Origin of the sequence: Pseudomonas sp. SWI44 (assembly GCF_002947915.1) — a bacterium.
In the GTDB taxonomy this organism is placed as follows: Bacteria; Pseudomonadota; Gammaproteobacteria; order Pseudomonadales; family Pseudomonadaceae; genus Aquipseudomonas; species Aquipseudomonas taiwanensis.
In genome coordinates this window covers 1,121,278-1,234,758 of record NZ_CP026674.1, presented here as the reverse complement: position 1 = coordinate 1,234,758, position 113,481 = coordinate 1,121,278, and the positions used below count along the sequence as shown (strand labels likewise).

Below are 113,481 nucleotides of genomic sequence, written 5' to 3'. Positions count from 1 at the left end.
TGCGTTGCATGATGCGTTGGGCCAGGTGGCGAGCCTCATCGGGGTTGTTCAGGCTGGTGACCACGCAGAACTCGTCGCCCCCCAGCCGTGCCACCAGGTCCTGACTGCGGGTGGCGGCCTTGATATGGTCGGCGATGACCTTCAGTAGCTCATCGCCCGCATCGTGACCAAGGCTGTCATTGATGCGCTTGAAATGGTCGATGTCGAGGAACATCACCGCCAGGCGACTCTGGCGGTCCTGATGCTCGGCCAGGCGTTCGGCGAACACTTCGTTGAAACCTCGGCGGTTGACCAGATTGGTCAAGGCATCGTAGTGAGCGGCTTGCTGCAGGGAGGCGCGGGCCTGATCGAGCTGGTTGAGCAGGACGCTGTAGCGGCGCAGGTCGTGTTCCTGACGTTGCAGCTTCTTGTCGGCCAGCGCGGCGCTGATGCTGCTGCCACTGATCAGCAAGGTGATCACGGCGATGGTCAGGCCCAGTTGCAGGCTGTTATCACCCGAAGGCAAGCTCAAGGCCGTGTCGGCTGGTATGACCAAGGTCATCGCGGCCATGGCGGTGAAATGCGTGGCGACGATACCGCCCGCCATGACCAGGCTGGCGCCGTATTTCATGGCCAAATGCCAAGTGCCGCTACCGTTGCGGAAGTACCGCGCCAGCAGCAGGGCGGTGAGGCTGGTGAGAAAGGCGATGGCGGTACAGGCCAGCAACAGGTCGGTACGGTAATACTGCTGGGCGCCGGTCTGCAGCGCAGCCATGCCGACGAAGTGCATGAGGATGATGCCCGCGCCAATGAGCAGGGCGCTTTGCAAATAGTTGTGCGCAAGCATTTGTACACGGTTGAGGCTGTACATCGCCAGCCAGGCAACCACCAATGCAATCAAGAGCGAAAGGCCGGTAAGAGAGACGTCATAGTGGACTTCCAGCGGTGCCTGGAAGGCGAGCATGCTGATGAAGTGCATGGCCCAGATACCGCCGGCCAGGCAGAAGGCGCCAAGTGCCCGCCATTGTCGTTGGGCTTTGGCATTTTCGCAGTGACATTGGCGTTCTGCCATGTCCAGGGTGGCGAAACACCCGGCACAGGCCACGGCATAAGCGAGCAGGATCAGTAGCGGCTCATGCTGGCAGTCAATGACAATCTGCCCGTTGATAGGAAGCTCGGAGAACAATTGCAGTCCCAGCCATTCCATAGCATGCCTCTTCGTCGAGTTTTCACTCGTCTCCAAAATGCGGGGTGGAGACTGACCAGAGGAAAGTATAGGAACAGCTATTCAGGCCTTCATGACTAATGGCACTTTGGAAGCAATGATTTCGGCATCGGGCTGATAGCGGAGGGATATAACGACCTCGCGAACGAAAACTTGCGGGACTTACCCATGTGGTAGCGGATCGCTGTGGGGGCGGTCTTGCGTCGCGATAGGGCCGCATCGCGGCCCCCCAGGCTTCCCGCGCAGCGGAGCGCGGCCCGTCTCGACAGCAAGAGGCTCCCACAGAGCCGGCGGATAATCAGCCTGCGACCAGCACTCGAATCGCCTCCAGTCGCAAGGCTGCCTTATCCAGCATTGCCAAGCCTTCTTCACGCTGCTTGCGCAGGGCGTCGATTTCGCTGTCACGCACGCTTGGATTGACGGCCTTGAGCGCGGTCAGACGCGCCAGCTCTTCATCCGCCTCGGCGGCCAGTCGGCGCTGGGCCTCGGCCACGCGCTCGATGTGGGTCGGCATGACCTTGGCTTCGCCACCGCTGATCCGTTTGGCCAGCACGTCGCGCTGGGCCTGGACGAACTTGTTGGCGCTGGCGCGAGGTACGCTTTCGAGTTGGTCGTTGAGGGTTTCGAAGGCGACGCGCGCCGCCAGGTCATTACCGTTGGCGTCCAGCAGGCAGCGCAGTGCGGCGGGTGGCAGGTAGCGGCCCAACTGCAGGCTGCGCGGTGCCACCACTTCGCTCACGAACAGCAATTCCAGCAGCACCGTGCCGGGCTTGAGCGCCTTGTTCTTGATCAGGGCTACGGCGGTGTTGCCCATCGAGCCGGACAGCACCAGGTCCATGCCGCCTTGCACCATCGGATGTTCCCAGGTCAGGAACTGCATGTCTTCGCGCGACAGCGCCTGGGTGCGGTCGTAGGTGATGGTCACGCCTTCGTCGTCTCCGAGCGGGAAGCTGGCATCGAGCATCTTCTCGCTTGGCTTGAGGATCAGCGCGTTCTCGGAGTGGTCTTCGCTGTCGATACCGAAGGCGTCGAACAGGGTTTCCATATAGATAGGCAGGGCGAACTGGTCGTCCTGCTCGAGAATCGCCTCGACCAGCGCCTGGCCTTCGCCAGCACCGCCGGAGTTGAGTTCCAGCAAGCGGTCACGGCCGCTGTGCAGTTCGGCTTCCAGACGCTCGCGCTCGGCGCGGGCTTCGGCCACCAGCCCATCCCATGCCTTGGCGTCGCCACCTTCGAGCATCGGCAGCAGGCGTGGGCCAAACTGGTGTTGCAGGGCGTTGCCGGTTGGGCAGGTGTTGAGGAAGGCGTTGAGGCCCTGGTGGTACCACTGGAACAGACGCTCCTGCGGGCTGTCCTGCAGGTAGGGAATGTGCAGCTCGATGGTGTGTTTCTGACCGATTCGGTCGAGGCGGCCGATCCGCTGTTCGAGCAGGTCCGGGTGGGCCGGCAGGTCGAACATCACCAGGTGATGGGCGAACTGGAAGTTGCGGCCCTCACTGCCGATTTCGGAGCAGATCAGCACCTGGGCGCCGAACTCCTCGTCGGCGAAGTAGGCCGCGGCGCGGTCGCGCTCGAGGATACTCAGGCCTTCATGGAACACCGTGGCTGGAATGCCGGAGCGCACGCGCAGGGCGTCTTCCAGGTCCATGGCAGTCTCGGCGTGGGCGCAAATCACCAGCACCTTGGTGCGTTTGAGCATCTTCAGGGTGTCGATCAGCCAGTCGACCCGTGGGTCGAAACGCCACCAGCGTTCGTCATCGCTGACCTCGCCCTGGGCCTGGAAGGCCACTTCCGGGTAAAGCTCCGCGTGCTCGCCAGCGGGCAAATCGCGGTACTGCTCCGGATTGGCCAGCGGGTAGGGGTGCAATTGGCGCTCGGGAAAGCCCTGGATCGCCGCCCGGGTGTTACGGAACAGCACGCGGCCGGTACCGTGACGGTCCAGCAGCTCACGGATCAGGCGCGCGCTGGCCTCGGTGTCGCCATCGCTCACGGCTGCCAGCAGGGCTTCGCCCTCGGCACCGAGGAAGTTGAGGATGGTGGCGTGGGCCTTGGGTGACAGGCGACCTTCGTCAAGCAGCTCCTGGACAGCCTCGGCAACCGGGCGATAGTGCTCGCTTTCGGCGCGGAAGGCGGCCAGGTCGTGGAAGCGGTTCGGGTCCAGCAGGCGCAGGCGGGCGAAGTGGCTGTCCTGACCGAGCTGTTCAGGCGTCGCGGTGAGCAACAGCACGCCCGGGATCACCTGGGCGAGCTGTTCCACCAGGCCGTATTCGGCGCTGACCTGGTCTTCGTGCCACACCAGGTGGTGCGCTTCGTCGACCACCATCAGGTCCCAACCGGCAGCGAACAGGGCATCCTGGGCCTTTTCGTCGTCCACCAGCCATTCCAGCGCGACCAGCGCCAGCTGGGCATCTTCGAATGGGTTGCTGGCATCGCTTTCGATGAAGCGTTCGGCATCGAACAGGGCGACTTGCAGGTTGAAGCGCCGACGCATTTCCACCAGCCACTGGTGCTGAAGGTTTTCCGGGACCAGGATCAGCACTCGGCTGGCACGCCCGGACAGCAACTGGCGATGGATCACCAGGCCAGCCTCGATGGTCTTGCCCAGGCCGACTTCGTCGGCCAGCAGAACACGAGGCGCGCTACGGTCTGCCACTTCGCGGGCAATATGCAGCTGGTGGGCGATGGGTTGCGCACGGCAACCGCCCAGGCCCCATAGCGAGGACAGCATCTGCTTGCTGGTGTGCTGCAGGGTGTTGTAGCGCAGGGAGAACCACGACAGTGGGTCGATCTGGCCGGCGAACAGGCGGTCACTGGCCAGACGGAACTGAATGAAGTTCGACAGCTGGGTTTCCGGCAGGGTGCGCGGCTGATTGTTGCCATCCAGGCCGTGGTAGACCATCAGGCCATCGGCATCCTCGACTTCGCGTACGGTCAGCTTCCAACCTTCGAAGTGTGTGATTTGGTCACCGGGCGAGAAGCGCACACGGGTCAGCGGCGCATTGCGCAGGGAATACTGACGTGTGTCGCCAGTGGCCGGGTAGAGCACGGTCAACAGGCGGCCATCCTGCGCCAGGATGGTACCCAGGCCGAGCTCGGCTTCGCTGTCACTGATCCAGCGTTGCCCCGGTTGATACTGCTGCGCCATACTGCCTGAACTCCCGCGTTGAAAAGCCGGCTATGTTAACGGATAGGCCGGTCAGACCAAAGAGTGAAGACCAAGAGTCTAGCTGTTTCATCGACGAACACCGTCCTGCCGACGAGGGTCCGAACCGATATGCCTGTGAAGCACCCCTGGTTGAGCGCCTCAATGGCCATTAGTAGCGTTTTGCTGCTGGCCGCCTGTGAACAGAAGAATTTCGAGACCCTGCCTGCGATCCCGGTCGATCAGCTCGAGGTGCTGGGGGTGCAGACGCCGATCAAGAGCGTCCACTTCCGTGACCGCGATGGCGAGGGCCTGTTGGTACTGAGCCGCGTCGATGGCCAGGCCACCGACCCTGACACCGAGCAGGAAGTGGACAAGGTGCAGCTCAAGGCCACCCTGTATGGGCGTGCCGCAGAGCGCGACGCATTCAAGCCGCGCTGGCAGATCGAACAGGAGACCAGTTGCCCGGGGCTGGACCTGGATGTGGACTTCTACACCGATGTCAGTGACGTCAGCGACTTGAACAAGGACGGTGTCGCCGAGGTCACAGTGGCAAGCCATGCCTTCTGCGGCGGTGGCATCGATCCGCACGATATCTCCATCGAGCTACGTGAGGGGCAGGCAAGCTACACGATTACCGGGCAGTCGCTGATCACGCCCGCGGGCGAGGAGCCGATCGGTGGCGAGCGCGACGACAGTGCATCGCTGAAGAACGCGCCCCAGGTCCTGCGTGAGCACATGGATGCGGTCTGGCAGCAGGTTTACAAGCGCCCCTGGAGCGAAACCAGCCCGCCGGTCGATGACGACCCCGAGGACGACACCGAGTAAGCGTCGTCCTCATCGGCGGCCACTGACCGTGATACACCACAGGTTTATACCCACCAGGATTCAAGGCGGATTCTGGCCGGCCGATACAGTGGCTACAGGAGAACTCCCATGCTGCCGCCGCTCATCCCGCTCAGTGCTGTCCCGGTCACCTCGCAACTGGACCCGGTCAAACCGACGCCCGACATCAAGCCGGTGGTGCCCGCGCAGCCATCCTCCAGCGAAAGCGCCATCGACCTCAAGCAGCACCGTGATCCCGAGGAGCAGGCCGTGCTGTTGCGCGACGAGCAGCGGCGTCAGCAGCGTCGCAAGAAGGGCGATGATGAGCGCTACACTGCGCTGCCTGGTGACGAGGTGAATGCAGACAACACCGTGCCGGTCGCGCCACTGATGGGCGAACAGCCGCGCCAAGGGCTGCTGGTGGACATCGAAGTCTGACCAGGGACTGGTCATGACCGGCTCCTGGCTTCATCATGCAAGACTCTGCTGACCGTCGAGCCCACCCATGAGCCAAGACAACCTCATCGACTTCGATGCTGAACGCGCCAAGCGCATTCACGACCTCAAGGAAAAGCGCCTGAACGAAGTGCGTCAGGCCTTCGAGCAAGCCATGCCGCTGGCTGGCGCGAAGAAAAAGAAGCCCAAGGGCAAGCCCAAGAAGCGCTGAAACTTGACGCAGGTCAACCCTGTACCCGCCTCGCGTGCCCGCTCCAGGGCACCATTGACACCGATCAATTATTCACTCCCCTCGATTAGATACCTTGCACCCATCGGACAACGGCAAACGAATGGGAGGCCGACATGTTCTTCGACAATGTGGTCATCGCTGGCGTGGTAACAGTCGGGTTGATGTTTGCATTCTTTGCCGGTCTAGGACTTTTCATCTGGAAGGATTCGAACAAGCGCAAGCCGCGCTGACCTTCCAGATTCACGTGCACGCAAGGCATTTAGGGCGACTTCGGTCGCCCATTTTTTTGCCCGCGATTTGCTAAATCCAGGCCAGGTATCGCCTGACTTGAATAGATTGATAGCTAGCTAATTAATCGGCTCCGCATTATCCTTCTCCGTGTTGTCTATCTTTTCTGTAACCAGCCCCGCAAGGTCCGATTCGTGCCCATCACTTTCCAGGCCCTGTTCGCTCCCAGCAGCCTCGCCATCAAGTTCGCCATCAAGACCGTGCTCGGCGGTGGTCTGGCGCTCTGGCTGGCCATGCGCTGGGGGTTGGAGCAGCCGTCTTGGGCGTTGATGACCGCGTTCATCGTGGCTCAACCGCTATCGGGGATGGTGGTGCAGAAAGGCCTGGCTCGATTGGCCGGGACCTTGGTCGGTACCATCATGTCGGTGGTGTTCATGGCGTTGTTCGCCCAGACACCCTGGTTGTTCCTGATCACCTTGGCGCTGTGGCTGGCGTTGTGCACAGCGGCCTCGACCCAGCTGCGCAGCGCCTGGGCCTATGCCTTCGTTCTGGCTGGCTACACGGTGGCGATCATTGCCCTGCCGGCAGTCAATCACCCGCTGCAGGTGTTCGACCAGGCCGTGGCCCGCTGCACCGAAATCTGCCTGGGGATCTGCTGCGCTACCGCCACCAGCGCGTTGCTCTGGCCAATGCGGGTCGAGCAGCAACTGAGCGGCCAGGCGCGTCAGGCCTGGCAGACCGGGCTGCAAGCGGCCGCCGCCATGCTCGGCGGGGAGGACGAAGCGCGTAAAGGATTGCTGGAGATTCTTGGACGCATCGTGGCCATCGATTCCCAGCGTGAACACGCCTGGTTCGAAGGTAATCGTGGGCGGCAGCGCGCCAGCGCCATCCGCGGGCTTAGCCAGAAACTGATGGTGCTGTTGCGCATCTCGCGCTCGGTGCGTCGGCAATGGCGCCAGCTCGATGAGCAGGAAGCCGGTCATATCGCGCCCTGGCTGGAGGAGGTGCGGGCGCTGCTGATCCAGCCTGACAAGCCAAGCTTGCTGGTTTTGCGCCAGCGTATCTGGGATGCGGCCCACGATGAACATATCAGCTCGGCAGAACACTATTGTCTGGCGCGCATGACGCTGTTGATCGACGTTGCCATGGCCGCGACCCAGGCGGTGGAGGATGTCGAGGCCGGCAGGGCGCCGAAGGATGCCGCGCCGGGCCTTGCCGTGCACCGTGACCTGCCGCTGGCCCTGCTGTTCGGTGCCCGCAGTGCGTTGGCGTTTCTGGTCATGAGCAGTTTCTGGCTGGCTACCGCCTGGCCGTCGGCGCCAGGCGGCCTGGTGTTGACTTGCGTTGTCTGCAGCCTGTTTGCCAGCCGTGAGAATGGCGCACAGATAGGCCTGAGCTTCCTGCGTGGGATCTTGCTGGCGTTTCCGGTGGCATTTCTGGTCGGAGAAATTCTCCTGCCCCAATGGAGCAGCTTCGCCATGCTTTGCCTGGGCATGGGCGTGCCGTTGTTCTTCGGCGCTCTGTGCATGGCCAACCCTCGCACGGCGGGTACGGCCACGTCCTATTGCCTGCACTTCATCGTCTTGGTGTCGCCGCTCAATACCATGAAATTCGATGTGGCGAACATGCTCAACAGCGCGCAGGCCATGTTGATCGGGGTCGGAGCGGCCGTGCTGGCGTTCCGTCTGGTGGTGTTGCGCCACCCAGCCTGGCTTGGCCGACGCCTGCGGGCCGCGACCCAGAGCGACCTGGTGCGCCTGACCCGACGTGATTTGCGGGGTGCCGACAGCTGGTTCGGCGGACGGATGGCCGACCGCCTGATGAAGCTTGCCCATCACGCCAGCGAACTCCCCGAGGCTGAGCGCAAACGATGGGACGATGGCCTGCATGGCCTGGATATCGGTGATGAACTCGTTCACCTGCGCATGTGCCTGGCGGTGGCGAACGTGCCGATTGGCAGCTTCGAGCGCGAATACCTGCAGCAAGTGGAGCACGTGTTGGCCAATGGGCCGGCAGCCGGGCGTGGGGAGCAGCTGGATGCTGCCAGCGAGCGCTTCATCGAGGTCTTGCGTCGTCAGCCACCCAGCGATCCGCTGCGATTGGCCGAAGGTGCGGTGCTGCAATTGCAGAAAAGCTGGCGTAAATGGTGTCGCTGGCAGGAGGAAGCCCATGGGTTTGCGTGAGTGGGCGGTGGGCGGCGTGCTGCTCAGCCCTTTTCTGATCTACGTCTTGATGGCATTGGTGGTGACTGGCGTATTGCGTCTGGTGGTCCAGGCCACGCCCCTGGGGCGCTGGATCTGGCACGAAGCGTTGTTCGACGCGGCGTTGTTCGTCTGCGTGCTGTACCTGGTGGTGCGTTCGTTGGGACCTTTGTAAGGAGTTGAGTCGATGCGTACAGTCGTACGTACCTTGGTGACCCTCTGCGTGGTGGCACTTGCCGTGCTCGCAGGTTTCAAGCTTTGGCAGTACTACATGCTCACCCCCTGGACCCGTGACGCACGTGTGCGTGCGGATGTGGTGGTGATCGCCCCCGACGTCTCCGGTTGGGTCCGCGGGCTGAACGTTCATGACAACCAGCAGGTCAAGGCCGGTGATTTGCTCATGAGCATCGACCGCGAGCGCTTCGAGGCTGCGGTGGAGCAAGCCAGCGCCGTGGCCGAGACCCGTCGTCAACAGGTTCGCCTGCGTGAGCGCGAAGCGGCGCGGCGCACGGCGCTGGGGCCGGACGCGATCAGCGCGGAGCTACGCGAGAATGCCCAGATCAACGCCGCCATCGCGCGTGGCGAGTTGCGCGAGGCAGAAGCCCAGTTGCAGGTCGCCAAGATCAACCTGGCCCGCAGCGAGGTGCGGGCGCCTCGAAGTGGGCATATCACCAACCTGCGCCTGGCCGAAGGCAACTATGTGAATACTGGGCAAGCGGTGATGGCCCTGGTCGACGATTCGACGTTCTACATCCAGGCCTATTTCGAGGAGACCAAGCTGCCAAGCATCCGCGAGGGCGATACCGTAAAGGTCTGGCTGATGGGCGCGGGCGAGGCGATGCAGGGGCATGTACAAAGCATCGGCCGGGGGATTACCGACAGCAACAGCAACCCGGACAGCCAGCTGCTGCCGGAGGTAGAGCCGACGTTCAACTGGGTGCGGCTGGCCCAGCGGATTCCCGTGCGTATCCGACTCGACGAGATTCCCGAGGGCGTGCACCTGAGTGCAGGGATGACTGCCAGCGTGCAAGTGCACGACGACCCGCAACCGTGAGGGCCGCAAAGCGGCCCCGGCAGACCTTCAGAGGAACATACCGCCCGAGACCTCCAGCCGTTGCCCGGTGATCCAGCCATTGCCCTCCGCGAGCAGCAGGGCAATCGCCGCGCCGATGTCGTCGGGCAAGCCGACCCGTCCCAGCGCTGTATTGCTGGCAATGAAGTCATTGACCTGGCGGTTGTCGCGCACCACACCGCCGCCAAAATCGGTCTCGATCGCGCCGGGGGCAAGGATGTTGACCCGGATACCCCGCGCGCCTAGTTCCTTGGCCTGATACCGCGTCAACACCTCCATCGCACCTTTCATCGCGGCATAGGCGGCGTAGCCTGGCAGTACGAAGCGCGCCAAGCCGGATGAAATGTTGACGATGCGGCCACCGTCGGCCAGCACAGGCAGCAGCTGCTGGGTGAGGAAGAACGGTCCCTTGAGCTGGATGTTCAGCAACTGGTCGAACTGTGCTTCGGTGGTTTGCGCGAACGGCACGTTCAGGCCGATTCCGGCGTTGTTCACCAGAAAATCCAACTTCTCGCGCGCGAATCGCTCCCGCAGTGTGGTGCTCAGGCGTTCGGCGAAGGTCTTGAAACTGCTGCTGTCGCTGACGTCGAGTTGCAGCATGGCAGCCTTGACTCCTGCCTGCTCCAGGGCGCTGGCCACTGCTTGGGCGTCGTCCACCTTGCTGTGGTAGGTGCCGATGATATCGATGCCACGTGCGGCCAGATGTTCGGCTGTGTTCCTGCCCAAGCCGCGGCTGGCACCTGTGATCAGGGCAATCTTGCGGGTCATGTCGATTTCCTCATGGGATGGCGATGAGGAAAGGTTATTGGTCGTCCTTGTGCTGTTAAATCCCGCGAAACCGGAAATACTGTTCGGCATGTCCGAATAATCAGAGGGTCCGTATGAACAAGCTGGCGTTGCTGCGCACTTTCGTCCGGGTGACCGAGGTCAACAGTTTTACGCTGGCCGCCGAAAGTCTGGGTCTGCCGCGTTCGACGGTTTCCGAGCAGATCAGGGCCCTTGAGCGGTTGCTCGGCACCCGGCTGTTCAACCGCACAACCCGACGGATGCAGGCCACGCAGGATGGTGTGCTGCTTTATGCGCGCAGCAAGGACTTGCTGTCGGGCATGGATGAGATCGAGAGCCTGTTCCGTGCCGATGACGCCGAGTTGGCTGGGCGCCTGCGCGTCGATTTGCCGACCATGATGGCCAGACGGGTGATCATTCCGGCATTGCCGGCGTTTCTGGCGCGTTTTCCGCGGCTGGAGGTGGAAATCAGCTGCACCGACCGGCAAGTCGATTTGCTGCGAGAGGGGTTCGATTGCGTGATGCGTATCGGCGCCTTGAGCGACCTGGATGTGGTGGCGCGGGCGATCGGCCAATTGAGCATGTGCAATTGCGCGAGCCCTGACTACTTGGCCCGCCACGGCGTGCCGAGCCGCCTCGAAGACTTGGCCGGACATCAGTTGGTGCATTATGTCCGAAACCTCGGTGCGCGCAGTCCAGGGTTTGAGTACGAGCGGGACGGCGAACTGCATTACCAAGCCATGGCCGGCGTGGTCACGGTCAACAATGCTGAAGCCTATTCGGCCGCCTGCCTGGCCGGCCTGGGGTTGATCCAGGTCCCTGCGGTTGGGGTTTCCGAGCATCTGGCGCAGGGCAATCTGGTGACAGTGCTTCACCCTTGGCAGGCACGCGCCATGCCGGTGTCACTGTTGTACGCCCGGCAACAACATGTACCGCGTCGGGTCCAGGCGTTCATGAACTGGCTGACGGTGCTGTTGGCGTCGCAGGTCGACCCTTCGCGAAACTGAAATTTCTTGGCAAATGCCTGGCCAGTTACGCTAGGCTGGCCGCTGCGCGTTGCCCGTCAGAGGCAACCGTTCCCCGCCAGGCGTGCGTTACTTCCCATTATTTTGCGAGGTTACGACATGGCCATTTCCTCCCAGGACATCTGCAACGCCGCCGACCAGCTCAAAGGGTTCGTGGGTTTCCACGGCAAGCGCGGGGTTCATATCGTGCGTTTTTCCGAAGACTCGTTCGGCATGGATGTGGCCGACGACAGCATCACGCCATGCAGCGAATTCGTCTGGCGGCCCGAGCCGGGACAGCGCATGGCGTTGTGCCGGACGCGGCTTGCCCTGTTGCTCGCGCAACACGTGGATGACCGCTTGAATATCGGCGAGCCATTGCGCATTTACCTGCGGCGTAGCGACCTGCCGGAAATCCTGGCCGAGCGCCGTTTGCGCTAACACGCTCAGGAGGCATCGAGCGAGCGGCCGGGCGCTTGCTGCAGCAACGCCTCGAACCCTGCCTTGTCCAGCGGCCGGCTGAGGAAAAAGCCTTGCACCTCGTGGCAGCGGTCGTTTTCCAGGGCCTTGAGCTGTTGGGCGGTTTCAACGCCCTCGGCAGTGACTGTCAGCCCCATGGCTTGCCCCAGGTTGATGATTGCCTGGACCACCGCACGATCGCTGGCGCTGGGGTTGTTCAGGCCTGCGATGAAGCGCTTGTCGATCTTGATGCTGTCGAATGGATAGGTGCGCAGGTAACCCAACGAGGAGTAACCGGTTCCAAAGTCGTCCATGTTCAGGCGCACGCCCAGTTCCTTGAGCGCCTGCAGGGTGGCCAGGGCGCCCTCGATATCATTGAGCATCACGTTTTCGGTGATCTCCAGCTCCAGGCGCTGAGCCGGGAAGCCAGTCTCCAGCAGGATCTGGCGCACATCGGCCACCACATTGCTGCGCAAGAACTGTGCGGGCGACAGGTTGACGGAGATCAGCAGGTTGTCCGGCCAGCTGTAGGCGGTATTGCAGGCCTCGCGCAGTACCCACCGGCCAAGGGCGTTTATCAGGTCGCTTTGTTCGGCCAACGGGATGAAGGTATCGGGACCCAGCAGCCCCTCCTGAGGATGCTGCCAGCGCACAAGCGCTTCGACCGAGACGATGCGCAGGTCGTCGAGGTTGTAGCGTGGTTGGTAGTACAGCAGCAGCTCGTCGTTGCGCAGGGCTCGACGCAGATCGTTTTCGAGCTGGCGACGGTACTGGATCTGCTGGTTCATTTCCGGGGCGAAATAGCGCCAGGTGCTCTTGCCTTCTGCCTTGGCCTGATACAGCGCAATATCCGCACAGCGGATCAGTTCACCGGCATCACAGCCTTGCGTGCGGGTCTGGGCGATGCCCATGCTGACGCCGATATGCACGGGCTGTTCTTCGAACAGGATCGGCTGCTTGAGCAGTTCGACCAGGCGCGCGCATAGCCGGTCGACTTCATTGCGGTTGTCGATGCCATCCAGCACCACAACGAACTCGTCGCCGCCCAGTCGGGCCACCAGGTCCACATCACGAGTGGTATCACGCAGGCGGGTGGCCACCTCTTGCAGCACCGCGTCACCCGCCGCGTGGCCGAGGGAATCATTGATCGGTTTGAAATTGTCCAGGTCCAGCAACAGCAAGGTCAGCGAACAGGCATCGCCTCCTTGCAGCAACGCCTGTTCAAGGTGCCGGGACAGCTTGTTGCGATTGGCCAGCCCGGTCAGCGGGTCGTGCAAGGACAAATGCTGGATGCGCGCATGGGCCGCGACCTCGTCGGTGATGTCGCTGGCGGTACCGCGAAATCCGAAGGGTTTGCCATCGTAGATGATCGCCCTTGCCGAGATCCGGCAGTAGCGGTTCTGTCCGGTACTGTCGCGGTAGGCACAGCGCAGGTTGGCCAGTTGCTGTGGGTCGGCCTCGGCCTGGGCATCGAGCCAGGTCGACAGGGGCGTGGTATCGCAGGCCAGCAGCAGGTTGATAGGTTGCCCCAACCAGCTGTCGACCGGGTAGCCTGTGACGCTGACGAAGCGCTGGGACAGATACGTCAGGCGCTGCTGGCGGTCGGTTTCCCAGATCCAGTCGGAAGCGGCTTCGGCCACGGCCCTGAAACGCTGTTCGCTGGCCTCGAGGGCGCGATTGCTCTGTTGCAGGCGCTCAAGACTCAGGTCGATGGCGCGGGCGCTGCGCAGGGCATGGCGGAACAGATACAGCATTACCAGGCTCAATACCAGTAGCGCGCACAGCAGCGGGGGCAGTACCGCCCAGAGCAATTGGCGCCCTGGCGATGGGCTGTCCCAGGCCAGGTGGTAACCGGTTTCACCCAGGGCAATACGCTGGGTCGTCCGTGAGCCGGGTGTGTCTCTTTCGATGTGCATGTTCGCAAGGCCTGCGCCAGCGCCGAGCCGGGCCAGCTTGTCTTCGGTCAACTGGTCGACGAACAGCATGACCGGCGCTTCCCGCACTTCGCTGTCCTGCACGTCCCTGTCCGGACGCACCGCAGCGGCGCTCAACACGGCGGGCCAGCCGTTGAACAGCACGAAACGGGTGACTTGCTCCCGTGCACTGGCAGCACGGCGGGCTTGGGCGACGATGTCGGCCAGCGGCGCGTCGATGTAACTACTGGCCGCAGCTTCGGTGGGCTTGCCCTTGAACAGGGCGTAGCCGGTGCGCTGGTCATCGACCACGAACACCCCTTCGTAACCACTGGCGCTGTAAAGCGACTCGCCGACGTTTTTCTCTTCATACGCCCACTGCCAGTCCACTACCTTGGCCAGGTGCTCGTAGGCGGCGTCCCAAACCGCGTAGCTGGAGAGAAATTGTCGCGATGCCTGCAAGCGCTGCTCCAAGGCCTGTGTGGCATGGAAAGTACTGCTTTGCTGCTCCTGTCGATCGAGGGTGGCGGCGATGTTGAACAGTGCCCCAAGGGTCACCAGGCACGCGAGGCCGAATACTGCGCAGAAGCCGGCGACCAGACGGCCCATCGGTAGGGACGGGGAGGGGGTGTCGAGAGGAAGGGTGGCGGTCCTGGCCATGGGCGAACGACTCCTTCGTGAACTCCGAGCTCCCGCAGGTCAACCCCTCGGAAGGTTCACTCAGGATAGGCCAGCTTGAGTGTCGTGGCCTTGTGGAGAGCGAAATTGACCGATGACAGCGTTCATCGCATCGATCGCACCGACATGAGTGAACAGCGCTTGATCGCGGAAAAATGCCCTTAAAAGCCATTTCACGGTTGATGCGAGCGCTGTGGGGTAACATGAAGGCTTTCCTCATGCTTGGAGTCCTGCAGCTCATGGTCCAGATGGCTACCCCTGCCAGCGAGCTGGCGCCACGGCGCGACGGGCGCTTTCACAACCAGGTGCTTCTGCCACAGGACGGCATGTTGAAGAAACTGCGTATTGGCCTGAAGTACCTGTTCATCCGCAAACCGCCTGAAACCCGACCCGCAGCGGCCATCAGTCTCCAGGCGATGACCCGGCAGCAGGTGCTCGATGCGCCAGATCACAGCCTCTGGCGGTTGGGCCACTCCACGGTGTTGATCAAGTTGCGTGGACGGTTTTTCATGACCGACCCCGTATTCGCCGAGCGTGCCTCGCCGGTGCAATGGGCCGGCCCGCTGCGCTTCCATGCGCCACCGATGGGGCTGGACGACTTGCCGCCGCTGGCAGCGGTGGTGCTGTCCCATGACCATTACGACCACCTCGACGAGCAGGCCATTCGCCGCCTCGCCCCCAAAACCGAACGTTTTCTAGCGCCGCTGGGGGTGGGAGACCTGCTGATTGGATGGGGTGTGCCGGCGCACAAGGTCGCCCAATTGGACTGGTGGCAGGAGACCGAAGTCGATGGCGTACGTTTCGTGGCTACACCCGCCCAGCATTTCTCCGGGCGCGGGTTGTTCGACAGCAATCGCACCTTATGGGCGTCCTGGGTGGTGATCGACGAACAGATGAAGCTGTTCTTCAGTGGCGACACCGGCTATTTCGACGGTTTTCGCCAGATCGGCGAGCGCTTTGGTCCCTTCGATCTGACCCTGATAGAGACCGGTGCCTATAACGTAGCCTGGCCGAACGTGCACATGCAGCCCGAGCAAAGTCTGCAGGCCCACCTCGACCTGCGTGGGCGCTGGCTGCTGCCGATTCACAATGGCACGTTCGACCTGTCCATTCATGGGTGGCAGGAGCCCTTCGAACGAATACTCGAATTGACCTCCGCCGCGCAGGTTCGCCTGTGCACCCCGCAGATGGGCGAGCGTGTCAGTATCGACTCGCCTCACGAGGGGCAGAACTGGTGGCAGCCACGGCCCGTGCCAGAGCAGGGCAGCGTGCCTGAACGTGCCGTGGCCAGCCGCTGAGGGCTATTGGCCATCCGGTCCACGGAAAGATCGTTTCTCGTCCTTCAATAGCTGCGACGGGGGCTTGCCGCTGTCGCTGCGTACCTGGGCATGGCTGATCAAGGCAAATATGAAACTGCCCCCGATGATGTTGCCGGCCAGTGTCGGCAGCGCGAATGCCAGCCAGAAATTCTGCCAGGTCTGCTCCCCGGCCCAGACCAGGTAGGAGACCTCCACAGACCCCACGACGATATGGGTAAAGTCGCCCAGCGCCATCAGATACGTGATCATCAGGATGATCCAGATCTTGGCATGTTCCATCGACGGGATCATCCACACCATGGTGGCGATCATCCAGCCAGAGACGATGCCTTTGGCGAACATCTGGCCGATGTCGTTCTTCATGACCTTGCGCCCCACTTCCAGGAAGGCGACGTCGGTCTTGGTGTCGAAAATCGGCAGTTCGAGCATGACCCAGGCGACCAACAGCGTACCGGCCAGGTTGCCCAGCAGCACGACGCCCCACAGGCGCAGCAGTCGCCCGAAATTGGCCAGGGTCGGAGTGGTCATCACGGGCAATACGGCGGTGAGGGTGTTTTCGGTGAACAACTGCTGGCGCGCCAGGATGACCGCCAGAAAGCCTGCGCTGTAGCCGATGCTGGCGACCACCTGGGCGCTCTCGCCCTCGGGCAGCCGGGCATAGAACAGACCCATGGCCATGAGTGACAGGCCCATGCTCAGCCCGGCAGCCAGCGCGGACCACCACAAGGCGGCCAATGTACGTTCCAGCTCCTGGTCACCCTGGAAGCGGATGATCTCGTGCAAGACCGCCGCCCTGGGCGGTTGATTCTGGCTGACCTCCTGCTCTTCGTCCGCTGACAGGCCGGGGGTCTTGTCGTTCTGTTCCTCGCGCATGGCCGTTTCGCTCCATAGGGTGTTCCTCTACAGATCCAGCACGTCTTCATTAGTTGCGCAGGAGGCGAGGAACGGCAGGGGAAAGTTTTTTCAGATCAAGGTGTTGACTCTGATTTCAAACCGCGTATTATTCGCCACCTCGCAGCGACAAACGCAGCGAGGCAAGCGGTAAGTTGTTGAAGTTGAACGCTTTTGCAAGAAAGCAGCTTCGCAAAAACTTCAAAATAAACGCTTGACAGCAAATGAGGAAGGCGTAGAATGCGCGCCTCGGTTGAGACGAAACGCTCTTAGCCAAACGCTCTTTAACAAATTGAATCAAGCAATTCGTGTGGGTGCTTGTGAGTACGGACTGATAGTCACAAAGATTATCAGCATCACAAGTGGCCATGCGAGAAATCACATAGTCATTTGAGATTGCTGAGCCAAGTTTAGGGTTTCTTAAAAACCCAAGCAGTATTGAACTGAAGAGTTTGATCATGGCTCAGATTGAACGCTGGCGGCAGGCCTAACACATGCAAGTCGAGCGGATGACGGGAGCTTGCTCCTTGATTCAGCGGCGGACGGGTGAGTAATGCCTAGGAATCTGCCTGGTAGTGGGGGACAACGTTTCGAAAGGAACGCTAATACCGCATACGTCCTACGGGAGAAAGCAGGGGACCTTCGGGCCTTGCGCTATCAGATGAGCCTAGGTCGGATTAGCTAGTTGGTGAGGTAATGGCTCACCAAGGCGACGATCCGTAACTGGTCTGAGAGGATGATCAGTCACACTGGAACTGAGACACGGTCCAGACTCCTACGGGAGGCAGCAGTGGGGAATATTGGACAATGGGCGAAAGCCTGATCCAGCCATGCCGCGTGTGTGAAGAAGGTCTTCGGATTGTAAAGCACTTTAAGTTGGGAGGAAGGGCAGTAAGCTAATACCTTGCTGTTTTGACGTTACCGACAGAATAAGCACCGGCTAACTCTGTGCCAGCAGCCGCGGTAATACAGAGGGTGCAAGCGTTAATCGGAATTACTGGGCGTAAAGCGCGCGTAGGTGGTTCGTTAAGTTGGATGTGAAAGCCCCGGGCTCAACCTGGGAACTGCATCCAAAACTGGCGAGCTAGAGTACGGTAGAGGGTGGTGGAATTTCCTGTGTAGCGGTGAAATGCGTAGATATAGGAAGGAACACCAGTGGCGAAGGCGACCACCTGGACTGATACTGACACTGAGGTGCGAAAGCGTGGGGAGCAAACAGGATTAGATACCCTGGTAGTCCACGCCGTAAACGATGTCAACTAGCCGTTGGAATCCTTGAGATTTTAGTGGCGCAGCTAACGCATTAAGTTGACCGCCTGGGGAGTACGGCCGCAAGGTTAAAACTCAAATGAATTGACGGGGGCCCGCACAAGCGGTGGAGCATGTGGTTTAATTCGAAGCAACGCGAAGAACCTTACCAGGCCTTGACATGCAGAGAACTTTCCAGAGATGGATTGGTGCCTTCGGGAACTCTGACACAGGTGCTGCATGGCTGTCGTCAGCTCGTGTCGTGAGATGTTGGGTTAAGTCCCGTAACGAGCGCAACCCTTGTCCTTAGTTACCAGCACGTTATGGTGGGCACTCTAAGGAGACTGCCGGTGACAAACCGGAGGAAGGTGGGGATGACGTCAAGTCATCATGGCCCTTACGGCCTGGGCTACACACGTGCTACAATGGTCGGTACAGAGGGTTGCCAAGCCGCGAGGTGGAGCTAATCTCACAAAACCGATCGTAGTCCGGATCGCAGTCTGCAACTCGACTGCGTGAAGTCGGAATCGCTAGTAATCGCGAATCAGAATGTCGCGGTGAATACGTTCCCGGGCCTTGTACACACCGCCCGTCACACCATGGGAGTGGGTTGCACCAGAAGTAGCTAGTCTAACCTTCGGGAGGACGGTTACCACGGTGTGATTCATGACTGGGGTGAAGTCGTAACAAGGTAGCCGTAGGGGAACCTGCGGCTGGATCACCTCCTTAATCGACGACATCAGCCTACTGATGAGCTCCCACACGAATTGCTTGATTCATTGTCGAAGACGATCAAGACCCTATATAGGTCTGTAGCTCAGTTGGTTAGAGCGCACCCCTGATAAGGGTGAGGTCGGCAGTTCAAATCTGCCCAGACCTACCAATATGCGGGGCCATAGCTCAGCTGGGAGAGCGCCTGCCTTGCACGCAGGAGGTCAGCGGTTCGATCCCGCTTGGCTCCACCACTCGCTTACTTGATCAGAACTTAGAAATGAGCATTCAGATCGAATGTTGATTTCTGACTTTTGTCAGATCGTTCTTTAAAAATTCGGATATGTGATAGATAGACTGACACGCACTTTCACTGGTGTGATGTCAGGCTAAGGTAAAATTTGTGAGTTCTGCTCTTAATTGAGCAACATGCGAATTTTCGGCGAATGTCGTCTTCACAGTATAACCAGATTGCTTGGGGTTATATGGTCAAGTGAAGAAGCGCATACGGTGGATGCCTTGGCAGTCAGAGGCGATGAAAGACGTGGTAGCCTGCGATAAGCTTTGGGGAGTCGGCAAACAGACTGTGATCCAGAGATCTCTGAATGGGGGAACCCAGCCAGCACAAGCTGGTTATCTTGTACTGAATACATAGGTGCAAGAGGCGAACCAGGGGAACTGAAACATCTAAGTACCCTGAGGAAAAGAAATCAACCGAGATTCCCTTAGTAGTGGCGAGCGAACGGGGACCAGCCCTTAAGTTGATTTGAGATTAGTGGAACGCTCTGGAAAGTGCGGCCATAGTGGGTGATAGCCCCGTACACGAAAATCTCTTATCAATGAAATCGAGTAGGACGGAGCACGAGAAACTTTGTCTGAACATGGGGGGACCATCCTCCAAGGCTAAATACTACTGACTGACCGATAGTGAACCAGTACCGTGAGGGAAAGGCGAAAAGAACCCCGGAGAGGGGAGTGAAATAGAACCTGAAACCGTATGCGTACAAGCAGTGGGAGCCTACTTTGTTAGGTGACTGCGTACCTTTTGTATAATGGGTCAGCGACTTATATTCAGTGGCGAGCTTAACCGAATAGGGGAGGCGTAGCGAAAGCGAGTCTTAATAGGGCGTTTAGTCGCTGGGTATAGACCCGAAACCGGGCGATCTATCCATGGGCAGGTTGAAGGTTAGGTAACACTGACTGGAGGACCGAACCGACTACCGTTGAAAAGTTAGCGGATGACCTGTGGATCGGAGTGAAAGGCTAATCAAGCTCGGAGATAGCTGGTTCTCCTCGAAAGCTATTTAGGTAGCGCCTCATGTATCACTCCAGGGGGTAGAGCACTGTTTCGGCTAGGGGGTCATCCCGACTTACCAAACCGATGCAAACTCCGAATACCTGGAAGTGCCGAGCATGGGAGACACACGGCGGGTGCTAACGTCCGTCGTGAAAAGGGAAACAACCCAGACCGTCAGCTAAGGTCCCAAAGTCATGGTTAAGTGGGAAACGATGTGGGAAGGCTTAGACAGCTAGGAGGTTGGCTTAGAAGCAGCCATCCTTTAAAGAAAGCGTAATAGCTCACTAGTCGAGTCGGCCTGCGCGGAAGATGTAACGGGGCTCAAACCATGCACCGAAGCTACGGGTGTCATCTTTGATGACGCGGTAGAGGAGCGTTCTGTAAGCCTGTGAAGGTGAGTTGAGAAGCTTGCTGGAGGTATCAGAAGTGCGAATGCTGACATGAGTAACGACAATGGGAGTGAAAAACTCCCACGCCGAAAGACCAAGGTTTCCTGCGCAACGTTAATCGACGCAGGGTTAGTCGGTCCCTAAGGCGAGGCTGAAAAGCGTAGTCGATGGAAAACAGGTTAATATTCCTGTACTTCCAGTTATTGCGATGGAGGGACGGAGAAGGCTAGGCCAGCTTGGCGTTGGTTGTCCAAGTTTAAGGTGGTAGGCTGAGATCTTAGGCAAATCCGGGATCTTAAGGCCGAGAGCTGATGACGAGTTGCCTTTAGGCGACGAAGTGGTTGATGCCATGCTTCCAAGAAAAGCTCCTAAGCTTCAGATAACTGGGAACCGTACCCCAAACCGACACAGGTGGTCGGGTAGAGAATACCAAGGCGCTTGAGAGAACTCGGGTGAAGGAACTAGGCAAAATGGCACCGTAACTTCGGGAGAAGGTGCGCCGACGAGGGTGAAGGACTTGCTCCGTAAGCCCATGTCGGTCGAAGATACCAGGCCGCTGCGACTGTTTATTAAAAACACAGCACTCTGCAAACACGAAAGTGGACGTATAGGGTGTGACGCCTGCCCGGTGCCGGAAGGTTAATTGATGGGGTTAGCGCAAGCGAAGCTCTTGATCGAAGCCCCGGTAAACGGCGGCCGTAACTATAACGGTCCTAAGGTAGCGAAATTCCTTGTCGGGTAAGTTCCGACCTGCACGAATGGCGTAACGATGGCGGCGCTGTCTCCACCCGAGACTCAGTGAAATTGAAATCGCTGTGAAGATGCAGTGTATCCGCGGCTAGACGGAAAGACCCCGTGAACCTTTACTATAGCTTTGCACTGGACTTTGAATTTGCTTGTGTAGGATAGGTGGGAGGCTTTGAAGTGGGGACGCCAGTTCTCATGGAGCCATTCTTGAAATACCACCCTGGCAACTTTGAGGTTCTAACTCAGGTCCGTTATCCGGATCGAGGACAGTGTATGGTGGGTAGTTTGACTGGGGCGGTCTCCTCCCAAAGAGTAACGGAGGAGTACGAAGGTGCGCTCAGACCGGTCGGAAATCGGTCGCAGAGTATAAAGGCAAAAGCGCGCTTGACTGCGAGACAAACACGTCGAGCAGGTACGAAAGTAGGTCTTAGTGATCCGGTGGTTCTGTATGGAAGGGCCATCGCTCAACGGATAAAAGGTACTCCGGGGATAACAGGCTGATACCGCCCAAGAGTTCATATCGACGGCGGTGTTTGGCACCTCGATGTCGGCTCATCACATCCTGGGGCTGAAGCCGGTCCCAAGGGTATGGCTGTTCGCCATTTAAAGTGGTACGCGAGCTGGGTTTAGAACGTCGTGAGACAGTTCGGTCCCTATCTGCCGTGGACGTTTGAGATTTGAGAGGGGCTGCTCCTAGTACGAGAGGACCGGAGTGGACGAACCTCTGGTGTTCCGGTTGTCACGCCAGTGGCATTGCCGGGTAGCTATGTTCGGAAGAGATAACCGCTGAAAGCATCTAAGCGGGAAACTTGCCTCAAGATGAGATCTCACTGGAACCTTGAGTTCCCTAAAGGGCCGTCGAAGACTACGACGTTGATAGGTTGGGTGTGTAAGCGCTGTGAGGCGTTGAGCTAACCAATACTAATTGCCCGTGAGGCTTGACCATATAACACCCAAGCAATTTGCTGACGCAGATTGCGGTGGTGAAGACGAAACGACCGAAAGTTCGCAAGACCACAAATTCACATATCCGAATTGGCCAAGAGTGTTTACACGACATTCTGGCAACAGAATTTCTTGACGACCATAGAGCATTGGAACCACCTGATCCCATCCCGAACTCAGCAGTGAAACGATGCATCGCCGATGGTAGTGTGGGGTTTCCCCATGTGAGAGTAGGTCATCGTCAAGATTCATTTCGCAAAACCCCTATCTGCGTGAGCAGGTAGGGGTTTTGTCTTTCTGGCGCATCATCACCCCCCCGGGCCCGTTCGGCGCATAGACCTCCGTCTAATTGCTGTTAGTCCATTATTGCTGTTCATAAATCTCAAGGTGCGACATTATTAACCATCCAGTGACGTGACTTTCCCGCGCCTTGCCTACGTCAAGGCTTAGGTTCGGGGCACTCCTGGCCCCCGGATAGAGCGATGCCAGCGTACCGTGCTGCGCATTTCTGGACTTTCACCGTCCTATCACTTGAGGTTACAAGCAAGATGGCCAAGGCCGCCGATGTCGTTGTGCAATGCCTGGAAAACGAAGGTGTCGAGTATGTGTTCGGCATTCCCGGTGAGGAAAACCTCGACCTGCTGGAATCCCTGCGCAAGTCGAAGATCAAGCTGGTACTGACCCGCCACGAGCAGTCCGCGGGCTTCATGGCCGCCACCTATGGCCGCCTGACCGGCAAGACCGGCGTCAGCCTGTCGACCCTGGGCCCTGGTGCGACCAACCTGGTAACCGCCAGTGCGTACGCCTACCTGGGCGGCATGCCGATGATGATGATTACCGGCCAGAAGCCGATCAAGAAGTCCAAGCAGGGCCGCTTCCAGATCATCGACGTGTGCGGGATGATGGACCCCATCACTAAGTACACCCACCAGTTCGCCTCGGCCGACAACATCCCGGCGCGCATGCGAGAAGCTTTCCGTCTGGCCGAGGAAGAGAAGCCGGGCGCGGTGCACCTGGAACTGCCGGAAGACATCGCCGCCGAGCAGACCGATGCCCTGCCGATCCCGCGCAGCCTGCACCGTCGCCCGCTGGCCGAGCACGTGGCCATTGAAGCTGCCGTGGAGAAACTGCAGAAGGCCCGTAGCCCGATCCTGGTGATCGGCGCCGGCGCCAACCGCAAGATGACCGCCAAGGTCCTCAAGCAATTGATCGACAAGACCGGCATCCCATTCATCACCACCCAGATGGGTAAAGGTGTGGTCGACGAGCGCCACCCACGCTTCCTCGGCAACGCCGCGCTGTCGTCTGGTGACTTCGTTCACCGCGCCATCGAAGCCGCTGACCTGATCATCAACATCGGTCATGACGTCATCGAGAAGCCACCATTCTTCATGGTTCGTGGGGGTACCGAAGTCATCCACATCAGCTTCCGCTCCGCCGAAGTCGATGCCGTGTACTTCCCGCAAGTAGAAGTGATCGGCGACATCGCCAACGCGGTATGGCAGATCAGCGAAGCACTGAATGACACGTCGCACTGGGACTTCACCCGCCTGATGACCATCCGCGAAGCGAACGAATCGCAGATCGCCGAAGGCGCCGACGATAACCGCTTCCCGGTTTACCCGCAGCGCCTGGTCGCCGACATCCGTCGCGTGCTGCCGTCCGAAGGCATCGTTGCCCTGGACAACGGCATCTACAAGATCTGGTTCGCCCGCAACTACAAGGCGCACAAGCCCAACACCGTGCTGCTGGACAACGCCCTGGCGACCATGGGCGCTGGCCTGCCATCGGCCATGGCTTCGCACCTTGTGTACCCAGACCGTCCGGTGATTTCCGTGTGCGGCGACGGCGGCTTCATGATGAACAGCCAGGAGCTGGAAACCGCAGTACGTCTGGGCATGCACATCACCGTGGTGATCCTGCGTGACGACGGCTACGGCATGATTCGCTGGAAGCAGGCCAACATGGGCTTCACCGATTTCGGCCTGGATTACGGCAACCCGGACTTCGTCAAGTACGCCGAAGCCTACGGCGCCACCGGCCACCGCGTGGAAAGCGCCGAAGGCTTGCTGCCGCTGCTCGAGCACTGCATCAAGACCCCGGGTGTACACGTGATCGACTGCCCGGTCGATTACAGCGAGAACGACCGCATCCTCAACAGCGAGCTGCGTGAGCGCGCGCTGGCGGTCTAAGCTGTAACGCCCTCCATCGCCGGCAAGCCGGCTCCTGCCGGTACCCTGTGATACCGACGGGGGTCGACTTGCCGGCGATTGCTTTTGAAGGGATACCCCATGTGCTAGGGTGCACGCAATTCGACTCCCCAGGACGTCCGCACATGCTTGCCCCGCTCAGCGACAAAGAACTCGCCCGCCTCGAAGACTTTTTGTACACCTACGGCAACGATTACTCGGTGCTGAACCTCGCCGAACTCAACGGCGTCCTCACTGCATTGGCCAGTTCTCCAGTCACGGTCACCCCCGAACAATGGTTGCCTGCCGTCGCCGGCGGCAAGGTGCCGAAATTCAAGAGCTCAGCCCTTGAAGAGGCGTACACCGCGCTGATGCTGCGTTATGCCCATCAGATAGCACAAGCCTTGGCTGACGACCTCGATCACTTCGAGCCATTGTTCGAAGAGCGCGAAGGCGAGCAGGGGCCCGGGGTCGACATGGAAGAGTGGTGCTTTGGCTATATGCGAGGTACCCAGGTCGCCGAATGGAGCGCACTGCCCCCCGAACAGGACCAGTTGCTCAAGGCCATCTCTCTGCATGGTTTGGAAGACGACTTCGAATTGCTCGACTCGATGAGCTTCGATGAGCGGCAGGCCTGCGTTCCAGGTGTCGTCCAGGCCGTGCGCGGACTGTATCGGTATCAGAAGCAGCAACGGCATTGAGGTCACCCATCCTGTCGTCAGCTTGCTGGCGACAGAATCGTGGATGCCGCGCGATTGTTTCGCAGCGCGAAATTATGGTTTCCCCACCACGCTGATTCTGCTGTCAGCCGAATCAGCGCAGCATGTGCTCCACCAGCCCATCCCGGTGCTGACCTGGAGCCATGCCAATGTCTACCCCGATCAAGCTCTACAACTTTCCCAAGTCCGGCCATGCCCACCGCATCGAACTGATGCTGTCCCTGCTCCAGCTCCCCACGGAGCTGGTGTTCGTCGATCTGGCCAAGGGGGCGCATAAGCAACCGGACTTCCTGGCCCTCAACCCCTTCGGCCAGGTGCCTGTGATCGACGACAACGGCACGGTCATTGCCGATTCCAATGCCATCCTGGTGTACTTGGCCAAGGCCTATGGCGGCGAGCGCTGGCTGCCGGACGATCCGATCGGCGCAGCCCGTGTGCAGCGCTGGCTGTCGGTCGCTGCCGGGCCAGTGGCCTTTGGTCCAGCCGCGGCGCGCCTGGTGACGGTATTCGGCGCTTCGTTCAACACCGACGAAGTCATAGGCCGTGCCCACACCCTGCTCAAGGTGGTCGACGCCGAACTGGCCAAGTCGCCATTCCTGGTGGGTGACCACCCGACCATCGCAGACATCGCCAACTACTCTTACATCGCTCATGCCCCCGAGGGCAACGTCTCGCTTGAACCCTACCCGAACGTACGCGCCTGGCTTGCTCGCGTCGAGGCACTGCCGGGCTTCGTGCCGATGCCACGTACGGCCATAGGCCTTCAAACCACCGTCTGAACCTTTGAGGAATGCCGCCATGCAAGAACGCACCGGATCGCCCTGGCACGCAGGTGAAAAGCGACTGCAGGAGCACGTTGGCGTTGCAGAACGCATGGAGGTATTCGGACAGAAGGTCATTCGAGACTACATGCCCGATCAACACCGCGCCTTTTACCAGCAACTGCCGTTCATGGTAATTGGAGCGGTGGACCCACAGGGCAACCCCTGGGCGACACTGCTCGAAGGCGCGGAAGGCTTCGTCAGTTCGCCCGACCCTCGGACATTGCTGATCAGCACGCCACCGGCCAGCGACGATCCAGCAGCGCCAGGCCTGGCCACAGGCGACGCCGTCGGCCTGCTTGGCATCGAACTGCATACCCGTCGACGCAACCGCATGAACGGGCTGATCCGCCAGGCTTCGGCCGAGCAACTGGAGGTGAGCGTCGAGCAGTCGTTCGGCAACTGCCCGCAGTACATCCAGCTGCGCAATTACGTACGCGTCGATGAGCCCGCCCAGCAACGCCGAGACTCGGCCGGGCTGGATGAGACGACCCGTGCCATGATCGAGAACGCCGACACCTTCTTTGTCGCCAGCTTCATCGATCATGAGGATGGGCGTCGCTCAGTGGATGTGTCCCATCGCGGTGGTCGTCCCGGCTTCGTTCGGGTCGAAGGCAATCGCCTGACCGTTCCCGACTACGCCGGCAACCTGCATTTCAACACCCTTGGCAATCTGGTCGAGAACCCGGTGGCGGGCCTGTTGTTCGTCGATTTCACCACGGGCAATGTGTTGCAGGTGTCCGGGCGCGCCGAAGTGATCCTGCAAAGCCCTTTGATCACGGCATTCGAAGGCGCCGAGCGCATCTGGACCCTGGAGGTGACGCATGTGGTGCTGCGGCCAGCGGCGTTGTCGCTACGTTGGGCATTTCAGGAATATGCGCCCACGAGCCTTGCGACTGGCACCTGGACCGAGGCCGAGCAGCGCATGCAACAGGTACAGCGCCAACGGCAATGGTTGAGCTGGCGAGTGGTCCGGATGGAGCAGGAAAGCCGCGACATTCGCTCGTTCTACCTTGCTCCAGGTGAGCCGGTGCCATTCGCGCCAGGGCAACACCTGCCCGTGCGTATCCCGCAGGGGGACGCTGCGCCATTGGTTCGTACCTACAGCTTGTCCTGCGCGTCCTCTGACGGTTTCGTGCGTATCAGTGTCAAAGCCCAGGGCCCGGCTTCCCGCCACCTGCATGAGCGAATCGCCGTCGGCGACCTGCTTGAGGTGCGTCTGCCGATGGGCAACTTTATCTTGAACAGCGAAAGTCAGCGGCCGATCGTGCTGGTTGCGGCAGGTGTGGGGATCACCCCGTTGATCGCCATGTTGCGTGCGCAGCTGGCCAGTCCTATGCCCCGGCGCATTCATCTGTTCCACGGCGCGCGCAGCCTTGCCGACCTGCCTTTCCAGCAGGAACTGGCCGGCTTGCGCCAGCAGGCAGGAGAGCTGCTGAGCGTGCATCGATCCCTGAGCCAGCCGGAGGCAGACGCCGTAGCAGGGCGCGACTACGAACATACCGGCCGCCTTGGCATCGAGCAGATCAAGGCAACGCTGGCGCTGGACGACTATGACTTCTACCTGTGTGGCCCAGCCAGTTTCACCCAGGACATCTACGACGGACTGCGCACGGTGAATGTGCCCGATGGCCGCATCCACGCAGAGGCCTTCGGTCCCTCGACGTTGCGTCGTCACACCGATGGCGATCGACCGGTGCTGCAACAACCGCCGGCAGCCAGTGAGCCGGTGCCGGTGTATTTCGCTGCGTCGGCCAAGGAGGCACGATGGACGCCGGGCGCTGGCAGCTTGCTGGAACTTGCCGAAGCACGAGGCTTGTCGCCTGATTTCAGTTGCCGAGGAGGCTCATGCGGGACCTGCAAGGCCCGGCTGGTGAGTGGCCAGGTGCATTACCCGAACCCGCCAGCCGAAATGCCGGAAAGCGGTACGGTGCTGATCTGCTGTGCAGTACCGGCCCAGGCGCAGGAGCGCGGATTGGTTCTGGACCTTTGATACGAAGATGAGCGAACGTTGCAGGCGTTGGCTTGTCGGCGACCGGGCCGGTGCGGACAATACACAACCCACGATACTCAGGAGCCGGCATGGATCAGATTCACCTGATGAAGGTGTTCGTAGCCGTTGGCGAGCTGGAAAGCTTTGCCGCCGCGGCCCGTCATCTGGACATCTCGCCAGCGGCAGTCACCCGGGCTGTCAGTGCCCTGGAAGAACAGCTTGGGGTCAAGCTGTTGCTGCGCACTACCCGCAGCGTACGCCTTACCGAGGCCGGTAGCCGTTACCTGGAGGACACCCGGCACATCCTGGCCAGCATTCACGAAGCCAACGAAGCGGCAGCCGGCATCAACGCCACGCCCAGGGGCGAACTGGCGGTGACGGCGCCGATCCTGTTCGGCAAGAAGTTCGTCATGCCGTGCATCGTCCGCTACTTGCAGCAGTATCCCGAGGTGGATGTATCTGCGTACTTCCTGGACCGAATCGTGAACATGGTGGAGGAGGGCATGGATGTGGCGGTGCGCATCGGGCCACTGCCCGACTCCGGACTCAAGGCCCTGCGCGTCGGCAGGGTGCGCCGGATGCTGTGTGCATCGCCCGACTACCTGGCCCGGCATGGTGTGCCCCTGCACCCGTCGGATCTGCTGGAGCATTCCGTGATCGCCACCACCACCCTGTCGCCGAAGGCCGGCTGGCGTTTCGGCCTGACCGACGAGCCGACCATGGTGCGGATGAAGCCCCGACTGACGGTGACCAGCAACGATGGCGCGATTGCCGCGGCTGTCGGCGGTTTGGGTATCGCGCGGCTGTTGTCGTACCAGGTGGTCGAAGAAGTCGCCAGCGGAAAGTTGCAGGTGATTCTGGCCGAGTACGAAGAGGCGCCCTGGCCCATCCATGTGCTGCACCGCGAGAGCAAGTACGGCTCCTCGAAGGTCAGGACCTTCATCGACATGCTGGCGCAAACATTACGGGCGCAACACCTGGACTGAGACCACATGGCAAGGGAGGCGTCGTCTAAGGCCCTCGGTAGCGCAAGCTGAAACCCAGACTCATCGCTTGCCCTTGCTGCAACAACCGCAACCCCGGCCGCCCCGGCAAGTGATGGGCATTGATCGGATGGCTGACCGGCTCGAAGCAGAAGAACGCCTGTCCCGGCGGGCAGTACAACAGAAAATGCTCGGTGCCACGGGCCCTGCATTCCAAACGATACCCCGCACCCGGCTGCTCGATGATGCAGTCTCCCGTCCATCCACTGAACGCATGATCGACCAGCGTCTCCGGCAGCAGTCCGGGGGCTTCAAAGTTCCAGTCCGGAGGTATTGCAGCCTGATACGACGGCAGCCGATCTGGCTCGGCCAGCCACACATGGCGCGCGGCAGCCTGTATCTGGGTGTCGGGATAGCGCGGGAAGTAGGGGTGCAGCCCCAACCCATACCAGGTAGCGACCTGGTCCAGGTGCGTCACGCGCAAGTCGAGTTTCAGGCACCCTTCGAGCAGATGTACATCCAGTGTCGCCCGGTACGCGAATGGCTGTTCACTGACGAGCGTCAGCCTTGCGTGGTGCTCGCGGTGAAGGTCCACATGCCAGGCCTGTTGCCAGGCGCTGCCATGAATTGGGTAGGGGTCATGGGCGGTGTTGGGGGCCAGCGCCTGCCACCCGTCGGGCCGTGCGAAACCGCCTTCGGCAATCCGGTTGGACCAGGGCGCCAGCGGATAGCACGCCAGTTGCCGTGGTGTTCCGCTGGCCAGCGCGGTCGGGTCGGAGTGACGCAGCAGCGCCTGTCCGGTGGACTTGGCCTCCCAGTTGATCAGGCTGGCGCCCAGGTCGGGCGTGAGGCTCAGCCGGGTCAGGCGGTCCTGCAGGTGCAGCTCGGTTACAGCCATCAACGACTCCTTCAAGCGTGGAGATCAGCTTGCCTTGCGGTAGGTCAGCAACACGATCCCGCACACCACCACGGCACCGCCGACCAGTTGCAGCGCGCTTAGGCGCTGGTCGAGCAAGGCCCAGCCCAGCAGCAAGGTAGCGATCGGCTCTACGTTCATCACGGGTGCGTTCTGGGCCATGTTCAGCCGTGGCACACAGACGAACAGCAGGCTGAAGGCCAAGCCGTAAAGCACCACCAGGCTGGCCAGGGCCACCCAGCCGCCGATACTGCCCGGGAGCGACAACCCCGATGGCATCACACCGCTCACACCAGCGACCAGCATGCTGGAGAACACCACCAGCAAGGTCAGCAGGCTGCGTACTGGCCCGCGTACGCCGGCCAGTTTGTGATCGGTGATCCACAAACCGCAGGCGAAGGCGCATGCGGCGCAGAAGGCAAGGCCAACGCCCAGGGCCCAGTGCGGATTGGCATCGCTGCTGTCGGCCATTCGCGCGGGTACGTCCAGTGCCAATACCAGGCCGCATAGAATCAGCCCCATGAACAACACCGTTCGGCCGGTCGGGCGTGGGCCGCCCAGTGTCCAGGTGAGCAGTGCCAGTAACATCGGGAAGGTGTTGCCCACCAGTAACGCCAGGGCCACCGGAATACGTGCCACCGCCGAATACAGGCACAGGCTCTGGGTGGCGATCAGCAAACCGAGCAGCAACTGCCAGCCCCGCGTGCCAGCCGGCAGGCTCAGCCCTTGGCGCTGCCACACCAGCAGGCAGGCCAGTACCAGGAAGGTAATGCCGGAGCGGCAAAGGATTGCCAGCAACACACCGGTGCCGTCATCGAAAGCGATGCGCGCGGCGACGTGGTTGGCGGCGAACGAGCAGGCCAGCAACGCCAGCAGAGCGATCGCCAGCTTGCGGGGAAACAGGGTAGCAGCGCAGGAGGGGAAAGCCATGTGCAGGATCCATTTGCAAAGACGGGCTGTCTTGCGGTTTATCGCCGGCAAGCTGGCTCCTGCAGGTTCCACACTCACCCTGCAGACGCCGACTTACCGGCGATGGGCCACATCGTGGCCCCAAACAAGGCCACCTAAAGCACGATGCTAGGCAGCCATAATGAGATAGCCGGGATGTAAGTCACCGCTATCAGCACCAGGAACAGCGCCAGGTAGAACGGCAGCAACGCCTTCACCGTGGCCTCGATACTGACCTTGCCGATGGCCGACCCTACGAACAGCACGGCCCCCACTGGCGGCGTGATCAGGCCTATGCCTAGGTTCACCAGCATGATCATGCCGAAGTGCACCGGGTCCACACCGATACCCGTGATCACCGGCAGCAGGATCGGGGTGAGGATCAGGATCAGCGGTGCCATGTCCATCACGGTGCCCAACAGCAGCAGCATGAAGTTGATGCACATCAGGATCACATAGCGGTTGTCCGACAGGGTCAGGAACGCGGTGGTGATCTTCGACGGGATCTGCATCAGGGTCATCACGTAGCCGAAGCTGGCCGCGAAGCCGATCAGGATCATCACGATGGAGATGGTGCGTACCGTGCGATGCATCAGCTTGGGCAGGTCGCGCCACTTGTAGTCGCGGTAGATGAACATAGTCACGAAGAACGACCACACCACCGCCACTGCGGCCGATTCGGTTGCGGTGAACACCCCCGACAGGATGCCGCCGAGGATGATCACCATGGCCATCAGGCCCCAGAGCGCCTCACCGGCGATCTTCAGCGCCTGGCGCAGCGGAATCACCTCGCCCTTTGGGTAGTTGCGCTTCTTGGCGAAGATCAGGCACAGGCCCATCATCACTGCGCTCAGCAGCAACCCAGGCATGACGCCGGCCATGAACAGCGAGGCGATCGATACCGTGCCGCCGGCCGCCAGCGAGTACAGCACCGAGTTGTGGCTTGGCGGGGTCAGCAATGCCTGCACCGAGCCACTGACCGTGACGGCGGTGGAGAACTCGCGTGGGTAGCCCTTGCGTTCCATCTCCGGGATCAGCACCGAACCGACCGACGCGGTGTCGGCCACCGATGAGCCGGAGATGGCGCCGAAGAAGGTCGAGGCCGTGATGTTGACCAGTGACAGGCCACCGCGTACGAAGCCCACCAGCACCCCGGCGAAAGCCACCAGCCGGCGTGACATGCCACCCTCGGCCATGATCGCGCCGGCCAGCACGAAGAAGGGAATGGCCAGTAGCGAGAACTTGTTAACCCCGCTGGCGACCTGGATCATCATCGCTTGCAACGGGATGTCGATCCACCACGCACCGATCAGTGCCGCCATGCCTAGCGCGTAGGCCACCGGCATGCCCAGCAGAATCAGCAGGATGAAGCTGCCCAACAGAATGAACGCATCCATTTACACCGCTCCTTCGCTTTCTTCCACCAGGTCGAAGCGCACGACCTTGCGGTTGCTCTGATCGCCCAGCATGAGTTTTTCCAGCACGAAGATCAGGGTCAGCACACCTCCAACCGGGATCGGTGCATAGCTCATGCCTACCCGCACCGCAGGCAGAGAAGCCATGTACTGGTTCCAGGTGGTGATGCACAGCTGGGTGCCGTACCAGGTCATGAAGATGCACACCACGACCATCAGCAGCTGCACCAGTACGGCCACCGAGCGACGGGTTGGTGCGGGCAGACGGTCGGTGACCATTGCTACGGCCATGTGTGCGCCGGCCCGGTAACTGGCGGCGGCACCGACGAAGGTGAACAACACCATCAGCAGAATGGCCACAGGCTCCGGCCAACTGGAACCAGTGCCCAGGACGTAACGGGCGAAGATGCCCCAAGGGATGATCAGCGACATGGCCAGTACCGCCAGGCCCGCGATCCAGATGCAACTGCTGTACAACCTGTCATTCACACGCAGGAAAAGGTTTTTCATTGGCATCACCGAAGCTGCAGGGCGGCGAAAACCGCACTGCAGGGGTCATCTGGGAACGGAGCCGGCGTCACTGGACGTCGGCGATACGCTTCATCAGGTCGGCGTATTGCGCGCCGTACTTCTCGCGCACCGCAGCGGTGGCATCGTAGAACGGCTTCTTGTCGACGGCGATGAACTCGACACCGGCGGCCTTGAGCTTCTCTTCGCTGGCAATGGACTTGGCGTCCCATAGCGCACGCTCTTCCATTTGCGCTTCACGGGCGACCTTCTTGACCAGCGCCTGCTGCTCGGGGGTCAGCTTGTTCCAGGTGGTCTTGGACATCACCACCGGTTCCGGAAGGATCAGATGCCCGGTCAGGGTGTAGTACTTGGCGTTCTGGAAATGGTTGTGCTCAAGCAGGGTCGGCGGGTTGTTCTCGGCCCCGTCGATGACGCCCGTCTGCAAGGCGCTGAAGATTTCGCCGGTGTCCATCGCGATGCCATTGCCGCCCATGGCGTTCATCATATCGATGAACACCGGGTTGCCTTGCACGCGAATCTTCATGCCCTTGAGATCGTCGATGCTGCGCACCGGGTGCTTGGTGTAGAGGTTACGGGTCCCGCCGTCCATCCAGGCCAGGGCCACCAGGTTGAATTCGGAGTTGGTGATCTTGTCGAGAATCTCCTGGCCGATTTCGCCGTCGATGACTTTGCGCATGTGGTCGTGGTCGCGGAATACGAATGGCATGTTGAACACGTTCACGTCAGGCACTACCGGGCCGACGATCCCCAAGCTCACGCGGGTCATTTGCACGGCACCGATCTGTGCTTGCTCGATGACTTCCTTCTCGGAGCCCAGCACGCCGCCGGCGAACATCTTGAAGGTGATATCGCCATTGCTGGCCGCTTCGAGTTTCTTGCCCATGTTCTGTTCGGCGACCACGGTCGGGTAGCCGGCGGGGTGAATCTCGGCGAACTTGATGTCCAGCGCCGAAGCGGTGGAGGACAGGGTGAAAGTGAACGGGAGTACGGCAAGAAGCAGCTTGCGTTTGAACGTCATGATGAAACTCCGTGTTTTTTATTATCTGGTTTCGTACGTGTCGGTGTAGGTGCGGCAGGTGGCGTTTCAGCCCCGGTAGGCAGGTTCCTCCAGGCCTTGGACGCCAGGGTTCAAGGCAAACACTCCCCCAGCCAATGGCTGGTCGGAGAGGTCGATGCCTGGGGGGCGAATCGACGTGACGAACAGGGTGTCGAGGTGGGCGCCCCCGAAGGCGCACATCGCCGGTTTTTTCACCGGCACGCTCAATGAGCGGTCGAGACGGCCGTCAGGGCTGAAACGGTGGATCTGGCCGGCGTCGTTACCGCAGATCCAATAGCAGCCGTCTGCGTCGACAGCGGCGCCGTCGGGCCGACCGGGGTAGGCGCGCATGTCGACGAACAGACGCTGGTTGTGTGGGGTGCCGCTGTCGATGTCGTAGTCGAAGGCCCAGATCTTCTGCACGTTGGGGTGCGAGTCGGATAAGTACATGCGTGTGCCATCGGGGCTGAATGCCAGGCCGTTGGGCACGATCATGTCCTTGAGATGCACGTGCATCTGGCCTTCGCCATCATGGCGGTACAGGGCGCCGACATGGGCGCCTTGCTGCATGTCCATGAGCATGGTGCCGGCCCAGAAGCGGCCTTGGCGGTCGCAACGGCCATCGTTGAAGCGCATGCCTGCCTGGGCATGTTCGACGGCGCTCAGCAGGCGGCTGTCGAGGGTACCGTCCGACCTGCTTCGAAGCTGGAAGATGCCGGTCTGCATGCCAGCGATCCAACCCTGCTCGCCACGGGCGATGCAGGCGAGCATTTCCTCGCCTTGCCAGACGTCGTGGCTGCCGTCTCCCTGCCAGCGATGCAGCTGGCGGGCGGGAATGTCGACCCAGTACAGGGCTTGTTCGAGGGGGTGCCACACGGGGCTTTCGCCGGTGCCGTTGCGGGCGTCGACGATCAGTTCGCAGTTCATGGCCGTACCTCCTGGCGCGCCGTGGATCAGTTGAACGGTCCGGCCACGGTGAACGCACCGCCCTGGTAGACCATGCTTGGATCATCGGCGGCGGGCGCCGGCTCGGCTTCAACGGCTTCGCGAAAGACCTCGGAGGTATCCTTGGGCGCATAGCCCAGATGCGCGGCATGACGGTTGTCCCACCACACCGTGCGGTTGTTCGAAGCGCCATAGACGACGGTATGGCCGACGTCGGGAGTGGACAGGCCGCGCGCTATCAACTGGACCAGATCGTCGTAACTGAGCCAGGTGCAGAGCATCCGGCGGTTCTGCGGCTGCGGGAAGGACGAGCCGATACGAATGCTCACCGTTTCGATGCCATAACGGTCGAAGTAGAAGCTGGCGACGTCCTCGCCATAGCATTTGGATAGCCCATAGTAGCTGTCGGGGCGGCGCGGGGAGAGAGCGTCGATGCGCTCGTCCTGACGGTAGAACCCTATGGTGTGGTTTGAGCTGGCGAAGACGATGCGCTTGACCCCGTGCTTGCGCGCCGCTTCGTAGATATGGAATACCCCGCAGATGTTGGGGCCGAGGATGTCCTCGAAAGAATGTTCGGTGGACACGCCGCCGAAGTGGATGATCGCATCCACGCCTTCGACCAGCGCATGAACGGCGGCCTTGTCGGCCAGATCGCAGGTCACCACTTCTTCATGGGGGCCCGCGGGGGGAGCCATTGGCTCGATGTCGGAAAGGCGCAGGACCTCGGCGTAGCCTTGCAGGCGTTCGCGAAGGACCTTGCCTAGGCCGCCTGCCGCTCCGGTGAGCAGCAGGCGATTGAGGGGAGTAGGGGTCATGGCCGGCTCTTGTTGTTAGTTGTTGTAAGTTGTCGTATGACTTTGTTGATTATCGGTAGTGGTTTCCGCGGTTGTCAATGCTGCTGTGCGGCTCCCACTGCAATTGCGTCAAAGGAGCGACAATGGGTAGTTGAAGATCAACCGGTTCTCATCGAACTCGTTGTTGCTGTAGTCACGACGAATGCTTGAGTTACGCCATTTCACGCTCAAGTCCTTCAGAACCCCGCTCTGAATCACATACGCCAGTTCCGTCTCCCGTACCCATTCCTTGCCATCGGTCACGGCCCCGCTGTGCACGTCGCGCCCGCTGATGTACCGGTTCATCAGGGTCAAGCCAGGCACCCCGACGGTGACGAAGTTGAAGTCATGACGCAGCTGCCACGACCGCTCGTTGGCGTTATCGAAGCTGGAGTTGTAGCTGTCGTTGGCCAAGGTTCCGCCGCTGGTGCCATTGACCCGCATCCAGGTGTCGCCATCGACCTTCTGCAGACCGACCCAGAAGGTGTTGCCGCCATATTTGGCCGACAGCATCGCCGAGTAGGTATCGTTGTCCAGTTTCCCGGCGCGTTCTGAGCCGTCCTCGCCGCCGTGGAAGTAACCCAGGTTGGCACCTAGGGTCCAGTTGCCCACCGGCTGGCTGTGGCTCAGCTGCAGGTACTGCTGCTCGTAAACGTCCTTCAGCACCGCGTTCCACAGCCCTACCAGCGTACGGTCTTGGTTGAACTTGTATTCGCCACCGACGAAGTTGAAGCGGTCAGACACCCCGCCGCCGTAGCTCATGTCCTCCATGCTCGCATCGTTGCGCGGGCTGTTGCCGCGGAACTGGCCACCATAGAGTGTCAGCCCGGCGATTTCATTGGAGGTTACCTGGCCACCACGGAAGGTTTGCGGCAGCGAGCGGCCATCGTCCGAACGCAGAATAGGCAGTACTGGCATCCATTCACCGATCTTCAGTTCGGTCTTCGAGATACGCGCCTTGCCCGCCACTGCCAGACGCCCGAAATCATCTGCCGGCCGTCCGTCGTCATGGCGCGGCAGCAGTGCGGTGCCGTAGGTGCCGCCACCGCCATCGAGCTTCACCGACCACAGCCCCAGCACATCCACACCGAACCCTATTGGCCCTTCGGTGAACCCGGAGCGTGCGTCGAGGATGAAGCTCTGGGTCCATTCCTCGGCCTTGCTTTGCGGGTTGCTGGGGTTGGTGAAGTTGCGATTGATGTAGAAGTTGCGCAGGCCCAGGGTGGCCTTGGCGTCCTCAACGAAGCCTTCGGCCAGGCTGATACCGGGCAGGCTGGCCAGCAGGCCGGCGCCAAACAGGGCGAAGGGGAGGGTTCTTTGGCAGATTTTCATTGTTGTTGTGCTCCACAAAAGGGTGCGGCAGCCCGTCCACCGCACGCGCGCGAGCGGCCTACGGGGGGGGAAGATATGCAGGTGCGACGATGCCGGGGCGCTAGGTGCCCGTGGCCTGAGTACAGGGGAGGTATGAAATGCGAGGGTGGGGTGCAATGGGTGTCGACATGGGATCGTCCACAGATTGTTGTTTTTGTTATGTGTTGTCGTACAACTATGGCGATTATTAGCAAGCACGGACGGGTGTGTCAACGCTTCGCGATGGCCGTATTGCTGGGGATTTCGCTCTGATTTCGAGTGCCTGTGCGAGCAATGGCTCTAGCACGCTAATCCGATGACATCCTACGACTAAAGTGTGGTTTATCCATCACCCACCCACTTTCGGGTCCGGGTCGAGCTAGCGGGTGTAATGCCCGTCGAAGAAGCGCCCGGTCATCCGACCGAGTTCGTGGGCGCAAAAGCACACTTAGGATTCGAACCCGAGTGCCTGGAGGGGACGGTTGTGACGGGTGAAGAGGAGGGCTGGTGGAGATCAGTCTTGGCTGGCCTCCGGGCTCTCCATGGTTTGGAGCAGACGGGGCGCATGTGCCAAAGGCCTGCGAACGCTGGTTTCGTTAGGGCTGGGTGTCGGGAGCTATGGGGAGTTGGGTTTAAACAATCAGAAGCTCGCCAGAAAACAAGTGCGGAAGAGCGTTTCTCCAATTCGATAAAAAGGCTGCCCGAAGGCAGCCTTTGGCGCTCATTCTCATTGGACTGAGAAATGTCACTGAGGAAAATCAAGGGCTGGCGAGGAGTTTATCGCTTGGAGCGAAATTCAATTTCCACTATTGTGTGAAATTTAGCGATTTTTTATCACTTATTTGTGAAATGACTATTATCAAGGGAAAGTATGCCCCGGCATCGTCGGATGGCTCGGCGTCTGGCCTATGATTTTAACCTATTTACTTCGTTGCGATGTAGTAGGCGGACAGTCGGGACATATCCTGGCTCCCCTGGCGATATTGGATTGATTTTTCCCATTCTCACAAGGTTGGTCGAATATCCGATGGGGCCGTCGAGCATCTCATCTGCCTCGCAGAGGCTGACGAACGATAGGCGGTGTTCTTTCAGTTGCGTTAGTCGGTTTTGGGGTATAAAGACCTTGGCACCCAAGCGCAGGTGCTCTACGAAACCGCTTTGGACAAAACGCCGAGAGAAGGTTTGCGGTGACATTGATAGTTCTTTTGCACAGCTTTTTAGCGTAAGCATTCTCTCCAGCAGGGCTTTGGTGTTGAGGACCGAACTCATCGTGAATCTCCGTTTTGCTCCCTGCACACGCGTGAGATGGCCAAGGTCGTGTAGGTGCTTAAGATCATGCAGGGACACTTGCAGCATACGCGCGGCGACAGCACTGACGCATGAATCGTCTGGCTCAGGGGCGCCGCAGCTAGCAGAGGCTCTTTTTCTGCCAGACTTCGATTTATAACGAACCAAGCCTTGGAGCGTTAGGAGTAGCTCCTGACCAAGATCCGTGCGCCGATAGATGGTTACTAGGCCACCGTCGATCAAAGGGCCTGATACTGGCTGCACTCCGAGGTGAAGCAGCTTGGCAGAGAGCGTGGTGCGAGGAAGTGCCAGCTCATCGGCAAGCTGACCGATGAATATGAAATCGGTCGAAAATTGAGCAACAGATGCCGCATTGATCAAAATTTTACCACGTGGACCTTTCTTTAGATGGGGCTGTATAAACCCATTGGAGAGCGCATTGCGTGCCGCCTCAGGATATACTCCGAGCCGGACTGCGGCCTCCTCAATAGTGATGAGGTCGTTGTGGTCGTCACTATGAAGAGCCTCTGGAACACTGAATACGGTATTTGGTGCGTGCTGCTGTGCTTCCAACAATTTGCACAGGTTGATCGCAGAATAGATCCAACGTACTCCTTGTTGCTTCTTTCGCTGAACCAGATTGCGTGACAGCAGTGACTTGAGATTTTTGGTAGATACATTCAAAGCCTTCAGCAGTTCATCTTGATAAAGCTGTAGCTCTGAACAACGGCATGAACCAATGTGCTCGTTCTTGGGGACTTCGGAAATGAGCAAGCGAGAGATTTGATTTCTGATCCATACGTCAGTAGCGGTCATCCAAGGCGCCATGAGTGCTCGAACCGGCAAACAGGGGTACTTTTTGCTTGCGAGAGCGAGCACCTCATTGAATGTTTGCTCATCGCAGTTGGCGACGCGTGCCGCCATTTCGAGAATCATCAAGCGCTGGGGGTGTGCTTCATAGCGAAGTGCCCGCAGTGCAAACATAAAACGGTCCAGTGCATCCTGGTCCCCTCTTCTGAAGAAGTCCAGAACCAGATGGGAGGCTTGAGACTGAGAGGCTGCGGTAGGACTAATGCAGAGATCGAAGCCGCAGCGGCAGTGGTTACCCACCAACTGGGTCCATTGAATCGGCTTCTGGCAGTTAGGGCAGGCGAACTCGTATCGACATTCATGGTAGGGGCAGGTATCCAGCCAGATGAGGTCTTGAATCGCGCGATGACCAACGTTCCGAAGGCATTCTGGGCAGAAACAGTAGGCTTCGGCACGGATCGATGCCGCTGGGACTAGCAGTCCCATCACTTCCACCGGACTTTCGCTTGTGGGGCCTCTCTGGGTATAAAAGCTTCGTCGGAATTGCCCCCCATTGAGAGCGGTGTTTTTGCTGAGTTCAGTGACTAGTTTCGAGTGTCGCATTTGCCATGCAAAGGGTTGTCGAGACTCCTTGGAGCCCATGGCTCTGGCCATTGCAGTGACTGAGCCGAACCCATTGGTCAGCGCGGTACGGATCAGGACATTGCGTGGACTTTCTTCGTCAGATCCATGAGCGAGGAAAAAAAGCTTCATTAACTCATCCTCCCGGCGATGATTCGGTCGAGCGACGCCGGGGGCAAACGGAAGGGATTATTGGGGCATTTGGCGGTTGGGATGAACGACAGGTCCACCGCTTTTGCGAGATCTTCATGGGTAAAGCATCCATCGTCCCGTAGGAGAGCGGCTTTAAGGGCATCGCTGAGCAGTTGCCTAATCCCATTCATGTTTCCGCCGCTGGCCAGGTACATTGCCTTTAGGTGTTGATCCGCGCAGATGTTCATACAGCTTGTGAACTCGCCAACCTCTTTCAGGGTGTTTCCCAGTGCACGGAGGGTTTTGCTGAATACCGATTTTGGATCTAGCGTCGAATAGGTAAATTCGGTCATTTGGTGACGATAAGGATAGCGTCGAGAAAGTTGCGGGTGGGCATTGATGATCTCTTCGCAACGTGGTATGCCAACAATAGCTATAGGGACGAGGGTTTCGTTCAAAAGAGTGCGAACCCAGTCGCAGACCTGCTCCCTTGATTTTTCAGCACCTTTTCTGAGCAGATTATCGAATTCGTCAAGGACTATCAGTTGTGTTTGGCAAGTTTCTAGCAAAACAACAAGACGGTTAAAAAGTGTCGAGTTATTACCTGAGGTATTGGTGGATCCCAGCTTTTCAAGCATGCTAACAGTCAGCGTTTTTATGGTTGCTCCAGCATTGAGCGAACAGTAGAATGCCGGCACAATCTCTCTGGTTCCATGCTCATCGGTAACGACGCTTCTTGCACCGAAACGGCTCATCGCAACCTTGCAAACAGTAGACTTCCCTGTACCAGGCTCTCCAACGATGAGCGCAGAGGCTGGCTCGCCGCGCACCTGAGTGGTTTCTACGCTACGATAAATGCAATCAAGCGCTTGGGTGTACTCAGGGTGGCTGACAATGCACTCTGCGAACTGCGATAGTTTGTCGGTAATAGTTTTGGTCATGGTTTCTTCCTGGGTAGTTGAATGGTTTGATAGTCGTCTTCCTCGGAGTCATCGACTTCGTTACCTCGGATGTCTTGTTTGATAAGGGCATTGTCAGTTTCCTGGGGCTCTAGCTCGTGATCATGGTCTGGAGGGAATTCGTGGGTAATATCAAGAGAGCGCTGTTGGATTAGCGCGTCTTGCAATTGCTGACGTTTGCGTCGTTCGCTCCGTGTTTTTCCGTTGCTGATTTCTGTGTGAATTCTGAGCAGGGCTTTTCTTGCGTCAGTTTCGTCATACGCTTTTTTCTCAGCCTTGAGTTTTTCTTGCACAAGTTCGTGCTCGTACATCGATAGGCCATATTGATAATCAGTGACTGCGTCAGCTGTGTAGAAAACGTGGCTTCCCGGTGCATGTACATAGGCAGTGCCGAGGTCAGAGCGGTCATACAAAACCTCTACAGATTGGCCCGCTCCAACCACCTCTGCGAGGTGTGAGAGGCCGGGTCCGGTCCAGGCCAAATTTTTATGTCTAACTCGTCCTTTGTTAATTGTGCAGCGGAAGCTTGCCATGCACAGAAAAGAAACGTTTTCCGGCGAGAAGACCTTTGGTGGGTTAATCGGATCGATGCTTTGCTTCCACATCTCTAGCGTTGGAAGGCTGCGCTGACCGTGTCTTCGCTTGTGATAATAATTGTGTACCCAATCTTCAAAAATATTCCGCAGTTTTGCCAACGTGAACGTTGCTTCGGTTGTGGAGTTGTAATCACCTTTTTCTGCTGGGTTTGATTTTGTTGTTCCCTCTAGGCAATGAATTAGCTGTTTGTTGAGCGTCTTGAAAAATGACTCAATAAACGGCTTTTGATCAGGTTGTCCTCGTGCGCAAAACCTTATTTGGAAGCCAAGTCGTTGGGCAGTTGCTAGAAGGGAGGCGTTGTAGAATTCGGAGCCGTTGTCAACGACCAACTCCTCAGGTAGTCCGGCTGGAGAGCCATCCTCTCGTTCAGTCAGTGCATGGCGCAATGCGCTAGCGGTCTTCTCGTAGCAGGGCGGTGTCATCGACAACGACCAACCAATTAGTGCTCCCGAGTAGGTATCTATGAGCATAGTCAGATAGGGTCTACCAATATTCAGGCCAAAGTCGTCGACCAGCTCCACATCTAGTTCTTGCGTATCGGCCTCAACTCTTGCGAGTAGGCGGCGTGAACAGTGAATGCTAGTGCCAAACTTATGTTTATTGGCAGCTGCTTTTTTCCCCAGGCGTGCGCAATCGGCCACATATGTGGGAATAGCATTCACTGCGCGGTAAAACGTCGCTGTGGAAGGAATGTCTAGATCCGTCGTTCGGTCTTCATTCAAAACCTCGATATGGCCTCTCATGAGTTGGTAGACGCAGGAGGCTGGTAGCCGGGTTGGCGTCAAATAGTAATTTTTTATGTAGTCTTGCATAATGTCGAGGGCCTCTGGTTCGAGCCTCTTAGCGCGCTGGCATTTACTCTGCGGTGCCTTTAGTAGCGCAAAAATATTCTGACCGCTCTCTACGTAGCGTTTCATCAGATTGTATATTTTTGTGTATTTTGGCGGCTTTGGGTCGCCGCGTTCTGATGCTAGATTCTGCAACTCAGCGAGAGTACTCTCACGTGGCAGTGAACCATGAAATTTTTCGTGTAGCTTGCGAATGTAATAAGCGATATTGTCCAGTTTGAGTTGTTCAGAAGCATCGAGATGGATCATTCTTAGTGCTTCAGTTTCATTCAAAATGGCACTGCGAGCAGGGACCAGTTGTCCCTGTTGTAGGCGCTTATCAATTTCACTGTCAAGGAGGTTTATCACTCCCTTGTGGTTGACGCCTCGTAGCTGAAAGTAGCCATTGTAAAAGCTAACTACTTCCATCAGTTCACCATTGAACAGGTAGCGAGCGCCCAGGCGCACTTCATGACGCTTTTCCATGCCCTTATCTCCAGTCAACTCGGCTGTCTTGGGTGAGGGGCTTACTCCAGTCGAGATGCAGGTCCTGATTGAAAATCGCCGCAGCTATCGCGCCAGGGGAAGGTGGCGAAGGCAGGTCCAGTAGCTCGCGAATGCGCAACGGCGGAGTCAGGGCGCCAAGTCGGTCACGCAGGTAGTCGAGTTCCAGTGGCGAAACGGCCCGTGACTGGTTATAGGCCTGGATCAGGTTGTTCAAGAGTGGCTGGCGGCGTATTTGTCGCTCTGTCAGCAGTTCGAAGTCAGCGCCTCGGGATTCGACGAGCTGCTTGGCTGCTTGGTAGAGGGCAAGGGACTTCGGTTTTTGAAAGACGTTGTCGGGTTTTACCTCAACAAAGCGGATGGGCCTATCTGCGTACTGAACGACGAAATCTGGCACGTAGGTGTGAGCCTTGCCCTCTACCAGCACGTGCAGCCGCTCGGGTTGTTCTCGGTAGGCTATGACATTCCGATCCTGTTCCCAGTGAAAGCAGGCGTCTGCTTCCAGCCGTGTTTCACAGATAATCAGCGAGCCATTCTTTCGAGAGGGAAAGACCGTGGTTTGTTTCCCATATTTGCTGCGCCCAATCAATCTTTCGGGCGAGGGGAGGCCACCGCCAGAACTGCGGATTTTTTTCATGATGTATACCCTATTGGTAGCGTTACTTAGGCTGGTACTAAGGCATCAGCTTGTCAAACGGCTGTCAGATAGATGGTCATAACATCATGGTTCGGTCCTGGTCGGTTCGTTTGCTAGATTGACTGGTTGATGAGAAAATCGGATTAATCAAGGGGTTGAAAAATTATATCTATATTTTCCTATTATTATTTTATAGAAATCACGGAGCATTGCCTGACGAGTGGCTAGGCGCCATGTCTAGTGGAATTCGGTAAGCTTACAGGTCAAGTAAGTTTTTCCTGCCGAAACGACAGGGGGTAGCAGAAAGCTGAAAGCTCGCTGATCAGCGATTGAGGAAGGGTAATAAGTATTGCAAGGGGAGGGAAAGTGCTTTCATTCTTGTTTCGCGCATTGATTAGATGCCGCCAGAGTATAACAAGGCTTGCCATGAAAGTCAATAGCTGGCTTCGCGTTAGAGTAGATCGACTTTTCGCCAAGGAGGGGGCTAAGGATCGCCCCATGCGGCGTAGGGCGGCCTATTTAGACGGTGACGCTGGCTGTGTCGAGCGGCTCAAGCCAGTTCAAGACTGTTTCCGCCAAGGCTAACCATGCAGAGGTCGCCGGAGTGGTCGTGGACTTGGCTAATCGGTGAGTGGCCATTGAACTTGAACTAATAGTCCTATGGGCCTCAAAAGTTGACAAGGACTTTCGGTATACTAAATTTCCAGTGCTGACCAAGGGCAAACTCTTCCCAAGGTAAATCAATATGTTGATGCCGCGTCAAAATATTGTCCTCCTTTTGTTCTGCTCCGATATTCGTAAGCTGACGATTCGGGATCCTGAAATTTTGCTGGTTCAGCCCCATGATCTCCCCGATTTTCCAGAGCGCGGGGTGGAGCTGATTTCGTTCAGGTATAGACGTGAAGTGGTGCAACTGAGTTTGCAGTTGACGCTGTTGTTAGGGACCTGTGTGCGGATTTATCCCATTGGCGAATGCACCAAGGGTAAGCTGAAGAGAAAGTTATCCTCCGCCCAGGGATTATATCGGGTGCTGACATTGTGGCACCTGGATCAGAACTCTACTCGTCATTAATAGCTAGATCGTAAAGCTAGATTTTTCGTAAACCTACCAAGTTTACAAGAAGATCAGGTTTACGATCGGGAAACAGGTGAAGCAAATGCAGGGGAAGGATTGGACGCAGCAGATCAAGGCTCTGGACCTAGACCTCGGTCCCGATTTTGCTGGCTGGCAACGTTTCGCCAATGCTTTACAGCTTGCTGCACTGGATTACGACTTCAAGCTCACCCTTGTAAAGCCCATGGATGGTTACCTGAGGATTGAGGAACCATTCGCGCCACTGCACATACAGACCTTAGCCATGGCAGTGGAATACGTGACCGACGCGATCTGCCAACGCTGTGGGAAGCCTGGGCCGCAGCGTCTGGTAAGCGCGAGGCGCGTTTGGAAACTCTGTGCTCGCTGCCAGACAGCCTTGGCGGTGCGAAATGAGTAATCCAAGTCCATCTTGTGCCGGTTGTGGCTGTGTTCTCCTGACCGAAGACCTCAGCAGCACTTGGGCTATTGTTGCCCGCCCGGCGCAGGGGGAGGGGGTGTTAAAGCTTTGCCTGCGCTGCACTACTCGCGTCGCAATGGCCCTCTGGCCTCAGTTGGCTGCGCTGGTAATGCCTACGACCGAGTGCCCAGAAGACGTTCTGGCCATGGTAGGAGTCATTCATCAGGTTATGGCGTTCTTCAGTCACGATCCATCGTGCGCTTCGCGTTGGTTCTCATCGCCTGTCATCGGTCTTGCTGGGCAATGTCCCAAAGACCTTGTTCAAAGTGAAGCAGGCCGCGAAGAGATCTTGAGGTTGCTTGGGCAGTTGGCGCATGGTGTGCCGCCATGAGCCAACTTGAACCGTTGTCCTTTGGGGGGCGACAAGACGGCCTGCCAGCTAAGGGCCTCTCACCGTAATCCTATTGTGTCCCACTTGCGTGATCGGATTGGGCCTCCGCAAAGGTCCGTCAGTGAGCGCTGCCTGGACCCAGGCAAGCCTCGATCATGTCCGCGACGTCAAGTAAGCGCTCGCGCAAAGCGGGAAGCCAGACGACTGCCACGGACGAGTTCCGCTGTGCCAATTCAAGCACTGCCTGAAGCGCATGGTCTGAATGCCGCATCAATTCAACCAAATGAAGGCCGCTGGGACCATGGCTGCCCGCCAGCCAGTGCTTAGCGGTACGCTCACTGGCATCGGTCCAATGGCGCAGCGTCTTGATTGCGCGATGTGACATGCCCAATTCGGTGCGTAAGGCTGCGGCTACGGCGCTGGCGTAGATTTCTGCGTTGATTGGAAATGGGTTGCCCGTTTTCGCGATCATTTTTCTGTGTCTCCTCTTTATATTCGTTTGTGGCGTATCTGACGAAGACCGGTAGGCGTGGTGAGGTCTACGGCTTGGCATGGGTGTAGACCACAAGCTGCTGAGGGGGCATCGATCAACAAATGAGACGAGCACAGCTATCCCTGGCAGAGGGCAGCAATAGAGCCGCTGCCTACGTCCGCATGTCGACGGAACACCAGCAGTACTCCACTGAGAACCAGCTGGATGCGATCCGCGTTTATGCCGCAGCGCATGAGCTGGAGATCGTCCGGGTGTACACCGATGCAGGGAAAAGTGGCTTGAGCCTGGATGGTCGGGAAGCTCTTCAGCAGCTACTTCGAGACGTTGACGCGGGTCAGTCCGAGTTCTCTGTGGTTCTGGTCTATGACGTAAGTCGCTGGGGGCGCTTTCAGGACCCTGATGTGAGCGCCAGCTACGAAGTTCGATGTCGGCAGGCGGGTGTCAGGGTCGAATACTGCGCCGAACAGTTCGTTAACGATGGCTCACCGGTCTCCAGCATCATCAAGAGTGTTAAGCGCATGATGGCCGGTGAGTACAGCCGTGAGCTGTCCGTCAAGGTATTTGCGGGGCAGTCGCGCCTGATCGAGTTGGGCTACCGACAAGGAGGCCCGGCTGGCTATGGATTGCGTCGTCAACTTATCGATCAGACTGGGCAGCCTAAAGCAATCTTGGGTCGGGGAGAGTACAAAAGCCTTCAGACGGATCGGGTGATCCTCACGCCAGGTCCGGAGTCCGAGCAACAGGTCGTTCAAGACATTTACCAGGCCTTTGTAAGGGAAGGTCGAACCGAAGCTGAAATTGCAACGCAACTGAATCGGCGTGGCCTGCTAACAGACTTCCAGCGGCCGTGGACACGGGGTGTAGTGCATCAGGTCCTGATCAACGAAAAGTACATCGGTAACAACGTCTGGAATCGCACGTCTGGCAAGTTGAAACAGCCCCGTACACCTAATCCAGTTGATCAGTTGGTGCGGGCCGACGGTGCCTTCTCCTCAGTGGTCGACCACGCCTTGTTTCTCGCGGCGCAGGCCATCATCCGTGCGCGGTCACGGCACTGGACTGATGAGCAAATGCTGGCCACGCTGAAGCAACTATTTGCGGAGCGAGGTTGTCTGTCTGGTTTGATCATTGATGAGCAAGAGGATTGCCCCTCCAGCAGTTGTTATCGCCAACGCTTTGGTAGTTTGCTACGCAGCTACAGCCTGATTGGTTATTCACCCGCACGGGACTACAGCTTTCTGGAGGCCAATCGCCGGCTGCGAGAGTTGTATCCGCAGATCTTGGTCGACACGCAGGAGCGCATTCGTCTTGTCGGTGGACGCATCTCGGTCGACCCTCAGACCCAACTGGTTTGGGTTAATGATGAGTTCTCGATCTCGGTGGTGCTGTGCCGCTGTCAATGTTCAGAGTCAGTGCGCAGGCGTTGGCAGCTGCGCTTTGATTTCGGTTTGTTACCTGACCTTACTGTCGCGGTTCGCATGCTCCCCGGTGAGCAGGAGGTGCTTGATTACTACCTCTTTCCCATGATCGATTTGGCGGCCCCTCACCTGCGTCTGGGAGATACTAATCCGCGCGAATTGGAACTCTACCGGTTCGACAGCTTGGATATCCTGGCGGCCCTGAGTCGACGTATACCCCTGGGGAGCGCTGCGTAATGGCCACATCGGGAGAGCATCTTGCACTACATGTGGCGCAGGCGGCGCCTATTGCGCAGATCCCACTCGCGGATATTCGCGTGCTCAATCCGCGTAGTCGCAATCAACAAGTGTTTGCACGCTTGGTGGAAAACATTGCGAGCCTGGGGTTGAAACGACCGATCACGGTGACCCGCAACGGTTCGAGTTTCGACCTGATCTGTGGGCAGGGGCGCTTCGAAGCCTTCAAGGTCCTGGGGGAGTCGGCCATACCGGCGGTCGTGGTGACGGCGGCTGAGGCGGACCGCTATCTCATCAGCCTGGTAGAGAATCTGGCGCGACGCAAGCACTCGAACCGCGACTTGCTGATGGCGATTAACGTACTGCACGAGCGTGGTTACTCCATCAGGCAGATTGCCCAGAAAACCTGCTTGGACCGTGCCTATGTTGGCGGCATTCTGATCCTGTTGCGGCAAGGAGAGGAGCGCCTGATCGCTGCCGTCGAAAAGGGCTGGCTACCGATTAAAGTCGCGATCCATGTGGCACGGTCTGACGATGGCCAGGTCCAGGCCGCCATGGTCGAAGCCTATGAAAGTGGATTGTTGAAAGGAGATGAACTCATCAAGGTGCGCCGTCTGATCGACCGAAGACGCGTTCTTGGCAAGGGCTATGGTAGGCAGCATGGAGGCGAGCGCATGACCACTCCTCGCCAGCTGCTGACCGCCTATCAGAGTGAGGTGCGCCGTCAGCGCCTGATGGTGAAGAAGGCGGACATCGGTGAGCAACGATTGCTCTTCGTCGTGACCGCATTGCGTCGGTTGTTGGCCGATGATTTTTTCCGGTCAATGTTACGCAGTGAAGGTATTGATGATATGCCGCAGGTATTGGCCGAGCGTATTCAGGGGGACCCATGACTGTCGTCAAGCGTGCCTTTGAGCCCGATTTGATTACCGTCCGCTTACCGCTGATCCTGCCCTCTCGCCAAGTCACCCACGATATGCTGACGTCCGTCAAGTATGCGGCGATTTTGGCCTCCATCCGTGAGTTGGGCGTGGTCGAGCCGCTCGCGGTGCATCCCGAGCCGGTTCACGGGGCGGGAGGGGAGCCCCGTTATCTACTGTTGGATGGTCATTTGCGGCTAGCTGCGCTCGTACAGTTGGGGGCGGAAGACGCGTTGTGCCTGTTGGCGACAGATGACGAAGGTTTTACCTACAACCGGCAGGTCAACCGACTTACCCCGATTCAAGAGCACAAGATGATTCTGGAGGCGATTCGCAAAGGAACGACCGCCGAGCGGATTGCCGAAGTCTTGAGCGTCAACGTTGGACGCATCCGCGAGCGCCAGCATTTGCTGCGGGGGATTGCGCCGGAAGTCGCTGAGATGCTGAAAACGCGAATGGTCAGTCAGGCGGTCTTTCGCGTGCTGCGCAAGATGAAGCCGATGCGCCAGATCGAATTAGTCGAGATGATGATGTCGGCTAACTGCTTTACTGGCCGCTACGCCGAAATGGTCTTGGCCGCAACGCGTCCTGAACAGCTGGTCGAGGCAAAGAAAGTCAGTGAGGGCGTGACTGCTGAAGACATTGCACGCATGGAGCGGGAGATGGAAAAGCTCTACCACGACTACCGGTTGGTTGAAGACACCCTTGGCGAAACCATGCTGGTACTCGTGGTTGCCAAGGGCTATGTGTCTCGCATGCTGCGCAATCAGACTATCGCCGCTTACTTGGAGCGTTTCGAGCCTGACCTGGTGCGGGAGCTGGCGGGGGTTGTGGAAGCGGTCACCGCCGATGCTCGTAGTCTGGAGCGTGAATAGACCTCTCCGCTGTGCTGAACGGCGGCGCGCGCCAGGCACTCACTGAGCGGCGCCAGCAAACGGCATCGCGGGTGAGGCTCCGGTTCGTCGCACGGTCGGCCTGTATCGCGGGGGCGATCCCCGGAGGGATCGCCTCGCGTAAGCAGAGCCGCTACTACCGGATCGGCATTCGGCAGCAAAGTAGTGTTGCTGCTTCTGAGTGGTAGGTGATCATTCGTATTTGGGCCAGATCGTCAGTGCTATGGTGGCGAGGGCATGGGCTCGGGCTGAAATCGCGGCTTCATCCCACGCAGAGGTAGCAATCAGTGGGACATTGAGACGCAGGCTGGTATTAGCAAGCAGCTTGTCGCGTTTCGCCGCGAAATCGCAGTGTTGCGCCGCTCTATTGACGCTGAGGTTCAGCAGCGTCAAGTTGCCTAGCGTTGGGATGCTCTCATGCCGCTCACGAATCAGGAGCTGCCAGGGCGTCAATGTGCCGCCAGAGCGCACAATCACTTCGATATCCGACTCGTCGCTGTCGGCTGCCACGCTGCCATCTTTCAGCGGCCAGTGGGCGTGCCAGCTGCGCGGCAAAATATGGTCGATATCAAGCGCTGATAGGTTTGGCAGTTCGGGCTCTTCGCTTTTAACGGATAGTCGTAAACCGCCCTCCAGCTCCGTTAGCAGCGAACGGGTTTTCGCGGTATCCAGCCGGCCTGGGTACAACGGTGCGCTGACGCAGGCGTTACGGAATTCGGCATCGTCGGGCCAACGGGAAGCATCTCCGTTGAGTGTACTCAGATAGTCGCCGAGGACCCCGCTGGAGATCCCTGATTTCGTCAGGTGACGTAGCGCACTGAGGAAGATGTTGTTGTAGTTTTTGGGCGTCAGTCCACAGATAGCGCGGCGTACCACGTAGGACACCAGGCAATTGAACATGCAGGCTTTGTCCGCCTCAGGCACTTGCGCAGTCGAAATCAGCAGGGCCAGCGGGTGGAGCGTCGTGACATCATACGCCGCAATACGACGCCCAAGACGAGCAATGAGGGAGGAGCCGGAGGTGCTGATCAGTTCGCGGTAATGTTCCGCGTATTGGGTCAGGGTCACCAACTGACGGTCTGCGGTGTTGGCTGGAGCCTCGGCTGCATAGCGCCGGTATTCGTTGTACAAGCGTGACAGATCAACCTCACTGCCCATCTCTGCTTGCAGGGTGGCGTGGATCAACCACTCCAGGCGGGGCTTGTTCAGGCGGCCACGACGCTGCTTGGTCGACCAGTAGTCTTCTTCGAACGGTAGCCACTGCTTGTCGTAAAGCGCTTGGGCATCGACTTTATCTTGGTCGGCACGCATGAAAATGTAGTTGCGGATCAAGTCCGTGGCATGCAGCTCTGCGCCCCGTCCATTAAGCGTTTCAAAAATCACCTGGGCATCGTCCTCGGCTTCCAGCGAAATGCTGACCAGCTTGAGGTCTTGCAACACCGCCATGATGAGGCTTTCTGCATAGGCGGCGGCCAAGTCGTTTCCTGAGCGAATCCAGCGTATGAACTCATGGGTAAAGAACCAGATCGCGGCCAGTGCAGGTGGGTGATCATGATGCTTGCGCAGGCTGCCGTGCTGCGTGAAATGGGCCGGATATTCGCTCCGGAAATCGTCCAGACGCTGGATGCCGAGGCTTTTGATGAAATGAGGGCGGTCGCGGAAGGTCGGCCACAGCTTATAGCGCTCCATTTTGGGGTTGCGCATGGTTTCTTCGTTGTTGTTTTGCATGCAGCCGATCACGCTGGGCTCAAAGGCCTGAATGCCGGTGGCACGTAACGCGAGCAGGAGCGACGCCAGCACGTACTGAAGCGTGGTCAACCGTTGCTGGCCATCAATGATGTGCAGAGTGTCGACGCCCATCAGCCCCTCTTTGGCTTGGGGTTCGAGGACCACCGCCCCCAGGAAATGCGGTGTGATGCTCAGGCCGGATACCCGTGCCTGGGCTTTTTCCTGGATGTCCTGCCACAAGGCATTCCATTGATTGCGCAGCGTCCACACATAGGCGCGTTGGTAGAACGGTACACAGTACTGGCGGCGGTCTTGGAAAAGCTGGCGCACGGTGAGCGTTTCGGATTTCATGGCGTCCCCTTGATGGTCTGCGCATTCTGGCCTGTGCGCACCACGGCGTCACTAGGGCGGGGCGACCGTCGCGTGCTGCGTGTAATTTCGCCTTATGGTCAATCGGCCCCCTCCTTTCACCCGCATCTGGCGAGAGTCTCAATGGGGACTGGTGACCAATACCCCGGTCGCTGGTCGACCGGAAGCTACCCAGCTGGTTGGGACGTGTTTCGACCACTAGCCTGGGTCGTCAGGACGAGGGCGGTTGGGGCTAGAAGAAATGAAAAAGGCGGTTGAGCAGGACACCCTGGTGGCGTTGATCGAGAGTGGCGCGGCGCGGGAGTTTCGCGCCACGCGTGGGCCGGGTGGCGAGGGCTGGAGTTTGAGCACGCGGCTGGGTCGGTTCTGGTTGCCGGTGCGCTCGCGCCGCGAGCCGGTCAGGACGTGGGCGAGCCTGACCGCGCTGGGACGGTTTTGCGAGACGGTGGGCATCCGCAGTCTGACAGTGGAAATGTGAGTTTCCCTGACTACTGCGGATCCGCCTCAACCATTAGATCGCCCTGGCGAACTGGCACCGGCTTCAGAAAGCTGGCGAGTTGCTCTTGCTGTTCGAGCAGGAATGGAGCGTCCTGGACTCTAGAGTAAAGGTTCAGAAGGCGCTTTTCGGCCCGAGTGAGGATGGTGTCGTAGAGCATGGGAATGATCTTGACCTCCTCGCCATGGGAGGTCGGATCATCTTCACCCTGTTCGATGATACTGCCGAGAATGAAGCCATCCACCCGCGTGTGCTGACGAATATGTCCCTTCGCTTTCAGCTCTTTCACGTACTTCCAAACCTGATCCTTTTCACGGGAGCCGAGCGGCAGTTCGGTAGTCTTGAGGTCCACGATCACGACGTGCGCCACACCATTCTCGTTGTAGTCCTCGTCGTAGGACGATCTGGCATAGAAGCTGACGCTGCAATCTGGTAGGGCCACAAAATCCGGGCGGTTACGGCTACCCTTGCCCTGGCTGTCGCCGAACAGTTGGCGGATGACGGAGGTCATGCCCTTGTTGGAGGTGAATTCAATGGACTCGAACTGGGCACCGAACATCCACAAGCCACGCTCGAACAGCGGCTGCAATTCGTGCACTTCGTCGATGCCTGCGACCTGAATCTTGGTGCGAAGCTCCCCGATGAGTTTCAGGCGATTCTGGATCTCGTCGAGCACGAGCTTGGCCATGCTGACCGTCCATTCGGAGAGGATGGTGTGCAGGGTGTCGTAATCGTTGGGCTCGCATTTATGCAAGAGATCGAGCAGGCCATAGCGTGACTTGGCTTTTTCCAGCTTGGCCAGGATTGTGGAGAGCTGAACAATCTCCTGTTCGCCAAAGTTGGGGCAGGTTTCTACCACTTCGTCGATGAAGGCTTCGACGCGATCCTTGCTGATGGGGGAGAGGGTGTTGACGGTATTGCCGACACGCTCAAAAACCGCTGCACGCTTGGCTTCGCGCTCACTTTCGCCACTGCCGTGAATGATCTGCCGGATGCGGTCCTGAACAGCTTCGCGGGTAGTGCGCCATGCCGGGTTGTCGTCCTTGAACCCGCTCCAGTCAGGGGTGACTGCGTCATGCTGGTTCAGGAAGTCGGCCTGGACGATGAAGGTGAAGCGCTTGGCCTCGGAGGTGCGGCCATCAAGCACGCTCTCGTAGTCGCTGCGACTCCATTTGCAGTCGCCAACGGCACGGTTCTGCACCCACCAGGCGATACCATGCTGCTTGGTGGTTCGGTCAGCCTTTTTGGTATCGATATGCAGGATGGTTACTTTCCCTAGATCAGGAATTTCAATTTCTTCGCTGGATAGCAGTTCAGGGATGTCCCTGAAAGTGATTGGGCTTCCGTTGATCGAAACCGTGAAGGCCGGGTTCGCCAGAAAGCGGCTGCCGATCAGTTCGCGGGCTTGCTCTTCGCTGAACCTCAGGGGAGGGATGCTGCCGTTACCAATGATCTCCGTGCCGTGACCTTCGACGCCCTCGGCCTTAAAGGATACCTCCTCCAGCACCAGTGGCTCGGTTAGCGTTCGATGAACCCGGCAGACGAATTCCTGGCCATTCTTGCGTGAGGTGATCAGGTATTCATCGGCAAAACAGAAACTGGCGAACCGTCCCTTGCCATTCTTACCAAATACTGGACGAAGCAGGCCTTCAACACCTTGAGGAGGTGCGGCGACTGCACCTTGGACCGAGAGTCGGTTGTAGGCAATGGTGCGCCATATGTGCTGGAACTCGTCACGAGTCATCCCGTGGCCGTTGTCTTTGATCCTAAATTGTCGACCTGAATCAGCTACTGGCCAGGCAATCTCCACCCTGGTGGCGTAGGCATCCCAGCAGTTGGCGACTAGTTCGACGATGGCGGTTGCTGGCTCGGTGACGATGGCCCCCGCGTAGCTTTCGAGAAAGCGGGCATCGTAGAGAAGAGATCGTTGCTCCATGCTGCTTATCGTCCTTAGGCTTACTTAACCGATTTCACGCGTTGTTGGCAGATCATCCACGCATCGCTTACCGGCAGATACTATGCGACTCCTCTGGAGTTGTGCAGCAAATAGTGGGGGCTGGCGTACGCAGGGGCAGCCGAAATACGGTATTGAAGCACTTTGCCTTTACACCCATGTTCTGTCGAACGATGATGGCCATCGCATTGGCGGCATGTAGCGTTACCCAGGGATGGCTTTTCCTTCGACTCTGCGAGGGATCAATGTCACCTGGTGTCTCTCTCGTTGCTACCCAAGCTTACTTTTGACCGGCCTTGATTAGCTGTGTCTAGTTAACGAAGAGAGAGAAGATGTCCATCATCAAGGTGAATTATCAAACCCTGCTCCCCCAGGGTAAGACCCTTCAGGATATTGTCGTACTGGCACAAGCTTGGAAGAAATCTCAAGGCTTTATTCGTCGACATAACTCGTATGCTGACGTTTTGGAACTCGACAGCTCCACTATCAATCTTGAGCGCCAACTCAAGGAGTGGAGCCAGGCTATAGGTGCCCCCGGTTTTCTACCGGAAGACCTCAAATTGGTACCAGCTCCTAAGAATGGAAAATGGGAGTTTCGCTCAAACCCTGGTTTGACTATCGAGGAGCTGCTAGATGCCCCTCTTACTGCTCTAGACTCGCTGTTTAACGAATGGGGACCCTGTGCGGATCAAGATGCTGGGGAGCCGCCAGCCCCGCCAGGGCTGCAAAAATTGCGACCTTTGGCTCACATTTCTATCCGGGACCAGTCATTGGCGACAGCCGTGATGATGTGCCTTGCGGAGTCCATTGAGACGGCGCAGGGAAACCCGGATGAGATCGATGCAATGAAAGCGCGGGAGTGCGGTCTGGCCAGCTATGGCAACCGTCTTCACTGTCGTTGGTCCGAGACCGGCGGTACGCGAGCCAGGGCTCATTTTTCCTGGGGCAATAGCCAAACCTACCGCAAGTATTTTCAAGACTATCGAGCATTCTTGTCTCGTCCTCGCCAGGTTTGTGCAGAGTTCTCACCACGCTTACCAAAAGGGCGGGAGCTATTTGTCGTCTCCCTAGATTTGAAGGCGTTTTATGATCGAGTGGATCGCCGGGCGCTGTTGGCGGAATTGCAACGCTTGGAGGCTGAGTACCGGCAAGACTTCCACCTCCAGGCTGAGAGTGGAGCTGACCAAGATTTCTGGGATAAGACTGCCCGGATCATGGATTGGCATTGGCGTGGTGGTGACATTGTCCACGCGGGGTTATTCAACGAGACAGAAAGCAAGGAGCTTGAGCTTGGATTACCTCAGGGGCTGGTTGCATCGGGATTTCTGGCCAACGCATACCTGATTGGCTTCGATAGAGCTGTCGACAAGGCCTCGAAGGAAGCGCATGAGGTAAGTGATGGCATCAAAATACTCGACTATTGCCGCTATGTTGATGACATTAGAGTTGTCGTTGAGGCACCGAGCTATGCGTCCCTGCTGGAACCGATCAAGGCGTTCATCGTGGAGCGACTCAAGGAGCATTGCGCACGTCTCGGTACCAGCAAGGAAATTAGCCTTTCCGAGGGTAAGTGCTCAGTCACTCCATATCGCTCCATGTCTGCGCAGAACAATGTCTCGACGCTGATGAGTGTTCTCGGAGCGGAGCTTAGTGGCACTTTCGACCTTGAGTCACTGGTGCAGGCTGCCGGTGGTCTTGAGGGGCTGCTGTGGATATCGGATCAGATCGAGGGATCGCAGGAGCCGCCTAGGTCGAGGCTCCGGTTGGCAACAATTGCGGCACCGGCCACAGATGTTCGAGACGATACGGTCAAGCGATTCGTAGCAACCCGACTTGCCGAGTTAATGAGGCAGCGTCTTGCCATGACTGACGTCAGTGCGCCGGACGACACAGGGGAGTCTCTTGGCGAACGTGTAACAAATGGAATGGCGCTTGCGCATGAGTTCGAGTCGACAGCTCGCAAGCTCATAAAGTGCTGGGCTGAGAACCCTGCTTTGGTCTTGCTGCTGCGATGTGGGCTTGACTTGTTTCCTCATCCCCGGCTGCTCGCACCAGTCTTGGAGGCACTGAACTCAAAGCTTTATGACGTGACACCCAGCTGGCTCAAACCGGAGCAGTTGCGTGAGATTCGGACTGCTGAATATGTTGCCGCTGATCTTCTGCGGGCTGGGGTTGTCGAGACAGGTTTTCGGGATATGGAGGACTACCCGGAGGCAATCGATATTCAGGGCTATAGGGAGGAGCTAGGTGTCTTTGCCAGGAGAGTCGTCATCGAGCGAGCTGATTCGCCATGGTATCTATTGCAGCAGGCTTTTCTTTATTTGGCTTCAATCGGGGACTGTGGCCTGGCTGTAAATGCTATTACAGAGCCCTCGCTAGGGGCCGCCTACAACAAGCTTCGAAGGGCAATGCTGTTCGAACCTACGGCGTCCAAGGACTTGCTGGAAATACTTCCGTCAGCACTAGTTACCCAGCAGATGCATCCGAACTCACGTCGTTTTGGTGTCTGGTTGTCCGAGGGACTACGTGCCACTCAGGATGAGGTCCTTGTCCAGGAGATCGTGAACACGGTTGCTCTTGAGAGACCTGATCTACTCCTTGAAGCGATAGGTAAGCGCGGTGGCCGCCCTCCTAAGTGGAGGGAGTTTGTTCCACAATCTCTCGTGGAAATTAACCGCATCAGCTCAAGCAAGCAAAAGGATGGAAGTGCTCTGCCATCTCGCCAGTTGTTGCGGGTCATGCAGGACCCATTCAATGTTTTTGGGCAGGAGAACGGGCTTCTTATGCTCGCCAAGGCCCTCTTGAGCGTGCCGCGTATTGAGGAGCGCCTATCAGCCGGTCTCAGTCCAGTCGATATTATTTTGAAATGCGCTGACTGGCCCAGCATTCATGCGCTACCTGAGGCTCCAGGGTTTCTAGAGGTCAGTCTAACTGAAGTTGAGGGGCCGGATAATCCGCTTTATGAGCGGCCTGAATGGGTGAGCAAGGAGGGGGCCTGGCTGTACGGCTTGGGAAGAGTCCTTCGATCTGCCCTAACTGGGGAGTTTGATTTCACAAGCCGTCGTTTTCTTGTGACCGAGGAAGTTGGACGCTACAGGGGAATTCGGAGCAGTTGGTATAAGCGACGTTTCGGGATGCTCAATTCCGTTAACGGATTGATGGATGAGCCTGCGCCAGTATCCCCCTGGCTTTCGGGTTTCCTTTCCACTTTGCTCCAGTGGCCGGGGATCGAATTCAAGGCAAACGATGCGGCCCCTGTCTCTGCGGTGCGTACGCCGGGTGAGTTGTTGGCGCTCTTAGAGAAACGTATTGCGGTACAGCGCACTTTGTATGGGGAAAGGAGTAAGACGCCTATCTACGTGCTTCCCACTAGTGACAATGCCCTGCTTGTTGATCGTCCCTTGCGCGTAGCGATTGTCCAAACTATTCGCCCGAAGATGGATGACTTCGATACAAAGGATCCTACGCATTGGACTCCGGCAATGTTGTCTCAGCATCGACGCCACTTGGCTGAGGTTTGCCGTCTGGCTCACGCTAAGTTGCGTGCATGGGCTTCGGCAAGGCCACTGCAAGACGGAGAAAGCGAAGCTCCCACCATAGATGTAATCCTTTTCCCCGAGCTGGCCGTGCATCCGGAGCATGTGTTTTTTCTGCGACGTCTCTCTGACAAACTCAAGGCAAATATCTTTGCGGGGCTAACCTTCATGCACTCCGATAAGTGCGGAGGTCCGATCAATCAGGGTTTGTGGTTGATTCGTACGGATGCACCGGATCATGGCCGCAGTATTCAGTATGTATGGCAAGGGAAACTCCACCCGATGAAGCTTGAGCAGCAAATGGGGATCAAGGGGTATCGACCGCATGTGACCCTGGTGGAGTTGCCAGTCGGTACGACGTCGCCGACGCGTCTCGCCGCAGCAATCTGCTACGACGCTACTGATCTCGATTTGGTTGCGGACCTCAGGGATCGCTCAGACGTATTCTTGGTCGCGGCCTTGAATCAAGATGTGCAGACCTTCGACAACATGGTCGCGGCGCTGCATTTCCACATGTACCAGCCCGTGGTGCTTGCCAATTCTGGAGAGTTTGGCGGCTCCACAGCCCAAGTGCCCCTTCCGAAACATGATCGTCTGGTCGCGCATATCCACGGTAATAACCAAGTCGCAGTGAGCGTGTTCGAGCTTGACCCCGCTCCCTTCAAGTCGACTAAACCGGCGAGGACACCAAAACAGTTAAAAACTGCGCCGGCAGGCTATAAAGGAAGGCCTTTTTGACTGGGGCATGTGCGTATGGGCCAGTGCCTACAAACACTGGACGAATGATCATACCGCATCCCCAAACATCGCCCGCTCCAACACCTGATGCTGCCGCTGCCAATCCGGCATATGGCTAGCCACCAGCGCCCAGAAGACCTTGGTATGGTTCTTTTCTACCGTATGGCACAGCTCATGGACGATGACGTAGTTCTGCACGCTGGCAGGTAGCTCCATTACCCGAGGATGAAACTCCAGTGTGTTGTTTGCATCGCAGCTGGCCCAACGGCTTTGGAAGTGACGGATTCGTGCACCCGTTGCCTGAAGTCCAGTTTCTCGTTGCCAGTGACGGACACGTACCAACAACTTCTCATGAGCACGATCCCGGTAGAACCGCTCAAGCAATGGCATCAGCACATCGGGCAGGATGCTTGCCCCATCCGGGCTATCCACGATAAAGCGCGAGGCTGTGAAGGTGAGTCGGGGCTTGGGGATATCCGGCGTATGCCGCACCTCGGTGAAGTACGTACGCCCGGCATAGAGAATAAAAAAGGGCTGCCCAATGGCAGCCCTTTTGGTGCATCCGTTTCACGTTTAGCGAGAAACTTTCGCGGTCTAGCGATTTTGAGCGTTTGGGGGCATCAATCCCAGCTCAACGCACCACCCGTCTGGTACTCGATCACACGGGTTTCGAAGAAGTTCTTCTCTTTCTTCAAGTCCATGATCTCGCTCATCCAAGGGAACGGGTTGGTAGTCCCAGGATACTCTTCCTTCAGGCCAATCTGGGTCAGGCGACGGTTTGCGATGAACTTGAGGTAGTCCTCCATCATCGCGGCGTTCATGCCCAGTACGCCGCGTGGCATGGTGTCACGGGCGTATTCGATCTCCAGCTGGGTCCCTTGCAGGATCATCTGGGTGGCTTCTTCCTTCATCGCCGCATCCCACAGGTGCGGGTTCTCGATCTTGATCTGGTTGATCACGTCGATACCGAAGTTCAGGTGCATCGACTCGTCACGCAGGATGTACTGGAACTGCTCGGCAACGCCGGTCATCTTGTTGCGGCGGCCCATCGACAGGATCTGGGTGAAGCCGCAGTAGAAGAAGATGCCTTCCAGCACGCAGTAGTAGGCGATCAGGTTGCGCAGCAGCTCTTTGTCGGTTTCGACGGTACCGGTGTTGAATTCCGGATCGGAGATGGCGCGGGTGTACTTCAGGCCCCAGGCGGCTTTTTTAGCGACCGACGGGATCTCGTGGTACATGTTGAAGATCTCGCCTTCATCCATGCCCAGTGACTCGATGCAGTACTGGTAGGCGTGGGTGTGGATCGCCTCTTCGAACGCCTGGCGCAGGATGTACTGGCGGCACTCGGGGTTGGTGATCAGGCGGTACACGGCCAGGGCCAGGTTGTTGGCCACCAGCGAGTCAGCGGTGGAGAAGAAGCCGAGGTTGCGCATCACGATGCGGCGCTCGTCTTCAGTCAGGCCGTCCATGCTCTTCCACAGGGCGATGTCGGCGGTCATGTTGACCTCTTGCGGCATCCAGTGGTTGGCGCAGCCATCGAGGTACTTCTGCCAGGCCCAGTCGTACTTGAACGGAACCAGCTGGTTGAGGTCGGCGCGGCAGTTGATCATGCGCTTTTCGTCAACGCGAACGCGGGCGCTGGAGCCTTCCAGCTCGGCCAGGCCTTCGGCGATGTCGAGGTCGTTCAGGGCGGCCTTGGCGCGCTTGACTGCGTCGGAGTCGTCGGCGGTGGCTACTCGGGCTTCCTGGGCGGCGGCATCGCCGGCGCTGTCGAGCTTGTCCAGGGTGGCGGCAGCGGCCTGCGCAGGGGTGTTGCCTTTTGCGGCGACTTCGCCGTCTTCCTTGTCGAATTCGTCCCAGCTCAGCATGGTTTGGCTCCTGCTTGAGGGTCGCCCTGGGGCAACCGGTTGGATAGTAAGAATGTGATGCCTGACGCAAGGCCGTTACGGCGAATGGACAGCTCGAGAGGCTGACTCTCGTTACATCTGAGTGTGTTCTGGCTTGTACCTGGCCAGTCCTCGCAGAGGGGCCAGGACAATAGAATGGGCCCTTTTCAGAGGGGGCGCAGTATACCGGATTTCGCCTTCGATCGGGGTGCGTGTCGCGCGGGCGAGGGTAACTTTTTCGACCGGTTTTACGCGCGTCCGTTCACGAAGCTCGTGTCGTTTTCTACGGTGAAAGAGTGTAGCGGCAAAAACAAACAAGCACTACATATTGTGCCTTATTATTTTTTCTGCACAGGATATTGGGTTGGCGCCACCGCTTGTAGAAGCGGCTTCATGTCGCGGAAGGGCTTGCTAAGCGGGCCCCCAATCGCATTGATGACGCCGAGATCAGGGGCGCGCCTCGCGACCCTTTCGCGATACAAGGCCGCTACCAAGAACACCGAGTCAACTGCGCTGCTTATGCAGCGTTTCGACGATATGCGTCTTGGGATGCCTGCGTGCTTCTTCGACCGACGTGAAGCGGCCGGTTTCAGCGTTGCGACCGATCTTGCGTATTGCCACTTGTTTCCGCGCCATGAGGATGTCCTTCTTGGAGAGGGGTCTGTCCCTTTTACCGAAGCGCCAGAGCGCAGGGCAAAGGGTGAGGTTTCTCCGTGACGCGGATACAAAAATGCCGCAAGGGGCACCCAAAGGCACCCCTGCGGCACTGAGCCTTACTGGCAGGCTTCGCAGTCAGGCTCGTCGATCGCGCAGGCCTTCGGCACTGGCGCAGGGCCGGCAGCCTGGACCGGGGTGCTGTCGCCACCGCTGGAAACGGCGTTGAGTTTGCCGGTGTTGATGGTCGACTTCTCGGTGCTGGTCGCGGCCAGGGCACGGAGGTAGTAGGTGGTTTTCAGACCACGGTACCAGGCCATGCGGTAGGTCACGTCCAGCTTCTTGCCCGAGGCGCCGGCGATGTACAGGTTCAGCGACTGAGCCTGGTCGATCCACTTCTGGCGACGCGAGGCGGCGTCGACGATCCACTTGGTCTCGACTTCGAACGCGGTGGCGTAGAGGTCCTTGAGCTCCTGCGGGATACGCTCGATCTGCTGCACCGAACCGTCGTAGTACTTCAGGTCGTTGATCATGACCGAGTCCCACAGGCCGCGGGCCTTCAGGTCGCGCACCAGGTACGGGTTGATCACGGTGAATTCGCCCGACAGGTTCGATTTCACGTACAGGTTCTGGTAAGTCGGCTCGATCGACTGCGAAACGCCGGTGATGTTGGCGATGGTCGCGGTCGGCGCGATGGCCATGATGTTCGAGTTGCGAATACCTTTCTTGACGCGCTCACGCACCGGCGCCCAATCCAGCGACTCTTCCAGGTTGACGTCGATGTACTTGGCACCACGGGCCTCGATCAGGATCTGTTGCGAGTCCAGTGGCAGGATGCCTTTGGACCACAGCGAGCCCTGGAAGGTCTCGTAGGCACCGCGCTCGTCGGCCAGGTCACAGGATGCTTGGATGGCGTAGTAGCTGACCGCTTCCATCGACTTGTCGGCGAACTCGACGGCAGCGTCCGAGCCGTAAGGAATGTGCTGCAGGTACAGCGCATCCTGGAAGCCCATGATTCCCAGGCCGACCGGACGGTGCTTGAAGTTCGAATTGCGCGCTTGCGGCACCGAGTAGTAGTTGATGTCGATCACGTTGTCGAGCATGCGCACGGCGGTCTTGACGGTACGCGCCAGTTTCGCGGTGTCCAGCTTGCCATCGACGATGTGGTTCGGCAGGTTGATCGAACCCAGGTTGCACACGGCGATTTCATCGGCGTTGGTGTTCAGGGTGATCTCGGTGCACAGGTTCGAGCTGTGGACCACGCCCACGTGCTGCTGCGGCGAACGCAGGTTGCACGGGTCTTTGAAGGTCAGCCACGGATGGCCGGTCTCGAACAGCATCGACAGCATCTTGCGCCACAGGTCTTTGGCCTGGATGGTCTTGAATACCTTGATCTTGTTGTACTCGGTCAGGGCTTCGTAGTACTCGTAACGCTCTTCGAAGGCCTTGCCGGTCAGGTCGTGCAGATCAGGCACTTCCGATGGCGAGAACAGGGTCCACTTGCCGTCGTCGAAGACGCGCTTCATGAACAGGTCAGGGATCCAGTTCGCGGTGTTCATGTCGTGGGTACGACGACGATCGTCACCGGTGTTCTTGCGCAGTTCGAGGAATTCCTCGATGTCCAGGTGCCAGGTTTCCAGGTAGGCACACACGGCACCCTTGCGCTTGCCGCCCTGGTTGACGGCAACGGCGGTGTCGTTGACCACTTTCAGGAACGGCACGACGCCCTGGGATTTGCCGTTGGTGCCTTTAATGTAGGAGCCCAGTGCCCGTACCGGAGTCCAGTCGTTGCCCAGGCCACCGGCGAATTTCGACAGCATGGCGTTGTCGTGGATCGCGTGGTAGATGCCCGACAGGTCGTCCGGGACGGTGGTCAGGTAGCAGCTGGACAGCTGCGGACGCAGGGTGCCGGCGTTGAACAGGGTCGGGGTCGAAGCCATGTAGTCGAACGACGAGAGCAGGTTGTAGAACTCGATCGCACGGGCTTCCTTGTCTTTCTCTTCCAGCGCCAGGCCCATGGCCACACGCATGAAGAACACCTGCGGCAGCTCGAAGCGCACGCCATCCTTGTGGATGAAGTAGCGGTCGTACAGGGTCTGCAGGCCCAGGTAGGTGAATTGCTGGTCACGCTCGTGGTCGATGGCCTTGCCCAGACGCTCCAGGTCATAGCCTTTCAGGGCCGGGTCCAGCAGCTCGAACTCGACGCCTTTCTCGACATAGGCCGGCAGGGCTTTGGCATACAGCTCGGCCATTTCGTGGTGGGTGGCGCTGTCGGCCACGCCCAGGAAGCCCAGGCCTTCGGCACGCAGGGTGTCCATCAACAGGCGGGCGGTGACGAACGAGTAGTTCGGCTCGCGCTCGACCAGAGTACGGGCGGTCATCACCAGGGCGGTGTTGACGTCCTTGATGGCCACGCCGTCGTACAGGTTCTTCAGGGTGTCGCGCTGGATCAGCTCACCATCGACTTCGGCCAGGCCTTCGCAGGCTTCGCTGATGATGGTGTTCAGACGGGCCATGTCCAGCGGTGCCAGGCTGCCATCGGCCAGGGTGATGCGGATGGACGGGTGCGGCTCGACCACGGCGTCGGTGTGGGCGCGGGTGGCACGCTCCTTGGCGCGTTGCTCGCGATAGATCACGTAGTCACGGGCAACTTTCTGCTCGCCAGCACGCATCAGGGCCAGTTCGACCTGGTCCTGGATTTCTTCGATGTGGATGGTGCCACCCGATGGCATGCGACGCTTGAACGTGGCGGTGACCTGCTCGGTCAGGCGCGCGACGGTGTCGTGGATGCGCGACGAGGCAGCGGCGGTGCCGCCTTCAACTGCGAGGAACGCCTTGGTGATGGCCACGGTGATCTTGTCGTCGGTGTAGGGGACGACAGTGCCGTTGCGCTTGATCACGCGCAGTTGGCCAGGGGCGGTGGCAGCCAGATCCTGGTTGGAATCGGCGGCCTGCGGCGCCTGGGCCTGCGGGTTCTCGCGAGTTGTCTCGGTTTGCATGGGTGGGTGTCTCCACAGTTTCTATATTGTTCAGGCGCCTTTTGGGCGCCCACCGTTCCGTCCGCTTGCTCGATGGCCCAGGGGGATGCGACGTGCACGCGCATCCGCCCGCTCGGGCGTACCGACTTCGGGACAGACTCAGGAATAAGGGGCAATAACCTGCCGCTCCCTGGCCGAAGTCAAAGGTTCTGGGCGTTGCCCAAAATCTGTTGCTGATGGATGTCAGGCTTGGCCTGCAACACCCATGCCCGAACAATGCCCTGCATGGGCTTGCCTCGGACGCCTCCGCAGGAGCGGTTTGGCTGCTGAAATCACCTGAAGTTCAGCCAGAAATTTCGCTTGAAATCCTGCGCCGACTTGTGTTTGTGATTTTGCGCGAACCCCAATATCTAGTGGTTCGCTGCGATGGGGATACAAGATAATGCGGTATCGGGGCCTTTGCAAGGATGGCGACTGTGGATAACTTGTGCGTACTTTGTGAGTGAATAGTGGGTATGCGCTGTAGGCCTTGTACCAAGAGGTTTGCACTATTTTTCTGCGTCTCGCTGCCCCCGGGCAGAATTTTGCGGGCGCGAACCCTATCACAAAAATCGGTTCAGTCGAGGGCCATTTCGGGTGAGGCTGGCAGTGTCGTGGAGCGGGCCGTAGTATCCGCAGCAAATGTGTCAGTTGTGCAGGCCTTTTCGCGGGTCAACCCGCACCCACAGGTCAAGCGCAGGCAGTCAATAAAGAACAACAACCAAGAGACCCGGCCATGGACCAGCCACCGAACCGCATCCTCATCGTCGAGGATGACCAGCGTCTTGCCGAGCTTACCGCCGAATACCTGCAGGCCAACGGCTTCGAGGTGGCGGTGGAGGGCGACGGCGGGCGCGCCGTGCGGCGTATCGTCGACAGCCAGCCAGACCTGGTGATTCTTGACCTGATGCTGCCAGGTGAGGATGGCCTGAGCATCTGCCGCCGGGTGCGCGGTCAGTATGCCGGTCCGATCCTCATGCTCACCGCCCGCAGCGACGAGCTCGACCAGGTCCAGGGCCTGGACCTGGGCGCTGACGATTATGTGTGCAAGCCGGTACGCCCACGCCTGTTGCTGGCGCGGATCCAGGCCCTGTTGCGGCGCAGCGAAGCGCCAGACAGCAAGCGTCCGGACCTGGCCTTCGGCGGGTTACGAATCGACAACCGACTGCGCGAAGCCTGGCTCAACGATCAACTGATCGACCTGACCGGCGCTGAATTCGATTTGCTCTGGTTGCTCGCCAGCAATGCCGGCCGGGTACTGTCCCGCGAACAGATCTCCACGTCCTTGCGTGGTGTCGGCTATGACGGTCAGGACCGCTCCATCGATGTGCGCATTTCCAAGATACGCCCCAAGATCGGTGACGACCCCATCCACCCGCGATTGATCAAGACCCTTCGCAGCAAGGGCTATCTGTTCGTCGGCGAGGGCCCATGAACAACTCGATCTTCCTGCGTATCTATGGCGGCATGCTTGCCGTGCTCGTGCTGGTGGCGGTGCTTGGTGTGCTTAGCCTGCACCTGGTCAACCAGGTGCGCGCCAGTCAGCACCGTGAGAACCTTGCCCAAGGTACCTTCAGCCTGATGGCCGATAACCTGGCCCAGCAGTCCGAGGTCGAGCGCAAGCGTTCGCTAGTGATGTGGGAGCGTTTGCTGGGGGTGCCATTGTCGCTGCAACCGATGTCGGCGCGCACCTTGGATGGCGGCCAGCGGGCGCGCCTGTACCGTGGTCTGGTGGTGGTGGTGAAGACAGGGCCGCATGCCGCCCAGGTGTTGCGCAAGGTGGGTGGCGAAGAGCTGCTGCTGGTGGCGCAGGTCAGCCAGGTCAGCGAGCAATTGGCGCGGGCCACCCTGTACCTGCTGGCCGACGAGCTGGTGCGTTACCCGGTGACCGAGCAGCAACGGCGCCTGGCCGAAATCAAACAGAGCAAGGGGTTCGGCTTCGACATCGCCCTGCAGCGCCTGGAGCGGGTCGGACTGGACGACGACCAGCGGCGGCGGGTGGAGGAGGGCGATACGGTCATGGCGCTGGGCAAGGACGGCGACTCGATCCGGGTGTTCGCCGGCTTGGCGGGTTCGCCCTGGGTACTGGAGATTGGCCCGCTGTACCAGCTCAACCCCTACCCGCCACAGCTGCTGATCCTGATCACTTTCCTGGGCTTGTGCCTGATTGGCCTGGTGGTTTATCTGCTGGTACGACAGCTGGAGCGGCGCGTTTCAGGGCTGGAGATCGCCGCCACGCGCATCGCCCAAGGCAGCCTGGATACCCGCGTGCCGGCAGGTGACGCCGACTCGGTGGGGCGTCTGGCCGCTGCGTTCAACGGCATGGCCGAGCACCTGCAACGCTCGTTGAGCATGCAGCGAGAGCTGGTGCGGGCAGTCTCCCATGAGCTTCGCACCCCGGTGGCGCGCTTGCGTTTCGGCCTTGAGATGATCGAAAGCGCCAGCACCGAACAGGCCCGCGCCAAGCACCTGGCTGGCATGGACAGTGATATCCAGGACCTGGATAAACTGGTCGATGAGATGCTGACCTACGCCCGACTGGAGCAGGGCGCGCCAGCGCTGAAGTTCCAGCGGGTCGACCTGGATGCCTTGCTCGATCGGGTCATCGAAGAGTTGGCGCCGTTGCGCGCGGACGTGAGCGTAGTGCGCGGGGAGTGCCAGTGCGATGCCGAGCAACAGGCGTGGGTCGAGGCCGAGCCCCGCTACCTGCACCGTGCCTTGCAGAACCTGGTGGGCAATGCCCTGCGTCATGCCGGCTCGCAGGTGCACGTGAGCTACCAACTGGGTCAGCAGCGCTGCCGTATCGATGTGGAAGACGATGGGCCTGGCATTCCCGAAGGTTACTGGGACCGCATCTTCACCCCGTTCACCCGCCTGGACGACAGCCGCACCCGTGCCTCGGGCGGGCATGGCCTGGGGCTGTCGATCGTGCGGCGGATCATCTACTGGCATGGCGGACGAGCAACGGTAGGGCGCAGTGAAGCACTGGGCGGCGCATGCTTCAGCTTGAACTGGCCCCGCGAGCAAGCGCCGCTGTAGGCCTCAGACGCTGATCAGGCTGAGCAAGTGGCCTTCGTGCTGGCAGAACTGGCCCTCCAGCTCGATACCGTGGCGCCACTGGGCGGAGAGGTCGGTGAGCAGGCGCAGGCGGGCCGAGCCCTCCGAGGACCACTCCAGCAGTTCGGCGTGTTCGAAGTAGAAGCGCTGTCCGGTCAGGGGGTACAGGGCCTTGAACAGACTTTCCTTGAGCGAGAACGTCAGGGTGACGGTCAGGCTTAGCTGGCGCCGGTCCAGGCGCTCGAGCTCTGCTGGGGTCAGGATTTCGCCCATCAGGCGTTCGGCGCGCTCGTCGTCGAGCAGGCTCTCCTGATCCAGCCCCAGTCCCTGGCAACTGCCATCGGCAGCGACCACGGCGGCAGCCCAGCCCTTGCCGTGGGTGATCGAGCCGTGGATACCCGGGGGCCAGATCGGCGAGCGATCCTCGTGGGTGCCGGGCACATAGTCACGACCATCCAGGCGTTGCAGCGCGGCCCGGGCGCATACGCGTCCCGCCAGGTATTCGGCCTGGCGCTTGGCGACCGAGCGCTGAAGGCTGGCGCTTTGCGCGATGCCGGCACGCTGGAAGTCGTCGGCGGCCAGGCGCGCGGGGTCGAAGGCGCAACTGACCAGCACCGCGCCGGGGAGCGGGCTGGGGAGGGGCCAGTGGTACTGGAGCGGGGCGCAGCAGTTTGGAAGTGTGTTCATGGCGGTATTGTGCCAGTGCCGAAGGCTCTTCGGGAGTCGCCCAATCGCCCTGTGGCTGGCCATAACCTCTGAGACGCCGGCGAACCTGCCGTAGGGAAGTAGAGACTGTGCGCTCGAATGCACGGGTGAACTTTGCGTTTAAAACAACTGGAACGAAATTCAGACGCAGCCGACATACGGTCGGCTCTCGGTTACGTAGGCTTTGGTCATTCACCTTTCGGGAGATTCGTCCATGGCTGTCAACGGATACATGAGCATCGTCGGTGAACGACAAGGCCTGATTTCGGCAGGTTGCAATTCGCAGCCGTCCATTGGTAACAAATGCCAGTCTTTGCATCAGGATGAAATCTTGGTGCTGGCTTACAGTCACGAGCTTGCCAATCCAGGCAGTACACAACGTGCCATCCATCGTCCAGTGATGATCACCAAGCTGGTTGACAAGGCCAGTCCCTTGTTGGCCCAAGCCGTGGACAGCCGCGAAGTGGTCCGCTGTGACATACACCTTTATCGCTTTCATCCAGCGGGTCATCAGGAAAGGTACTTTTCGGTAAAGCTGGAGGGCGCCGTGATCGTCGCCCAGAGTTTTGATGTCCCACACGCGATATTGATGTCCGATCAGGAGGCCGAAGAGCGGCTGCTCATCAGTTATCGCTCGATCAGTTGGATTCATCATACGGCTGGGACGACGGGGCATGCTGCCTGGGAAGAAACGCCATGAGTCGCCAGGACGATTTTGGCGAGCGTCTGGATCAAGCGTTTTGGGAGCTCAACACAGCTGCCTCCGGGCTGGTTGGCTACGGCTGCAGCGTCAGTGCGCGTTACCTGCAAGATCGCGGATTGCGTATGCAATTCAATCGGGAGTTGGCGTATTACGCGCGGCGGGTCCTGGACGATGTCATCCAGCGGCGCATCAGCCCGGAGGAGGGGCTTGAGCGCATTCAGGCGGAACAAAAGAGTTTGTTCTCGGAGGCCCATCGTGTTTTCACGCAGGTTGGTGGCATAGCCGGTGGTGTTTCGCAGGTATCCACAGGTCTGACGAGTTGTATAGGCAGCCTCGGTGCAGCGTGCGTGTTCCATGGAGGGCCCTTGATCGCACATGGCGGAAACAATGTCTATGAGAATGCCTTGGGGTTGTATGAAGGGCGCACTGATGTAGTGGGGCCTGTCCGAGAAATATATCAGGATGCCGCCAAGTCAATGGGGTATGGCGAGCGCGAGGGGAACATTGCTTATTACAGTGCTGATCTCATTTTTTCTGGGCGGGCTTTGTGGCACAAGGTTCCTAGGAAAGGCGCTTGGCGTCTTTATAAATATTTGGATACCGACAAGGAGCGAAAGTACAGGCAGCTAGGAATCAAGGGGCTTTCACTTGAAATTGGCGCGTCTGTATTGACGTTTAAGCAACTCATGGAGGAGTACAGTAAATGAAGTTGGTTGGTTTTCTGGTCTTTGTCGTATGCGATGTGATTCTGAGGTTGATACTGAATAGGTCATTTTTCAGAGAGCTGGTCAGTGGATGGAAGGTGTTTTTTGCACTTGCTTATTGCTCAATCATGGGGTGTGTTTATAGGGAAGTGATGGGGGGGGAAGGGGTGTTTGGGTTTTCCCAAGAATCCCCTCACCCCGTCGAAGCTTGGACTGTCATTATCCTCTGCGGTGTCATGGTATTTTTCCATATATGGGCGTTCACTTCGAAATTGGACGATTAGGGGCCGCCCCCTGATGCGCTGGTTCGGCCCCAACAATCCTCAATCAAACGCCTTCTTGAAAAACGCCTGCATGTCCGCCCACGAGCTTTCGTCCGCCGCCTTGTTGTAGCCGATGTCCGGCCCGCCATGCTCACCATGGCTCATGCGGTCTGCGTCGGGGTTGGTGAAGCCGTGCTTGGCGCCTTGGATGGTGACGAATTCGTAACTGACCCCGGCCCTGTCCATTTCCTCCTTGAACGCCGTGACCTGTTGCTCGGTGACGATGCTGTCGGCCGCGCCGTGCTCGACCAGGATCTTGGCCCTGACCACGCCGGGCTTGGCTGGTGTCTGGGTGGCCAGCGGACCATGGAAACTCACCACCCCATCGAGTTTCTCCCCACGCCGTGCGGCGTCGAGCACCACCTTGCCGCCGAAGCAGTAGCCGATGGCGGCCAATTGGTGCTTGTTGGTGTTCGGCTGAATCTTCAGCAGTTCCAGACCCGCGTCGAAGCGCTTGATGGCACCCTCGGGGTCCTTCATCGCGGCCTCGAGGAAGGCCTTGGCCTCATCCGGATGCTCGGTGTGCTTGCCATCGCCATACATGTCGATGGCCAGCGCGTTGTAGCCCAAGGCAGCCAGGTCACGAGCCCGGCGCTTGGCGTAATCGTTCAGCCCCCACCACTCGTGCACCACCAGAATACCCGGGCGCTTGCCTTCGACGGCATCGTCATAGGCGTAGTAGCCAATCAGGCGATTGCCGTCGGTATCCTGGTAGGGGATCTCACGGGTCTGTACCGCCGCCTGGGCCACGGCGGCGCTGCACAACAGGGTCAAAGCCAGCAGGGCACGCATGCTCAGTACTCCTTGTTCAGCAAACGGTTCGTTCAGCCCTGGTTCAGCCAGGGTTCAGCCGCGGTTCAGGGCGCTCTGCTTACTCTAGCTTCCAGACAGAAACAGCGCACCCAACTGGAGTACGAATCCATGAAAACGCTCAATTCCCTGATTGCCGCCATGGCCGTTTGCGCCGCAGGTTTCACCGTGACCGCCCAGGCCGACGACAACTTCGCCAGCCTGACCTATGGCCAGACCAGCGACAAGGTCCGCAAGTCCGGCCTGCTGCAAAGCAACACCGACCACCTCAATGCCGACGGCATCATCGGCAAGGACGACACCTGGGGCGTGCGCCTGGGGCGGATCAACGACCAGGGCCGCTACTACATGACCTACGACAACGTCTCGGGTGACCACAGCGGTTACAAGCTTCGCCAGGAAAACCTGCTCGGCAGCTACGACCTGTTCCTCCCGGTGGGAGATACCACCAAGTTGTTCGGTGGCGCCAGCGCGGGCATGACCAAGCTCACGCAGGACTCCCCGGGTGCCCGTCGTGACACGGACTACGGCTACGCGGTCGGCTTGCAGGCCGGTGTGATCCAGGAGCTGACCGATAGGGCTTCGGTTGAACTGGGCTACCGTTATCTGCGCAGCAATGCCAGCACCGAAGTCGGCGACCATGGTGGGCCTAAGGATGGCACCCTGCGCCTGACCAGTAGCGCCCAGACGTACCTGTCGGCCAACTACAAGTTCTGAAGACCGTTGCATGTCGCATCACTGGTAATCTGTAGCAGCCTGATCGCCGGCAAGCCGGCTCCTGCAGGGACAGCACCGCCCTGGTAGGAGCCGGCTTGCCGGCGATAGGGGCGCTACAAGCAGCAAATGACAAGGAGAACCCCCATGAAACTGCTGGTGGTCGAGGACGAAGCGCTGCTGCGCCATCACCTGCACACCCGCCTGGGCGAGAGCGGCCATGTGGTCCAGGCCGTGGCCGATGCCGAAGAGGCGCTGTACCAAGCCGGGCAATACCACTTCGACCTGGCCATCGTCGACCTGGGCTTGCCGGGCATGAGCGGGCTTGAGTTGATCGGCCGGTTGCGCGGCCAGGACAAGACCTTCCCCATTCTCATCCTCACCGCGCGCGGCAACTGGCAGGACAAGGTCGAAGGCCTGGCCGCCGGTGCCGACGACTATCTGGTCAAGCCGTTTCAGTTCGAAGAGCTGGAGGCACGCCTGAACGCCTTGTTGCGTCGCTCCAGTGGTTTCACCCAATCCACCATTGCCGCCGGGCCGCTGGTGCTGGATCTCAACCGCAAGCAGGCCACCCTGGACGACAACCCCTTGAGCCTGACGGCCTACGAGTACCGTATTCTCGAGTACCTCATGCGCCATCATCAGCAGGTGGTGGCCAAGGATCGGCTGATGGAGCAGCTCTACCCGGATGACGAAGAGCGCGACCCGAACGTTATAGAAGTGCTGGTCGGTCGCCTGCGTCGCAAGCTCGAGGGGGACCGTGGGTTCAAACCGATCGATACGGTACGCGGGCTGGGCTACCTGTTCACCGAGCGCTGCCGATGATTCGTTCACTGCGGGTGCGCCTGATGCTGGCAGCGGCATTGCTGGCACTGCTGTTCATGCTGGCGTTGCTACCGGCGCTGCAGAAGGCGTTCAGCCTGGCGCTGCAGGAATCCATCGAGCAGCGTCTGGCGTCGGATGTGACCACGCTGATTTCCGCGGCTCGCATCGAGCACGGCCAATTGCAGATGCCGACGCTGTTGCCGGACGAGCGCTACAACCTGCCGTACACCGGATTGCTGGGCTACATCTTCGACCGGAGCGGCCAGTTGGTCTGGCGCTCGCGCGCCACGGCCGACCAGAACATCAATTACCAACCGCGCTATGACGGGCGTGGCAACGAATTCGCGCGTATTCGCCAGCGCGATGGCGAGGAGTTTTTCGTCTACGACGTGGAAATCAAGTTGCTCGGCGGCCAGAGCGCGGCCTACAGCATTGTCGCCTTGCAGTCAGTGCGCGAGTACCAGCACACCCTCGATGGCCTACGCGAAAAGCTCTACCTGGGCTTCGGTGCGGCCTTGCTGGCCTTGCTCGGGTTGCTCTGGGCGGGTTTGACCTGGGGCCTGCGCTCGTTGCGCAGGCTCAGTCACGAGCTGGATGAGGTGGAGGCGGGCACGCGTGACGGGCTCAGCGCTGAGCATCCCCGCGAGCTGTTGCGCCTGACCGGGTCGCTCAACCGCTTGCTGCGCAGCGAGCGTGAGCAGCGCCAGCGCTACCGCGACTCACTGGGCGACCTGGCGCACAGCCTCAAGACTCCGCTGGCAGTCTTGCAAGGGGTGGGCGAAAGCCTTGGGCAGGGCAGTGGCGAGCGCGAGCAGGGGCGGGTCTTGCAAAGCCAGATCGAGCGCATGAGCCAGCAGATCGACTACCAGCTGCAACGCGCCAGCCTGCGCAAGAGTGGCCTGGTGCGCCACAAGGTCCTGCTGCGGCCGGTGCTCGACAGCCTGTGCAGCACGTTGGACAAGGTCTATCGGGACAAGCGTGTGCACGTTGACCTGGACCTTGCCGAGCAGGCGTTCGTGCCGATGGAACAGGGTGCCTTGCTGGAGTTGCTCGGTAACCTCTTGGAGAACGCCTACCGGCTATGCCTGGGCAACGTCCGCGTAAGCCTTCGGGAAGCCCCAGGGCAATTGGTGCTGTGCGTCGAGGACGATGGGCCCGGCGTACCGGCAGATCAGCACCAGCGCATTCTGCAGCGCGGAGAGCGGTTGGACCGCCAGCATCCGGGGCAAGGTATCGGGTTGGCGGTGGCCAAGGACATCATCGACAGCTATGACGCGCAGCTGAGCCTGGAGGCGTCGGCGCTGGGGGGCGCAGCGTTCCTGATCATCTTCCGGCTTGATTGAGCCGCTGGCAGTGCCGGCCCCATCGCCGGTGCGGGCGGATTCCCGCCAACCACCCTGTTCAAATTCCGCCATCGGGCGGAAATCCGCCAGGCCTTCCGGATTTTTCTGCCCTGCTCTTGGGCGTTTTCACCTCGTGAATACAGGGTTTGCACCCATCATGGGCATTTTGGCATCGCCCTTGCTATTGGACTTGTCAGAGGCCTGCCCAGGCAGCTCGAACACAACGACAAATCCCTCCGGGTGCAGGAGGGTTAGCGATTCAGGTGCCCCGACACCCTGGGAAGGGTGAAGCCGGCACACTTGAGGAAAATTAGCCATGACGACACGTCAGCCGCTGTACAAGTCCCTGTATGTCCAGGTGATCGTTGCCATCACCATCGGCATCCTGCTCGGCCATTTCTACCCCGAAACCGGCGTCGCCCTTAAGCCTTTGGGTGATGGTTTCGTCAAACTGATCAAGATGGTCATCGCGCCCATCATCTTCTGCACCGTGGTCAGCGGTATCGCCGGCATGCAGAGCATGAAGTCGGTCGGCAAGACCGGCGGCTACGCGCTGCTGTACTTTGAAATCGTTTCCACCATCGCCCTGATCATCGGCCTGGTAGTCGTCAACGTAGTCAAGCCGGGCGCAGGCATGCACGTCGACGTCAGCACCTTGAATGCCAGCAGCGTGGCCGCCTATGCCGCCGCCGGCGCGCAGCAGACGACGGTCGGCTTCTTGCTGAACATCATTCCGAACACCATCGTCGGCGCCTTCGCCAACGGCGATATTCTGCAAGTGCTGATGTTCTCGGTGCTGTTCGGCTTCGCCCTGCACCGCCTGGGCAGCTACGGCAAGCCGGTGCTGGACCTGATCGACCGCTTCGCCCATGTCATGTTCAACATCATCAACATGATCATGAAGCTGGCGCCGGTCGGTGCATTCGGCGCCATGGCCTTCACCATCGGTCAATACGGTGTGGGTTCGCTGGTACAGCTGGGCTACCTGATGGCCTGCTTCTACATCACCTGCCTGCTGTTCATCCTCATCGTGCTGGGCGGCATCTGCCGTGCCCACGGCTTCAGCATCCTCAAGCTGATTCGCTACATCCGTGAAGAGCTGCTGATCGTACTGGGTACTTCCTCTTCGGAGTCGGCCCTGCCACGCATGCTGGCCAAGATGGAGCGTCTGGGCGCCAAGAAGTCGGTAGTCGGCTTGGTCATCCCGACCGGTTATTCGTTCAACCTCGATGGCACCTCCATCTACTTGACCATGGCTGCGGTGTTCATCGCCCAGGCTACTGACACCACCATGGATATCACCCATCAGATCACCTTGCTGCTGGTGCTGCTGGTGGCTTCCAAAGGTGCCGCGGGCGTAACCGGATCGGGCTTCATCGTCCTGGCGGCCACCCTGTCGGCTGTTGGCCACCTGCCAGTTGCCGGCCTGGCGCTGATCCTCGGTATCGACCGCTTCATGTCCGAAGCCCGCGCCCTGACCAACCTGATCGGCAACGCCGTCGCCACCGTGGTCGTGGCAAAATGGGTCAAGGAAATGGACAACGACACCCTGGCCGCCGAACTGGCATCCGGCGGTGCGCCGCTGATCGACACTCGTCCGACCGACGACTTGGGTGTGGCTGAAGGCCCGGCCCGTTGATCGAGCGCTTGTAGTGTTGAAAAGCCCATCTTCGGATGGGCTTTTTTTGTTCTGTTTTTAGGGGGGAAATGTCCTACCCGAGAAGTGTGTTTTTCGCGCCTGTACGTCCGATTGGTTACCTGATGTCTGTCAGCCGTTGTTGCTAGATTCGACCTCACTGCAATGGCAACGCGAACGTTGTTTCGCATTACAGCAGGTTAAATTTTCGGCTTTACAGGAATTCAAGGTAATGACTCAATCCAATGATCTGAATAACCACACCGACAGTGTACTTGTCGGTGGCAAGGGCAATGACCGCCTGGTGGGCGGAGATGACGCCGACGTCATCCTCGGTAAAGGTGGCGACGATGAGCTGGAAGGTGGCGACGGTCCTGACGTCCTGCGTGGCGGCAAGGGTAGCGACGTGATCGACGGCGGCAAGGGCCACGATTACCTGCATGGCGGCAAGGATGACGATGTCCTGATCGGCGACACTGGCAACGATGTCATCTTCGGCGGCCAGGGCGATGATGCGATCGAAGGTGGGCCTGGCACCGATATTCTCAGTGGTGGCAGGGGGGCTGATCTGTTCGTGTTCGCCAAGCTGGTGGACATGGGCGTTGGCCAGAAGCGCGATATCATCACCGACTTCAACGGTGCCGAGGGTGATCGCGTCGATCTGCGAGGCTTGGCGCAATCCTCGGGGCTGGAGTCCCTGACCTACATTGGCAGCGAAGCGTTCACCGACAAAGGTCAGATCCGTTTCGAAAACGAAATACTGTCGGGCAGCATCCATGGCCCCCAGGTAGATTTCGAGATTCAATTGGTCGGTGTGAAGACCTTCACCGCTGACGATCTGCTGCTCTGATCGTAAGCCCCACGGCAACTGGACGAGACGTTTCGCTGCCGCCGGGGTCACTCGACGCGGGTTTCCCCGCTGTAGACCAGGATTTCCCGGCACCGCCGGCACAGATAACGCCGACCCTGGCGCACCAGCTTGTGCCGCTGGGCGGTGAACGGGAAATCACTCCCCGGGCACGGGCACCGATAGATGTACCGTGTCGCCACCCGCCGCTGCACTTCATAGTTATGGCACCGATGAGGGGGCAGTTCATACACCCCGCGCATGATCAACTGCCATTCCTCGCCATGGGCCTGGATCCGGTCCCCGAACAATTGATGAGCGACCAGGTGCGCCACTTCGTGCGCCACGGTCTGGCGCAGGAAGTCTTCCTGGTTCTCACGGTACAGTTGAAGGTTGAAGCGCAGCAGGTTCTCGTGCAGGTGGGCGACGCCAGCTTTCTGCCCGCGCAGCTTGAAACTGACTTCGGGGCGTGCAAAGGGGCGTTTGAAGAAGGCTTCGGCTTGCTGGTAACAGGTTTCGACGCGTTGTTTGAGCAGCTCTGGCATGGCGGGGTGGTTCTCCTGACCGGGCATTATGCCGCAAGCAAAAGCGGCTTGCCGAGCCGCCGGTCAGCAGACAGCCAAAGGCCGCCTTGCGGCGGCCCTTGGTTTGATGCCCCAGTGTTGGTTGGATCTAGTTGGTGTAAACGGGCCCCACGCCCAAGCCCCAGATGATGACCGTGGCGGCCATGATAGCCACCAGGACCACCAGCCCCACTGCCAATACCGAACTCGAGAACAGGAAGCCCTCGTCGGACGGTATGTTCATGAAGGTCGGCAAGCCGACATACAACAAGTAGACGGTGTAGCAGATGGCCGCGGTGCCGATCAGCATGCCCAGCCACAGGTGCGGGTAGAGTGCCGCCAGGCCGCCGAGGAACAGGGGGGTCGCGGTGTAGGTGGCAAAGGCGATGCATTGCGCCATGGAAGGGTTGGCGTCGTAGGTGCGGGCCATCCAGTGAATGAAGGCGCCCATCACCGCCACCCCGGCGAGCATCGCCAGGTAGGACATGATGCTCATCCACAGCGCGCTTTCCATGGTCAGCATCACCGCCGGCCTGTCGCCGATGACCCAACCGACCTGGGTAGTGCCGATGAATGCCGATACGGCAGGGATCGCTGCCAGGATCAAAGTGTGTGTCAGGTACATGTGGCTGATGCTTTCTTCCTCGCCACGAATTTCCCGCCATTCCTGGTCGGGATGAGTAAACAGCCCAACAACGTGATGAATCATGCCGGTCACTCCTCTCAATGTTGCCAACCGCCCCCCAAATGGAGCGCAAGCGGCCTGAGGCCTGAACACCGATGCAAGCGGTAATGTGGCCTTAAGTCGCAGTATAGGAAGCCGTTCCACGCACAAAACCGACTTTTTAGAGCAAATTGCGCTGTCAAGACGGGTGTTGATTACCTTGGGGCCTTTATCGGAATTGCATGTCTTTCACTGGCTAAGCCCTACGCCCAGGCTCGGTTTGTGCGTAAAATAGCCGGCTTTTGTCACACCTCGCGGATCCAAGCGCTATGGGCACCCTCTCGGTCAACCAGAACAAACTGCAAAAACGCCTGCGTCGCCTCGCTGGCGAAGCCATCACCGACTACAACATGATCGAGGATGGCGACAAGGTCATGGTCTGCCTGTCCGGCGGCAAGGACAGCTACACCATGCTCGACGTTCTGTTGCACCTGCAGAAGGTGGCGCCGATCAAGTTCGAGATCGTCGCGGTGAACATGGACCAGAAGCAGCCAGGCTTCCCGGAGCACGTGTTGCCGGCCTACCTGAAGGCGCTGGGCGTCGAGTACCACATCGTCGAGAAGGACACCTACTCGGTGGTCAAGGAGTTGGTGCCAGAGGGCAAGACCACCTGCTCCCTTTGCTCGCGCCTGCGCCGTGGCACCCTGTACACCTTCGCTGACGAGATCGGCGCGACCAAGATGGCTCTGGGCCATCATCGCGACGATATCGTCGAAACCTTCTTCCTCAACATGTTCTTCAACGGCGCCCTCAAGGGCATGCCGCCCAAGCTGCGTGCCGACGATGGCCGCAATGTGGTGATACGCCCATTGGCCTATTGCAGCGAGAAGGACATCCAGGCCTACTCCGACATGAAGGCGTTCCCGATCATCCCGTGCAACCTGTGTGGTTCGCAGGAAAACCTGCAACGCCAGGTGGTCAAGGACATGCTGGTGGAATGGGAGCGCAAGCACCCTGGTCGTACCGAGAGCATCTTCCGTGCATTGCAGAACGTGGCGCCCTCGCAGCTGGCCGACCGCAACCTGTTCGACTTCACCAGCCTGAAGATCGACGAGAACGCCACCCCGCGCTTCCTCGACGTGCTGAACATCTGAGCCCATGCGCGACTACCAGTGGCTGCACACATACTGCCTGAACCGCTTCGGCTCGGCCCAGGCGCTGGAGACGTTCCTGCCACAGCCCAAGTCGCCGGAGCAGTTGCGTGACATCAGCGATGACCGCTACCTGTCGACCCTGGCCCTGCGGGTGTTCCGTGCTGGACTGAAGCACAGCCTGGTGGATGCCAAGTGGCCGGCTTTCGAGCAGGTGTTCTTTGGCTTCGACCCAGAGAAGGTCGTGCTGATGGGGGCCGAGCACTTGGAGCGGTTGATGCAGGACGAGCGCATCATCCGCCACCTGGGCAAGCTCAAGAGCGTGCCACGCAATGCGCAGATGATCCTGGACGTGCAGAAGGACAAGGGCAGCTTCGGTGCGTTCATCGCCGACTGGCCGGTAACCGACATCGTTGGTTTGTGGAAGTACCTGGCCAAGCATGGCAATCAGTTGGGCGGCCTTTCGGCGCCGCGTTTTCTGCGGATGGTGGGCAAGGATACGTTCATCCCCACCGAGGATATGTCAGCGGCATTGATTGCCCAGGGCATCATCGACAAGGCGCCGACCAGTCAGCGAGACCTGGCGTTGGTGCAGCAAGCGTTCAACCAGTGGCACGAAGAGAGCGGGCGGCCATTGTGCCAGCTGTCGGTGATGCTGGCGCATACCGTGAATCATTGAGGCTTTCGGGGCCGCACGGCGGCCCCTGAAATTCAGCTCCCTTCGCCAGCAAGGCGCCGCTCATGCTGGAACTTCCAGCGTACAAACAGCAGGCCGCTGACGAACAACCCCAGGCTCACCAGCACCTCGACCCAGCCAAACAGCGCTCGGGCTGGGTCGAACGCTGCCAGCACCCCTTTGATGAAATAGAGGTTCACCACGAAGCAGGTCCAGGCATGCGCCCGGGCACTGCCCTTCAGCATGCCCGGCAGCAGCAACAGCAGGGGAACCAGTTCGATGGCCAGAATCACCCCGACCCGCGCCCCGTGCAGGTTGGCGAAGAACAAATTGTTCACCGCCAACAGCGTGATCAGGCCAAGGAAAAACGCCAGGCTCAGCGCCCGCGTCAAGCGCAGGCGAGGCTCCAGCCAGGCCAGTGGCGGCAGAACCTTGGGTTTTTTAGCCACGCGCGGCCTCCAGGGCCTTGGCAGTGGTCGCCAGGCGTTGGCCAAGGGCTCGGCACAGGGCGATCTCGTGCTCGTCCAGTTCGCGCTTGCCATCGGCACCGGCATGGTGGCTGGCGCCATATGGCGTGCCGCCTCCGCGGGTCTCGAGCAGCGCCGACTCACTGTAGGGCAGGCCCATCACCAGCATGCCGTGGTGCATCAGCGGCAGCATCATCGACAACAGTGTGGTTTCCTGGCCGCCATGCAGGCTGGCGGTGGAGGTGAACACGCCGGCCGGTTTGCCGACCAGTTCTCCGCCCAGCCACAGGCTGCTGGTGCCGTCGAGGAAGTACTTCAGCGGTGCGGCCATGTTGCCGAAACGGGTCGGGCTGCCCAGCACCAGGCCGGCGCAATGGCGCAGATCGTCCAGGGTGGCGTACAGTGCGCCGCTGGCCGGGATGTCTGGGGCCACAGCCTCGCATTCGGTGGAGATCGCCGGTACGGTGCGCAGGCGCGCCTCCATGCCGGCCATTTCGACACCGCGCGCGACATGTCGGGCCATCTCGCTGGTCGAGCCATGACGGCTGTAATACAGCACCAGAACGTAGGGTTCACTCACGGCAGAATCTCCAGGACTTTCTCGGGTGGCCGGCCGACCACGGCCTTGTCACCGGCGACCAGAATCGGGCGCTCGATCAATTTCGGGTGCTGGACCATCGCGTCGATCAACTGGGCATCGGTGAGTGCCTGGTTGGCCAGGTCAAGGGCCTTGTACTCCTCCTCGCCAGTACGCAGCAATTGGCGCGGGGCGATGCCCAGCTTGCCCAGCAGTGCCTTGAGGGTAGCGGCATCCGGCGGTGTTTCCAGGTAGCGAACGATGGTTGGCGCGAAGCCTCGTGCTTCGAGCAGTTCCAAGGCGCCGCGGGATTTTGAGCAGCGCGGGTTATGATAGAGCGTCAAGTCAGTCATGTTGGTTCGCATCCAGCGGGGTGTGGCAGCTATTCTAACCGCAGCGACTGACCCATTTGCTTGAAACTTCGAGAAGGATTGACCCATGGCAAGGCGTTTGGCAGCAGTACTGGCCATCACCGCGAGCCTGTTGCTCGGTGGTTGCGGTGCCGACTACGGCGTGGACCAAAATGGCAAGATGGTGAAGGCCGAGCAGATCGACGGGCACTGGGTGGTGCTCAATTACTGGGCGGAGTGGTGTGGTCCGTGCCGGACCGAAATTCCAGAGCTCAACGCCGCGGCCAAGCAATGGGCGAGCGAGGGTATCAAGGTGGTGGGCGTCAACTTCGATGGCTTGCAGGGGCAGGACCTGAAGCAGGCCGCCGAGACGCTCGGCATCGCTTTCACCGTGCTGGCCCAGGACCCAGCCGAACGTTATGACCTGCCGCGTAGCGAGGCGTTGCCGGTGACCTACATCATCGACGACAAGGGCAAGGTGCGTGAGCAATTGATGGGCGAGCAGACCCTCGAAGGGTTGCAGGCCAAGATCAAGGCGCTCAAGGGCGCTTGATGCAGGCCAGTGCCCGCCCTATCGCCGGTTGGCTGGCGATAGGGCGGGTGTTGCCATCAACCTTCCTCAGGCCAGAAACGCAGCGGCTTGCCCTCGGCCGGCCAGAAACGCATCTGTTCGATGGGCGATACATCCCAGCGTTGCACCGTCTCCAGAGCCTGCAGGAAACGTTTTTCCTGCTCCATCAATGCGGGCGCGCATAGTTTGCGGGTCTTGCCGACCTTGCCAAAGCGCAGTTGCTGGCCATCGAGGGTATAGGGTGCGAACCAGTGGTTGCAGCCTGCGTTGCCATAGGCACGGCCGTCGCTGGCCAAGGTCAGGGTCAGGTGGCTGTAGTCGATCAGCGGGCGTTCACCGATCCACTCCAGCACATAACTGCGCTCCTGCTGCAGCTGCGAAGGTTCGGTGGCACAGCCGAGCAGGCCGGTGGCAATCAGCGCGCCGGTCAGCAGATTCTTCACTCGGCGCTCTCCTGGCAACGCGGGCACAGGTGCTTGTCGCCACGGCTGGCCCAACCCAGCTCTGCGATGCGGGCGCTGGCCGCCGGTTGACGGGCTTTCTTGCCCAGCTTGGCGTCCACGGCGAACTCGAAGTCCAGCACGGCGTCGCAGTGATCGCAGGCGACCTGCCAAGTGAGGATCTCCAGCTCATTGAACACCGGGCCGCTGGCCACGGCGACCCATTGGCCGCGCGGATTGATCAGGTGGCGCACGCTTTCCACGGTCAGGCGCATGGACAGGTCCTTGCTGCCTTTGAGGGTGACCAGCAGAACGTCATCCTTGTGCATCGAACCGCCGTTGCCAGTGACCTGGTAACGGCCCGGCACCAGGGCGCGGCATTCGATCAGGGTGTGTTGCGGATTGAAAAGGGTGTAGCGGAAATCGTGTTCGACCATGGGTCCTCCAGAAATGCCGCGTATCCTAGCATCAACCCGAGACCAGATTCTGCGGATTGCCTGCCGCCCAGCGGATGATATTTTCCAGGGTGGTCGCGGCGATGGCGTCCAGCGCCTCGCGGGTCAGAAACGCCTGGTGCGCGGTGACGATCACGTTAGGGAAGGTCAGCAAGCGTGCCAGCACATCGTCCTGCAGCGGCTGGTCGGAACGGTCTTCGAAGAACAGCTGTGCTTCCTCTTCATAGACATCAAGCCCCAGGTAGCCAAGCTGGCCGCGCTTGAGTGCGTCGATCAGCGCAGGGGTGTCGACCAGGGCGCCGCGACCGGTGTTGATCAGCATCGCGCCGGGTTGCAGTTGGGCGAGGCTTTGGGCATTGATCAGGTGTTTGGTTTGCTCCGTCAGCGGGCAGTGAAGGCTGATGATTCGCGCTTGTTTCAACAGATCGGGCAGCGCCATGTAGCGTGCGCCCAGAGCCTGCAGTTCGGGATTGGGGAAAGGGTCGTAGGCCAGCAGTTGGCAACCGAACCCGGCCATGATGCGGGCAAAGGCGGTGCCGATCTGTCCGGTGCCCACCACGCCGACGGTCTTGCCGTACAGGTCGAAGCCAGTCAGGCCATGCAGGGTGAAATCGCCTTCGCGGGTGCGGTTGTAGGCCCGGTGCAGGCGGCGGTTGAGCGCCAATACCAGGGCCACGGCATGCTCGGCCACGGCGTGTGGTGAATAGGCCGGTACCCTCACCACGGTCAGGCCCAGGCGTTGGGCGGCGGTCAGGTCGACATGGTTGTAGCCAGCCGAACGCAGGGCGATCAGGCGGGTGCCGCCAGCGGCCAGGCGCTCCAGTACCCGCGCGTCGAGTTCGTCGTTGATGAAGGCACAGACCACTTCGAAACCTTGTGCGAGCGGGGCGGTGTCGAGGGTCAGTCGGGCAGATTGGAAGTTCAGGTCCAGGGCCGTTTCAGCGGCGGCCTGGGTGAAGCTTTCCTGGTCGTAGTGCTGGCTGCTGAACAACAGTGCGCGCATGGTTGGCGTCCTTTGTGAGCGTTTGCTTGGTTTCTCGGGTGTTGGGTAGATTGAGCGCCGCCCACGCGGCGCATCGCGAGCAAGGCTCGCTCCTACGTTTGTTTAGGGCCAATTATGTCTGTGCCGGACGCGCGCGACCGCCTGGTTTGTACAATCCGAAAACGGTCGCGCGCAAAGCCCACAGGATTCATTGGCCTGAAATAAACGTAGGAGCGAGCCTTGCTCGCGATGCGCCGCGTGGGCGGCGCTCGCTCTCAAAAACGCCACAACCCCGTCGCCAAACCCCATCCCCGAACCACTCAGGCGCTGAGCCGCGCCTGGGCCGCCAGGCGGATGATCGCCCCATCCAGCTCGTCCAATGCCTGCTCCGCCTGTGGGTGGTCCTGCTTGAGCAGGGTCTCGCTGCGCTGGCACGCCGCCCGCAACTGCGGCACCCCGCAATAGCGCGAGGCGCCGTTGAGCCGGTGCACCTGTTCGATCAGCGCCAACTGATCCTCGGCCTCTCGCGCCGCGCGGATCGCTTCGCGGTCGTCTTCCAGCGAGGCTAGCAACATTGCCAGCATGTCGGCGGCAAGGTCGGGCTTGCCAGCCGCCAGGCGCAAACCTTCCTCGGGGTCCAGCACCGGCAGCTCCCGGTTCTCGTCCTGTGGCTCGTCCGGCCGCTCCCGCGGTGGTGTGCCCAGGCTCATGCCGGTCCACTTCATCACCACCTGGGCCAATTGGCGTTCGCTGATCGGCTTGGTCAGGTAGTCGTCCATGCCGCTGTGCAACAGGGCGCGCTTTTCGTTGGCCATGGCGTGGGCGGTGAGGGCGACGATGGGCAGCGGGTTGCCGCTCTGGGTGTTTTCCCACAGGCGGATCTGTTCGGTACAGGCGCGACCGTCCATGCCAGGCATCTGCACGTCCATCAGCACCAGGTCGAACGGTTCGGTCTGCACGGCCTGCACCGCGGTATAACCGTTGTCCACCGCCAGCACCTCGGCGCCAAGGCCTTCGAGCAGGGTTTTCACCAACAGCAGGTTGGCTGCGTTGTCGTCGACGCACAGGATTTTCGGCTGGCGATGGCCATTGCCCGCTGCTGTTTCACTCTGCGGGCGACGTGGCTGCACCAGCTCCAGCAGCAGCCGTCGCAGCTTGCGCGTGCAGGTTGGCTTGGACAGCAACTGGCCGTGGCCATTGGGCAGGTACGGGTGGTACAGCGCCTGCTCGGTGGTGGGGCACAGCACAACGCACTGGCACTGACAGCGCTCGAACGCTTGATGGTAATGGCCCAACTGCTCTGGCGAGAGGTTGCCCAGGTTGGCACCCAGCACGGCGAACTCGAATGGCTGGCCCGCCTGGTGGGCGGCCTGTACACCTTGCAACAACTGGTCGTAGGTGGCGAACAGGCTGACGCTCAATCCGCAATCTTCCAGCTGGTGCTCAAGCGCTTGGCGGGCCAGTTCGTGGCTGTCGACAATGGCGGCCCGGCGTCCCAGCAGCGGTTGCAGCGGCCGCTCTTCCATGTCGTCGTGGGCCTTGGGCAGGCTCAGGCTGATCCAGAATTGCGAGCCCTCGCCCGGAGTGCTGTCGACACCGATCTCGCCGCCCATCTGCTCGATCAGGCGCTTGGAAATCACCAGCCCAAGGCCGGTGCCTCCGGGTTGGCGTGCCAACGAGTTGTCGGCCTGGCTGAAGGCCTGAAACAGCGTGCGCACATCTTGCGGTGACAGGCCGATGCCGGTGTCCTGCACGCTGATGCGCAGTTGCGCGCTGTCCTCGTGCTCGTCCTCAAGCATGGCGCGTACGACGATGGTACCTTCGCGGGTGAACTTGATCGCATTGCTTACCAGATTGGTCAGAATCTGCTTGAGCCGCAGCGGGTCGCCGATCAGCGAGGTGGGCGTATCGCGGTAGATCAGGCTGAGCAGTTCGAGCTGCTTGGCATGGGCCGCCGGAGCGAGGATGGTCAACGTGTCCTGGACCAGGTCGCGCAGGTTGAAAGGAATGCTGTCGAGCACCAGCTTGCCAGCCTCGATCTTGGAGAAGTCGAGGATCTCGTTGATGATACCCAGCAGGTTGTCGGCTGATTTTTCGATGGTGCCCAGGTAATCCAGCTGGCGCGGGGACAGTTCACTCTTTTGCAACAGGTGGGTGAAACCGAGGATACCGTTGAGCGGCGTGCGGATTTCGTGGCTCATGTTGGCCAGGAACTCGGACTTGATGCGGCTGGCTTCGAGTGCTTCCTTGCGGGCCATGTCCAGCTCGATGTTCTGGATCTCGATGGTCTCGAGGTTCTGGCGCACGTCTTCGGTGGCCTGGTCGATGCTGTGCTGCAGTTCTTCGTGGGCGCTGTGCAGGGTCTCGGCCATGCGGTTGATGCCGTGCGCCAGCTCGTCCAGCTCGTGGCTGCCCATCGCCGGCAGGCGTTCGTCCAGGTGGCCGTCCTTGAGTTGGTTGACCGCATGCTTGATGCGCTCGATCGGGTTGTTGATGGTGCGGCTCATGCGCATCGCCAGCAGGCCGCTCAGGGCCAGGCAGGCGAGGATCAACAGCAGGCTGGTGAACAGGTTACGATAGCCGCGCAACAGGGTGCCGTCATGGGACAGCTCGATCTCGACCCAGCCCAGCAGGCGCTCGGCTTCGGCGGGCACGGCATCGGTGGCCAGGTCGCGGTGATGGCCGAATACTGGCATCAGGTAGCGGGTGGCGTCATTGCCGCTGCGTTGCAACAACTGGGTGCCAGTGCCACCGCTGGGCGCCTGATTGAGCATGCTTGGCCCAGCATGAGCCAGGCGCGTGCGGTCCGGAGCCAGGAACGCCACGGCCCGTACATCGGCTTGTTCCAGTGTCTGGGCAGCGATCCGTTCCAGTTGCGCAGGCGTGTCTCTGGCCAACGCTGGCGCGGCCAGCGGTGCCAGTTGTTCGGCGATCATCTTGCCGCGCTGGAGCAACTGGGAGCGCAACTCACTTTGCTGCAGCCAGGTGAAATAACTGCCCAGCACCAGGGCCATCAGGCTGGCGGGCAACAAGGCCAGCAGCAAGACCCGGCTTCTGATTCCCAAACGATCGAGCACACTTGCCTCCTGTCATGTGCCTGCATGCCGTCCCCAGAGGGACGGACCAAGGCGAAAAGTTACTCTGCCTGCCCGATGAATGCACTCATTAGCTTGGCTTTTCGTGCGCCGGCGCAGCGCGTTGGTCGTTGTTCGGTTGCCTTGCGGGGAGTCGATGCTCAATAATCGTCTAATTGAGAATGCATGACAGTTGCCAATGAATCCCGAAGCTATTCAATCATCCAGCATCCTCGCCATCGAGGATGACCCGGTATTAGGCGCCTACCTGCATGAAGAGCTGCAGCGCGGCGGCTTTCAGGTGACCTGGTGCCGTAACGGGCTGGAAGGTCTGGAAACTGCGGGTCGCCAGGCCTTCGACGTGGTGCTGATGGACATCCTGCTACCTGGGCTCAACGGTCTGGAAGCCTTGGCCCAGTTGCGCCGGCGCAGCACCACGCCGGTCATCCTGATGTCGGCACTGGGGGCCGAAGCCGACCGCATCAGCGGTTTTCAGCGCGGTGCCGACGACTACCTGCCCAAACCCTTCAGCATGGCCGAGCTACAGGTGCGCATCGAGGCGATCCTGCGCCGCGTGGCCCTGGAGCGTCGTCACCCGCCGCGCCAGGAGATGGCCGGAAGCGGGCTGCAGTTCGACGATAGCCGTAGCGATGTCAGCCTGGGCGGTCAGTGGGCCGGGCTTACCCCAAGTGAATACCGCCTGCTCGACCTGCTCAATCGCAACCAGGACGAGGTGCTCAGCAAGCCTTTCCTTTATCAGCAAGTGCTGCAGCGCGGTTACTCGCGCCATGACCGCAGCCTGGACATGCACGTGAGCCAGATCCGCCGCAAGCTCAAGGGCATTGGTTACCTGGAACGGCAAATTCGCACGGTCTGGGGCAAGGGATACGTGCTCAGCGTCGGTGAGATGGACTGAGCCATGCTCGACCGCCATTCGCTGTTCTGGAAGCTGGTCATCCTGTTGGTGGGTTTCTGTTTACTGATGATTGGCCTGAGCTACACCTGGGGCCGTCACATGGAAACCCAGAACGCGTTTCTCTCAGAGCCCGCCCGCCAAACGCTGCGTGGTTATGCGTCGGAAGCCGAGCAGGCCTGGCGAAGCGCAGGCCGTGCCGGGCTGGACCTTTGGGTGGCGCAGATGCGGCAACGTGAGCAAGGTTGGATTGGCGTGCTCGACACGCGCCTGCAACCGCTGGACAGCGCCACCCTGACCCCCGATATCATGCAGCGCCTGACCCGCTTGCGCGGCGTCGACTGGCCCATGAGCCGGCGCAGTGTCGACCAGCCCTGGTTGCGCATCCCATTCCCCGGCGCGCCCGAGCAGGGCATGCTGGTGATCGAGCTGCCGGAGCGGCTGAACCCTGGCAAGTACCGCTTGCTGTGGCAGGTCGTGACCAACGGCATCATGCCTGGTCTGTTCACCCTGCTGTTGTGCGTGGGGCTTTATCGCATGCTGATCGTGCCGTTGAACCAGCTGCGCGAGCAGGCCAATGCCTGGCGCGCGGACCAGCTTGCGGCACGCCTGGACCCCCGCACCATCGCCCGTCACGATGAACTGGGCGAGCTGGCCCGTGCGTTCGACCAGATGGCCGAGCGCCTGCAAGGCACGGTGGCCTTGCAGCAACAGTTGCTGCGCGACCTGTCCCATGAAATGCGCACGCCACTGAGCCGCTTGCGGGTGGCTTGCGACGGTGAAACCGACCTGCAGCGCCTGCGGGAACGATTGGGGCGCGAAGTGGACTGCATGCAGCAGCTGGTCGAGGACACCCTGCAATTGGCCTGGCAGGACGCCGAGCGTGCCCCGATGAACCTGGAGCCGATCGAGGTTCAGGCACTGTGGGACCTGCTGGTGGAAAACGCTTGCTATGAAAGCGGTTGGGCCGCCGCCCGGATGCATTGCGAACTGCCCCGCAGTTGCTGGGTTCAGGGCAACCTCAATCATTTGGCCCAGGCCCTGGAAAACATGCTGCGCAATGCCATCCGCCACTCGCCGGAAAACGGCCAGGTGCGCCTGGGTGGCCAGCGCGAAGGCGGTCATTGGCGGCTGTGGCTGGAAGACGACGGCGGTGGTGTTGCCGAACAGGATCTGGAACGGATCTTCGCGCCGTTTTCCCGGCTCGAGGGTTCCCGGCCCGGCGATGGCGGGTTCGGCCTGGGGTTGAGCATCGCCCGCAGTGCGATCCAGCGCCAGGGCGGCACTTTGTGGGCCGAGAACGGCAAGCGCGGGCTCAGGCTGTGCATGCGTTTGCCGGTGCAGGCGACAACCCCATCCCGACGGCTGGCGGAGTCGCATTGACCTCAATCCTCGTGCAGGGGCCGGCTTGCCGGCGATGAGGTCGAAACCGTCAGATGACCGTTGTTCCCACGGTGATCATGCTGACAGGTATAGAATGCCCCTACGGGTGAGCGGGTTCACCCGCGAAGCAATGCTGGGGTTATAGCTTGTAGCTATACCGACTACAGATTGCGTGATATGGCCAAGCCGGGTTTGCCGGTATGATAGGCGCCCCTGCCGTCCGGACTGTGAAATACGCCATGACCTTGCAGTACCCAACCATCGCCGATTGCGTCGGCAATACGCCTCTGGTTCGCCTGCAGCGCATCGCTGGCGAAACCAGCAATACCCTCCTGCTCAAGCTCGAAGGCAACAATCCCGCTGGCTCGGTCAAGGACCGTCCGGCCCTGTCGATGATCACCCGCGCCGAACTGCGCGGCCAGATCAAGCCAGGCGACACGCTGATCGAGGCGACCTCGGGCAACACCGGTATCGCCCTGGCCATGGCGGCAGCCATCAAGGGTTACAAGATGATCCTGATCATGCCGGACAATTCCACCGCCGAGCGCAAGGCCGCGATGACCGCCTATGGCGCCGAGCTGATCCTGGTGAGCAAGGAGGAGGGCATGGAAGGTGCCCGCGACCTCGCCGAGAAATTGCAGGCCGAAGGCCGCGGCCTGGTCCTGGACCAATTCGCCAACGGCGACAACCCTATCGCCCACTACACCAGCACCGGTCCGGAAATCTGGCAGCAGACCCAAGGCACCATCACCCATTTCGTCAGTTCGATGGGCACCACCGGTACCATCATGGGCTGCTCGCAGTACCTCAAGGAACAGAATCCGGCGGTGCAGATCATCGGTCTGCAACCGATGGAAGGTTCCGCCATTCCAGGCATTCGCCGCTGGCCTGAGGAGTACCTGCCGAAGATCTTCGATGCGACCCGCGTCGACCGTGTGGTGGACATGTCCCAGCAAGAAGCCGAGGAAACCACCCGCCGCCTTGCCCGTGAAGAGGGCATTTTCTGCGGCGTGTCATCCGGTGGTGCGGTCGCGGCCATGCTGCGCCTGTCCCGTGAGCTGGAAAACGCGGTGATGGTGGCGATCATCTGTGACCGCGGTGACCGTTACCTGTCCACCGGCCTGTTCGACGCAACCTGATGTCCAAGAAAAAAAGCAACAGCGGCCTGCGCTTCCAGCCGGCCGGCGGCAACCGTACCCCACAGGTTCCCGTGGGCAAGAAGCAGCGTCTGGACATCGAGCGCCTGGCCGGTGACGGCCGTGGCATCGCTTTCCATGACGGGCGGACCTGGTTCGTCAGTGGCGCCCTGGCCGGGGAAGCGGTCGAAGCGCGGGTACTCAATGCCCGCGGCAAGGTGGTCGAAGCACGTCTTGAACGTGTGCTGCAGGCCAGCCCGGAACGCCGGCAGGCGCCGTGCCGCCATTACGCACGCTGCGGTGGCTGCAACCTGCAACACCTGCCCCATGAGGCGCAGTTGGCGCTCAAGCAGCGCACCCTGGCCGAACAACTGCAACGGGTGGCCGGCGTGCAGCCCGAGCAATGGGCCGCGCCGCTGAGCGGACCGGAATTCGGCTACCGCCGTCGTGCGCGGGTGGCCGTGCGCTGGGACGTCAAGACGCGCCAGCTGGAAGTCGGATTCCGCGCCGAAGCCAGCCAGGACATCGTCGCCATCGACGACTGTGCGGTGCTGGTACAGCCTTTGCAGTCCATTGTGCGCCACCTGCCGACCGTACTGCGGTCGTTGAGCAAACCCCAGGCCATTGGCCATGTGGAGTTGTTCAGTGGCACCGCCGAGGCGCTGCTGGTACGCCATGTGGCACCGTTGCCAGCCGACGACCTGAGCCGTTTGCAGGCGTTCTGCGATGAGGCCAAGGCGCAGCTGTGGCTGCAGGGCGAAGGCGAGCCGGCGCCGGTGGAGGCCGCTACGACACTGGGGTTCGTTCTTGAGCCATGGCAGCTCGAGCTTGCCTGGCGGCCGGGGGACTTCGTGCAGGTCAATGCCCAGGTCAATACGGCGATGATCGAGCAGGCACTGGCCTGGCTGGCGCCGCAAGCTGACGAGCGGGTGCTTGACCTGTTCTGTGGCCTGGGCAACTTCGCCTTGCCACTGGCTCGGCAGGCGCGGGAAGTGGTGGCAGTGGAAGGTGTACAGGCCATGGTCGATCGGGCCGAGGCCAATGCCCGGAACAACAATGTGCATAACGCACGGTTTTTTCAGGCCGATTTATCGCAGCCTTTGGCAGGCGCCGGATGGGCCGCCGAAGGCTTTTCTGCGGTACTCTTGGATCCACCGCGTGACGGTGCCTACGAGGTCGTGCAAGACATCGCACGCCTCAAGGCACGGCGGCTGGTCTATGTTTCGTGCAATCCGGCCACGTTGGCGCGAGACGCCCAGGTGCTGGTCGGCCAGGGGTACCGGTTAAAAAGGGCCGGGATTCTCGACATGTTTCCTCAGACGGCGCATGTCGAGGCCATGGCGTTATTCGAAGTGGGTTAGCCAAGCTGGCCCCTTGGTGCGGCTTCCATGGAGTGGAAGGCGTACGGTGATAGCCAGTGCACCCGCGAGGTGCGCTGTATGGAAAGGTAGAAAAAAGATGGTACAGGTGAGAGTGCACCAGCCGGTCAACACTGACGGCAGTATCAATCTCGAAGCATGGCTGGATCATGTGGTGAGCGTCGATTCGGCGTTGGATCGCGTGGCGCTCAAGGAGGCCTGCGAGTTCGCCCAGGAAATCGAGAAGAAGGGCAACCCGGCCAAGCATTCCTGGGCCGACGGTACGTCCAGCTTCCAGGCCGGCCTGGAAATTGCCGAAATCCTTGCGGACCTCAAACTCGACCAGGACTCCCTGGTGGCGGCGGTCATCTACCGCTCGGTGCGTGAAGGCAAGGTTACCTTGGCCGAAGTCGGCCAGCGTTTTGGCCCGGTGGTGTCCAAGCTGATCGACGGTGTGTTGCGCATGGCGGCCATCAGCGCCAGCCTCAGCCCGCGCCAGTCGCTGGTGCTCGGCTCCCAGGCGCAGGTCGAGAACCTGCGCAAGATGCTAGTGGCCATGGTCGATGATGTGCGCGTGGCCCTGATCAAGCTGGCCGAGCGTACGTGCGCCATTCGTGCGGTGAAGTCCGCCGACGACGAAAAACGCCTGCGCGTGGCGCGTGAGGTGTTCGACATCTACGCACCGCTGGCACATCGCCTGGGTATCGGTCACATCAAGTGGGAGCTGGAGGACCTATCCTTCCGTTACCTCGAGCCCGACCAGTACAAGCAGATTGCCAAGCTCCTGCACGAGCGCCGGCTGGACCGCGAGCGCTTCATCAGCGACGTGATGAACCAACTGCAGAACGAGCTGCTCGCCACCGGCGTGAAGGCCGACATCAGCGGCCGGGCAAAACACATCTATTCGATCTGGCGCAAGATGCAGCGCAAGGGGCTGGAGTTCAGCCAGATCTACGACGTGCGCGCCGTGCGGGTGCTGGTACCGGAAGTTCGCGACTGCTACACCGCGCTGGGTATCGTCCATACCTTGTGGCGGCATATTCCCAAAGAGTTCGACGATTACATCGCCAACCCCAAGGAGAACGGCTACCGCTCGTTGCACACGGCGGTGATCGGCCCAGAAGGCAAGGTGCTGGAGGTACAGATCCGTACCCACGGCATGCACGAAGAAGCCGAGCTTGGGGTCTGCGCCCACTGGCGGTACAAGGGCACCGACGTCAAGTCCAGCTCCAACCATTACGAGGAGAAGATTTCCTGGCTGCGCCAGGTGCTCGAGTGGCATGAGGAGCTGGGCGACATCGGCGGCCTGGCCGAACAGCTGCGTGTCGACATCGAACCCGACCGGGTCTATGTATTCACCCCCGACGGCCACGCCATCGACCTGCCCAAGGGCGCCACGCCGCTGGACTTCGCCTACCGGGTGCACACCGAGATCGGTCATAACTGCCGTGGCGCCAAGATCAACGGCCGCATCGTGCCGCTCAACTACAGCCTGCAAACCGGCGAGCAGGTCGAGATCATCACCAGCAAGCATGGCAACCCAAGCCGTGACTGGTTGAACTCCAACCTGGGTTATGTGACCACTTCGCGGGCGCGGGCCAAGATCGTGCACTGGTTCAAGCTCCAGGCGCGGGACCAGAACGTGGCGGCGGGCAAGACCTTGCTCGAACGCGAGCTCAGTCGTCTGGGTCTGCCTCAGGTGGATTTCGAGCGCCTGGCCGAGAAGACCAACGTCAAGACTGCCGAAGACATGTTTGCCGCCCTTGGGGCCGGCGACCTGCGTCTGGCCCATTTGGTCAACGCTGCCCAGCAGTTGCTCGAACCCGAGCGCATCGAACAGATCGACCTGGTTTCGCGCAAGCCCGCTACCCGCAGTGGCAAGCGTGGCGACATCCAGATCCAGGGTGTCGGCAACCTGCTCACGCAGATGGCCGGGTGCTGCCAACCGCTGCCGGGCGATGCCATTGTCGGCTACATCACCCAGGGGCGTGGTGTGACCATCCACCGTCAGGACTGCGCGTCGGTGCTGCAGCTGGCCGGCCGTGAGCCGGAGCGGATGATCCAGGTCAGCTGGGGACCGATACCGGTGCAGACCTACCCGGTCGATATCGTCATCCGTGCCTACGACCGTCCGGGCCTGCTGCGGGATGTGTCGCAGGTGCTGCTCAACGAGAAGATCAACGTACTGGCGGTCAACACCCGCTCGAACAAGGAAGACAACACCGCATTGATGTCGCTGACCATCGAGATTCCTGGGTTGGATGCCCTGGGTCGCCTGTTGGGGCGGATCTCGCAGTTGCCGAACATCATCGAAACGCGGCGTAATCGAACCCCGTGAGACTCGAAGCAGGGGCCGCCATGCGGTCCCTTGCCGGCGACACGGCGCCTGCAGCCTTGGCGCTGCAGTTGTAGGCGCTGGCTTGCCAGCGATCGGGGCTTCGCCTGCGGCCAGGAAAACACCAATGACCTATACCCTCGACGACCTGCTGCACCTCATGGCCCGCCTGCGCGATCCGCAATACGGCTGCCCGTGGGACCTGAAGCAGAACTACGCCAGTATCGTCCCGCACACCCTCGAAGAGGCCTATGAAGTCGCCGACACCATCGAGCGAGGCGATTTCGAGCACCTGCAGGGCGAGCTGGGCGACCTGCTGTTCCAGGTGGTCTATTACAGCCAGCTGGCACGGGAGGAGGGGCGTTTCGAGTTCGATGGCGTGGTCGATGCCATCACCCGTAAGCTGATCCGCCGCCACCCCCACGTATTTCCCACCGGTGAGCTGTATGCGCCACTGGACACTCCCAGCCTGAGCGAGGCCCAGGTCAAGTCGCGCTGGGAGGAGATAAAGGCCGAGGAGCGCGCTGAAAAGAGCGAGCCGGAACAGTTGTCGTTGCTCGACGATGTGCCGGCTGCATTGCCAGCGTTGTCGCGGGCCGCCAAACTGCAGAAGCGTGCGGCCACCGTCGGTTTCGACTGGCCTGACGCCTTGCCGGTGCTGGACAAGGTCCGCGAGGAGCTGGATGAAGTCTTGCAGGCGATGGCTGACGGCGATGGCCAGGCCCTGGAGGACGAAGTCGGCGACCTGTTGTTCGCTGCCGTCAACCTGGCGCGCCACCTCAAGCAAGACCCGGAGAATGCCCTGCGTCGTGCCAACCGCAAGTTCGAGCGGCGTTTTCGCTTCATCGAGCAGGCATTGCGCGACAGTGGCCGGCCGATCGAAGATTGTAACCTTGATGAGTTGGACGCCCTGTGGGGCGAGGCCAAACGTCAGGAAAAGAACCTGCCCAGCTGCGGCTGAGCGGCTGCATAAGTGAGTGAACATCCATGAGTCTTTCCCTTCGCGATCAATTGCTCAAGGCCGGTCTGGTCAACCAGAAACAGGTCTCGCAGGCCAACAAGGCCGAAAAGAAACAAAAACGCCTGGAGCACAAGGGCCAGGTCGAAGTCGATGACAGCCAGCAGCGCATGGCCAAGGAAGCGATGGCCGAAAAAGCCAAGCGTGACCAGGAGCTGAACCGTCAACAGCAGGAAAAGGCCGAGCAAAAAGCCCGGGCCGCGCAGATCAAGCAGTTGATCGAAGCCACGCGCCTGCCCAAGCTCAACAGCGAGGACTACTACAACTTCGTCGACGATAAGAAGGTCAAGCGCATTGCCGTCAACGCCTTGATGCGCAGCAAGCTGAGCAATGGCTCGCTGGCGATCGTGTCGTTCGGCGGTGGTTACGAGGTGATCCCGCGGGAAGCGGCGGTGAAGATTCAGGAGCGCGATCCTGGCCGCATCCTGTTGCTGAACACCCACGTTGAGGAAGCGGACGAAGACGATCCGTACGCCGCCTACAAGATCCCTGACGATCTGATGTGGTAAACGAGAAACCCCGCCTTGGCGGGGTTTCTTTTTGAAGACCCTGTCATTGTGTGGGACGCTGGTTCTCGAGGTTTTCCAGTTCTGCACGATATTGATGGGCTTCGTGTTCATGGTGGAACATGCCAACCAGTTGGCCTTGCTGATACACGTCCCAGATCCGCACACCGGCGGCCAGGCCTTCGTGGGACATTTTCGATTCGTCGCGTTCGGTTACTTGGACTGTCATCGGTAAACTCCACTTTTCAGTTAGCTGCGGCACTGTGTCGCAGGCCTCCTTTATAGAGTTTGTTAGCAGGCTAAGTAAATAAAACGGGCGTGAAACAAGTTTCATGTAGCACGAAGGATCCCCGCACGCATGAAAAAGCCCCGCACGCAGGCGGGGCTTGAGGTGCTGCTCGCGATGGTGAATCAGTTACCCTTCACCGACTTGCCATCGACCGTGCCATCTTGCAGCACGATCACGTACTCCTTGCCATCGGTCTCGACTTGACGCAGTTGTACCAACAGGTAGTCCCAGTCCTTGGCGAACCACAGCTCGGTGATGCGCTTGCTCTGGCTCGGGTCGCGCACGCGCTCGACTTTCACCGCCTCGACCTGGCCGGTCTTGGTGGTGACTTTCTCGGTGCCCAGGACGCGGAAGTCGTAGGTGTCGATCTCGTCACCATCGACCACCTGGTAGGTCATGCTTTTCTTGCCGGCAGCCACATCATGCTGCAGGGCCAGCTGATAGGACGATTTGTCCAGCACGCCGCGGTTGAGCGGCAGGCTGATCGCATCGCCACGGTCGCTACCGGTGACTTTCTTGCTGTTCCAGTCGAACGTCAGGTCGACTTTCTTGGCCTTGCCCAGGCCGCCGCGTTCGAAGTGGTACTTCTGTGGTAGCAGGGTGTCGTTTTCCTGGCGCAGGGTGCTTTGCTCGGTCAGGCTGGCGATCATCATGGAGGCCTTGAAGTTAAGGTCCCAGGTACCGTTGGCATTTTTGACCAGACTGCGCTCGGCGGTGCCGCTCATAGGCAGTTGTTTCCAGTCTGCGGTGTAGCTTGCCGAGAACGGCTTCAGATCAGCTGCCTGGAGGGGCAGGGCGAGCACGGCGAGAGCCAAGAGCAGGGCGCGACGCATAAAATCTCCTAGGGTCGAATCAAGTGACCGCTGGCCGGCAGCGGCTGGCCATCCAGTAACGCACCCTGATCGCCCAGGCGCAAGCGACCTTCGGCGAACCAGTGCACCGCTAGCGGGTAGATCTGGTGTTCCTGGTGGTGAACCCGTTGGGCCAACGTCTCGACGGAGTCGTCGGAGGCAACCGGGACCACAGCCTGTACGACCAGAGGGCCGCCATCGAGTTCCTCGGTGACGAAGTGTACGCTGCAGCCATGCTCCGCGTCGCCTGCCTCCAGCGCCCGTTGGTGAGTGTGCAGGCCCTTGTACTTGGGCAGCAACGACGGGTGGATGTTGAGCAGGCGTCCCTGGTAGTGGCGCACGAAATCACCACTGAGGATGCGCATGAAGCCGGCCAGAACCACCAGGTCGGGTGCAAAGCTGTCGATGCGCGCCATCAGCGCCGCATCGAAGGCTTCACGGCCGTCGAAGCCCTTGTGGTCCAGTACCGCGGTGTCGATGCCAGCCGCCGCTGCGCGTTGCAGGCCGTAGGCATCGGCACGGTTGGAAATCACCGCGCCGATGCGTACCGGGCTGCCGTCGATGCGGCTGCTGTCGATCAGGGCTTGCAGGTTGCTGCCGGAGCCCGACAGCAGTACCACGACATTGCAGGTCTTGCTCGGCATCAGTGTGCCTTGAGGTTCTGCAGCTCGACCTGGGCAGCGCCTTCGGCGGCTTCGGCGATTTTGCCGATTACCCAAGGTTGCTCGCCGGCCTTGCGCAGGACGTTCAGGGCATTCTCGACCTGGTCCTGAGCCACGCAGATGACCATGCCGACGCCGCAGTTCAGCACGCGGTGCATTTCGTGCTCATCGACGTTGCCTTTTTCCTGCAGGAAGTCGAACACTGCCGGACGCTGCCAGCTGGCCACGTCGATCACGGCCTGGGCGTTAGCCGGCAGTACGCGTGGGATGTTGTCCAGCAGGCCGCCGCCGGTGATGTGGGCCATGGCCTTGACCGCGCCGGTTTCCTTGATCAGCTGCAGCAGCGGCTTGACGTAGATGCGGGTCGGGGCCATCAGCAGGTCGGCCAGTGGCTTGCCGTCGAGCTGGGTGTTTTCGATGTCGGTGCCGGAGACTTCGAGGATCTTGCGGATCAGCGAGTAGCCGTTGGAGTGCGGGCCGGAGGACGGCAGGGCGATCAGCGCATCGCCAGTGGCGACCTTGGAGCCGTCGATGATTTCGGCTTTTTCCACCACGCCCACGCAGAAGCCGGCCAGGTCGTAGTCTTCGCCTTCGTACATGCCGGGCATTTCAGCGGTTTCGCCGCCGACCAGCGAGCAGCCGGCCAGTTCGCAGCCGGCGCCGATGCCGGTGACCACGGTGGCGGCCACGTCGACGTTGAGCTTGCCGGTGGCATAGTAGTCGAGGAAGAACAGCGGTTCGGCGCCGCAGACCACCAGGTCGTTCACGCACATGGCGACCAGGTCCTGGCCGATGCTGTCGTGCTTGTTCAGGTTCAGCGCCAGGCGCAGTTTGGTGCCGACGCCATCGGTGCCGGAGACCAGAACCGGTTGCTTGTAACCGGCCGGGATCTCGCAGAGGGCGCCGAAGCCGCCCAGGCCACCCATGACTTCAGGACGTGCGGTGCGCTTGGCGACGCCCTTGATGCGTTCGACCAGTGCTTCGCCGGCGTCGATGTCTACACCGGCGTCTTTGTAGCTCAGGGAGGGTTGCTTGCTCATTGATCCAGGCCTTTAGGAGGGAGGGATTCTTAAAAACGACCGTGACGGCCAAGGCCGGCGAGCGTGCGGCGGCTACCTGAAACGTCAGTGGTCTGTGAAGGCGCGCGATTTTATCAGGGTTGCCCGGCAGCGGCCATCCTCAGGCCGACGGGCAGGGCCCTAATCCATGAAAAAACATCCTTTCATGGTCTGCGACTGGTTGCCAGGCGGGGCGCTGTATAAGGTATAGAAACGCCGTCGAGGTGAAACGGGCCGCACACAGGGAGCATTTGTCGCCCTGTCGCGGTCACAGCCAGCACCCAAACTGACCCGGTGCCCCGTCATCTGGTCTTCTGGACAGGAATCCTCCATGCGTTCTTTCAATTTTCTGGCAGCCGGTTGCCTTGCGTTGGCCAGCGCCATCGTGCAGGCCGAGACCGTTTCCGGGCTTTACCAGGTGCGTGAGCCCATCGAAGGGCAGGGCGCCGAAGCCCGCGCCCAGGCCACCGGCAAAGCCTTGGACACCCTGGTATTGCGCCTGACCGGCGACCCCAAGGCCGCGCAGAGTCCGGCGCTGGCCGGACTGCGCAAAGACCCGCAGCAAATCATCAACCAGGTCGCTACCGAGGCTGGCCCGCCCGAGTCGGTGCTGGTCGAGTTCGACCCCGGCAGTACCGAGCGCGCCCTGCGTCAGGCAGGTCTGGCCTTGTGGGGCAACAATCGCCCGTCGATCCTCGGTTGGTGGCTGAACGAAAGTGCCGAGGGCAGTAGTCTGGTCGGCGATGGCCAGTCCAGCGCGCAGCCTTTGCGTCGAGCTGCCCAGCACCGCGGGCTGCCGCTGCGCCTGCCGTTGGCCGACTTGCAGGAGCAACTGGTGGCCAACGGCAAGCAGTTGGAGGGCAAGGACCCGGCGCCCCTGCGCGAGGTCTCCGAGCGTTACGGCGCCGATGCCTTGCTGGCGGTGCACGCCCAGGAGGCCGACGGCAAGTGGCAGGGCAAATGGCAGCTATGGCTGGGTGACAAGCGCGAGCAAGGCAACGCCGAAGGCGCCGATCAGGCGGCCTTGGCCGATGCGGTCATGCTTGCAGTGAGCAACCGGTTGGCGCCGCGTTACGTGACCCGGCCGGGTGCCAGCGGTGCCTTGCAGGTCCAGGTGCAGGGCATGAACCTGCAGCGCTACGCTGAACTCAGTCGCGTGCTCGAGCCGTTCGGCCCGCGTCTGCAACTGGCCGATGGCAAGACGCTCACCTACCAGGTCACCGGCAACCCGGATCAACTGCGCGCCCAGCTGGGCTTGGCCAAGCTGCAGGAAGTGCCGGCCGACCCCGTACCGGCCACCCCCACAGCACCCGCGCCAGGGGCTGCCCCGGCGGCTGAGCAACCTGCTGCCCCCAAGCCGTTCGATGGCTTGCGTTTTCGTTGGTAAGGAGACCCGATTTTGACCGATGTACGCCGTTGGATCTGGCTGGGCATCGCCCTGCTGATCGCCGTGCTGCTGTATAGCCTGCACAACATTCTTTCACCGTTTCTGGTCGGCATACTGCTGGCCTACCTGGCCGACCCACTGGTCGACCGCCTGGAGCGCCTGGGGCTGTCGCGAACCTGGGGCGTGGTCGTGGTGTTCAGCCTGTTCACCCTCATTCTGCTGGCGCTGTTGCTGGTGCTGATACCGATGTTGGCCAAGCAGTTGGTGCGCCTTTACGAGTTGGCGCCGCAGATGCTCGATTGGTTGCAGCACGTGGCGTTGCCGTGGGTGCAAAGCCGTCTGGGCCTGGCCGAAGGGTTCTGGAAGTTCGACAAGATCAAGGCCGCCGTCAGCGCGCACATGGGCCAGACCACCGATATCGTCGGCATGCTGCTGTCCCAGGCCACGGCCTCCAGCCTGGCGTTGGTCGCCTGGCTGGCCAATCTGGTGCTGATTCCCGTGGTGGGCTTCTACTTGCTGCGCGACTGGGACCTGATGATGGCCAAGCTGCGCGGCCTGCTGCCGCGCCACCGGGAATCGCAGGTGGTAGGACTTGCTGGTGAGTGCCACGAAGTCCTGGGCGCTTTCGTCCGTGGCCAGTTGATGGTGATGCTGGCGCTGGGGGTGATCTACTCGGCCGGCCTGATGCTGGTGGGGCTGGAACTGGGCCTGCTGATCGGCATGCTGGCAGGGCTGGCGGCCATCGTGCCATACATGGGGTTCATCATCGGTATCGGCGCTGCGCTGGTGGCCGGGTTGTTCCAGTTCGGCGGCGACCTTTATCCGATGCTGGGCATCGTGGCGGTGTTCATGGTCGGGCAGGCGCTCGAAGGCATGGTATTGACCCCGTTGCTGGTAGGGGACCGGATCGGCCTGCACCCGGTGGCGGTGATCTTCGCCATCCTGGCGGGCGGCGAGCTGTTCGGTTTCACCGGTGTGTTGCTGGCCTTGCCAGTCGCCGCCGTGATCATGGTGCTGCTGCGCCATGTGCACGATCTGTATAAAGAGTCGGACATGTATGCCGGGGATGTCGACCCAAAGCTGTGATCCTTTCGAGCGGCAAGCGCGGGCATGGCAGGAGCCGGCTTGCCGGCGATAAAACGGGAAGCGTTGCTTTTGTAGCGCAACTCGTTGATTTTGCTTGGGCAATCCTGCTCGGTCATTGTGCCGCCCGCAAGGCGGGTATAGACTTTGCACACTGTTCACCAAAGGCCCCCTGTGGTCCTCTCGACCGCCCGCCAGCATGAAACCGATCCAGTTGCCCCTGGGTGTGCGTCTGCGCGATGACGCCACCTTCATCAACTACTATCCGGGCGCCAATGCCGCGGCGTTGGGCTATGTCGAGCGTCTGTGCGAAGCCGACGCCGGCTGGACCGAAAGCCTCATCTACCTGTGGGGCAAGCAAGGTGTGGGTCGCAGCCACCTGCTGCAGGCGGCCACCCATCGCTTCCAGCAGCGCGGTGAGCCCGCGGTCTACCTGCCCTTGGCGCAACTGCTCGACCGAGGCGTGGAACTGCTGGATTACCTGGCGCAGTACGAGCTGGTCTGCATCGACGACCTGCACGTTATCGCCGGCAAGGCGGACTGGGAAGAGTCCATGTTCCACCTGTTCAATCGGCTGCGCGATAGCGGTCGGCGCCTGTTGCTGGCGGCCTCCAGCTCACCGCGTGAGCTGCCGATCAAGTTGCCCGACCTCAAGTCGCGCCTGACATTGGCGCTGATCTTCCAGATGCGTGGGTTGTCCGACGAAGACAAGCTGCGAGCCCTGCAATTGCGGGCCTCGCGACGGGGGCTGCACCTGACCGACGAAGTTGGCCACTTCATCCTGACCCGTGGCACCCGAAGCATGAGCGCGCTGTTCGACCTGCTCGAACGTCTCGACCAAGCGTCGCTGCAAGCGCAGCGCAAGCTGACCATTCCTTTCCTCAAGGAAACCCTCGGCTGGTAAGCCCCGAAATACGGGGCTTGCAGCAGCGTCACGGAAAAGTCACATCTTTTTCGATAAAATTTGCAAATGGTCCCGATAGAAGGCATAGTTTCCACCTTCTAAAGGATTACAGACACGGTCGTGCCCATGCTGAAGCGCTTCGCACCCCTCGTGCCACTCGCACTCGTGACCCTGCTTTTTGGCTGCGCGGCTCATGGCCCGGTTTCCCAGCCTCAGGATCACACCCCGGTCGCCTCGACGTCGGCGATCAACGCCAAGACTTCCACTTCGTCGGTATTCAGCGAAGAGGACCTGGCCACCGAAGATGACCTGGAGGCTTTCTCCAGCGGCAAGCCTTACCAATTGCCGGCCCTGGCCGACAGTATTCTCGAACGTGGCATGTCGTTGATCGGCACGCGCTACCGTTTCGGCGGTACCTCGGAGAAGTCGGGCTTCGACTGCAGCGGTTTCATCGGCTACCTGTTCCGCGAAGAGGCGGGTGTGACCTTGCCGCGCTCTACCCGCGAGATGATCAACGTCGACGCACCGAAAGTGGCGCGCAACAAGCTCAAGCCGGGCGATTTGCTGTTCTTCAGCACCAATGGCCGTGGTCGTGTCAGCCATGCTGGCATCTACCTGGGTGACAACCAGTTCATCCACTCCAGCAGCCGCCGCAGCGGTGGTGTGCGCATCGACAGCCTCGGTGATCGCTACTGGAGCAAGACCTTCATCGAAGCCAAGCGAGCCTTGGCGATGGCGCCGACCAATATCGCGCGCAACTGATGGCAAAATGATGTACCCTGCCGCGGCGGCGATGCTGAAAAGCTCGCCGCCGTGCGCATTTATAGAAAGCGTCTAATCTAAATTCTCAACTCTTTTGGGCTGCGGCCCTACGGTCTCAGACAGGAAGTTCTGGCCATGGCGATGATGGCGCGCTTCGCATTCCTTTCCCTGGTGGCTCTGCTTGCCGCCTGTTCCAGCCATGCTCCGGCACCGGCCCCTGTGGTTCAGCCACAGATCCCGTACGCCCAGCCTGACATTTCGCCGATTGCCGACGATGTGCTCATACGCGCCATCGGCCTGGTCGGTACCCCCTATCGCTGGGGCGGTAACACGCCGGATTCCGGCTTCGATTGCAGTGGCCTGATCGGCTATGTCTACCGCGATGCAGCGGGCATCAGCCTGCCGCGATCGACCCGCGAAATGATCGTCATGCGTGCGCCAACGGTGGACCTCAATGCGCTGCAGTCCGGGGACTTGGTGTTCTTCGCCACCGGTGGCGGCTCGCAAGTGAGCCATGCCGGGATCTACGTGGGCGAAGGCCGCTTCGTGCATGCGCCTTCCACAGGCGGCACGGTGCGCCTGGACTACCTGTCCAACAGCTACTGGGCCAAGGCCTACCTGCAGGCCAAGCGAGTCATTCCCCAAGGCCACCTGGCGCAGAACCGCTGATCAGCTGATCGCATCCCCGGCGAGCGCTGGCGCTTGCGGCGGTCACCGAGGTAAGTCGCCAGGCCACCGCCGCGCCGCGTCCTGGAGAATGACCCCGCTCGTCGAACGAGCGCTTCGATTGACGCTCCCGGCCCAACCCTCTAACCTTCGCGCGTGTTTCAGGTGTCCTGCCAGCCTCGACTGGGCAGGGTGAAACTGGGAAGCCGGTGGGCGTCGGAAGACGCGAGCCCGGCGCTGCCCCCGCAACGGTAGGTGAGACGCGGCCGCGCAGGGCCACTGGGTGAACGCCCGGGAAGGCGCGCAGGCCAGGGCCACAGGCCCGCTCACGAGCCCGGAGACCGGCCTGATACTGCCAACGGCATCACGGAGGGTGATGCGCGGTGCACCGTGACCAGAGCGGGTCATGGCCCCTGCGCGTCCTCCGTCTGCCTGCCTATCGACCTGCCGCCGCTTCTCGCGTGGCGTCAGCCTGCGGAGAACCCTCATGAGCGAAACCACCGAACGCGACGAACGTCATCTGGCGCGTATGCAGCGCAAGAAGGCGATCATCGACGAGCGCATCGCCAATTCCCCCAACGAATGCGGCCTGCTGCTGGTGCTGACCGGCAACGGCAAGGGCAAGAGCAGTTCGGCGTTCGGCATGCTCGCCCGTGCGTTGGGCCATGGCATGCAGTGTGGTGTGGTGCAGTTCATCAAGGGCCGCAACAGCACGGGAGAAGAGCTGTTCTTCCGCCGCTTCCCCGAGCAGGTGCGCTACCACGTCATGGGCGAGGGCTTCACTTGGGAAACCCAGGACCGTCAGCGCGATATCGCTGCTGCCGAAGCGGCCTGGGCGGTGTCGCGGCAGTTGCTGCAGGACCCTTCGGTGCAGTTCGTGGTGCTCGACGAACTGAACATCGCCCTCAAGCATGGCTATCTCGATCTCGACCAGGTGCTGGCCGATATCCAGGCTCGCCCGCCAATGCAGCATGTGATCGTCACCGGCCGCGCAGCCAAGCCCGAAATGATCGAGATGGCTGACACGGTTACCGAAATGGGCATGCTCAAGCATGCGTTCCAGGCCGGTATCCGTGCGCAGAAGGGCGTGGAACTGTGAACCAAGCGCGCCAATGCCCTGCGGTGTTGATCGCCGCACCTGCATCCGGACAAGGCAAGACCACCGTCACCGCTGCGCTGGCACGGCTGCATCGCAACCTTGGGCGCAAGGTACGAGTGTTCAAGTGTGGGCCGGACTTTCTCGACCCGATGATCCTCGAGCGGGCCAGTGGTGCGCCGGTCTACCAATTGGACCTGTGGATGATCGGTGCGCAGGAGAGCCGTCGCTTGCTATGGGAAGCCGCTGCCGAAGCCGACCTGATCCTGATCGAGGGCGTCATGGGCCTGTTCGATGGCACCCCTTCGAGCGCCGATCTGGCGCGTCATTTTGGTGTGCCGGTGTTGGCGGTGATCGACGGCACGGCCATGGCCCAGACCTTTGGAGCATTGGCCTTGGGCCTGGCGCGCTACCAGGCCGACCTGCCGTTCGCCGGCGTGCTGGCCAACCGCGTCGGCAGCCTGCGTCACGCCCAATTGCTCGAAGGCAGCCTGACCGAAGGCCTGCGCTGGTATGGCGGTTTGTCCCGCGAGCGTGGCATCGAGCTGCCCAGTCGTCACCTGGGGCTTGTCCAAGCCAGTGAACTGAATGACCTCGACGCCCGCCTGGATGCAGCTGCCGAAGCCTTGGGCGCCAGTTGCGACGCAAGCCTGCCACCGGCGGTCACTTTCGCCGCACCGGAGCCGCGTCAGCTGTCGTCGTCGTTGGCTGGCGTGCGCATCGGGGTGGCCCGGGACGAAGCGTTCGCCTTCACCTATGATGCCAACCTCGACGTGCTGCGAAGCCTGGGCGCGCAGCTTGAGTTCTTCTCGCCCCTGCATGACCGTGAAATGCCCCTGGTCGATAGCCTGTACCTGCCGGGAGGCTACCCCGAACTGCACCACCATGCATTGGCTGCCAACACCTCGATGCTCGACGCCCTGCGTGCCCACCACGCGCAAGGCAAGCCCCTGCTGGCGGAGTGTGGCGGCATGCTGTACCTGCTCGACGCGTTGACCGACGTGGCGGGCGAGCGGGCCGAGTTGCTTGGCCTGCTGCCTGGCGAAGCGATCATGCAGAAACGCCTTGCCGCCTTGGCCTTGCAGGCTGTGGAACTGCCAGAGGGCACCTTGCGTGGGCACACATACCACCATTCCCTGACCATGACCGAGCTTGAGCCGATCGCCCGAGGACTCAGCCCCAATGGCGGGCGGGGCAATGAAGCGGTCTATCGCCTGGGGCGCCTGACGGCGTCCTACGTGCACTTCTACTTCCCCTCCAACCCCGAAGCGGCGGCGGCGCTGCTGCAGCCATGAGCGAACACGCCTACAGCGACGCAGAACGCGCCGCCATCTACCGGGTCATCGGCGAGCGTCGCGACATGCGCCATTTCGCCGGTGGCGACATAGCCCCCGAGGTACTTGGTCGGTTGTTGGCGGCCGCGCATCAGGCACCCAGCGTCGGCCTGATGCAGCCCTGGCGGTTCATCCGCATCAGCCAGCGCGAGCTGCGTGGTCGTATCCAGGCCCTGGTTGAACAGGAGCGAGTGCGCACCGCCGAGGCCCTTGGCGAACGCTCCGACGACTTCATGAAGCTCAAGGTCGAAGGGATCAGCGACTGTGCCGAGGTGTTGGTGGCGGCCTTGATGGACAACCGCGAGCCGCACATTTTCGGCCGACGCACCCTCCCGGAAATGGACCTGGCGTCTCTGGCCTGCGCCATTCAGAACCTGTGGCTGGCCGCACGTGCCGAAGGGCTGGGTATGGGCTGGGTATCGTTGTTCGAGCCGCAGGCCCTGGCAGACCTGCTGGGGATGCCGGCGGGCGCCAAGCCGGTGGCGGTGCTGTGCCTGGGACCGGTCACCGAGTTCTACCCGGCGCCGATGCTGGTGCTGGAAAACTGGGCCGAACAACGGCCCTTGAGCGAGATGCTGTACGAAAACCACTGGGGAGAGCGTTGATGAGCGTGGCCTTGCTGACCGTGGCCGGAGTGGCCCTGGACGCGTTGCTGGGCGAGCCGCGCCGGCGCCATCCACTGGTCGGCTTCGGCAAACTGGCGTCGCGTCTCGAGCAGCGGATGAATGCCGGTGGACGTGGCTGGCGCAGTCACGGCGTGAGTGCCTGGTTCCTGGCTGTGGTGCCGCTGACATTGCTGGCATTGCTGCTGTCATGGCTGCCCTGCATCGGCTGGCTGGTGGACGTGCTGGCGCTGTATTGCGCCGTGGGGCTGCGCAGCCTTGGCGAGCACGTGCTCCCGGTGGCCAATGCCCTGCGCCACGGCGACCTTGAAGAAGCGCGGCGCCGTGTCGGCTACCTGGTCAGCCGCGAAACCCGTGAGCTGGATGAGCCCGCCGTGGCGCGGGCGGCTACCGAGTCGGTGCTGGAGAACGGCAGCGATGCGGTGTTTGCCGCGCTGTTCTGGTTCGTCGTGGCGGGCGCTCCCGGTGTGGTGCTGTATCGCCTGAGCAACACGCTCGACGCCATGTGGGGCTATCGCAACGAGCGTTTCGAACGCTTCGGCTGGGCGGCGGCGCGCATCGACGATGCACTGAACTATATTCCCGCAAGGCTGGTGGCGCTGACCTACGCGCTGCTTGGCAAGACCCGCCTGGCGTGGGCCTGCTGGCGCAACCAGGGGCCCTTCTGGGACAGCCCCAATGCCGGGCCGGTGATGGCGGCGGGCGCCGGTGCGCTGGGCGTCGAGCTTGGTGGCCCGGCGGTGTACCACGGCGAACTGCACGAGCGACCTCGGCTGGGCGAAGGGCCGATGGCCGATGCCGAGGCCATCGAGCGCGGCTGGAGCCTGGTGCAGCGGGGTGTATGGCTGTGGCTGTTGGTAATCTGCCTGGGAGCTTACTTGAATGCTTGAACACGGTGGCCGTCTGCTGCGCGCGGTGCGGCAATACGGGATTGCCCGCGAGCAATGGCTCGACTTGTCCAGCGGCATCGCCCCGTGGCCGTACCCGATCCCGCCGATTCCCGTGGACGCCTGGGCCCGTCTGCCTGAGGTCGAAGATGGCCTGGAAGCAGCAGCGCGAGCCTATTACGGCGCCAGCCAGTTGCTGGCCGTGGCAGGTTCCCAGGCGGCGATCCAGGCCTTGCCACTGCTGCGGCCATCGGGGCGGGTAGGGGTGTTGGCGCCATGTTACGCCGAGCACCCGCACGCCTGGCGACGGGCCGGGCATACGCTGGTCGAGCTGGATGCGTCCAGCGTCGAGTCCACGCTCGACAGCCTGGACGTGCTGGTGCTGGTCAACCCCAACAACCCCACGGGTCAGCGGATCAGTCGCGAGCGTTTGCTGGCGTGGCACGCCCGGCTGGCCAGGCGAGGCGGCTGGTTGCTGGTCGACGAAGCCTTCATGGACAACACGCCCGCATTCAGCGTGGTCGATTGCGCCGAGCGCGAAGGCCTGATCGTTCTACGCTCGTTCGGCAAGTTCTTCGGTCTGGCCGGCGTGCGCCTGGGCTTCGTGGCGGCCGAGCCGGTATTGCTGGCGCTGCTGGCAGACAGGCTTGGCCCCTGGACCGTCAGCGGGCCGACTCGGGTATTGGCACAGATCAGTTACGCCGACCACGCAGCGCATCAGGCCCAGATCGCCCGCTGCGCCGCTGCCAGCCAACGCCTTGCGGCGGTGCTCGAAGGCGTGGGCCTGGCGCCCAGCGGTGGCTGTGACCTGTTCCAGTACGTACGCTGCGAGCAGGCGGCGCAGTTGCATGAGTTTCTCGCCCGGCGCGGCATTCTGGTGCGTCTGTTCGACCAGCCGCCAGCCGTGCGCCTGGGCCTGCCCGCCACTGCGGCGGACGAGCAGCGTCTCGCCTTGGCCCTGGCGGACTACCACAAGGAAATGGCATGACCACCCTCATGGTGCAAGGCACCACCTCCGACGCTGGCAAAAGTACCCTGGTGACCGCCCTGTGCCGCTGGCTGCTGCGCCAGGGTATCGGTGTGGTGCCCTTCAAGCCACAGAACATGGCCCTCAACAGTGCGGTGACCGCCGACGGGGGGGAAATCGGCCGGGCCCAGGCGGTCCAGGCCCAAGCGTGCCGACTGGCGCCGCACACCGACATGAACCCGGTCCTGCTCAAGCCCAACAGCGATACCGGAGCCCAGGTGATCATCCACGGTCGAGCGGTCGCCAGCATGAATGCAGTGGCCTACCACGACTATAAGGCCATCGCCATGCAGGCGGTGCTGGCCTCTCACCAGCGCCTTAGCGCCACGTACCCCGTGGTGATGGTGGAGGGGGCTGGGTCGCCGGCAGAGATCAACCTGCGGGCTGGCGACATCGCCAACATGGGCTTCGCCGAAGCGGTCGACTGCCCGGTGATTCTGGTGGCCGATATCAACCGGGGCGGCGTGTTCGCCCACCTGGTCGGCACCCTGGAGCTGCTCTCTCCCAGCGAGCAGGCGCGGGTCAAAGGCTTCGTCATCAACCGTTTCCGGGGCGACATCGCCTTGTTACAGCCAGGGCTGGACTGGCTGCAAGCGCGAACCGGCAAACCGGTGCTGGGTGTACTGCCGTATGTCACCGACCTGCACCTGGAGGCCGAGGACGCGATCGACATGCGCCAGGCCGTGAAGGGCGAGCGCGTGCTCAAGGTGATCGTCCCGGTGCTGCCCCGTATCAGCAATCACACCGATTTCGACCCGCTGCGTCTGCACCCCCAGGTCGACCTGCAGTTCATTGGCCCAGGCCAGCCGATTCCTGCCGCCGACCTGATCATCCTGCCTGGCTCAAAGAGTGTTCGCGCTGATCTGGCGCAGTTGCGCGCACGCGGTTGGGACAGCGCCATCGCTCGTCACCTGCGTTATGGCGGCAAGCTGATCGGTATCTGTGGCGGTCTGCAGATGCTTGGCCGTGAGGTGCACGACCCGCTCGGCCTGGAGGGGCCGGCAGGCTCCAGCCCAGGGCTGGGGTTGCTGGACTACGCCACGGTGCTCGAAGCGGACAAGCAACTGCGCAACGTCGCCGGTACCCTGAATCTGGAACAATCCGCGGTGGCCGGCTACGAAATCCATGCCGGTGTCACCCACGGCCCTGCGTTGGAGCATCCTGCCGTGCAACTGGCCGATGGCCGCAGCGATGGCGCGATCAGCGCCGACGGGCAGGTCCTCGCCACCTACCTGCACGGTCTGTTCGAAGGTAGTCAGTCGTGCGCTGCCTTACTGCGCTGGGCCGGTTTGCAGGACGTGCAGACCATCGACTACGAAGCCTTGCGCGAACGCGACATCGAGCGCCTGGCCGATCTGGTGGAAAAGCACCTCGATACCGCGCGTCTGCGCGGGCTGTGTGGAGTCGCCTGACATGCTCAACCTGATCCTCGGTGGCGCCCGCTCCGGCAAGAGTCGCCTGGCCGAACAGCTGGCCACCAACAGTGGCTTGCCAGTGACCTACATTGCCACCAGCCAGCCGCTGGATGGCGAGATGAGCGAACGGGTGCGTCTGCACCGCCAACGTCGGCCCGCCGAGTGGGGGCTAATTGAAGAACCTGTGGCGCTGGCCAGTGTGCTACGCGCCCACGCCAGGGAAGGGCATTGCCTGTTGGTCGATTGCCTGACCTTGTGGCTCACCAACTTGCTGATGCTTGAAAACGACCAACGCCTGGCCGAGGAGCGCGATGCCCTGCTCGAATGCCTTGAACAGTTACCAGGCATGGTCATTCTGGTCAGTAACGAAACCGGCCTGGGCGTGGTGCCCATGGGTGAATTGACCCGGCGTTACGTCGACCTGGCCGGCTGGCTGCACCAGGCCGTCGCCCAGCGTTGTCAGCGCGTGGTGCTGACCGTGGCAGGCCTGCCCCTCATGCTTAAAGGACCCGCACTATGAACCAGCAATGGTGGCGTGAAGCCTGCCAACCTCTTGATAACGCTGCCATGGACCAGGCCCGCGCACGCCAGCAGCAGCTGACCAAGCCTACCGGCTCGCTCGGGCAGCTGGAAAGCTTGGCCATCCAACTGGCCGGCCTGCAGGGCCAGGAGCGCCCGACTCTGGAGCGGGTTGCGATCACGATCTTTGCCGGCGACCACGGTGTGGTCGAGGAAGGCATCTCGGCCTATCCGCAAGCCGTGACCGGGCAGATGCTGCGCAATTTCGTCGGTGGCGGCGCGGCGATCAGCGTGCTGGCGCGCCAACTGCAGGCCAGCTTGGAGGTAATCGACCTCGGCACTGTCGACACCCGGCTGGAACTACCGGGTGTGCGCCACCTGCGCCTGGGCGCGGGCACCGCGAACTTCGCCCGCCAGCCCTCGATGAGCGAAGAGCAGTTGCTGGCTGCGCTGCAAGCCGGACGAGACAGCGCCAAGCGGGCAGCCGACCAGGGCGCCCAGCTGTTCATCGGTGGCGAGATGGGCATTGGCAACACCACGGCTGCGGCTGCCCTGGCCAGCCATCTGCTGGACTGTCCGGCCCGCGAGCTCAGCGGCCCGGGCACTGGCCTGGACAGTGCCGGGGTGACGCACAAGGCCGAGGTGATAGAGCGCGCGCTGGCGCTGCATGGCCTGCGTGCCGACGACCCGTTGCAAGCGTTGGGTTGTGTGGGGGGATTCGAAATTGCCGCCCTGACCGGGGCGTACCTGGCCTGTGCTCAACACGGTATCGCGGTACTGGTCGACGGCTTCATCTGCAGCGTCGCTGCACTGGTCGCCGTGCGCTTGAACCCGCACTGCCGGCCATGGCTGTTGTTCGCCCATCAGGGCGCCGAGCCTGGTCACCGAGCGCTGATCGAAGCGCTGGAGGCCGAGCCATTGCTCGCCCTGGGCCTGCGTCTGGGTGAGGGCAGTGGTGCTGCTTTGGCCGTTCCGCTGCTGCGCCTGGCCTGCGCACTGCATGGGCAGATGGCCACCTTCGCCGAAGCTGCGGTGGCGGACCGTCCGGCATGATCCTCGACCTGCTGCGTCATGGTGAGACCGAACAGGGTGGCCTGCGCGGCAGCCTGGACGATGCCCTGACCGAAAAAGGCTGGGTGCAGATGAGCGCGGCCGTAGAGGCAGGTGGGCCGTGGCAGGTGCTGGTCAGCTCGCCCTTGCAACGTTGCGCCCGCTTCGCCGACGCATTGGGCGAGCGGCTGGGCTTGTCGGTACAGCGTGAAGCCGATTTGCGAGAGCTGCACTTCGGCGACTGGGAGGGACGCACCGCGGCGCAAATCATGCAGACCCAAGCCGATGAGCTTGGGCGTTTCTGGTCTGATCCCTATGCCTACACACCGCCTGGCGGGGAGCCGGTCGGCGCATTCGCCGAGCGGGTGGTCACGGCCATGGAGCGGCTGACGCGGCAGCATGCTGGCAAACGCGTGCTGCTGGTGACCCACGGCGGCGTGATGCGCCTGTTGCTGGCGCGAGCCCGTGGATTGCCCCGTGAGCAGTTATTGCAGGTCGAAGTTGGGCACGGCGCCATGGTGCGGTTGGTGTTGAATGAGGATGGTGTGTTGAGCGAGGCTGATTGAGATGGTGCCATTCTGGATCGCCTTGCAGTTTCTGAGCAGCTTGCCTGTACGGTTGCCGGGTATGCCGGCACCGCGAGACGTTGGTCGTTCGCTGCTGTGGTATCCGGTGGTAGGGGTGTTGTTTGGCCTGCTGTTGTGGTTGGCCAGCCATCTGTTGAGTGGCACGCCTGCGCACCTGCATGCCGCATTGTTGCTGACGCTTTGGGTGCTGCTCAGCGGTGCCTTGCACCTGGATGGCCTGGCCGACAGCGCCGATGCCTGGCTGGGTGGCTTCGGTGACCGTGAGCGCACCCTGCACATCATGAAGGATCCGCGCAGCGGACCGATTGCCGTCGTCACCCTGGTGCTGGTGCTGTTGTTGAAGTTCTGTGCGCTTTGGGTGCTGGTCGAGCGAGGCGCCGGCGCGGTGCTGGTGTTGGCGCCTTTGGTGGGCCGTAGCGCCATGCTCGGGTTGTTTCTGTCCACCCCTTACGTTCGGCCGGGAGGGCTTGGCCAGGCATTGGCCGAGCATCTGCCGCGTCGCGCCGGGGCCTGGGTATTGTCGGGTAGCTTGGTGCTGGGCCTGGCTCTGGTCGGCAGGTCGGCGATCTGGCCCTTGGTGGGCGCGTTGGTAGGCTTCTGGTGGTTGCGCCAGCTGATGTGTCATCGATTGGGTGGGACCACCGGGGATACTGCCGGGGCGATGCTGGAATTGCTTGAGTTGGTGGTGTTGCTGGCCCTCGCGCTGACGAGGTGAATGCGTCATCGCCAGCATGCCGTCACCCGCAGCGGTCGGGTGCTGAAATTTCTTGCAACACGCTATAAGCGGGTATATACACGTAACCATGTTGACCAGTGAATGCATCTGCACGCACCTGCGCCGAGCCGCTCGCGGGGTGAGCCGACACTATGACGAGGCCCTTGCCGGCTTCGGCATCAATGTCGCCCAGTTTTCCCTACTGCGCCACCTTCAGCGGCTGGATCGTCCGAGTATCACCACGTTGGCCGAGGCCATGGGCCTTGAACGCAGTACCTTGGGTCGCAACCTGCGGGTGCTCGAGGCCGAAGGGTTGGTGGCCTTGGCTGACGGCGACGACCAGCGTAACCGTGTGGTGCTGTTGACCGACGAGGGTACGGCGCGGTTGCAGCTGGCCTATCCGGCCTGGCAGCAGGCGCAGCGACAGTTGGTGGAGCAACTGGGTGAGGGCGCGCGGGATGAGTTGGTACGTCTGCTGGAGCGGCTTGCCTGATCAACTACGATTTCAAGCGGGTATATACCCGTAAAACCTTGCGATGGGCTGGAGAAGAACAAAATGACTTCGTTGTGGCGAACCAGCGGGTGGGTATTGGGGGGCGCGGCGTTGATCCTCGCGCTGTCCTTGGGCGTGCGGCATGGTTTTGGCCTGTTCCTGGCGCCGATGAGTGCCGAATTCGGCTGGGGGCGTGAAGTATTCGCTTTCGCCATTGCCCTGCAGAACCTGATCTGGGGCTTGGCACAGCCGTTTGCCGGCGCTTTGGCCGATCGCTTGGGCGCGGCACGGGTGGTGTTGATCGGGGGCTTGCTCTATACCGCAGGGCTGATCCTGATGGGCATGGCCGACTCGCCCTGGTCGTTGTCGCTGAGTGCAGGCCTGCTGATCGGCATCGGCCTCTCCGGCACGTCGTTCTCGGTCATCCTGGGGGTGGTGGGGCGTGCCGTGCCGGCGGAAAAGCGCAGCATGGCCATGGGTATCGCCAGCGCGGCCGGCTCGTTCGGTCAGTTCGCCATGCTGCCTGGCACCCTAGGCCTGATCGAGTGGCTGGGCTGGTCTGCGGCCCTGCTGGTACTAGGGTTGCTGGTCGCACTGATCGTGCCGTTCGTTGGCTTGCTGAAGGACAAACCGTTGCCCAGCCATGGTGCCGAGCAGACCTTGGGCCAGGCCCTGCATGAAGCCTGCTCGCATTCCGGCTTCTGGTTGTTGGCGCTGGGCTTTTTCGTGTGTGGCTTCCAGGTGGTGTTCATCGGTGTCCACCTGCCAGCGTATCTGGTCGACCAGCACTTGGCGGCTACCACCGGTACCACGGTGCTGGCCCTGGTCGGGCTGTTCAATATCGTCGGTACCTATACCGCTGGGTGGCTGGGCGGACGCATGTCCAAGCCGCGTTTGCTCACCGGACTGTACTTGCTGCGTGCAGTGGTGATCGTGCTGTTCCTGTGGGCCCCAGTGACCCAGTTCAGCGCCTATCTGTTCGGCATCGCCATGGGCTTGCTGTGGCTGTCGACGGTGCCGCTGACCAACGGCACCGTTGCCACAGTGTTCGGGGTACGGAATCTGTCCATGCTCGGTGGCATCGTGTTCCTGTTCCACCAGTTGGGTGCCTTCCTGGGCGGTTGGCTGGGCGGCGTAGTGTACGACCGTACGGGTAGTTACGATCTGGTCTGGCAGATTTCCATCTTGCTCAGCCTGCTGGCTGCCGCACTCAACTGGCCAGTGCGTGAGCGACCGGTGGCCCGGTTGCAGGCGCAAGCGATATGAACGGCACCCTGCGCCGCGTGCTGCTGGCGGCGGCTGCGCTGCTGGTGCTGGCCTTGGTCTGGTGGGGTTGGCAGCAGGGGGGGCTGGCATTGATGCAGTTGGGCATGAGCCTGTGTTAAGCGCTACCCTGCAAGTTCAAGGACTGTCTTGCCGGAGAACGACATCATGCGCGTACCTTGGTTGACTCTGCCATTGTTGGCCCTGCTGGCCGCCACTCCCACTTGGGCCGCTGACTGCCCGGCGCTGTTGCAGGGCACTTTGCCCGAGCTGCGCGGTAAAGAGCAGGTCGACCTGTGCCAGCGCTTCGCCGGCAAACCCCTGGTGGTGGTGAACACCGCCAGCTACTGTGGTTTCGCCCCGCAATTCGAAGGGCTCGAAGCCGCCTACAAGGAGTACCACGAGCAGGGCCTGGAAATGCTCGGCGTGCCGTCCAACGACTTCAAACAGGAAGCCGGTGACAGCGAAGAGACTGCCAAGGTGTGCTACGCCAACTACGGCGTGACGTTCACCATGACCAAGGCCCAGCCGGTGCGTGGCGAGGACGCGATCCCGCTGTTCGCCGAACTGGCCAGCCAAAGCAGCGCGCCGAAATGGAATTTCTACAAGTACGTGATCGACCGCAAGGGTAAGGTGATCGGCAATTTCTCCAGCTTGACCAAGCCTGACGACCCAGCCTTCAGGGCCGCGATCGAAAAGGCCATCGCATCGCAGCCCTGATCTCGGGCGCTAGGGTCTGTATGAAACGTCTTGAGACGAAGGTCAGGCAAGGCGAAAACAGCCGAGAAAGCGGTGTTTACGGGTTGTAAATGAGCATTCCGAGGCTGTTTTCAACGCAGCATCACCGAGTATCAAGGCTTTTCGTATAGAGCCTAGTGCGCGTGCACGGTGAGAGCCACCAGTCGCATCACCACCGGCCGGACCATCAACACGCAGACGAAGGCCACCGGCATGGCCAGCTGGTAGGCCTTCAGTACATTGTCCAGGTACTGCGGGTTAAAGCCAGTCGTGGCGGCGGTGATCACGAAGCACATCAGCAACGCCATGATCGACGACATGTAGAACGCAAAGGCATAGGGGGTTGCGCGTGGGTGCAGCTTCCTTCGGCTGCGCGGTTGGATCAGGTCGTTCATGCGAACTCCTTTCGATGAGAGTGGAGGGACAGGTTAACAACTGCCCAAGGGCAGGCTGTAGACTGGCCTTGCTGAGTTCTTTATAAAGAGATTCTTACGAATCAGCAGAGTCCACACATGGATTTGCTCAACGCCATCCGTAGCTTCATCAAGGTGGTCGAGGCGGGCAGCATCGCCGCCGGCGCGCGTAACCTGGGCATCAGCCCGGCGGCGGTCAGCCAGAACCTGGCGCGGTTGGAGCAGCACCTGCAGGTGCGATTGTTGAGTCGTACCACGCGCAGCATGGCACTGACCCCCGCGGGCAGTTTGTATTTCGAGCGGGTCAGGCATGTCGCACGCGATCTGGCGCTGGGTGAGTTGGCGGTGAC

The 113,481-nt window shown here is 60.6% G+C and carries 101 protein-coding genes, 2 tRNA genes, 3 rRNA genes, 1 pseudogene and 1 riboswitch (2 of these 108 cut by a window edge); of the genes and pseudogenes, 67 read left to right on the top strand and 40 right to left on the bottom strand.

Annotation, left to right across the window (positions count from 1 at the left end; genetic code table 11):
* Positions 1-1,186, bottom strand: partial view of a bifunctional diguanylate cyclase/phosphodiesterase gene (locus C4Q26_RS05995; protein ID WP_104882887.1) — the 5' portion only. Its footprint begins 1,079 nt before the window's first position; 1,186 of the gene's 2,265 nt are visible here — the first part of the coding sequence; it begins with the start codon at positions 1,184-1,186; its stop codon lies beyond the left edge, outside the window.
* A gap of 316 nt (positions 1,187-1,502) precedes the next feature.
* Positions 1,503-4,349, bottom strand: coding sequence for an RNA polymerase-associated protein RapA (gene rapA / locus C4Q26_RS05990; protein ID WP_023379087.1), 2,847 nt, complete (start codon positions 4,347-4,349; stop codon positions 1,503-1,505).
* A gap of 129 nt (positions 4,350-4,478) precedes the next feature.
* Between rapA and C4Q26_RS05985 the strand changes: the two genes are divergently transcribed.
* The 7 genes from C4Q26_RS05985 to C4Q26_RS05965 all read left to right on the top strand — a co-directional run bounded on the left by C4Q26_RS05985 (position 4,479) and on the right by C4Q26_RS05965 (position 9,342).
* On the top strand, positions 4,479-5,174 hold the full coding sequence (locus C4Q26_RS05985; protein WP_023379088.1) for a M949_RS01915 family surface polysaccharide biosynthesis protein: 696 nt from the start codon (positions 4,479-4,481) through the stop codon (positions 5,172-5,174).
* Positions 5,175-5,282: 108 nt separating this feature from the next.
* Positions 5,283-5,609 (top strand): hypothetical protein, encoded by a 327-nt coding sequence (locus C4Q26_RS05980; RefSeq protein WP_023379089.1) that lies wholly within the window; start codon positions 5,283-5,285, stop codon positions 5,607-5,609.
* Positions 5,610-5,676: 67 nt separating this feature from the next.
* Complete coding sequence (locus tag C4Q26_RS28080) at positions 5,677-5,838, top strand: hypothetical protein (protein ID WP_023379090.1); 162 nt, start codon at positions 5,677-5,679, stop codon at positions 5,836-5,838.
* A 134-nt stretch (positions 5,839-5,972) separates the two neighbouring features.
* On the top strand, positions 5,973-6,089 hold the full coding sequence (ccoM, locus tag C4Q26_RS28580; protein WP_023379091.1) for a cytochrome c oxidase subunit CcoM: 117 nt from the start codon (positions 5,973-5,975) through the stop codon (positions 6,087-6,089).
* 192 nt (positions 6,090-6,281) lie between these two features.
* The gene (locus C4Q26_RS05975; RefSeq protein WP_027907489.1) at positions 6,282-8,270 is read left to right on the top strand and encodes an FUSC family protein; all 1,989 of its coding nucleotides are present in this window, start codon (positions 6,282-6,284) and stop codon (positions 8,268-8,270) included.
* On the top strand, positions 8,257-8,463 hold the full coding sequence (locus tag C4Q26_RS05970) for a DUF1656 domain-containing protein (RefSeq protein WP_023379093.1): 207 nt from the start codon (positions 8,257-8,259) through the stop codon (positions 8,461-8,463). Before C4Q26_RS05975 ends, C4Q26_RS05970 begins: the two co-directional genes overlap by 14 nt.
* Before the next feature lie 12 nt (positions 8,464-8,475).
* Complete coding sequence (locus tag C4Q26_RS05965) at positions 8,476-9,342, top strand: HlyD family secretion protein (protein ID WP_023379094.1); 867 nt, start codon at positions 8,476-8,478, stop codon at positions 9,340-9,342.
* 27 nt (positions 9,343-9,369) lie between these two features.
* On the opposite strand, the gene C4Q26_RS05960 is transcribed toward C4Q26_RS05965, so the two are convergent.
* Positions 9,370-10,128: an SDR family NAD(P)-dependent oxidoreductase gene (locus C4Q26_RS05960; protein WP_104882886.1), complete on the bottom strand. Its 759-nt coding sequence runs from the start codon at positions 10,126-10,128 to the stop codon at positions 9,370-9,372.
* Between the two features lie 113 nt (positions 10,129-10,241).
* On the opposite strand from C4Q26_RS05960, the gene C4Q26_RS05955 reads away from it, so the two are divergent.
* A complete protein-coding gene (locus C4Q26_RS05955; protein ID WP_104882885.1) occupies positions 10,242-11,153 on the top strand; it encodes a LysR family transcriptional regulator in 912 nt (303 codons plus the stop codon).
* 117 nt (positions 11,154-11,270) lie between these two features.
* A complete protein-coding gene (locus tag C4Q26_RS05950) occupies positions 11,271-11,591 on the top strand; it encodes a DUF2025 family protein (protein WP_023379097.1) in 321 nt (106 codons plus the stop codon).
* A 5-nt stretch (positions 11,592-11,596) separates the two neighbouring features.
* Here C4Q26_RS05950 and C4Q26_RS05945 read toward each other — a convergent pair whose 3' ends face one another.
* Positions 11,597-14,182: an EAL domain-containing protein gene (locus C4Q26_RS05945; protein ID WP_023379098.1), complete on the bottom strand. Its 2,586-nt coding sequence runs from the start codon at positions 14,180-14,182 to the stop codon at positions 11,597-11,599.
* A gap of 221 nt (positions 14,183-14,403) precedes the next feature.
* On the opposite strand from C4Q26_RS05945, the gene C4Q26_RS05940 reads away from it, so the two are divergent.
* The gene (locus tag C4Q26_RS05940; protein WP_104884029.1) at positions 14,404-15,498 is read left to right on the top strand and encodes an MBL fold metallo-hydrolase; all 1,095 of its coding nucleotides are present in this window, start codon (positions 14,404-14,406) and stop codon (positions 15,496-15,498) included.
* Between the two features lie 3 nt (positions 15,499-15,501).
* Here the strand turns inward: C4Q26_RS05940 and C4Q26_RS05935 are convergent, their stop codons facing one another.
* On the bottom strand, positions 15,502-16,392 hold the full coding sequence (locus tag C4Q26_RS05935) for a formate/nitrite transporter family protein (protein WP_023379100.1): 891 nt from the start codon (positions 16,390-16,392) through the stop codon (positions 15,502-15,504).
* A 458-nt stretch (positions 16,393-16,850) separates the two neighbouring features.
* Between C4Q26_RS05935 and C4Q26_RS05930 the strand changes: the two genes are divergently transcribed.
* From C4Q26_RS05930 to C4Q26_RS05885, 10 genes are all read left to right on the top strand, one after another.
* Positions 16,851-18,387, top strand: a 16S ribosomal RNA gene (locus C4Q26_RS05930).
* 77 nt (positions 18,388-18,464) lie between these two features.
* A tRNA-Ile gene (locus C4Q26_RS05925) sits at positions 18,465-18,541 on the top strand.
* A gap of 6 nt (positions 18,542-18,547) precedes the next feature.
* Positions 18,548-18,623 (top strand) — tRNA-Ala (locus C4Q26_RS05920).
* 233 nt (positions 18,624-18,856) lie between these two features.
* Positions 18,857-21,748: ribosomal RNA gene (locus C4Q26_RS05915) — 23S ribosomal RNA — on the top strand.
* Positions 21,749-21,878: 130 nt separating this feature from the next.
* A 5S ribosomal RNA gene (gene rrf, locus C4Q26_RS05910) occupies positions 21,879-21,994 on the top strand.
* Together the 16S, 23S and 5S rRNA genes with 2 tRNA genes alongside form the textbook arrangement of a ribosomal RNA operon.
* A 301-nt stretch (positions 21,995-22,295) precedes the next feature.
* Positions 22,296-23,939, top strand: a complete 1,644-nt coding sequence (locus C4Q26_RS05905; RefSeq protein WP_023379102.1) for an acetolactate synthase large subunit — start codon at positions 22,296-22,298, stop codon at positions 23,937-23,939.
* 143 nt (positions 23,940-24,082) lie between these two features.
* Entirely contained in the window at positions 24,083-24,637 is a 555-nt protein-coding gene (locus C4Q26_RS05900; protein WP_023379103.1) for a UPF0149 family protein, read from the top strand.
* A gap of 167 nt (positions 24,638-24,804) precedes the next feature.
* Positions 24,805-25,434 (top strand): glutathione S-transferase family protein, encoded by a 630-nt coding sequence (locus C4Q26_RS05895; protein WP_023379104.1) that lies wholly within the window; start codon positions 24,805-24,807, stop codon positions 25,432-25,434.
* Between the two features lie 19 nt (positions 25,435-25,453).
* Complete coding sequence (locus C4Q26_RS05890) at positions 25,454-27,469, top strand: pyridoxamine 5'-phosphate oxidase family protein (RefSeq protein WP_104882884.1); 2,016 nt, start codon at positions 25,454-25,456, stop codon at positions 27,467-27,469.
* 89 nt (positions 27,470-27,558) lie between these two features.
* Complete coding sequence (locus C4Q26_RS05885; RefSeq protein ID WP_023379106.1) at positions 27,559-28,455, top strand: LysR family transcriptional regulator; 897 nt, start codon at positions 27,559-27,561, stop codon at positions 28,453-28,455.
* A 25-nt stretch (positions 28,456-28,480) separates the two neighbouring features.
* Here C4Q26_RS05885 and C4Q26_RS05880 read toward each other — a convergent pair whose 3' ends face one another.
* The 12 genes from C4Q26_RS05880 to C4Q26_RS05820 form a co-directional block, all read right to left on the bottom strand.
* Positions 28,481-29,350 carry an aldose 1-epimerase gene (locus tag C4Q26_RS05880; protein WP_104882883.1) on the bottom strand — a complete coding sequence of 290 codons (870 nt, stop codon included), beginning with the start codon at positions 29,348-29,350 and terminating at the stop codon, positions 28,481-28,483.
* A 24-nt stretch (positions 29,351-29,374) separates the two neighbouring features.
* Entirely contained in the window at positions 29,375-30,298 is a 924-nt protein-coding gene (locus C4Q26_RS05875; RefSeq protein ID WP_104882882.1) for an EamA family transporter, read from the bottom strand.
* A 134-nt stretch (positions 30,299-30,432) separates the two neighbouring features.
* Positions 30,433-31,713: a TRAP transporter large permease gene (locus tag C4Q26_RS05870; protein ID WP_104882881.1), complete on the bottom strand. Its 1,281-nt coding sequence runs from the start codon at positions 31,711-31,713 to the stop codon at positions 30,433-30,435.
* Positions 31,714-32,241, bottom strand: a complete 528-nt coding sequence (locus C4Q26_RS05865; protein ID WP_023379110.1) for a TRAP transporter small permease — start codon at positions 32,239-32,241, stop codon at positions 31,714-31,716. It lies immediately after the preceding gene.
* A gap of 67 nt (positions 32,242-32,308) precedes the next feature.
* Positions 32,309-33,280 carry a TRAP transporter substrate-binding protein gene (locus C4Q26_RS05860; protein ID WP_023379111.1) on the bottom strand — a complete coding sequence of 324 codons (972 nt, stop codon included), beginning with the start codon at positions 33,278-33,280 and terminating at the stop codon, positions 32,309-32,311.
* A gap of 66 nt (positions 33,281-33,346) precedes the next feature.
* Positions 33,347-34,225: an SMP-30/gluconolactonase/LRE family protein gene (locus tag C4Q26_RS05855; RefSeq protein ID WP_023379112.1), complete on the bottom strand. Its 879-nt coding sequence runs from the start codon at positions 34,223-34,225 to the stop codon at positions 33,347-33,349.
* A 26-nt stretch (positions 34,226-34,251) separates the two neighbouring features.
* Entirely contained in the window at positions 34,252-35,058 is an 807-nt protein-coding gene (locus C4Q26_RS05850) for an NAD(P)-dependent oxidoreductase (protein ID WP_023379113.1), read from the bottom strand.
* Positions 35,059-35,166: 108 nt separating this feature from the next.
* On the bottom strand, positions 35,167-36,408 hold the full coding sequence (locus C4Q26_RS05845; RefSeq protein ID WP_023379114.1) for an OprD family porin: 1,242 nt from the start codon (positions 36,406-36,408) through the stop codon (positions 35,167-35,169).
* A 924-nt stretch (positions 36,409-37,332) separates the two neighbouring features.
* The gene (locus C4Q26_RS05835) at positions 37,333-39,276 is read right to left on the bottom strand and encodes a TniQ family protein (RefSeq protein WP_104882880.1); all 1,944 of its coding nucleotides are present in this window, start codon (positions 39,274-39,276) and stop codon (positions 37,333-37,335) included.
* Positions 39,276-40,217 carry a TniB family NTP-binding protein gene (locus C4Q26_RS05830; protein WP_004576814.1) on the bottom strand — a complete coding sequence of 314 codons (942 nt, stop codon included), beginning with the start codon at positions 40,215-40,217 and terminating at the stop codon, positions 39,276-39,278. The genes C4Q26_RS05835 and C4Q26_RS05830 overlap by 1 nt, the downstream gene beginning before the upstream one ends.
* Entirely contained in the window at positions 40,214-42,145 is a 1,932-nt protein-coding gene (locus tag C4Q26_RS05825; protein WP_060489917.1) for a DDE-type integrase/transposase/recombinase, read from the bottom strand. Before C4Q26_RS05825 ends, C4Q26_RS05830 begins: the two co-directional genes overlap by 4 nt.
* Positions 42,146-42,149: 4 nt before the next feature.
* On the bottom strand, positions 42,150-42,800 hold the full coding sequence (locus tag C4Q26_RS05820; RefSeq protein ID WP_060489915.1) for a TnsA endonuclease N-terminal domain-containing protein: 651 nt from the start codon (positions 42,798-42,800) through the stop codon (positions 42,150-42,152).
* 745 nt (positions 42,801-43,545) lie between these two features.
* Here C4Q26_RS05820 and C4Q26_RS05815 point away from each other — a divergent pair.
* The 3 genes from C4Q26_RS05815 to C4Q26_RS28690 all read left to right on the top strand — a co-directional run bounded on the left by C4Q26_RS05815 (position 43,546) and on the right by C4Q26_RS28690 (position 44,684).
* Entirely contained in the window at positions 43,546-43,872 is a 327-nt protein-coding gene (locus tag C4Q26_RS05815) for a hypothetical protein (protein WP_021783293.1), read from the top strand.
* Positions 43,873-43,957: 85 nt separating this feature from the next.
* A complete protein-coding gene (locus tag C4Q26_RS05810) occupies positions 43,958-44,293 on the top strand; it encodes a hypothetical protein (RefSeq protein WP_021783294.1) in 336 nt (111 codons plus the stop codon).
* The gene (locus C4Q26_RS28690; RefSeq protein WP_080671113.1) at positions 44,286-44,684 is read left to right on the top strand and encodes an MbcA/ParS/Xre antitoxin family protein; all 399 of its coding nucleotides are present in this window, start codon (positions 44,286-44,288) and stop codon (positions 44,682-44,684) included. Before C4Q26_RS05810 ends, C4Q26_RS28690 begins: the two co-directional genes overlap by 8 nt.
* Before the next feature lie 118 nt (positions 44,685-44,802).
* Here the strand turns inward: C4Q26_RS28690 and C4Q26_RS05800 are convergent, their stop codons facing one another.
* Positions 44,803-45,156: a hypothetical protein gene (locus C4Q26_RS05800; RefSeq protein WP_021783295.1), complete on the bottom strand. Its 354-nt coding sequence runs from the start codon at positions 45,154-45,156 to the stop codon at positions 44,803-44,805.
* A 122-nt stretch (positions 45,157-45,278) separates the two neighbouring features.
* Here C4Q26_RS05800 and C4Q26_RS05795 point away from each other — a divergent pair, with 122 nt between their 5' ends.
* From C4Q26_RS05795 to C4Q26_RS05785, 3 genes are read left to right on the top strand one after another with little or no spacing between them, the layout of a single operon-like run.
* Positions 45,279-46,832 carry a recombinase family protein gene (locus C4Q26_RS05795; RefSeq protein ID WP_021783296.1) on the top strand — a complete coding sequence of 518 codons (1,554 nt, stop codon included), beginning with the start codon at positions 45,279-45,281 and terminating at the stop codon, positions 46,830-46,832.
* Positions 46,832-47,725, top strand: a complete 894-nt coding sequence (locus C4Q26_RS05790; RefSeq protein ID WP_104882879.1) for a ParB/RepB/Spo0J family partition protein — start codon at positions 46,832-46,834, stop codon at positions 47,723-47,725. Before C4Q26_RS05795 ends, C4Q26_RS05790 begins: the two co-directional genes overlap by 1 nt.
* Complete coding sequence (locus C4Q26_RS05785) at positions 47,722-48,627, top strand: plasmid partitioning protein RepB C-terminal domain-containing protein (RefSeq protein WP_104882878.1); 906 nt, start codon at positions 47,722-47,724, stop codon at positions 48,625-48,627. Before C4Q26_RS05790 ends, C4Q26_RS05785 begins: the two co-directional genes overlap by 4 nt.
* Before the next feature lie 210 nt (positions 48,628-48,837).
* On the opposite strand, the gene C4Q26_RS05780 is transcribed toward C4Q26_RS05785, so the two are convergent.
* Positions 48,838-50,724, bottom strand: a complete 1,887-nt coding sequence (locus tag C4Q26_RS05780) for a DUF262 domain-containing protein (RefSeq protein WP_104882877.1) — start codon at positions 50,722-50,724, stop codon at positions 48,838-48,840.
* Positions 50,725-50,983: 259 nt separating this feature from the next.
* Between C4Q26_RS05780 and C4Q26_RS05775 the strand changes: the two genes are divergently transcribed.
* The gene (locus C4Q26_RS05775) at positions 50,984-51,220 is read left to right on the top strand and encodes a hypothetical protein (protein ID WP_104884028.1); all 237 of its coding nucleotides are present in this window, start codon (positions 50,984-50,986) and stop codon (positions 51,218-51,220) included.
* Positions 51,221-51,230: 10 nt separating this feature from the next.
* On the opposite strand, the gene C4Q26_RS05770 is transcribed toward C4Q26_RS05775, so the two are convergent.
* Positions 51,231-53,174 (bottom strand): ATP-binding protein, encoded by a 1,944-nt coding sequence (locus tag C4Q26_RS05770; RefSeq protein ID WP_104882876.1) that lies wholly within the window; start codon positions 53,172-53,174, stop codon positions 51,231-51,233.
* A 350-nt stretch (positions 53,175-53,524) separates the two neighbouring features.
* Here C4Q26_RS05770 and C4Q26_RS05765 point away from each other — a divergent pair, with 350 nt between their 5' ends.
* A complete protein-coding gene (locus C4Q26_RS05765; RefSeq protein WP_104882875.1) occupies positions 53,525-57,466 on the top strand; it encodes a reverse transcriptase domain-containing protein in 3,942 nt (1,313 codons plus the stop codon).
* Positions 57,467-57,514: 48 nt separating this feature from the next.
* On the opposite strand, the pseudogene C4Q26_RS05760 reads toward C4Q26_RS05765, so the two are convergent.
* The 4 genes and pseudogenes from C4Q26_RS05760 to C4Q26_RS05750 all read right to left on the bottom strand — a co-directional run.
* A pseudogene (locus tag C4Q26_RS05760) lies at positions 57,515-57,985 on the bottom strand (SprT family zinc-dependent metalloprotease); the annotation flags it as partial.
* A 101-nt stretch (positions 57,986-58,086) separates the two neighbouring features.
* Positions 58,087-59,334 (bottom strand): ribonucleotide-diphosphate reductase subunit beta, encoded by a 1,248-nt coding sequence (locus C4Q26_RS05755; RefSeq protein ID WP_023379115.1) that lies wholly within the window; start codon positions 59,332-59,334, stop codon positions 58,087-58,089.
* A 522-nt stretch (positions 59,335-59,856) separates the two neighbouring features.
* Positions 59,857-59,988, bottom strand: a complete 132-nt coding sequence (locus tag C4Q26_RS28280; RefSeq protein WP_256583383.1) for a hypothetical protein — start codon at positions 59,986-59,988, stop codon at positions 59,857-59,859.
* A 137-nt stretch (positions 59,989-60,125) separates the two neighbouring features.
* Positions 60,126-63,005: a ribonucleoside-diphosphate reductase subunit alpha gene (locus C4Q26_RS05750; protein ID WP_023379116.1), complete on the bottom strand. Its 2,880-nt coding sequence runs from the start codon at positions 63,003-63,005 to the stop codon at positions 60,126-60,128.
* A 754-nt stretch (positions 63,006-63,759) separates the two neighbouring features.
* Here C4Q26_RS05750 and C4Q26_RS05740 point away from each other — a divergent pair.
* A complete protein-coding gene (locus C4Q26_RS05740; protein ID WP_023379117.1) occupies positions 63,760-64,458 on the top strand; it encodes a response regulator transcription factor in 699 nt (232 codons plus the stop codon).
* Positions 64,455-66,062, top strand: coding sequence for an ATP-binding protein (locus C4Q26_RS05735; protein WP_104882874.1), 1,608 nt, complete (start codon positions 64,455-64,457; stop codon positions 66,060-66,062). The genes C4Q26_RS05740 and C4Q26_RS05735 overlap by 4 nt, the downstream gene beginning before the upstream one ends.
* A 3-nt stretch (positions 66,063-66,065) precedes the next feature.
* Here the strand turns inward: C4Q26_RS05735 and C4Q26_RS05730 are convergent, their stop codons facing one another.
* Positions 66,066-66,767, bottom strand: a complete 702-nt coding sequence (locus C4Q26_RS05730) for a 4'-phosphopantetheinyl transferase (protein WP_023379119.1) — start codon at positions 66,765-66,767, stop codon at positions 66,066-66,068.
* A gap of 232 nt (positions 66,768-66,999) precedes the next feature.
* Here C4Q26_RS05730 and C4Q26_RS05725 point away from each other — a divergent pair, with 232 nt between their 5' ends.
* A complete protein-coding gene (locus C4Q26_RS05725) occupies positions 67,000-67,485 on the top strand; it encodes an Hcp family type VI secretion system effector (protein ID WP_104882091.1) in 486 nt (161 codons plus the stop codon).
* Positions 67,482-68,195: a DUF4225 domain-containing protein gene (locus tag C4Q26_RS05720; RefSeq protein WP_104882873.1), complete on the top strand. Its 714-nt coding sequence runs from the start codon at positions 67,482-67,484 to the stop codon at positions 68,193-68,195. The genes C4Q26_RS05725 and C4Q26_RS05720 overlap by 4 nt, the downstream gene beginning before the upstream one ends.
* Before the next feature lie 320 nt (positions 68,196-68,515).
* On the opposite strand, the gene C4Q26_RS05710 is transcribed toward C4Q26_RS05720, so the two are convergent.
* Positions 68,516-69,307, bottom strand: coding sequence for a dienelactone hydrolase family protein (locus C4Q26_RS05710; RefSeq protein WP_023379123.1), 792 nt, complete (start codon positions 69,305-69,307; stop codon positions 68,516-68,518).
* 129 nt (positions 69,308-69,436) lie between these two features.
* Here C4Q26_RS05710 and C4Q26_RS05705 point away from each other — a divergent pair, with 129 nt between their 5' ends.
* From C4Q26_RS05705 to C4Q26_RS27835, 5 genes are all read left to right on the top strand, one after another.
* On the top strand, positions 69,437-70,042 hold the full coding sequence (locus tag C4Q26_RS05705; protein ID WP_023379125.1) for an outer membrane protein: 606 nt from the start codon (positions 69,437-69,439) through the stop codon (positions 70,040-70,042).
* A 144-nt stretch (positions 70,043-70,186) separates the two neighbouring features.
* The gene (locus C4Q26_RS05700) at positions 70,187-70,864 is read left to right on the top strand and encodes a response regulator (RefSeq protein WP_023379127.1); all 678 of its coding nucleotides are present in this window, start codon (positions 70,187-70,189) and stop codon (positions 70,862-70,864) included.
* The gene (locus tag C4Q26_RS05695) at positions 70,861-72,207 is read left to right on the top strand and encodes an ATP-binding protein (RefSeq protein WP_104882872.1); all 1,347 of its coding nucleotides are present in this window, start codon (positions 70,861-70,863) and stop codon (positions 72,205-72,207) included. Before C4Q26_RS05700 ends, C4Q26_RS05695 begins: the two co-directional genes overlap by 4 nt.
* A 316-nt stretch (positions 72,208-72,523) precedes the next feature.
* A complete protein-coding gene (locus C4Q26_RS05690; RefSeq protein ID WP_023379130.1) occupies positions 72,524-73,846 on the top strand; it encodes a dicarboxylate/amino acid:cation symporter in 1,323 nt (440 codons plus the stop codon).
* A 229-nt stretch (positions 73,847-74,075) separates the two neighbouring features.
* On the top strand, positions 74,076-74,693 hold the full coding sequence (locus tag C4Q26_RS27835; protein ID WP_023379131.1) for a calcium-binding protein: 618 nt from the start codon (positions 74,076-74,078) through the stop codon (positions 74,691-74,693).
* A gap of 47 nt (positions 74,694-74,740) precedes the next feature.
* Here C4Q26_RS27835 and C4Q26_RS05675 read toward each other — a convergent pair whose 3' ends face one another.
* Together C4Q26_RS05675 and C4Q26_RS05670 are read right to left on the bottom strand one after the other, a co-directional pair.
* Positions 74,741-75,235: a SprT family zinc-dependent metalloprotease gene (locus C4Q26_RS05675; RefSeq protein ID WP_023379132.1), complete on the bottom strand. Its 495-nt coding sequence runs from the start codon at positions 75,233-75,235 to the stop codon at positions 74,741-74,743.
* A 127-nt stretch (positions 75,236-75,362) separates the two neighbouring features.
* Positions 75,363-75,962: a Yip1 family protein gene (locus C4Q26_RS05670; RefSeq protein ID WP_104882089.1), complete on the bottom strand. Its 600-nt coding sequence runs from the start codon at positions 75,960-75,962 to the stop codon at positions 75,363-75,365.
* A gap of 284 nt (positions 75,963-76,246) precedes the next feature.
* Here C4Q26_RS05670 and ttcA point away from each other — a divergent pair, with 284 nt between their 5' ends.
* Entirely contained in the window at positions 76,247-77,071 is an 825-nt protein-coding gene (gene ttcA / locus C4Q26_RS05665) for a tRNA 2-thiocytidine(32) synthetase TtcA (RefSeq protein ID WP_023379134.1), read from the top strand.
* Between the two features lie 4 nt (positions 77,072-77,075).
* A complete protein-coding gene (locus C4Q26_RS05660; RefSeq protein ID WP_023379136.1) occupies positions 77,076-77,747 on the top strand; it encodes a DNA-3-methyladenine glycosylase I in 672 nt (223 codons plus the stop codon).
* A 32-nt stretch (positions 77,748-77,779) separates the two neighbouring features.
* On the opposite strand, the gene C4Q26_RS05655 is transcribed toward C4Q26_RS05660, so the two are convergent.
* Genes C4Q26_RS05655 through arsC form a run of 3 tightly spaced genes read right to left on the bottom strand, consistent with a single transcriptional unit; the run spans position 77,780 to position 79,141 of the window.
* On the bottom strand, positions 77,780-78,193 hold the full coding sequence (locus C4Q26_RS05655) for a DUF2069 domain-containing protein (RefSeq protein ID WP_023379138.1): 414 nt from the start codon (positions 78,191-78,193) through the stop codon (positions 77,780-77,782).
* Positions 78,186-78,791: an NAD(P)H:quinone oxidoreductase gene (gene wrbA, locus C4Q26_RS05650; protein ID WP_023379139.1), complete on the bottom strand. Its 606-nt coding sequence runs from the start codon at positions 78,789-78,791 to the stop codon at positions 78,186-78,188. Before wrbA ends, C4Q26_RS05655 begins: the two co-directional genes overlap by 8 nt.
* Positions 78,788-79,141, bottom strand: coding sequence for an arsenate reductase (glutaredoxin) (gene arsC, locus C4Q26_RS05645; protein ID WP_023379141.1), 354 nt, complete (start codon positions 79,139-79,141; stop codon positions 78,788-78,790). Before arsC ends, wrbA begins: the two co-directional genes overlap by 4 nt.
* Before the next feature lie 85 nt (positions 79,142-79,226).
* Between arsC and C4Q26_RS05640 the strand changes: the two genes are divergently transcribed.
* Positions 79,227-79,691: a TlpA disulfide reductase family protein gene (locus C4Q26_RS05640; protein ID WP_023379143.1), complete on the top strand. Its 465-nt coding sequence runs from the start codon at positions 79,227-79,229 to the stop codon at positions 79,689-79,691.
* 56 nt (positions 79,692-79,747) lie between these two features.
* On the opposite strand, the gene C4Q26_RS05635 is transcribed toward C4Q26_RS05640, so the two are convergent.
* The 4 genes from C4Q26_RS05635 to C4Q26_RS05620 all read right to left on the bottom strand — a co-directional run bounded on the left by C4Q26_RS05635 (position 79,748) and on the right by C4Q26_RS05620 (position 84,663).
* The gene (locus C4Q26_RS05635; protein ID WP_023379145.1) at positions 79,748-80,152 is read right to left on the bottom strand and encodes an META domain-containing protein; all 405 of its coding nucleotides are present in this window, start codon (positions 80,150-80,152) and stop codon (positions 79,748-79,750) included.
* On the bottom strand, positions 80,149-80,586 hold the full coding sequence (locus tag C4Q26_RS05630; protein ID WP_023379147.1) for a hypothetical protein: 438 nt from the start codon (positions 80,584-80,586) through the stop codon (positions 80,149-80,151). The genes C4Q26_RS05635 and C4Q26_RS05630 overlap by 4 nt, the downstream gene beginning before the upstream one ends.
* Positions 80,587-80,617: 31 nt before the next feature.
* Positions 80,618-81,607 carry a 2-hydroxyacid dehydrogenase gene (locus tag C4Q26_RS05625; protein ID WP_027906905.1) on the bottom strand — a complete coding sequence of 330 codons (990 nt, stop codon included), beginning with the start codon at positions 81,605-81,607 and terminating at the stop codon, positions 80,618-80,620.
* A 299-nt stretch (positions 81,608-81,906) separates the two neighbouring features.
* Positions 81,907-84,663, bottom strand: a complete 2,757-nt coding sequence (locus tag C4Q26_RS05620; RefSeq protein ID WP_041925442.1) for a response regulator — start codon at positions 84,661-84,663, stop codon at positions 81,907-81,909.
* A gap of 196 nt (positions 84,664-84,859) precedes the next feature.
* Between C4Q26_RS05620 and C4Q26_RS05615 the strand changes: the two genes are divergently transcribed.
* The 7 genes from C4Q26_RS05615 to C4Q26_RS05585 all read left to right on the top strand — a co-directional run bounded on the left by C4Q26_RS05615 (position 84,860) and on the right by C4Q26_RS05585 (position 93,312).
* The gene (locus C4Q26_RS05615) at positions 84,860-85,576 is read left to right on the top strand and encodes a response regulator transcription factor (protein ID WP_023379152.1); all 717 of its coding nucleotides are present in this window, start codon (positions 84,860-84,862) and stop codon (positions 85,574-85,576) included.
* Positions 85,577-85,579: 3 nt separating this feature from the next.
* Positions 85,580-86,956 carry a sensor histidine kinase gene (locus C4Q26_RS05610; protein ID WP_023379153.1) on the top strand — a complete coding sequence of 459 codons (1,377 nt, stop codon included), beginning with the start codon at positions 85,580-85,582 and terminating at the stop codon, positions 86,954-86,956.
* 239 nt (positions 86,957-87,195) lie between these two features.
* Positions 87,196-88,095, top strand: a complete 900-nt coding sequence (cysM, locus tag C4Q26_RS05605) for a cysteine synthase CysM (RefSeq protein WP_027906902.1) — start codon at positions 87,196-87,198, stop codon at positions 88,093-88,095.
* The gene (rlmD, locus tag C4Q26_RS05600; RefSeq protein ID WP_104882871.1) at positions 88,095-89,453 is read left to right on the top strand and encodes a 23S rRNA (uracil(1939)-C(5))-methyltransferase RlmD; all 1,359 of its coding nucleotides are present in this window, start codon (positions 88,095-88,097) and stop codon (positions 89,451-89,453) included. The genes cysM and rlmD overlap by 1 nt, the downstream gene beginning before the upstream one ends.
* Positions 89,454-89,550: 97 nt before the next feature.
* Entirely contained in the window at positions 89,551-91,788 is a 2,238-nt protein-coding gene (gene relA / locus C4Q26_RS05595) for a GTP diphosphokinase (protein ID WP_023379156.1), read from the top strand.
* A gap of 124 nt (positions 91,789-91,912) precedes the next feature.
* Complete coding sequence (mazG, locus tag C4Q26_RS05590; protein WP_023379157.1) at positions 91,913-92,746, top strand: nucleoside triphosphate pyrophosphohydrolase; 834 nt, start codon at positions 91,913-91,915, stop codon at positions 92,744-92,746.
* A 26-nt stretch (positions 92,747-92,772) separates the two neighbouring features.
* Positions 92,773-93,312 carry a DUF2058 domain-containing protein gene (locus C4Q26_RS05585; protein ID WP_023379158.1) on the top strand — a complete coding sequence of 180 codons (540 nt, stop codon included), beginning with the start codon at positions 92,773-92,775 and terminating at the stop codon, positions 93,310-93,312.
* A gap of 43 nt (positions 93,313-93,355) precedes the next feature.
* Here the strand turns inward: C4Q26_RS05585 and C4Q26_RS05580 are convergent, their stop codons facing one another.
* The 4 genes from C4Q26_RS05580 to purM all read right to left on the bottom strand — a co-directional run bounded on the left by C4Q26_RS05580 (position 93,356) and on the right by purM (position 96,151).
* Positions 93,356-93,538 (bottom strand): hypothetical protein, encoded by a 183-nt coding sequence (locus C4Q26_RS05580; RefSeq protein ID WP_023379159.1) that lies wholly within the window; start codon positions 93,536-93,538, stop codon positions 93,356-93,358.
* 182 nt (positions 93,539-93,720) lie between these two features.
* Positions 93,721-94,431: a DUF3108 domain-containing protein gene (locus C4Q26_RS05575; protein WP_023379160.1), complete on the bottom strand. Its 711-nt coding sequence runs from the start codon at positions 94,429-94,431 to the stop codon at positions 93,721-93,723.
* 8 nt (positions 94,432-94,439) lie between these two features.
* The gene (purN, locus tag C4Q26_RS05570; RefSeq protein WP_027906900.1) at positions 94,440-95,093 is read right to left on the bottom strand and encodes a phosphoribosylglycinamide formyltransferase; all 654 of its coding nucleotides are present in this window, start codon (positions 95,091-95,093) and stop codon (positions 94,440-94,442) included.
* On the bottom strand, positions 95,093-96,151 hold the full coding sequence (gene purM, locus C4Q26_RS05565; protein WP_023379162.1) for a phosphoribosylformylglycinamidine cyclo-ligase: 1,059 nt from the start codon (positions 96,149-96,151) through the stop codon (positions 95,093-95,095). The genes purN and purM overlap by 1 nt, the downstream gene beginning before the upstream one ends.
* 349 nt (positions 96,152-96,500) lie before the next feature.
* On the opposite strand from purM, the gene C4Q26_RS05560 reads away from it, so the two are divergent.
* The 19 genes from C4Q26_RS05560 to C4Q26_RS05475 all read left to right on the top strand — a co-directional run bounded on the left by C4Q26_RS05560 (position 96,501) and on the right by C4Q26_RS05475 (position 112,700).
* On the top strand, positions 96,501-97,556 hold the full coding sequence (locus C4Q26_RS05560) for a DUF2066 domain-containing protein (RefSeq protein ID WP_023379163.1): 1,056 nt from the start codon (positions 96,501-96,503) through the stop codon (positions 97,554-97,556).
* A gap of 12 nt (positions 97,557-97,568) precedes the next feature.
* Positions 97,569-98,642, top strand: coding sequence for an AI-2E family transporter (locus C4Q26_RS05555; RefSeq protein ID WP_023379164.1), 1,074 nt, complete (start codon positions 97,569-97,571; stop codon positions 98,640-98,642).
* A gap of 196 nt (positions 98,643-98,838) precedes the next feature.
* A complete protein-coding gene (gene hda / locus C4Q26_RS05550) occupies positions 98,839-99,543 on the top strand; it encodes a DnaA regulatory inactivator Hda (protein ID WP_023379165.1) in 705 nt (234 codons plus the stop codon).
* Positions 99,544-99,669: 126 nt separating this feature from the next.
* Entirely contained in the window at positions 99,670-100,305 is a 636-nt protein-coding gene (locus C4Q26_RS05545) for a C40 family peptidase (RefSeq protein WP_023379166.1), read from the top strand.
* Positions 100,306-100,440: 135 nt separating this feature from the next.
* Positions 100,441-100,974, top strand: coding sequence for a C40 family peptidase (locus tag C4Q26_RS05540; RefSeq protein ID WP_023379167.1), 534 nt, complete (start codon positions 100,441-100,443; stop codon positions 100,972-100,974).
* A gap of 143 nt (positions 100,975-101,117) precedes the next feature.
* Positions 101,118-101,336: riboswitch (cobalamin riboswitch) on the top strand.
* Between the two features lie 122 nt (positions 101,337-101,458).
* Complete coding sequence (cobO, locus tag C4Q26_RS05535) at positions 101,459-102,070, top strand: cob(I)yrinic acid a,c-diamide adenosyltransferase (RefSeq protein ID WP_023379168.1); 612 nt, start codon at positions 101,459-101,461, stop codon at positions 102,068-102,070.
* A complete protein-coding gene (locus C4Q26_RS05530; protein WP_104882870.1) occupies positions 102,067-103,362 on the top strand; it encodes a cobyrinate a,c-diamide synthase in 1,296 nt (431 codons plus the stop codon). The genes cobO and C4Q26_RS05530 overlap by 4 nt, the downstream gene beginning before the upstream one ends.
* Entirely contained in the window at positions 103,359-104,006 is a 648-nt protein-coding gene (bluB, locus tag C4Q26_RS05525; protein WP_023379170.1) for a 5,6-dimethylbenzimidazole synthase, read from the top strand. The genes C4Q26_RS05530 and bluB overlap by 4 nt, the downstream gene beginning before the upstream one ends.
* On the top strand, positions 104,006-104,914 hold the full coding sequence (gene cbiB, locus C4Q26_RS05520) for an adenosylcobinamide-phosphate synthase CbiB (RefSeq protein ID WP_104882869.1): 909 nt from the start codon (positions 104,006-104,008) through the stop codon (positions 104,912-104,914). The genes bluB and cbiB overlap by 1 nt, the downstream gene beginning before the upstream one ends.
* On the top strand, positions 104,907-105,899 hold the full coding sequence (cobD, locus tag C4Q26_RS05515) for a threonine-phosphate decarboxylase CobD (RefSeq protein ID WP_104882083.1): 993 nt from the start codon (positions 104,907-104,909) through the stop codon (positions 105,897-105,899). The genes cbiB and cobD overlap by 8 nt, the downstream gene beginning before the upstream one ends.
* A complete protein-coding gene (locus tag C4Q26_RS05510) occupies positions 105,896-107,350 on the top strand; it encodes a cobyric acid synthase (protein ID WP_023379173.1) in 1,455 nt (484 codons plus the stop codon). The genes cobD and C4Q26_RS05510 overlap by 4 nt, the downstream gene beginning before the upstream one ends.
* 1 nt (position 107,351) lies before the next feature.
* A complete protein-coding gene (cobU, locus tag C4Q26_RS05505; RefSeq protein ID WP_104882868.1) occupies positions 107,352-107,873 on the top strand; it encodes a bifunctional adenosylcobinamide kinase/adenosylcobinamide-phosphate guanylyltransferase in 522 nt (173 codons plus the stop codon).
* Positions 107,870-108,925, top strand: coding sequence for a nicotinate-nucleotide--dimethylbenzimidazole phosphoribosyltransferase (gene cobT, locus C4Q26_RS05500; protein WP_104882082.1), 1,056 nt, complete (start codon positions 107,870-107,872; stop codon positions 108,923-108,925). Before cobU ends, cobT begins: the two co-directional genes overlap by 4 nt.
* A complete protein-coding gene (locus C4Q26_RS05495) occupies positions 108,922-109,488 on the top strand; it encodes a histidine phosphatase family protein (RefSeq protein ID WP_023379176.1) in 567 nt (188 codons plus the stop codon). The genes cobT and C4Q26_RS05495 overlap by 4 nt, the downstream gene beginning before the upstream one ends.
* Position 109,489: 1 nt before the next feature.
* Positions 109,490-110,224, top strand: a complete 735-nt coding sequence (locus tag C4Q26_RS05490; RefSeq protein ID WP_104882081.1) for an adenosylcobinamide-GDP ribazoletransferase — start codon at positions 109,490-109,492, stop codon at positions 110,222-110,224.
* A gap of 88 nt (positions 110,225-110,312) precedes the next feature.
* Entirely contained in the window at positions 110,313-110,717 is a 405-nt protein-coding gene (locus tag C4Q26_RS05485; RefSeq protein ID WP_023379178.1) for a MarR family winged helix-turn-helix transcriptional regulator, read from the top strand.
* Positions 110,718-110,780: 63 nt separating this feature from the next.
* Positions 110,781-111,983, top strand: coding sequence for an MFS transporter (locus C4Q26_RS05480; protein WP_023379180.1), 1,203 nt, complete (start codon positions 110,781-110,783; stop codon positions 111,981-111,983).
* A complete protein-coding gene (locus tag C4Q26_RS28275; protein ID WP_023379182.1) occupies positions 111,980-112,102 on the top strand; it encodes a hypothetical protein in 123 nt (40 codons plus the stop codon). The genes C4Q26_RS05480 and C4Q26_RS28275 overlap by 4 nt, the downstream gene beginning before the upstream one ends.
* Before the next feature lie 46 nt (positions 112,103-112,148).
* A complete protein-coding gene (locus C4Q26_RS05475; protein WP_027906896.1) occupies positions 112,149-112,700 on the top strand; it encodes a glutathione peroxidase in 552 nt (183 codons plus the stop codon).
* A gap of 152 nt (positions 112,701-112,852) precedes the next feature.
* Here C4Q26_RS05475 and C4Q26_RS05470 read toward each other — a convergent pair whose 3' ends face one another.
* A complete protein-coding gene (locus tag C4Q26_RS05470; protein WP_027906895.1) occupies positions 112,853-113,113 on the bottom strand; it encodes a DUF2798 domain-containing protein in 261 nt (86 codons plus the stop codon).
* A gap of 117 nt (positions 113,114-113,230) precedes the next feature.
* Here C4Q26_RS05470 and C4Q26_RS05465 point away from each other — a divergent pair, with 117 nt between their 5' ends.
* Positions 113,231-113,481, top strand: partial view of a LysR family transcriptional regulator gene (locus tag C4Q26_RS05465; RefSeq protein ID WP_104882867.1) — the start only. 679 nt of this gene lie beyond the right edge of the window; only the first 251 of its 930 coding nucleotides appear in the window; it begins with the start codon at positions 113,231-113,233; the stop codon falls past the right edge of the window.

Excerpts from the sequence above, each read along its gene's own strand:
- rapA (WP_023379087.1), bottom strand. The coding sequence starts at position 4,349 with ATGGCGCAGCAGTATCAACCGGGGCAACGCTGGATCAGTGACAGCGAA.
- C4Q26_RS05985 (WP_023379088.1), top strand. The coding sequence starts at position 4,479 with ATGCCTGTGAAGCACCCCTGGTTGAGCGCCTCAATGGCCATTAGTAGC.
- C4Q26_RS05980 (WP_023379089.1), top strand. The coding sequence starts at position 5,283 with ATGCTGCCGCCGCTCATCCCGCTCAGTGCTGTCCCGGTCACCTCGCAA.
- C4Q26_RS28080 (WP_023379090.1), top strand. The coding sequence starts at position 5,677 with ATGAGCCAAGACAACCTCATCGACTTCGATGCTGAACGCGCCAAGCGC.
- ccoM (WP_023379091.1), top strand. The coding sequence starts at position 5,973 with ATGTTCTTCGACAATGTGGTCATCGCTGGCGTGGTAACAGTCGGGTTG.
- C4Q26_RS05970 (WP_023379093.1), top strand. The coding sequence starts at position 8,257 with ATGGGTTTGCGTGAGTGGGCGGTGGGCGGCGTGCTGCTCAGCCCTTTT.
- C4Q26_RS05965 (WP_023379094.1), top strand. The coding sequence starts at position 8,476 with ATGCGTACAGTCGTACGTACCTTGGTGACCCTCTGCGTGGTGGCACTT.
- C4Q26_RS05960 (WP_104882886.1), bottom strand. The coding sequence starts at position 10,128 with ATGACCCGCAAGATTGCCCTGATCACAGGTGCCAGCCGCGGCTTGGGC.
- C4Q26_RS05955 (WP_104882885.1), top strand. The coding sequence starts at position 10,242 with ATGAACAAGCTGGCGTTGCTGCGCACTTTCGTCCGGGTGACCGAGGTC.
- C4Q26_RS05950 (WP_023379097.1), top strand. The coding sequence starts at position 11,271 with ATGGCCATTTCCTCCCAGGACATCTGCAACGCCGCCGACCAGCTCAAA.
- C4Q26_RS05945 (WP_023379098.1), bottom strand. The coding sequence starts at position 14,182 with ATGGCCAGGACCGCCACCCTTCCTCTCGACACCCCCTCCCCGTCCCTA.
- C4Q26_RS05940 (WP_104884029.1), top strand. The coding sequence starts at position 14,404 with ATGAAGGCTTTCCTCATGCTTGGAGTCCTGCAGCTCATGGTCCAGATG.
- C4Q26_RS05935 (WP_023379100.1), bottom strand. The coding sequence starts at position 16,392 with ATGCGCGAGGAACAGAACGACAAGACCCCCGGCCTGTCAGCGGACGAA.
- C4Q26_RS05905 (WP_023379102.1), top strand. The coding sequence starts at position 22,296 with ATGGCCAAGGCCGCCGATGTCGTTGTGCAATGCCTGGAAAACGAAGGT.
- C4Q26_RS05900 (WP_023379103.1), top strand. The coding sequence starts at position 24,083 with ATGCTTGCCCCGCTCAGCGACAAAGAACTCGCCCGCCTCGAAGACTTT.
- C4Q26_RS05895 (WP_023379104.1), top strand. The coding sequence starts at position 24,805 with ATGTCTACCCCGATCAAGCTCTACAACTTTCCCAAGTCCGGCCATGCC.
- C4Q26_RS05890 (WP_104882884.1), top strand. The coding sequence starts at position 25,454 with ATGCAAGAACGCACCGGATCGCCCTGGCACGCAGGTGAAAAGCGACTG.
- C4Q26_RS05885 (WP_023379106.1), top strand. The coding sequence starts at position 27,559 with ATGGATCAGATTCACCTGATGAAGGTGTTCGTAGCCGTTGGCGAGCTG.
- C4Q26_RS05880 (WP_104882883.1), bottom strand. The coding sequence starts at position 29,350 with ATGGCTGTAACCGAGCTGCACCTGCAGGACCGCCTGACCCGGCTGAGC.
- C4Q26_RS05875 (WP_104882882.1), bottom strand. The coding sequence starts at position 30,298 with ATGGCTTTCCCCTCCTGCGCTGCTACCCTGTTTCCCCGCAAGCTGGCG.
- C4Q26_RS05870 (WP_104882881.1), bottom strand. The coding sequence starts at position 31,713 with ATGGATGCGTTCATTCTGTTGGGCAGCTTCATCCTGCTGATTCTGCTG.
- C4Q26_RS05865 (WP_023379110.1), bottom strand. The coding sequence starts at position 32,241 with ATGAAAAACCTTTTCCTGCGTGTGAATGACAGGTTGTACAGCAGTTGC.
- C4Q26_RS05860 (WP_023379111.1), bottom strand. The coding sequence starts at position 33,280 with ATGACGTTCAAACGCAAGCTGCTTCTTGCCGTACTCCCGTTCACTTTC.
- C4Q26_RS05855 (WP_023379112.1), bottom strand. The coding sequence starts at position 34,225 with ATGAACTGCGAACTGATCGTCGACGCCCGCAACGGCACCGGCGAAAGC.
- C4Q26_RS05850 (WP_023379113.1), bottom strand. The coding sequence starts at position 35,058 with ATGACCCCTACTCCCCTCAATCGCCTGCTGCTCACCGGAGCGGCAGGC.
- C4Q26_RS05845 (WP_023379114.1), bottom strand. The coding sequence starts at position 36,408 with ATGAAAATCTGCCAAAGAACCCTCCCCTTCGCCCTGTTTGGCGCCGGC.
- C4Q26_RS05835 (WP_104882880.1), bottom strand. The coding sequence starts at position 39,276 with ATGAAGCTTTTTTTCCTCGCTCATGGATCTGACGAAGAAAGTCCACGC.
- C4Q26_RS05830 (WP_004576814.1), bottom strand. The coding sequence starts at position 40,217 with ATGACCAAAACTATTACCGACAAACTATCGCAGTTCGCAGAGTGCATT.
- C4Q26_RS05825 (WP_060489917.1), bottom strand. The coding sequence starts at position 42,145 with ATGGAAAAGCGTCATGAAGTGCGCCTGGGCGCTCGCTACCTGTTCAAT.
- C4Q26_RS05820 (WP_060489915.1), bottom strand. The coding sequence starts at position 42,800 with ATGAAAAAAATCCGCAGTTCTGGCGGTGGCCTCCCCTCGCCCGAAAGA.
- C4Q26_RS05815 (WP_021783293.1), top strand. The coding sequence starts at position 43,546 with ATGTTGATGCCGCGTCAAAATATTGTCCTCCTTTTGTTCTGCTCCGAT.
- C4Q26_RS05810 (WP_021783294.1), top strand. The coding sequence starts at position 43,958 with ATGCAGGGGAAGGATTGGACGCAGCAGATCAAGGCTCTGGACCTAGAC.
- C4Q26_RS28690 (WP_080671113.1), top strand. The coding sequence starts at position 44,286 with ATGAGTAATCCAAGTCCATCTTGTGCCGGTTGTGGCTGTGTTCTCCTG.
- C4Q26_RS05800 (WP_021783295.1), bottom strand. The coding sequence starts at position 45,156 with ATGATCGCGAAAACGGGCAACCCATTTCCAATCAACGCAGAAATCTAC.
- C4Q26_RS05795 (WP_021783296.1), top strand. The coding sequence starts at position 45,279 with ATGAGACGAGCACAGCTATCCCTGGCAGAGGGCAGCAATAGAGCCGCT.
- C4Q26_RS05790 (WP_104882879.1), top strand. The coding sequence starts at position 46,832 with ATGGCCACATCGGGAGAGCATCTTGCACTACATGTGGCGCAGGCGGCG.
- C4Q26_RS05785 (WP_104882878.1), top strand. The coding sequence starts at position 47,722 with ATGACTGTCGTCAAGCGTGCCTTTGAGCCCGATTTGATTACCGTCCGC.
- C4Q26_RS05780 (WP_104882877.1), bottom strand. The coding sequence starts at position 50,724 with ATGAAATCCGAAACGCTCACCGTGCGCCAGCTTTTCCAAGACCGCCGC.
- C4Q26_RS05775 (WP_104884028.1), top strand. The coding sequence starts at position 50,984 with ATGAAAAAGGCGGTTGAGCAGGACACCCTGGTGGCGTTGATCGAGAGT.
- C4Q26_RS05770 (WP_104882876.1), bottom strand. The coding sequence starts at position 53,174 with ATGGAGCAACGATCTCTTCTCTACGATGCCCGCTTTCTCGAAAGCTAC.
- C4Q26_RS05765 (WP_104882875.1), top strand. The coding sequence starts at position 53,525 with ATGTCCATCATCAAGGTGAATTATCAAACCCTGCTCCCCCAGGGTAAG.
- C4Q26_RS05755 (WP_023379115.1), bottom strand. The coding sequence starts at position 59,334 with ATGCTGAGCTGGGACGAATTCGACAAGGAAGACGGCGAAGTCGCCGCA.
- C4Q26_RS28280 (WP_256583383.1), bottom strand. The coding sequence starts at position 59,988 with ATGGCGCGGAAACAAGTGGCAATACGCAAGATCGGTCGCAACGCTGAA.
- C4Q26_RS05750 (WP_023379116.1), bottom strand. The coding sequence starts at position 63,005 with ATGCAAACCGAGACAACTCGCGAGAACCCGCAGGCCCAGGCGCCGCAG.
- C4Q26_RS05740 (WP_023379117.1), top strand. The coding sequence starts at position 63,760 with ATGGACCAGCCACCGAACCGCATCCTCATCGTCGAGGATGACCAGCGT.
- C4Q26_RS05735 (WP_104882874.1), top strand. The coding sequence starts at position 64,455 with ATGAACAACTCGATCTTCCTGCGTATCTATGGCGGCATGCTTGCCGTG.
- C4Q26_RS05730 (WP_023379119.1), bottom strand. The coding sequence starts at position 66,767 with ATGAACACACTTCCAAACTGCTGCGCCCCGCTCCAGTACCACTGGCCC.
- C4Q26_RS05725 (WP_104882091.1), top strand. The coding sequence starts at position 67,000 with ATGGCTGTCAACGGATACATGAGCATCGTCGGTGAACGACAAGGCCTG.
- C4Q26_RS05720 (WP_104882873.1), top strand. The coding sequence starts at position 67,482 with ATGAGTCGCCAGGACGATTTTGGCGAGCGTCTGGATCAAGCGTTTTGG.
- C4Q26_RS05710 (WP_023379123.1), bottom strand. The coding sequence starts at position 69,307 with ATGCGTGCCCTGCTGGCTTTGACCCTGTTGTGCAGCGCCGCCGTGGCC.
- C4Q26_RS05705 (WP_023379125.1), top strand. The coding sequence starts at position 69,437 with ATGAAAACGCTCAATTCCCTGATTGCCGCCATGGCCGTTTGCGCCGCA.
- C4Q26_RS05700 (WP_023379127.1), top strand. The coding sequence starts at position 70,187 with ATGAAACTGCTGGTGGTCGAGGACGAAGCGCTGCTGCGCCATCACCTG.
- C4Q26_RS05695 (WP_104882872.1), top strand. The coding sequence starts at position 70,861 with ATGATTCGTTCACTGCGGGTGCGCCTGATGCTGGCAGCGGCATTGCTG.
- C4Q26_RS05690 (WP_023379130.1), top strand. The coding sequence starts at position 72,524 with ATGACGACACGTCAGCCGCTGTACAAGTCCCTGTATGTCCAGGTGATC.
- C4Q26_RS27835 (WP_023379131.1), top strand. The coding sequence starts at position 74,076 with ATGACTCAATCCAATGATCTGAATAACCACACCGACAGTGTACTTGTC.
- C4Q26_RS05675 (WP_023379132.1), bottom strand. The coding sequence starts at position 75,235 with ATGCCAGAGCTGCTCAAACAACGCGTCGAAACCTGTTACCAGCAAGCC.
- C4Q26_RS05670 (WP_104882089.1), bottom strand. The coding sequence starts at position 75,962 with ATGATTCATCACGTTGTTGGGCTGTTTACTCATCCCGACCAGGAATGG.
- ttcA (WP_023379134.1), top strand. The coding sequence starts at position 76,247 with ATGGGCACCCTCTCGGTCAACCAGAACAAACTGCAAAAACGCCTGCGT.
- C4Q26_RS05660 (WP_023379136.1), top strand. The coding sequence starts at position 77,076 with ATGCGCGACTACCAGTGGCTGCACACATACTGCCTGAACCGCTTCGGC.
- arsC (WP_023379141.1), bottom strand. The coding sequence starts at position 79,141 with ATGACTGACTTGACGCTCTATCATAACCCGCGCTGCTCAAAATCCCGC.
- C4Q26_RS05640 (WP_023379143.1), top strand. The coding sequence starts at position 79,227 with ATGGCAAGGCGTTTGGCAGCAGTACTGGCCATCACCGCGAGCCTGTTG.
- C4Q26_RS05630 (WP_023379147.1), bottom strand. The coding sequence starts at position 80,586 with ATGGTCGAACACGATTTCCGCTACACCCTTTTCAATCCGCAACACACC.
- C4Q26_RS05625 (WP_027906905.1), bottom strand. The coding sequence starts at position 81,607 with ATGCGCGCACTGTTGTTCAGCAGCCAGCACTACGACCAGGAAAGCTTC.
- C4Q26_RS05615 (WP_023379152.1), top strand. The coding sequence starts at position 84,860 with ATGAATCCCGAAGCTATTCAATCATCCAGCATCCTCGCCATCGAGGAT.
- C4Q26_RS05610 (WP_023379153.1), top strand. The coding sequence starts at position 85,580 with ATGCTCGACCGCCATTCGCTGTTCTGGAAGCTGGTCATCCTGTTGGTG.
- cysM (WP_027906902.1), top strand. The coding sequence starts at position 87,196 with ATGACCTTGCAGTACCCAACCATCGCCGATTGCGTCGGCAATACGCCT.
- rlmD (WP_104882871.1), top strand. The coding sequence starts at position 88,095 with ATGTCCAAGAAAAAAAGCAACAGCGGCCTGCGCTTCCAGCCGGCCGGC.
- relA (WP_023379156.1), top strand. The coding sequence starts at position 89,551 with ATGGTACAGGTGAGAGTGCACCAGCCGGTCAACACTGACGGCAGTATC.
- mazG (WP_023379157.1), top strand. The coding sequence starts at position 91,913 with ATGACCTATACCCTCGACGACCTGCTGCACCTCATGGCCCGCCTGCGC.
- C4Q26_RS05585 (WP_023379158.1), top strand. The coding sequence starts at position 92,773 with ATGAGTCTTTCCCTTCGCGATCAATTGCTCAAGGCCGGTCTGGTCAAC.
- C4Q26_RS05580 (WP_023379159.1), bottom strand. The coding sequence starts at position 93,538 with ATGACAGTCCAAGTAACCGAACGCGACGAATCGAAAATGTCCCACGAA.
- C4Q26_RS05575 (WP_023379160.1), bottom strand. The coding sequence starts at position 94,431 with ATGCGTCGCGCCCTGCTCTTGGCTCTCGCCGTGCTCGCCCTGCCCCTC.
- purN (WP_027906900.1), bottom strand. The coding sequence starts at position 95,093 with ATGCCGAGCAAGACCTGCAATGTCGTGGTACTGCTGTCGGGCTCCGGC.
- purM (WP_023379162.1), bottom strand. The coding sequence starts at position 96,151 with ATGAGCAAGCAACCCTCCCTGAGCTACAAAGACGCCGGTGTAGACATC.
- C4Q26_RS05560 (WP_023379163.1), top strand. The coding sequence starts at position 96,501 with ATGCGTTCTTTCAATTTTCTGGCAGCCGGTTGCCTTGCGTTGGCCAGC.
- hda (WP_023379165.1), top strand. The coding sequence starts at position 98,839 with ATGAAACCGATCCAGTTGCCCCTGGGTGTGCGTCTGCGCGATGACGCC.
- C4Q26_RS05545 (WP_023379166.1), top strand. The coding sequence starts at position 99,670 with ATGCTGAAGCGCTTCGCACCCCTCGTGCCACTCGCACTCGTGACCCTG.
- C4Q26_RS05540 (WP_023379167.1), top strand. The coding sequence starts at position 100,441 with ATGGCGATGATGGCGCGCTTCGCATTCCTTTCCCTGGTGGCTCTGCTT.
- cobO (WP_023379168.1), top strand. The coding sequence starts at position 101,459 with ATGAGCGAAACCACCGAACGCGACGAACGTCATCTGGCGCGTATGCAG.
- bluB (WP_023379170.1), top strand. The coding sequence starts at position 103,359 with ATGAGCGAACACGCCTACAGCGACGCAGAACGCGCCGCCATCTACCGG.
- cbiB (WP_104882869.1), top strand. The coding sequence starts at position 104,006 with ATGAGCGTGGCCTTGCTGACCGTGGCCGGAGTGGCCCTGGACGCGTTG.
- cobD (WP_104882083.1), top strand. The coding sequence starts at position 104,907 with ATGCTTGAACACGGTGGCCGTCTGCTGCGCGCGGTGCGGCAATACGGG.
- C4Q26_RS05510 (WP_023379173.1), top strand. The coding sequence starts at position 105,896 with ATGACCACCCTCATGGTGCAAGGCACCACCTCCGACGCTGGCAAAAGT.
- cobU (WP_104882868.1), top strand. The coding sequence starts at position 107,352 with ATGCTCAACCTGATCCTCGGTGGCGCCCGCTCCGGCAAGAGTCGCCTG.
- cobT (WP_104882082.1), top strand. The coding sequence starts at position 107,870 with ATGAACCAGCAATGGTGGCGTGAAGCCTGCCAACCTCTTGATAACGCT.
- C4Q26_RS05495 (WP_023379176.1), top strand. The coding sequence starts at position 108,922 with ATGATCCTCGACCTGCTGCGTCATGGTGAGACCGAACAGGGTGGCCTG.
- C4Q26_RS05490 (WP_104882081.1), top strand. The coding sequence starts at position 109,490 with ATGGTGCCATTCTGGATCGCCTTGCAGTTTCTGAGCAGCTTGCCTGTA.
- C4Q26_RS05485 (WP_023379178.1), top strand. The coding sequence starts at position 110,313 with ATGTTGACCAGTGAATGCATCTGCACGCACCTGCGCCGAGCCGCTCGC.
- C4Q26_RS05480 (WP_023379180.1), top strand. The coding sequence starts at position 110,781 with ATGACTTCGTTGTGGCGAACCAGCGGGTGGGTATTGGGGGGCGCGGCG.
- C4Q26_RS28275 (WP_023379182.1), top strand. The coding sequence starts at position 111,980 with ATGAACGGCACCCTGCGCCGCGTGCTGCTGGCGGCGGCTGCGCTGCTG.
- C4Q26_RS05475 (WP_027906896.1), top strand. The coding sequence starts at position 112,149 with ATGCGCGTACCTTGGTTGACTCTGCCATTGTTGGCCCTGCTGGCCGCC.
- C4Q26_RS05470 (WP_027906895.1), bottom strand. The coding sequence starts at position 113,113 with ATGAACGACCTGATCCAACCGCGCAGCCGAAGGAAGCTGCACCCACGC.